The organism is Sphingobium sp. B1D7B, from assembly GCF_025961965.1.
Classification (GTDB): Bacteria; Pseudomonadota; Alphaproteobacteria; order Sphingomonadales; family Sphingomonadaceae; genus Sphingobium.
The window spans coordinates 3,143,131-3,256,240 of sequence record NZ_JAOQOR010000001.1 but is presented as its reverse complement, the minus strand read 5'-3'; the positions used below and the strand labels follow the sequence as shown (position 1 = coordinate 3,256,240).

106 protein-coding genes and 3 tRNA genes (2 of these 109 running past the window's edge) are annotated in these 113,110 nt (G+C 64.4%); 43 read left to right on the top strand and 66 right to left on the bottom strand.

The genetic code is table 11. The features are described 5' to 3' along the window. From M2336_RS15270 to M2336_RS15260, 3 genes are all read right to left on the bottom strand, one after another. A protein-coding gene (locus M2336_RS15270; protein ID WP_264573142.1) for a glutathione S-transferase family protein crosses the window boundary here: on the bottom strand, window positions 1-306 show its 5' portion. The gene continues 288 nt to the left of window position 1, outside the view; the window shows 306 of its 594 coding nt (coding positions 1-306); the start codon lies at window positions 304-306; its stop codon lies off the left edge, out of view. 259 nt (window positions 307-565) lie between these two features. Then, a complete protein-coding gene (locus M2336_RS15265; protein WP_264573141.1) occupies window positions 566-2,746 on the bottom strand; it encodes a 3-hydroxyacyl-CoA dehydrogenase NAD-binding domain-containing protein in 2,181 nt (726 codons plus the stop codon). 178 nt (window positions 2,747-2,924) lie between these two features. Continuing rightward, on the bottom strand, window positions 2,925-4,133 hold the full coding sequence (locus M2336_RS15260) for an acetyl-CoA C-acetyltransferase (RefSeq protein WP_264573140.1): 1,209 nt from the start codon (window positions 4,131-4,133) through the stop codon (window positions 2,925-2,927). A 359-nt stretch (window positions 4,134-4,492) separates the two neighbouring features. Between M2336_RS15260 and folE the strand changes: the two genes are divergently transcribed. Next, window positions 4,493-5,098 (top strand): GTP cyclohydrolase I FolE, encoded by a 606-nt coding sequence (gene folE, locus M2336_RS15255; RefSeq protein WP_264573139.1) that lies wholly within the window; start codon window positions 4,493-4,495, stop codon window positions 5,096-5,098. After that, window positions 5,095-5,865: an SDR family oxidoreductase gene (locus M2336_RS15250; protein WP_264573138.1), complete on the top strand. Its 771-nt coding sequence runs from the start codon at window positions 5,095-5,097 to the stop codon at window positions 5,863-5,865. Before folE ends, M2336_RS15250 begins: the two co-directional genes overlap by 4 nt. Window positions 5,866-5,970: 105 nt before the next feature. On the opposite strand, the gene rplI is transcribed toward M2336_RS15250, so the two are convergent. From rplI to M2336_RS15230, 4 genes are all read right to left on the bottom strand, one after another. Then, entirely contained in the window at window positions 5,971-6,579 is a 609-nt protein-coding gene (gene rplI / locus M2336_RS15245) for a 50S ribosomal protein L9 (protein WP_181560057.1), read from the bottom strand. A 13-nt stretch (window positions 6,580-6,592) separates the two neighbouring features. Continuing rightward, a complete protein-coding gene (gene rpsR, locus M2336_RS15240) occupies window positions 6,593-6,817 on the bottom strand; it encodes a 30S ribosomal protein S18 (protein ID WP_181560056.1) in 225 nt (74 codons plus the stop codon). 13 nt (window positions 6,818-6,830) lie between these two features. Continuing rightward, entirely contained in the window at window positions 6,831-7,259 is a 429-nt protein-coding gene (rpsF, locus tag M2336_RS15235) for a 30S ribosomal protein S6 (RefSeq protein ID WP_181560055.1), read from the bottom strand. Window positions 7,260-7,442: 183 nt separating this feature from the next. After that, complete coding sequence (locus M2336_RS15230) at window positions 7,443-8,717, bottom strand: chloride channel protein (RefSeq protein ID WP_181560054.1); 1,275 nt, start codon at window positions 8,715-8,717, stop codon at window positions 7,443-7,445. Window positions 8,718-8,867: 150 nt separating this feature from the next. On the opposite strand from M2336_RS15230, the gene fabD reads away from it, so the two are divergent. Together fabD and fabG are read left to right on the top strand one after the other, a co-directional pair. Further along, entirely contained in the window at window positions 8,868-9,803 is a 936-nt protein-coding gene (gene fabD / locus M2336_RS15225; protein ID WP_264573137.1) for an ACP S-malonyltransferase, read from the top strand. 20 nt (window positions 9,804-9,823) lie between these two features. Next, window positions 9,824-10,564: a 3-oxoacyl-[acyl-carrier-protein] reductase gene (gene fabG / locus M2336_RS15220; protein ID WP_264575515.1), complete on the top strand. Its 741-nt coding sequence runs from the start codon at window positions 9,824-9,826 to the stop codon at window positions 10,562-10,564. Window positions 10,565-10,886: 322 nt separating this feature from the next. Here fabG and M2336_RS15215 read toward each other — a convergent pair. Next, window positions 10,887-10,962 (bottom strand) — tRNA-Lys (locus M2336_RS15215). Between the two features lie 74 nt (window positions 10,963-11,036). Continuing rightward, the gene (gene folK, locus M2336_RS15210) at window positions 11,037-11,576 is read right to left on the bottom strand and encodes a 2-amino-4-hydroxy-6-hydroxymethyldihydropteridine diphosphokinase (RefSeq protein ID WP_264573135.1); all 540 of its coding nucleotides are present in this window, start codon (window positions 11,574-11,576) and stop codon (window positions 11,037-11,039) included. A 23-nt stretch (window positions 11,577-11,599) separates the two neighbouring features. Between folK and M2336_RS15205 the strand changes: the two genes are divergently transcribed. Continuing rightward, window positions 11,600-12,271 (top strand): uracil-DNA glycosylase, encoded by a 672-nt coding sequence (locus tag M2336_RS15205; RefSeq protein ID WP_264573134.1) that lies wholly within the window; start codon window positions 11,600-11,602, stop codon window positions 12,269-12,271. Window positions 12,272-12,520: 249 nt separating this feature from the next. Here M2336_RS15205 and M2336_RS15200 read toward each other — a convergent pair whose 3' ends face one another. The 3 genes from M2336_RS15200 to M2336_RS15190 are packed head-to-tail and all read right to left on the bottom strand — an operon-like array spanning window position 12,521 to window position 14,709. After that, window positions 12,521-12,811 (bottom strand): putative quinol monooxygenase, encoded by a 291-nt coding sequence (locus M2336_RS15200; protein WP_264573133.1) that lies wholly within the window; start codon window positions 12,809-12,811, stop codon window positions 12,521-12,523. 24 nt (window positions 12,812-12,835) lie between these two features. Then, window positions 12,836-13,702 carry an N-carbamoylputrescine amidase gene (gene aguB, locus M2336_RS15195; RefSeq protein WP_264573132.1) on the bottom strand — a complete coding sequence of 289 codons (867 nt, stop codon included), beginning with the start codon at window positions 13,700-13,702 and terminating at the stop codon, window positions 12,836-12,838. A 23-nt stretch (window positions 13,703-13,725) separates the two neighbouring features. Then, complete coding sequence (locus tag M2336_RS15190; protein WP_264593173.1) at window positions 13,726-14,709, bottom strand: agmatine deiminase family protein; 984 nt, start codon at window positions 14,707-14,709, stop codon at window positions 13,726-13,728. Window positions 14,710-15,178: 469 nt separating this feature from the next. Here M2336_RS15190 and M2336_RS15185 point away from each other — a divergent pair, with 469 nt between their 5' ends. Further along, window positions 15,179-16,405 carry a glycosyltransferase family 4 protein gene (locus tag M2336_RS15185; RefSeq protein WP_264573130.1) on the top strand — a complete coding sequence of 409 codons (1,227 nt, stop codon included), beginning with the start codon at window positions 15,179-15,181 and terminating at the stop codon, window positions 16,403-16,405. Here the strand turns inward: M2336_RS15185 and M2336_RS15180 are convergent. The 13 genes from M2336_RS15180 to rpiB form a co-directional block, all read right to left on the bottom strand. Further along, a complete protein-coding gene (locus M2336_RS15180; RefSeq protein ID WP_264573129.1) occupies window positions 16,396-17,646 on the bottom strand; it encodes a capsule biosynthesis protein in 1,251 nt (416 codons plus the stop codon). The two genes, M2336_RS15185 and M2336_RS15180, sit on opposite strands and share 10 nt — an antisense overlap. Beyond that, window positions 17,643-19,166 carry a hypothetical protein gene (locus M2336_RS15175; protein WP_264573128.1) on the bottom strand — a complete coding sequence of 508 codons (1,524 nt, stop codon included), beginning with the start codon at window positions 19,164-19,166 and terminating at the stop codon, window positions 17,643-17,645. The genes M2336_RS15180 and M2336_RS15175 overlap by 4 nt, the downstream gene beginning before the upstream one ends. Beyond that, a complete protein-coding gene (locus M2336_RS15170) occupies window positions 19,163-20,053 on the bottom strand; it encodes an alpha/beta hydrolase (RefSeq protein ID WP_264573127.1) in 891 nt (296 codons plus the stop codon). Before M2336_RS15170 ends, M2336_RS15175 begins: the two co-directional genes overlap by 4 nt. Before the next feature lie 9 nt (window positions 20,054-20,062). Beyond that, window positions 20,063-20,887: a 3-deoxy-manno-octulosonate cytidylyltransferase gene (locus tag M2336_RS15165; protein WP_264573126.1), complete on the bottom strand. Its 825-nt coding sequence runs from the start codon at window positions 20,885-20,887 to the stop codon at window positions 20,063-20,065. 102 nt (window positions 20,888-20,989) lie between these two features. After that, window positions 20,990-21,982, bottom strand: coding sequence for a KpsF/GutQ family sugar-phosphate isomerase (locus M2336_RS15160; protein WP_264573125.1), 993 nt, complete (start codon window positions 21,980-21,982; stop codon window positions 20,990-20,992). A gap of 162 nt (window positions 21,983-22,144) precedes the next feature. Continuing rightward, window positions 22,145-23,878: a M28 family metallopeptidase gene (locus M2336_RS15155; RefSeq protein ID WP_264593172.1), complete on the bottom strand. Its 1,734-nt coding sequence runs from the start codon at window positions 23,876-23,878 to the stop codon at window positions 22,145-22,147. A 143-nt stretch (window positions 23,879-24,021) separates the two neighbouring features. Further along, window positions 24,022-24,636 (bottom strand): 30S ribosomal protein S4, encoded by a 615-nt coding sequence (rpsD, locus tag M2336_RS15150; RefSeq protein ID WP_181560017.1) that lies wholly within the window; start codon window positions 24,634-24,636, stop codon window positions 24,022-24,024. A gap of 164 nt (window positions 24,637-24,800) precedes the next feature. Beyond that, window positions 24,801-25,979, bottom strand: a complete 1,179-nt coding sequence (locus M2336_RS15145) for an acyltransferase family protein (protein WP_264573123.1) — start codon at window positions 25,977-25,979, stop codon at window positions 24,801-24,803. A gap of 151 nt (window positions 25,980-26,130) precedes the next feature. Further along, window positions 26,131-27,282 carry a TrmJ/YjtD family RNA methyltransferase gene (locus M2336_RS15140; protein ID WP_264573122.1) on the bottom strand — a complete coding sequence of 384 codons (1,152 nt, stop codon included), beginning with the start codon at window positions 27,280-27,282 and terminating at the stop codon, window positions 26,131-26,133. Window positions 27,283-27,359: 77 nt separating this feature from the next. Further along, window positions 27,360-27,821 (bottom strand): transcriptional regulator NrdR, encoded by a 462-nt coding sequence (nrdR, locus tag M2336_RS15135; RefSeq protein ID WP_181560014.1) that lies wholly within the window; start codon window positions 27,819-27,821, stop codon window positions 27,360-27,362. Beyond that, window positions 27,822-28,028 carry a hypothetical protein gene (locus M2336_RS15130; RefSeq protein ID WP_264570690.1) on the bottom strand — a complete coding sequence of 69 codons (207 nt, stop codon included), beginning with the start codon at window positions 28,026-28,028 and terminating at the stop codon, window positions 27,822-27,824. 16 nt (window positions 28,029-28,044) lie between these two features. Then, entirely contained in the window at window positions 28,045-29,364 is a 1,320-nt protein-coding gene (gene glyA / locus M2336_RS15125) for a serine hydroxymethyltransferase (protein WP_264570689.1), read from the bottom strand. A 63-nt stretch (window positions 29,365-29,427) separates the two neighbouring features. Continuing rightward, on the bottom strand, window positions 29,428-29,880 hold the full coding sequence (rpiB, locus tag M2336_RS15120) for a ribose 5-phosphate isomerase B (RefSeq protein WP_264573121.1): 453 nt from the start codon (window positions 29,878-29,880) through the stop codon (window positions 29,428-29,430). Between the two features lie 124 nt (window positions 29,881-30,004). On the opposite strand from rpiB, the gene M2336_RS15115 reads away from it, so the two are divergent. After that, complete coding sequence (locus M2336_RS15115; RefSeq protein ID WP_264573120.1) at window positions 30,005-30,208, top strand: hypothetical protein; 204 nt, start codon at window positions 30,005-30,007, stop codon at window positions 30,206-30,208. Window positions 30,209-30,253: 45 nt separating this feature from the next. On the opposite strand, the gene M2336_RS15110 is transcribed toward M2336_RS15115, so the two are convergent. Together M2336_RS15110 and M2336_RS15105 are read right to left on the bottom strand one after the other, a co-directional pair. Continuing rightward, window positions 30,254-30,940, bottom strand: coding sequence for a phytanoyl-CoA dioxygenase family protein (locus M2336_RS15110; RefSeq protein ID WP_264573119.1), 687 nt, complete (start codon window positions 30,938-30,940; stop codon window positions 30,254-30,256). Window positions 30,941-31,035: 95 nt separating this feature from the next. Next, window positions 31,036-31,599, bottom strand: a complete 564-nt coding sequence (locus M2336_RS15105; protein WP_181560009.1) for a helix-turn-helix domain-containing protein — start codon at window positions 31,597-31,599, stop codon at window positions 31,036-31,038. Between the two features lie 97 nt (window positions 31,600-31,696). Here M2336_RS15105 and M2336_RS15100 point away from each other — a divergent pair, with 97 nt between their 5' ends. The 4 genes from M2336_RS15100 (at window position 31,697) to purQ (ending at window position 34,210) form a co-directional block, all read left to right on the top strand. After that, on the top strand, window positions 31,697-32,167 hold the full coding sequence (locus M2336_RS15100; protein WP_264573118.1) for a DUF6456 domain-containing protein: 471 nt from the start codon (window positions 31,697-31,699) through the stop codon (window positions 32,165-32,167). A gap of 284 nt (window positions 32,168-32,451) precedes the next feature. Further along, a complete protein-coding gene (locus M2336_RS15095; protein WP_264573117.1) occupies window positions 32,452-33,225 on the top strand; it encodes a nucleotidyltransferase domain-containing protein in 774 nt (257 codons plus the stop codon). A 51-nt stretch (window positions 33,226-33,276) separates the two neighbouring features. Next, complete coding sequence (gene purS / locus M2336_RS15090; protein WP_264570683.1) at window positions 33,277-33,510, top strand: phosphoribosylformylglycinamidine synthase subunit PurS; 234 nt, start codon at window positions 33,277-33,279, stop codon at window positions 33,508-33,510. Window positions 33,511-33,535: 25 nt separating this feature from the next. Beyond that, window positions 33,536-34,210: a phosphoribosylformylglycinamidine synthase subunit PurQ gene (gene purQ, locus M2336_RS15085; RefSeq protein WP_264573116.1), complete on the top strand. Its 675-nt coding sequence runs from the start codon at window positions 33,536-33,538 to the stop codon at window positions 34,208-34,210. A gap of 187 nt (window positions 34,211-34,397) precedes the next feature. Here the strand turns inward: purQ and M2336_RS15080 are convergent, their stop codons facing one another. Beyond that, on the bottom strand, window positions 34,398-37,205 hold the full coding sequence (locus M2336_RS15080) for a DUF3857 domain-containing protein (RefSeq protein WP_264593171.1): 2,808 nt from the start codon (window positions 37,203-37,205) through the stop codon (window positions 34,398-34,400). A 425-nt stretch (window positions 37,206-37,630) separates the two neighbouring features. Between M2336_RS15080 and M2336_RS15075 the strand changes: the two genes are divergently transcribed. The 3 genes from M2336_RS15075 (at window position 37,631) to M2336_RS15065 (ending at window position 41,702) form a co-directional block, all read left to right on the top strand. After that, a complete protein-coding gene (locus M2336_RS15075; protein WP_264573114.1) occupies window positions 37,631-38,581 on the top strand; it encodes a mechanosensitive ion channel family protein in 951 nt (316 codons plus the stop codon). Window positions 38,582-38,615: 34 nt separating this feature from the next. Then, window positions 38,616-38,915, top strand: a complete 300-nt coding sequence (locus M2336_RS15070) for a hypothetical protein (protein WP_264573113.1) — start codon at window positions 38,616-38,618, stop codon at window positions 38,913-38,915. Window positions 38,916-39,287: 372 nt separating this feature from the next. Continuing rightward, window positions 39,288-41,702, top strand: coding sequence for a TonB-dependent receptor (locus M2336_RS15065; RefSeq protein WP_264573112.1), 2,415 nt, complete (start codon window positions 39,288-39,290; stop codon window positions 41,700-41,702). Window positions 41,703-41,831: 129 nt separating this feature from the next. Here the strand turns inward: M2336_RS15065 and M2336_RS15060 are convergent, their stop codons facing one another. Then, the gene (locus tag M2336_RS15060; RefSeq protein ID WP_264573111.1) at window positions 41,832-42,842 is read right to left on the bottom strand and encodes an isopenicillin N synthase family dioxygenase; all 1,011 of its coding nucleotides are present in this window, start codon (window positions 42,840-42,842) and stop codon (window positions 41,832-41,834) included. 140 nt (window positions 42,843-42,982) lie between these two features. Continuing rightward, window positions 42,983-43,792, bottom strand: a complete 810-nt coding sequence (pcaD, locus tag M2336_RS15055; RefSeq protein ID WP_264573110.1) for a 3-oxoadipate enol-lactonase — start codon at window positions 43,790-43,792, stop codon at window positions 42,983-42,985. 147 nt (window positions 43,793-43,939) lie between these two features. Between pcaD and M2336_RS15050 the strand changes: the two genes are divergently transcribed. Further along, window positions 43,940-44,839: an isopenicillin N synthase family dioxygenase gene (locus M2336_RS15050; protein ID WP_264573109.1), complete on the top strand. Its 900-nt coding sequence runs from the start codon at window positions 43,940-43,942 to the stop codon at window positions 44,837-44,839. A 131-nt stretch (window positions 44,840-44,970) separates the two neighbouring features. Here the strand turns inward: M2336_RS15050 and M2336_RS15045 are convergent. After that, window positions 44,971-45,047 (bottom strand) — tRNA-Pro (locus tag M2336_RS15045). A 303-nt stretch (window positions 45,048-45,350) separates the two neighbouring features. Here M2336_RS15045 and yajC point away from each other — a divergent pair. The 5 genes from yajC to M2336_RS15020 all read left to right on the top strand — a co-directional run bounded on the left by yajC (window position 45,351) and on the right by M2336_RS15020 (window position 49,386). Continuing rightward, window positions 45,351-45,683 (top strand): preprotein translocase subunit YajC, encoded by a 333-nt coding sequence (gene yajC / locus M2336_RS15040; protein ID WP_181559997.1) that lies wholly within the window; start codon window positions 45,351-45,353, stop codon window positions 45,681-45,683. A gap of 6 nt (window positions 45,684-45,689) precedes the next feature. Continuing rightward, window positions 45,690-47,288, top strand: a complete 1,599-nt coding sequence (gene secD / locus M2336_RS15035; protein WP_264573108.1) for a protein translocase subunit SecD — start codon at window positions 45,690-45,692, stop codon at window positions 47,286-47,288. Between the two features lie 12 nt (window positions 47,289-47,300). Beyond that, entirely contained in the window at window positions 47,301-48,275 is a 975-nt protein-coding gene (secF, locus tag M2336_RS15030) for a protein translocase subunit SecF (RefSeq protein ID WP_264573107.1), read from the top strand. 34 nt (window positions 48,276-48,309) lie between these two features. Beyond that, the gene (locus M2336_RS15025) at window positions 48,310-48,690 is read left to right on the top strand and encodes an Mth938-like domain-containing protein (RefSeq protein ID WP_264573106.1); all 381 of its coding nucleotides are present in this window, start codon (window positions 48,310-48,312) and stop codon (window positions 48,688-48,690) included. Window positions 48,691-48,858: 168 nt separating this feature from the next. Beyond that, on the top strand, window positions 48,859-49,386 hold the full coding sequence (locus M2336_RS15020; RefSeq protein WP_264573105.1) for a hypothetical protein: 528 nt from the start codon (window positions 48,859-48,861) through the stop codon (window positions 49,384-49,386). A gap of 45 nt (window positions 49,387-49,431) precedes the next feature. Here the strand turns inward: M2336_RS15020 and M2336_RS15015 are convergent, their stop codons facing one another. The 13 genes from M2336_RS15015 to M2336_RS14955 all read right to left on the bottom strand — a co-directional run bounded on the left by M2336_RS15015 (window position 49,432) and on the right by M2336_RS14955 (window position 61,952). Then, on the bottom strand, window positions 49,432-50,367 hold the full coding sequence (locus M2336_RS15015; protein ID WP_264573104.1) for a hemolysin family protein: 936 nt from the start codon (window positions 50,365-50,367) through the stop codon (window positions 49,432-49,434). 8 nt (window positions 50,368-50,375) lie between these two features. Then, window positions 50,376-50,918, bottom strand: coding sequence for an rRNA maturation RNase YbeY (ybeY, locus tag M2336_RS15010; protein ID WP_264573103.1), 543 nt, complete (start codon window positions 50,916-50,918; stop codon window positions 50,376-50,378). Continuing rightward, complete coding sequence (locus M2336_RS15005; RefSeq protein WP_181559990.1) at window positions 50,911-51,906, bottom strand: PhoH family protein; 996 nt, start codon at window positions 51,904-51,906, stop codon at window positions 50,911-50,913. Before M2336_RS15005 ends, ybeY begins: the two co-directional genes overlap by 8 nt. Window positions 51,907-52,227: 321 nt before the next feature. Beyond that, window positions 52,228-52,623, bottom strand: coding sequence for a nuclear transport factor 2 family protein (locus tag M2336_RS15000; RefSeq protein WP_264573102.1), 396 nt, complete (start codon window positions 52,621-52,623; stop codon window positions 52,228-52,230). A 99-nt stretch (window positions 52,624-52,722) separates the two neighbouring features. Next, a complete protein-coding gene (locus tag M2336_RS14995) occupies window positions 52,723-53,757 on the bottom strand; it encodes a rod shape-determining protein (RefSeq protein ID WP_181559988.1) in 1,035 nt (344 codons plus the stop codon). Between the two features lie 114 nt (window positions 53,758-53,871). After that, window positions 53,872-55,221, bottom strand: a complete 1,350-nt coding sequence (gene miaB, locus M2336_RS14990; RefSeq protein WP_264574892.1) for a tRNA (N6-isopentenyl adenosine(37)-C2)-methylthiotransferase MiaB — start codon at window positions 55,219-55,221, stop codon at window positions 53,872-53,874. Window positions 55,222-55,271: 50 nt separating this feature from the next. Continuing rightward, window positions 55,272-55,997, bottom strand: coding sequence for a lysophospholipid acyltransferase family protein (locus M2336_RS14985; protein ID WP_264573101.1), 726 nt, complete (start codon window positions 55,995-55,997; stop codon window positions 55,272-55,274). Beyond that, entirely contained in the window at window positions 55,998-56,429 is a 432-nt protein-coding gene (locus tag M2336_RS14980) for a Fur family transcriptional regulator (RefSeq protein ID WP_181559986.1), read from the bottom strand. Window positions 56,430-56,564: 135 nt separating this feature from the next. Next, complete coding sequence (locus M2336_RS14975) at window positions 56,565-56,984, bottom strand: MucR family transcriptional regulator (protein ID WP_264570670.1); 420 nt, start codon at window positions 56,982-56,984, stop codon at window positions 56,565-56,567. Between the two features lie 109 nt (window positions 56,985-57,093). Beyond that, on the bottom strand, window positions 57,094-57,588 hold the full coding sequence (locus M2336_RS14970) for a GNAT family N-acetyltransferase (protein WP_264573100.1): 495 nt from the start codon (window positions 57,586-57,588) through the stop codon (window positions 57,094-57,096). After that, entirely contained in the window at window positions 57,588-58,250 is a 663-nt protein-coding gene (tsaB, locus tag M2336_RS14965) for a tRNA (adenosine(37)-N6)-threonylcarbamoyltransferase complex dimerization subunit type 1 TsaB (RefSeq protein ID WP_264593170.1), read from the bottom strand. The genes M2336_RS14970 and tsaB overlap by 1 nt, the downstream gene beginning before the upstream one ends. A gap of 49 nt (window positions 58,251-58,299) precedes the next feature. Continuing rightward, window positions 58,300-58,887 (bottom strand): NifU family protein, encoded by a 588-nt coding sequence (locus M2336_RS14960; RefSeq protein WP_181559983.1) that lies wholly within the window; start codon window positions 58,885-58,887, stop codon window positions 58,300-58,302. 110 nt (window positions 58,888-58,997) lie between these two features. Then, window positions 58,998-61,952 (bottom strand): M16 family metallopeptidase, encoded by a 2,955-nt coding sequence (locus M2336_RS14955; RefSeq protein WP_264573097.1) that lies wholly within the window; start codon window positions 61,950-61,952, stop codon window positions 58,998-59,000. A gap of 290 nt (window positions 61,953-62,242) precedes the next feature. On the opposite strand from M2336_RS14955, the gene M2336_RS14950 reads away from it, so the two are divergent. Continuing rightward, the gene (locus tag M2336_RS14950) at window positions 62,243-63,358 is read left to right on the top strand and encodes an NADH:flavin oxidoreductase (protein ID WP_264573096.1); all 1,116 of its coding nucleotides are present in this window, start codon (window positions 62,243-62,245) and stop codon (window positions 63,356-63,358) included. A 72-nt stretch (window positions 63,359-63,430) separates the two neighbouring features. Here the strand turns inward: M2336_RS14950 and M2336_RS14945 are convergent. Further along, window positions 63,431-63,507: transfer RNA gene (locus tag M2336_RS14945), tRNA-Met, on the bottom strand. A 141-nt stretch (window positions 63,508-63,648) separates the two neighbouring features. Between M2336_RS14945 and M2336_RS14940 the strand changes: the two genes are divergently transcribed. Continuing rightward, window positions 63,649-64,881 carry an NAD(P)/FAD-dependent oxidoreductase gene (locus M2336_RS14940; RefSeq protein ID WP_181559980.1) on the top strand — a complete coding sequence of 411 codons (1,233 nt, stop codon included), beginning with the start codon at window positions 63,649-63,651 and terminating at the stop codon, window positions 64,879-64,881. Here M2336_RS14940 and M2336_RS14935 read toward each other — a convergent pair. Beyond that, window positions 64,878-65,390 carry a MarR family winged helix-turn-helix transcriptional regulator gene (locus M2336_RS14935; protein ID WP_264573095.1) on the bottom strand — a complete coding sequence of 171 codons (513 nt, stop codon included), beginning with the start codon at window positions 65,388-65,390 and terminating at the stop codon, window positions 64,878-64,880. The two genes, M2336_RS14940 and M2336_RS14935, sit on opposite strands and share 4 nt — an antisense overlap. Before the next feature lie 206 nt (window positions 65,391-65,596). Between M2336_RS14935 and M2336_RS14930 the strand changes: the two genes are divergently transcribed. Then, entirely contained in the window at window positions 65,597-67,978 is a 2,382-nt protein-coding gene (locus M2336_RS14930; protein ID WP_264573094.1) for a TonB-dependent receptor, read from the top strand. Between the two features lie 82 nt (window positions 67,979-68,060). Here M2336_RS14930 and M2336_RS14925 read toward each other — a convergent pair whose 3' ends face one another. Further along, the gene (locus M2336_RS14925) at window positions 68,061-68,588 is read right to left on the bottom strand and encodes a 2'-5' RNA ligase family protein (protein ID WP_264573093.1); all 528 of its coding nucleotides are present in this window, start codon (window positions 68,586-68,588) and stop codon (window positions 68,061-68,063) included. A gap of 86 nt (window positions 68,589-68,674) precedes the next feature. On the opposite strand from M2336_RS14925, the gene M2336_RS14920 reads away from it, so the two are divergent. Further along, window positions 68,675-69,079 carry a sugar transporter gene (locus tag M2336_RS14920; protein WP_264573092.1) on the top strand — a complete coding sequence of 135 codons (405 nt, stop codon included), beginning with the start codon at window positions 68,675-68,677 and terminating at the stop codon, window positions 69,077-69,079. A gap of 7 nt (window positions 69,080-69,086) precedes the next feature. On the opposite strand, the gene mltG is transcribed toward M2336_RS14920, so the two are convergent. The 3 genes from mltG to M2336_RS14905 all read right to left on the bottom strand — a co-directional run bounded on the left by mltG (window position 69,087) and on the right by M2336_RS14905 (window position 71,730). Continuing rightward, window positions 69,087-70,058, bottom strand: a complete 972-nt coding sequence (mltG, locus tag M2336_RS14915; RefSeq protein ID WP_264573091.1) for an endolytic transglycosylase MltG — start codon at window positions 70,056-70,058, stop codon at window positions 69,087-69,089. Between the two features lie 8 nt (window positions 70,059-70,066). Further along, on the bottom strand, window positions 70,067-71,326 hold the full coding sequence (fabF, locus tag M2336_RS14910; protein ID WP_264573090.1) for a beta-ketoacyl-ACP synthase II: 1,260 nt from the start codon (window positions 71,324-71,326) through the stop codon (window positions 70,067-70,069). Between the two features lie 170 nt (window positions 71,327-71,496). Continuing rightward, the gene (locus tag M2336_RS14905) at window positions 71,497-71,730 is read right to left on the bottom strand and encodes an acyl carrier protein (RefSeq protein WP_181559973.1); all 234 of its coding nucleotides are present in this window, start codon (window positions 71,728-71,730) and stop codon (window positions 71,497-71,499) included. 249 nt (window positions 71,731-71,979) lie between these two features. On the opposite strand from M2336_RS14905, the gene gor reads away from it, so the two are divergent. After that, entirely contained in the window at window positions 71,980-73,323 is a 1,344-nt protein-coding gene (gor, locus tag M2336_RS14900) for a glutathione-disulfide reductase (RefSeq protein ID WP_264573089.1), read from the top strand. Window positions 73,324-73,344: 21 nt separating this feature from the next. On the opposite strand, the gene M2336_RS14895 is transcribed toward gor, so the two are convergent. Beyond that, window positions 73,345-74,736: a helix-turn-helix domain-containing protein gene (locus M2336_RS14895; protein ID WP_264593169.1), complete on the bottom strand. Its 1,392-nt coding sequence runs from the start codon at window positions 74,734-74,736 to the stop codon at window positions 73,345-73,347. Window positions 74,737-75,044: 308 nt separating this feature from the next. On the opposite strand from M2336_RS14895, the gene M2336_RS14890 reads away from it, so the two are divergent. Further along, the gene (locus M2336_RS14890) at window positions 75,045-75,818 is read left to right on the top strand and encodes an enoyl-CoA hydratase-related protein (RefSeq protein ID WP_264573087.1); all 774 of its coding nucleotides are present in this window, start codon (window positions 75,045-75,047) and stop codon (window positions 75,816-75,818) included. Between the two features lie 237 nt (window positions 75,819-76,055). Then, complete coding sequence (locus M2336_RS14885; RefSeq protein ID WP_264593168.1) at window positions 76,056-78,488, top strand: putative bifunctional diguanylate cyclase/phosphodiesterase; 2,433 nt, start codon at window positions 76,056-76,058, stop codon at window positions 78,486-78,488. Here the strand turns inward: M2336_RS14885 and M2336_RS14880 are convergent. Genes M2336_RS14880 through M2336_RS14870 form a run of 3 tightly spaced genes read right to left on the bottom strand, consistent with a single transcriptional unit; the run spans window position 78,461 to window position 84,096 of the window. After that, a complete protein-coding gene (locus tag M2336_RS14880) occupies window positions 78,461-79,888 on the bottom strand; it encodes an efflux transporter outer membrane subunit (RefSeq protein ID WP_264573086.1) in 1,428 nt (475 codons plus the stop codon). The genes M2336_RS14885 and M2336_RS14880 overlap by 28 nt on opposite strands. A 1-nt stretch (window position 79,889) precedes the next feature. Further along, complete coding sequence (locus M2336_RS14875; protein WP_264573085.1) at window positions 79,890-83,039, bottom strand: efflux RND transporter permease subunit; 3,150 nt, start codon at window positions 83,037-83,039, stop codon at window positions 79,890-79,892. A 16-nt stretch (window positions 83,040-83,055) separates the two neighbouring features. After that, entirely contained in the window at window positions 83,056-84,096 is a 1,041-nt protein-coding gene (locus M2336_RS14870) for an efflux RND transporter periplasmic adaptor subunit (RefSeq protein WP_264573084.1), read from the bottom strand. 271 nt (window positions 84,097-84,367) lie between these two features. Between M2336_RS14870 and M2336_RS14865 the strand changes: the two genes are divergently transcribed. Beyond that, on the top strand, window positions 84,368-85,069 hold the full coding sequence (locus tag M2336_RS14865) for a response regulator transcription factor (RefSeq protein WP_181559966.1): 702 nt from the start codon (window positions 84,368-84,370) through the stop codon (window positions 85,067-85,069). Continuing rightward, a complete protein-coding gene (locus M2336_RS14860) occupies window positions 85,066-86,172 on the top strand; it encodes an ATP-binding protein (protein ID WP_264573083.1) in 1,107 nt (368 codons plus the stop codon). Before M2336_RS14865 ends, M2336_RS14860 begins: the two co-directional genes overlap by 4 nt. A gap of 9 nt (window positions 86,173-86,181) precedes the next feature. Here M2336_RS14860 and ybaK read toward each other — a convergent pair whose 3' ends face one another. Then, window positions 86,182-86,655, bottom strand: coding sequence for a Cys-tRNA(Pro) deacylase (gene ybaK / locus M2336_RS14855; RefSeq protein ID WP_264573082.1), 474 nt, complete (start codon window positions 86,653-86,655; stop codon window positions 86,182-86,184). A 180-nt stretch (window positions 86,656-86,835) separates the two neighbouring features. On the opposite strand from ybaK, the gene M2336_RS14850 reads away from it, so the two are divergent. Next, a complete protein-coding gene (locus M2336_RS14850; RefSeq protein ID WP_264573081.1) occupies window positions 86,836-88,176 on the top strand; it encodes an HD-GYP domain-containing protein in 1,341 nt (446 codons plus the stop codon). Window positions 88,177-88,194: 18 nt separating this feature from the next. On the opposite strand, the gene M2336_RS14845 is transcribed toward M2336_RS14850, so the two are convergent. Beyond that, on the bottom strand, window positions 88,195-89,112 hold the full coding sequence (locus M2336_RS14845; protein ID WP_264573080.1) for a ketopantoate reductase family protein: 918 nt from the start codon (window positions 89,110-89,112) through the stop codon (window positions 88,195-88,197). Between the two features lie 161 nt (window positions 89,113-89,273). Here M2336_RS14845 and M2336_RS14840 point away from each other — a divergent pair, with 161 nt between their 5' ends. Continuing rightward, a complete protein-coding gene (locus M2336_RS14840) occupies window positions 89,274-90,158 on the top strand; it encodes an SDR family oxidoreductase (protein ID WP_264573079.1) in 885 nt (294 codons plus the stop codon). A gap of 19 nt (window positions 90,159-90,177) precedes the next feature. On the opposite strand, the gene M2336_RS14835 is transcribed toward M2336_RS14840, so the two are convergent. Next, window positions 90,178-90,603: an SRPBCC family protein gene (locus M2336_RS14835; RefSeq protein WP_264573078.1), complete on the bottom strand. Its 426-nt coding sequence runs from the start codon at window positions 90,601-90,603 to the stop codon at window positions 90,178-90,180. A gap of 209 nt (window positions 90,604-90,812) precedes the next feature. Between M2336_RS14835 and M2336_RS14830 the strand changes: the two genes are divergently transcribed. After that, window positions 90,813-92,285 (top strand): aldehyde dehydrogenase, encoded by a 1,473-nt coding sequence (locus M2336_RS14830; protein WP_264573077.1) that lies wholly within the window; start codon window positions 90,813-90,815, stop codon window positions 92,283-92,285. Between the two features lie 159 nt (window positions 92,286-92,444). Here M2336_RS14830 and M2336_RS14825 read toward each other — a convergent pair whose 3' ends face one another. After that, entirely contained in the window at window positions 92,445-92,984 is a 540-nt protein-coding gene (locus tag M2336_RS14825; RefSeq protein WP_264573076.1) for a PEPxxWA-CTERM sorting domain-containing protein, read from the bottom strand. A gap of 97 nt (window positions 92,985-93,081) precedes the next feature. Next, complete coding sequence (locus M2336_RS14820; RefSeq protein WP_264593167.1) at window positions 93,082-95,112, bottom strand: S9 family peptidase; 2,031 nt, start codon at window positions 95,110-95,112, stop codon at window positions 93,082-93,084. A 248-nt stretch (window positions 95,113-95,360) separates the two neighbouring features. Between M2336_RS14820 and M2336_RS14815 the strand changes: the two genes are divergently transcribed. Then, window positions 95,361-96,353, top strand: a complete 993-nt coding sequence (locus M2336_RS14815) for a bile acid:sodium symporter family protein (protein ID WP_264593166.1) — start codon at window positions 95,361-95,363, stop codon at window positions 96,351-96,353. A 4-nt stretch (window positions 96,354-96,357) separates the two neighbouring features. Here M2336_RS14815 and M2336_RS14810 read toward each other — a convergent pair whose 3' ends face one another. After that, window positions 96,358-97,326 carry a helix-turn-helix domain-containing protein gene (locus tag M2336_RS14810; protein WP_181559957.1) on the bottom strand — a complete coding sequence of 323 codons (969 nt, stop codon included), beginning with the start codon at window positions 97,324-97,326 and terminating at the stop codon, window positions 96,358-96,360. Window positions 97,327-97,448: 122 nt separating this feature from the next. Here M2336_RS14810 and M2336_RS14805 point away from each other — a divergent pair, with 122 nt between their 5' ends. Continuing rightward, complete coding sequence (locus M2336_RS14805) at window positions 97,449-99,476, top strand: TonB-dependent receptor (RefSeq protein WP_413716183.1); 2,028 nt, start codon at window positions 97,449-97,451, stop codon at window positions 99,474-99,476. Between the two features lie 92 nt (window positions 99,477-99,568). Beyond that, on the top strand, window positions 99,569-100,096 hold the full coding sequence (locus tag M2336_RS14800; protein ID WP_264573074.1) for a cytochrome b: 528 nt from the start codon (window positions 99,569-99,571) through the stop codon (window positions 100,094-100,096). A gap of 90 nt (window positions 100,097-100,186) precedes the next feature. On the opposite strand, the gene leuA is transcribed toward M2336_RS14800, so the two are convergent. After that, a complete protein-coding gene (gene leuA, locus M2336_RS14795; protein WP_264573073.1) occupies window positions 100,187-101,881 on the bottom strand; it encodes a 2-isopropylmalate synthase in 1,695 nt (564 codons plus the stop codon). 406 nt (window positions 101,882-102,287) lie between these two features. Here leuA and M2336_RS14790 point away from each other — a divergent pair, with 406 nt between their 5' ends. From M2336_RS14790 to trxB, 6 genes are all read left to right on the top strand, one after another. After that, window positions 102,288-103,694, top strand: coding sequence for a circularly permuted type 2 ATP-grasp protein (locus tag M2336_RS14790; protein ID WP_181559954.1), 1,407 nt, complete (start codon window positions 102,288-102,290; stop codon window positions 103,692-103,694). A gap of 61 nt (window positions 103,695-103,755) precedes the next feature. Further along, entirely contained in the window at window positions 103,756-104,688 is a 933-nt protein-coding gene (locus M2336_RS14785; RefSeq protein ID WP_181559953.1) for an alpha-E domain-containing protein, read from the top strand. 18 nt (window positions 104,689-104,706) lie between these two features. Next, on the top strand, window positions 104,707-105,546 hold the full coding sequence (locus tag M2336_RS14780; RefSeq protein ID WP_264573072.1) for a transglutaminase family protein: 840 nt from the start codon (window positions 104,707-104,709) through the stop codon (window positions 105,544-105,546). Between the two features lie 43 nt (window positions 105,547-105,589). Then, the gene (locus tag M2336_RS14775; protein WP_181559951.1) at window positions 105,590-106,336 is read left to right on the top strand and encodes a peptidase; all 747 of its coding nucleotides are present in this window, start codon (window positions 105,590-105,592) and stop codon (window positions 106,334-106,336) included. A 126-nt stretch (window positions 106,337-106,462) separates the two neighbouring features. Continuing rightward, a complete protein-coding gene (locus tag M2336_RS14770; RefSeq protein ID WP_264573070.1) occupies window positions 106,463-106,594 on the top strand; it encodes a hypothetical protein in 132 nt (43 codons plus the stop codon). Beyond that, on the top strand, window positions 106,591-107,562 hold the full coding sequence (gene trxB, locus M2336_RS14765) for a thioredoxin-disulfide reductase (RefSeq protein WP_181559950.1): 972 nt from the start codon (window positions 106,591-106,593) through the stop codon (window positions 107,560-107,562). Before M2336_RS14770 ends, trxB begins: the two co-directional genes overlap by 4 nt. A 111-nt stretch (window positions 107,563-107,673) precedes the next feature. Here the strand turns inward: trxB and M2336_RS14760 are convergent, their stop codons facing one another. Both M2336_RS14760 and M2336_RS14755 read right to left on the bottom strand, forming a co-directional pair. Next, window positions 107,674-107,970, bottom strand: coding sequence for a hypothetical protein (locus M2336_RS14760; RefSeq protein ID WP_264570643.1), 297 nt, complete (start codon window positions 107,968-107,970; stop codon window positions 107,674-107,676). Window positions 107,971-108,153: 183 nt separating this feature from the next. Further along, window positions 108,154-108,459, bottom strand: coding sequence for a phosphopantetheine-binding protein (locus M2336_RS14755; RefSeq protein ID WP_264572267.1), 306 nt, complete (start codon window positions 108,457-108,459; stop codon window positions 108,154-108,156). A 143-nt stretch (window positions 108,460-108,602) separates the two neighbouring features. Here M2336_RS14755 and M2336_RS14750 point away from each other — a divergent pair, with 143 nt between their 5' ends. Beyond that, entirely contained in the window at window positions 108,603-110,147 is a 1,545-nt protein-coding gene (locus M2336_RS14750; protein ID WP_264573069.1) for an acyl-CoA ligase (AMP-forming), exosortase A system-associated, read from the top strand. Continuing rightward, window positions 110,144-111,397 carry a pyridoxal-dependent decarboxylase, exosortase A system-associated gene (locus tag M2336_RS14745; RefSeq protein WP_264573068.1) on the top strand — a complete coding sequence of 418 codons (1,254 nt, stop codon included), beginning with the start codon at window positions 110,144-110,146 and terminating at the stop codon, window positions 111,395-111,397. The genes M2336_RS14750 and M2336_RS14745 overlap by 4 nt, the downstream gene beginning before the upstream one ends. A 6-nt stretch (window positions 111,398-111,403) precedes the next feature. Here the strand turns inward: M2336_RS14745 and M2336_RS14740 are convergent, their stop codons facing one another. The 3 genes from M2336_RS14740 to fmt all read right to left on the bottom strand — a co-directional run. After that, entirely contained in the window at window positions 111,404-111,859 is a 456-nt protein-coding gene (locus M2336_RS14740; RefSeq protein WP_264573067.1) for a hemerythrin domain-containing protein, read from the bottom strand. A 79-nt stretch (window positions 111,860-111,938) separates the two neighbouring features. Then, the gene (gene truA / locus M2336_RS14735; RefSeq protein ID WP_264573066.1) at window positions 111,939-112,688 is read right to left on the bottom strand and encodes a tRNA pseudouridine(38-40) synthase TruA; all 750 of its coding nucleotides are present in this window, start codon (window positions 112,686-112,688) and stop codon (window positions 111,939-111,941) included. After that, window positions 112,685-113,110, bottom strand: the 3' end of a protein-coding gene (fmt, locus tag M2336_RS14730) for a methionyl-tRNA formyltransferase (RefSeq protein WP_264574888.1). The gene runs 483 nt beyond the window's last position; only the last 426 of its 909 coding nucleotides appear in the window; its start codon lies off the right edge, out of view; it ends in the stop codon at window positions 112,685-112,687. Before fmt ends, truA begins: the two co-directional genes overlap by 4 nt.

Genomic DNA, 113,110 nt, shown 5'->3' with positions numbered 1-113,110 from the left:
CGTCGACGCGGCGAACGACATCCAGGAGAGAGCCTGCGCGGTGCCCATGGGATCATCCGGCAGCAGCGCGGCCTCGGGAAAACGCCGCGCGAGATAGAAGAGGATGGCCGCCACTTCGGTCAACGTGCCCTCCTCGGTCACCAAGGTCGGCACCTTGCCCTCGGGGTTGATCGCGAGATAGGCCGGCTCAGCCTGTTCGCGCTTGGCGAAGGAGAGCGAACGTAGCTCGAACGGCGCCCCGATGTGCACGAGGGCGATGTGCGGGGCCATCGAGCTGGCGCCGGGGGCGATGTAGAGCGTGAGCATGGGTTGTCCTCCCTGATGCCGGCAAAGGCTGTGACAAGCTTAATCCTTCTCCCCTTGGGGGAGAAGGATACGAAGCCTTGCCGCTATGAGCGGCTAGGCGCAGTTGGATGAGGGTTGGCGGATCTATGGTCCGCGCGATCCCGTGGATCGCATACCCCTCTCCCAGCTTCGGCTAGGCAGCACGCTGCCAAGCCTTCGCATCCCTCTCCCTCAAGGGGAGAGGGTACAGGGCGATCCGGCTGCTCGGCCGATTATCCTCTCAGGCGGCCTTCACCTGCGCGCCGTCATAATAGCCGTGGCCGCTCGCTGCCATCTCCCGCAACTGCTCAGGCGGCGCGAAGCGTTCGCCATACGCGGCTGTCAGCCGATCCAGCACCTCGACCACCTTCGCAGGGCCGATCGTGTCGATCGCGCTGAACGGGCCGCCCGTATAGGGCGCGAAGCCCCAGCCAAAGATTGCGCCGATATCGCCATCTTGCGGCGTCACCAGCACGCCCTCGGCGAAGCAGCGGGCGCATTCGACCAATTGGCGGTAGAGCAGCCGCTCTCGCACCTCGGCCGGCGTCGGCTGGTTGAGAGCGCGGGGGAACTCCGCCGCAAGGCCGGGCCAGAGCGCCTTTTTCCCGCCGTCCGCCGGATAATCATAATAGCCCTTGCCGTTCTTGCGGCCGAGGCGGCCGATCTCGACCATATGCGCGACGACATCATCGGCCTTCGCGGGCAGATAGGCATCGCCCAGCGCGGCCTTCGCGGCGAGCGTCACCTTATGGGCCAGCTCAATGGAGACCTCATCCGAGACGGCGAGCGGGCCGACCGGCATGCCCAGCTGGCGGCCGACATTCTCGATCAGCGCGGGGTTGATGCCCTCTGCCAGCATCTGCGCGCCTTCCTGCACATAAGTGCCGAAGCAGCGCGAGGTGTAGAAACCGCGCGAGTCATTGACGACGATGGGCGTCTTGCGGATCTGCGCGACGAAATCGAGCGCCTTGGCAACGGCGGCATCGCCGGTCTGTTTGCCGAGGATGATCTCGACCAGCGGCATCTTTTCCACCGGCGAGAAGAAATGCACGCCAATGAAATTTTCCGGCTTCGACCAGGCCTTGGCGAGGCCCGAGATCGGCAGGGTGGAGGTGTTGGAGCCGAAGATCACGTCCGGCCCCAGCACGGATTCGACCCGCTGGGTGATCTCCGCCTTGATCGCAGGGTCTTCGAACACGGCCTCGATCACGAAATCGCAGCCCTGCAGCGCGTCCACGCTGTCCGCCGGCATGATGCGGGCGAGGGCTTGTTCCATCTTATCCGGCGTCATGCCCCGGCCGATGCGCTTTTGCATCTGCGCCTGCGCATGGGCCTTGCCCTTGTCCGCCGAGGCCAGATCGCGGTCGAGCAGCACCACGTCGATACCGGCCTGCGCCGCGACATTGGCGATGCCCGCGCCCATCATCCCGGCGCCAAGCACGGCCAGCTTTCTCGTCGGGGCCTTCTCGATGCCGGCGGGACGCCGCGCGCCGCGTTCGGCGGCCTGCTTGGAGACGAACAGCGTGCGGACCATGTTGCCCGCCTGCGGATCGGCCACCACCTTGGCGAAATATTTGCTCTCGACGCGGATCGCCCGATCCATGGGCAACTGGATGCCTTCATAGACCGCGCCGAGCAGGGCGTGCGGCGCATGGATGTTCCGCTGGGTCTGCTTGGTGGTCATCACCGTCGCGGCCATCATCGTCTGGATGAAGCCGGGGTTGAACTGGCCCGATCCGCCAGGGACCTTGAAGCCCTTGATGTCCCATGGCTGGGTGTGGGCATCGGGATTGGCCTTCACCCAGGCCTTGGCGACATCGACAGTCTGGCCCGGGTCGGCCAGTTCATCGACGACCTTCATCGCCGCCGCCTCGGCCGGGCGCCAGCTCTTGCCTTGCAGCATGTACATGAGCGCGCCCTGGATGCCGATCAGGCGGGGCAGGCGCTGTGAGCCGCCACCGCCGGGGAACAGGCCGACGAGGATTTCCGGAAGGCCGATCTGCACCTTGGGATTGTTGCTGAGCACGCGGTGATGGCAGGCGAGAGCGAGCTCCAGACCACCGCCCATGGCCGTGCCTTCGATGGCAACCGCGACCGGCTTTCCGCAGGTCTCAACTTTGCGCAGCAAGTCATTGAGGGTGAAGACATTGTCGAACAGGGCGGCCATGTCGACATCGCCGGTTGTCGCCTCGCGCAGCATGGCCGAGAGATATTTGAGGTCCATGCCCGCCATGAAGCCACTGTCCTTGCCGGAGCAGATGACGGCGCCCTTGATCGCCTCCTCGCTGCCGATCCGTGCGATGGCGGCGGCGAAGTCGGTCAGGAAGTCGGGCGTGATGACATTCATCGACTGCCCCGGCACGTCGATGGTGAGAAGGGCGATGCCGTCGCCGTCGATCTCGGTCGTGATGGTCGTAGCCATATGTGCCTCCTGACTCGTTCGTCTTCACTTTCCGTTCGCCCTGAGTAGGGGCTGAGCCTGTCGAAGACCCGTATCGAAGGGTCACTGAGCAGGCTGGGCGCTTCGATACGCTCCTTCGACAAGCTCAGGAGCTACTCAGCACGAACGGTGTTGAACTGCTGCCTTCAATTTGCGGGCCTCAAACCCGCTCGATAATGATGCCCGTGCCCATTCCCGCGCCGACGCACAGATTGACCAGCGCCGTGCCCTTGCCGGAGCGTTCCAGCTCATCGAGCGCAGTGCCCAGCACCATCGCCCCGGTCGCGCCGAGCGGATGGCCCATGGCGATGGCGCCGCCGTTCACGTTGATCTGGCTGTGATCGAGCCCCATCGCCTGCATGTAGCGCAGCAGGACGCTGGCGAAGGCTTCGTTCAGCTCCCAAAGGTCGATATCGCCGACCGACATTCCAGACTTTTTCAGGAGCTTGTCGGCAATGTTTTCCGGGCCCGTGAGCATGATCATCGGCTCGGAGCCGACCGAAGCCATGGCCTTCATCCGGGCGCGCGGCTTGAGCCCATATTTCTCGCCCATGGCCTTGCTGCCGACCAGCACGGCCGCAGCGCCATCGACAATGCCGGAGCTGTTGCCGGCATGGTGGACATGGTTGACGCGTTCCAGCTCCGGGTAGCGGAGCAGGGCGATGGTGTCGAAGCCCGGCATCTCCTCGCCCATGGCCAGGAAGCTTGGCTTGAGGCTGGCAAGGCTTTGCATCGTCGTTTCCGGGCGCATATGCTCGTCATGGTCGAGCAGCACCTGACCGATCACGTCCTTGACCGGGATGATCGACTTGCCGAAGCGCTGGTCGTCCCAGGCGGCCTTGGCGCGCTTCTGGCTCTCGACCGCATAGGCATCCACATCATCGCGAGAGAAGCCGAACTTGGTCGCGATCACGTCCGCGCCAATGCCCTGCGGCGCAAAATAGCTGGCATAGGCCACATTGGGATCGGAAGCCCAGGCGCCACCGTCCGCGCCCATCGGCACGCGGCTCATGCTCTCCACGCCACCGCCAATGGCCAGCTCCGCCTCGCCACTGATCACCTTCGCGAGGGCCATGTTCACCGCTTCCAGGCCCGAGGCGCAGAAGCGATTGATCTGCACGCCCGGCACGGTCTCGGCATAGCCGGCCGTCAGCACCGCCATGCGGGCAATGTCCGTCCCTTGCTCGCCGACCGGGGCGACGCAGCCGAGGATCACGTCGTCCACGTCCGCCGTGTCGATGGCGTTGCGATCGCGCACCGCCTGGAGAACCTGCACTGCCAGCTGTACCGGCGTCACCTCATGGAGCGACCCGTCCGGCTTGCCGCGTCCTCGCGGTGTGCGCACGGCATCATAGATGAAGACTTCCATGGTCGCTCTCCTGTAGGTCTGGCGGGGCCTTTGGTGCGGCCAATATGGGCCATGCCATCGCCTTCGCGCAAGAGCTCGCTGCCGGCTTCGCCACTTGCGTGGTCCATGCAAGCCCAAGAAATCCGCCAATCCTCGGCCTTACCCTAACGTCAACGGAAGGTGCGCGGGCGGGGCATAATTTCCTTATCTTTGGCGCCACGGATAGCCTGGCATACCAAGTCCACGCTGCCCTTTTGGGCGCAAGCGGCCCGACTCGGGCGTCTGCGGTTGAATAGAAAGTTCCAACGGCCTATCTGCGCCGCATCAGCATATCGACATGCACACCCGCGTGTCCTCTTGTCCTTTTCCCGGGGGTAGGCATGGCCAGCCAGAACGAACACAGTCCCAAGCCGGCAAAGCCGGACGTTCCCAAGGATGTCGAGGAGGCGATCCGCACCCTCATCCGTTGGGCCGGCGACGATCCAGAGCGGGAAGGCCTCATTGAAACGCCCAAGCGCGTGGCGCGCGCCTGGCGGGAATATTGCGAGGGCTATGCCGAAGACCCGGCCTATCACCTCTCGCGCATCTTCCACGAGGTTGGCGGCTATGACGAGATCGTGCTGCTCACCGACATCCCGTTCCAGTCTCATTGCGAGCATCACATGGCGCCGATCGTCGGCAAGGCGCACATCGCCTATCTGCCGCAGGATTATGTCGTCGGCATCTCCAAGCTCGCTCGCGTGCTGGAGGCGTTCGCCCGCCGCCTGCAGGTGCAGGAGCGGCTGACAGCGCAGGTCGCCGACTGCATCTGGGAGAATCTCAAGCCGCTCGGCGTGGCCGTGGTGATCGAGGCAACCCATGGCTGCATGACCGGGCGGGGCGTCCGCACCCATGGCACGATCATGCGCACCAGCCGGATGATGGGCGTGTTCAAGCGCGACGAAAAAAGCCGAGAGGAAGTGCTGCGCCTCATGGGCGTAAAATGACGGCGCAGGCCCCGCTCGCGCTCGTCACCGGGGGGCACCGCCGCCTCGGCGCGCGCATCGCCATGCATCTGGCGCGCGCCGGCTATGCGCTGGCGATCCACGGCCGGCATGATGCGGAGCCGCATCGCTTCCTGTCCGAATGCCTCGCCGAAACAGGCGTGCGCTGGCATGGCTTCGTCGCGGATTTCCTGACGCCGGGTGCCGCCGAGGGGCTGATGCCGGCGGTGATCGATCATTTCGGCCGTGCACCGGATCTGCTGGTGAACAGCGCCTCGCTGTTCGGCGAGAGCGAGCTGGCCAATGTCAGCGCCGGCCAGCTGGCCGACTATCATCAGGTCAATACGGTTGCGCCGGTGTTGCTGACCCAGGCCTTTGCCGCGGCGGCCCGGCCCGACGGTGCTGGCGCCTCGATCGTCAATATTCTCGACCAGCGCCTGGCCCAGCCGCATGGCGACCAGCTTGCCTATACGCTGGGCAAGGCGGGGCTGGAGGCTTTCACGCGGATCGCCGCGCGCACGCTGGCGCCTGCTATTCGGGTCAACGCCGTCTCGCCGGGGCTGACCCTCGCGACCTATGATTATACGCCCGAGCAACTGGAGCGGCTCGCCAGCCACGCGCCGCTCGGCGTGTTGCCGACGCCGGAGGCGGTGGGCGAGGCGGTGCTGTATCTGGCGCGGGCGGAGTCGGTGACCGGCCAGACAATCATCGTCGATGGCGGTGCCCATATGCGCAGTTACGCGCGCGATTTTCTTCATCTGGAGACCTGAACCGCCCGGCAGCGCCCGGTGACGGGCGATCCGATCTCCCACAAAGCAAAACCCCGCCGGACGATCTGTCCGGCGGGGTTTCTAAAGCTTGCGGAGGGAAGGGGCTCAGGCCTCTTCCGTATCCTCGTTGGCAGCCGGCTCGGCAGCCTCGGTCGCGATTTCGCCCGGCTCGGCATTGGGATCGTAATCCTCAGTGAAGCCGGCTTCGTCCTTCTCGAACATGGAGGCCATGACGTCCACGCCGTCCTTCTGCAGGTCGGCTTCCTCAGGCGAACGTGCGACGTTGGCCTGAACGGTGACGGAGACTTCCGGGTGCAGAGAGACGCGCACGTCGAACAGGCCGAGCGTCTTGATCGGGCGTTCCAGCACGACCATCGACTTGCTCACATTGGTGTGGCCGGCTTCGTGGAGTGCTTCCACGATGTCACGAACCGAGACCGATCCGTAGAGCTGGCCGCTGTTCGACGACTGACGGATCAGGACGACCTGAACGCCATCGACCTTCTCGGCCGCCTTGGCAGCGTCGTCACGACGGGCTGCGTTGTCGGCCTCGATCTTGGCGCGGTTGGCCTCGAACACCTTCTTGTTGGCGTTGTTGGAGCGAAGCGCCTTCTTGTTGGGCAGCAGATAGTTGCGCGCATAGCCGTCCTTGACGGTTACGACGTCGCCGATTGCACCCAGCTTCTCGATACGCTCGAGCAGAATGATTTCCATGGGTCCGCCCTCCTTACTTCACGATGTAGGGCAGCAGGCCCAGATGGCGGGCGCGCTTGATTGCCTGGGAAAGCTCGCGCTGCTTCTTGGCCGAGACGGCCGTGATGCGCGAGGGAACGATCTTGCCGCGCTCAGAGACGAAGCCCTGCAGCAGGCGCACATCTTTGTAATCGATGCGCGGTGCGTCCTTAGCGGAGAACGGGCAAGTCTTGCGACGGCGGAAAAATGGGCGTGCCATGTGTCAGGTCTCCTTATTCGCCGTCCGAGGCTTCTTCGCGGTCCCGGCGGGGCGCGCGATCGCCGCGATCCGGGCGGTCACCACGGTCGCCGCGCTCACCACGACGCTCGCGGTCACGCTCGTTCTTGCGCATCATCACCGAAGGGCCACCCTCCAGCTCTTCAACGCGGACGGTCATGAAGCGGATCACGTCTTCGTTGATCTGCGTCTGACGCTCCAGCTCGGCGACGACGCCAGCCGGCGCGTCGATGTTGAGCATCACGTAGTGAGCCTTGCGGTTCTTGGCGATCTTGTAGGCGAGGTTGCGGAGACCCCAGCTTTCCACCTTCGTCACCTTGCCTTCATTGGCCTCGATGATCTTGGTGGCATTTTCCGCGAGCGCATCGACCTGGGCCTGTGCCAGATCCTGACGCGCAAGGAAGACATGCTCATAATAGGGCATGGTTCATGCGTCCTGTCTTTTGGCCGATTGCTGACATACGCCCCATGCGCATGCCCCTCCGGCTGTCGTCTCAAACAAAGCTTCGCGGCGGGCGCAGCGAGAGCCTGCCCGGCGAAGGGGCGGCCTATGGCTGAAAAGTGCCCGCAAGGCAAGTGCGCAATGCCCGCTCTCGCCGATAAGCGATCAGGGCCGGAACTGGCGGGCCAGCGCGTGATAGAGCTTGGGCTTGCAGATCTGCCCGCTGACCCAGTTGGCGAAGATCGCCGTAGCGAACAGCGGCAGGATCATGGTGCGGTCTGCGGTCATTTCCATCATGATGATGGCGGCGGTGAGCGGCGCCCGCACCACACCCGCGAAATAGCCGATCATGCCGAGCAGCACGATGGCGCCGTGCGGCTGGTCCGGCATCAGCAGCCCCAGCAGCTGGCCAAGGCCGGCGCCGACGGAGAGCGATGGCGCGAAGATGCCGCCGGGGGCTCCGCTCAGCGCCGTAGCCAGCGTGGCGACGAGCTTGGCGGGGCCGAAGCTCCAGGAAACCTCTTCACCGGCGAGCAACGCACGCGTCGTCTCATAGCCGGTGCCCCAGCTGATTCCGGCGGTGAGAATGCCCGTGATGGCGACGACGAGGCCGCAGATGCCCGCGACGAGCAGCGGCTTGGCCCGCATCGCCCGGGTGAGCGGGCTGCGGGACCAGGCAAGAGCGATCAGCGCGCGGGAGAACAGGCCGCCCGCCACGCCGCCGACCAGCCCGGCGACCGGCGTGAGCAGCAGCATCGACGAGATCGGCATCGATTGATGCATGGCGCCAAAGTAGATGTAATCGCCCGAGAGCCACAGGCTCGTGATGCCCGCCATCATCACGGCGGCCATCACCACGATCGCAATCTTTTGCTCGAAGGCAGCGGCCAGTTCCTCGATGGCGAAGGCGACCCCGGCGAGCGGGGTATTGAACGCAGCGGCAACGCCTGCCGCACCGCCGGCAATGATAATCCCGGCCGAAACCGGCACGCGCAGCCAGCGCTGCACCGCGGCCATGATGGCAGCGCTGATCTGAACGGTCGGCCCTTCGCGACCGACAGAACCACCCGCAAGCAGCATCCCCAGCGTGCCGAATAGCTTGAACAGCGCGGTCCGCAGCGAGAGAAGACGGCGGGATTGCGGGTGATCCGGCATACGCGCCGCCGCCATGGTCTGCGGAATGCCCGATCCGCGCGCCTCCGGGCACCAATGCCGCGTGACATAGGTCACCGCGACGAACAGGCCGGGCGTGATGACCAGCGGCGCATAAGGAAAGGCATCGGCCACGCCGGTAAACACGCCTTGCGCGGCCTCGCCCAGCTTGGCGAACAGCACCGCGACCAGGCTGAGCAGCAAGGCGCCGCCGATCGCGCCGATGCGGCCCCGCATCACGCGGGCATCCACGCGGCTGATCGCGTTGGAGAACCGTGGCTTTAACATCCTGGCTTCCACTATGCCCCATGAGCAGGGCGCACAATGGCCAATGTCCATCCTGGCGCGCCGTCGTGCCGGTCAAGCCAACAGGACTTGCCCGGGGCGCCCCCCCGGACTAGGGCGCAGGCCTTCACAGACCAAGCAGGGATCAGGGCCGTGCGTGCATTCATCTTTCCGGGGCAGGGCAGTCAGGCCGTGGGCATGGGGTCGGCGCTGGCCGCAGCATCGCCCGTGGCGCGCGAGATTTTCCAGGAAGTCGACGAGGCGCTGGGCCAGCATCTCTTCCGCATCATGACCGAAGGGCCGGAAGCGGACCTGACCCTGACCGAAAATGCCCAGCCGGCGATCATGGCCAACGCGCTCGCCACTTTGCGCGTGCTCGAGAAGGAAGGCGGCGTGGTGCTGCGCGACAAGGCGGATGCGCTGGCCGGCCACAGCCTCGGCGAATATAGCGCCCTTTGCGCGGCCGGTGCCTTCGATCTCGCGACCACCGCCCGTCTGCTCAAGACGCGCGGTCGGGCGATGCAGGCCGCCGTGCCGGTAGGCGAGGGTGCCATGGCCGCGCTGCTCGGCGCCGACATCGAGAAGGCCGAGGCGCTCGCGGCTGCTGCGGCCGAGGGCGAAGTCTGCGCCGTCGCCAACGACAATGATCCGAGCCAGGTCGTCATTTCCGGCCATGTCGGCGCCATCGAGCGCGCGATCGGGCTGGTGAAGAATCATGGCATCAAGCGTGGCGTGCTGCTGCCGGTCTCCGCGCCCTTCCACTGCCCGCTGATGCAGCCCGCTGCCGATGCGATGGCGGCTGCCCTGGCGGACACGCAGTCGCCCGGCGCCTTCATTCCCGTCTATGCCAATGTCACGGCCGCGCCGGTGAGCGATGCTGCGACCATCCGTGACCTGCTGGTACAGCAGGTGACCGGCCGGGTGCGCTGGCGCGAAAGCATCGCGGCGATGTGGGAGGCCGGCATTACCGATTTCGTCGAGCTGGGCGGCAAGGTGCTCGGCCCGATGGTCAAGCGCATCGCGCCGGATGCGACCGTGACCAGCGTCATCTCGATGGACGACATCGAGGCGCTGCTCGGCCGCGTGTGAGAGACAGGAGGGACTGCATCATGTTCGATCTCAATGGAATGACCGCGCTGGTCACTGGCGCGAGCGGTGGCATCGGCTCTGCCGTGGCCCGGGCCCTGGCCGCGCAGGGCGCGCGACTGGCGCTCTCCGGCAGCAATGTCGCCAAGCTGGAGGCCTTTGCCGCCGAGCTGGGCGGCGATCACGTCTGCGTGCCGTGCGATCTGAGCGATGCGGCATCGGTGGACGCGCTGGTGCCCGCCGCGATCGAGGCGCTGGGCGGCAAGCTGGATATCCTCATCAACAATGCCGGCGTCACGCGCGACAACCTCATCCTGCGCATGAAGGACGAGGAGTGGGAGACTGTCCAGAAGATCAATCTGGAGGCAGCGTTCCGCCTGATCCGCGCGGCGGCCAAGCCGATGATGAAGGCACGTACGGGGCGGATCATCTCGATCACTAGCGTCGTCGGCGTGACCGGTAATCCGGGCCAGGCCAACTACGCCGCGTCCAAGGCTGGCCTGATCGGCATGAGCAAGAGCCTGGCGCAGGAACTGGCCAGCCGCGGCATCACCGTGAACTGCGTCGCGCCCGGCTTCATCCGCTCGGCCATGACCGACGCGCTCAACGACGCCCAGAAGGACGCCATCCTCTCGCGCATTCCAGCCGGTGCGCTCGGCACCGGAGAGGATATTGGCGCGGCGGTGGTCTATCTCGCCAGCCGCGAGGCGGGCTATGTCACCGGTCAGACCTTGCACGTGAATGGCGGCATGGCGATGATCTGAGCTTTGGCCGGTCTCTGGCGAGGTCGGCTGATCCCGGGCTCATCATCACGGCAGAGCGAGATTTTTTATCGGCAGGCGGAACCCGATGCCGCGCCGATCATTCCCTCACTGACTGGCTCCCGCCGGTCAGCGGACCCCCTTAACGGCGGCCTTTCAGAGGCCGCCGTTTTTTTGTGGCGAGGGTTGGTGGGGCTGGTTGTGTGAGTGCTCTCCGTTGGCGCTGACGCGCTGTTCAGTTCTGAACCCACGAACCGTGGTGGCGGATCTCGCAAGGGGATCGCCCAAGCCTAGGGTTATGACAAAACGGAATACCGGTAGAAAATGGTGAGCCCTGCTGGGTTCGAACCAGCGACCTACTGATTAAAAGTCAGTTGCTCTACCGACTGAGCTAAGGGCCCCCAAGCGGGTGTCGCGATCCCCTAAAGGTGCGGGCTCTGGCGGTCAACCGGCTTGGCGGCTTTTACAGCCGCGATCATCTGGCTGGCTTGGGCTTGCGCAGGCGGGAGGCCAGATGGCGGATGGTGAGGCCGGACACAGGATCTTGTGCATCCGGAGCGATCGCGCGCAGCGGATCGAGCACGAAGGCACGGTCTGCGATGGCCGGATGCGGTACGGTCAGACGTTTGCTGCGCACGGCGCCGCCAGACCAGAGCAGCAGGTCGAGGTCCAGCGTGCGCGCGCCCCAGCGGCGGTAGCGGCGGCGATGGAAGGTGCGCTCGATGGCCTGAAGCTGGTCGAGCATCGCCAGCGGTGGCAGCGTCGTGCTCACAATGGCTGCCGCATTGGCATAAGTGCGCGCGGACGGGCCCAGGGGGCGCGAGTCGATGATGGGGGAGGCTCGAACAAGGCTGAGGGGCGCGAGGTCGAGGGCATCAAAGGCGGCGCGCACGATGTCGCGCGGGCGCATCCCCGCCATCGGGCGATTGGCGCCGATGCCGACAGCGTAGATCTGCTCGCCGGTTTCCGGCGACCGATGGTCGTGCGCCAGAGGGTGGATGCTTGCCTTGTTCATCCGCCAGGGCCTATCCGCAGGGCATGTCCATGACCAGACCTGTTATAAGCCCCGTGCCCGGCGCCGAACCGGCGCGCGATTGTGCCTTGTGTCCGCGTCTGGTCGCCTTTCGGCAAGCCTGTCGCATCGAGCATCCGGACTGGTGGAACAGTCCAATCCCCGCCTTTGGCGATCCGGATGCGCGCATTGTTCTGGTGGGTCTGGCGCCCGGCAAACATGGCTCCAACCGCACGGGGAGGCCGTTCACCGGCGATTATGCGGGCGACCTCCTGTTCGCCACGCTGGACAAATTCGGCCTTTCGCGTGGCACATATGAGGCGCGCGTGGATGATGGCCTTGAGTTGGTGGATTGCGCGATCCTCGCGAGCGTGAAATGCCTGCCGCCACAGAACAAGCCGACCCCCGAGGAAATCCGCACGTGCCGTCCGTTTCTGGATGCGGAGGTCGCGTTGCTGCCCAAGGCGCGCATCTTCATCGCGCTCGGGCAGACCGCGCATCAATCCGCGGTGAAAGTGCTGGGTGGACGGCTGCCCAAGGCCCGCTTCGCGCATCTCGCCGAGCACCGGATGCCCGATGGGCGCATGTTGATCGATAGCTACCACTGCTCGCGCTACAATACGAACACGGGACGGCTGACAGCGGGGATGTTCGAGGCGGTGTTCGAGCGGGCGTTGGCGTTGCGGGATGGCCTTTAGGCAACGCGATGGCGGCACGTTTATCTCTTATCTCTCTCCCATTGCGTTGGTTGGATGAACGCTGGGGGGGGGGACCGTGTGCGCGGCCGGCCTTTCGCAACGTCGCGGCCGTTGTGTAGTGATCGCGCGCAAGCAAAGCCGATTGCCTGCAGCAGACCTTACTGACCGGCCTTATCTCGCCAAGCTGAAGGCCCGACTCAAGAGGCTGGTGAACGCGGGGACTGAAAGCGACCGCCGCGCTCGCCGGGCTTATCGCAGCAGATAATCGTAATAAGCGCCATCCGGCGGTCCACCGGCGGCGGCCTGCACGCCATCCAGGGCGCCTTCCGGTAGCGAGGCGAGCGACTTGGCATGATGCTCTTCGCTGGCCCATTTCTCGATGAAGATGAAGCGGTGCTCGTTGCCCAGGTCCCGCATCAGCTCGACGCCTTCACAGCCATCGGCAGCCTTCACCGTGCCTGAGAGGGCAATGAGGGCCGCTTCCATCTCGGCGCTTTTGCCGTCTGCGGCGGGAATGATGTAGAGGCGAGCCACGGTCATACACATCTCCTTATGCAGCGATGGTTACACATCCTGCGCCAGCCGTCCATAAAGCTCGGGCCTGCGATCGCGAAAAAAGCCCATGCCGGCGCGGTGCTTGCGGGCCCGGTCCAGATCGAGCGTGGCGATGAGCGCGCCGGTCTGCCAGTCTTCCGCCTCGGCCACCAGATCGCCCCATTCGTCCGCGATGAAGCTGTGGCCGTAGAAGCTTTGTTCGCCGGTGGCGCCGGCGATCTGCTCGCTGCCGATGCGATTGGCCGCGATGACCGGCATGCAGTTGGAGACGGCATGGCCCTGCATCGCCCGCCGCCACATGCGGCTTGTATTCAGATCGCCATCATAAGGCTCCGAGCCGATCGCCGTGGGGTAGAGCAGGAGTTCAGCGCCCATCAGCGCCATGGCGCGGGCTGTTTCCGGATACCATTGGTCCCAGCAGATGCCGACGCCGATCGTGCCATATTTCGTCTCCCACACCTTGAAGCCGGTGTTGCCGGGACGGAAATAATATTTCTCCTCATAGCCCGGCCCGTCCGGGATATGGCTCTTGCGGTAGACGCCCATGATCTCGCCCTGATCGTCGATCATGGCGAGGCTGTTATAATGATGGTGTCCATCCCGCTCGAAGAAGCTGGTGGGGATATAGACGCCCTGCGCCCTGGCCAGCTTCTGCATCGCTAGCACGGCAGGATGCTCAGTGAGCGGGCGGGCGCGGGCAAACAAAGCCTCATCCTCGACCGTGCAGAAATACAGGCCCTCGAACAGTTCGGGCGGCAGGATGATCTTGGCGCCACGCGCCGCGGCCTTGGCGACATGCTCCTCCACCAGCGCGATATTGGCGGCCTCATCGTCCGAAAAGGCGAGCTGAAGCGCGGCGACGGTGAGATGAGACATGATAGATCCTGCGGCGAAGGGGGTCAGACGGCGGCCGGCAGATGCATGCTCATGCAATGGAAACTGCCGCCGCCGCGCAATATGGCATCGGACGGAAGGCCGACAATAGCCCGGCCCGGAAAGAATGGGGCGAGCACATCCAGCGCGGCCTGATCATTGGGTGCGCCATATTGCGGTACGATGACGGCGCCATTGGTGATGCAGAAGTTCATGTAGCTCGCTGGCACGATGTGCCCGTCAATCTCGTATCGGCCGACCGACGGGATCGTAGCGACCTCCAGCCCATAGGCGCGGGCGCGCGCTGTGGCATCGGCATAGATGGCGGTGTTGGGGTCATCCTCGGTGCTGGCCTGCGGCACGGCAAGAATGCCGGGCGCCACGAAGCGGGCGAGATTGTCGACATGCCCATCGGTGTGATCGTTCAGCAAGCCATCACCCAGCCAGAGCATGGACGACAGGCCAAGGGTGCCGGAGAGGATCGTCTCGATCTGCTTGCGATCCAGCGTGGGATTGCGATTGGGGTTGAGCAGACATTGCTCGGTCGTCACGAAAAGCCCGGTGCCATCCGTATCGAGCGCGCCGCCTTCCAGGATGATGGGAACGTGGCGGCAGGGCAGGCCGGTTGTGGCGGCAAGCCGCGCGCCGATGTCCTCATCGCCCGGCATCTGGAACTTCCCGCCCCAGCCGTTGAAATCGAAATCGACGAGGGCGCGCGAGCCATCGGCGCCGAGGATGCCGAGAGGGCCGGTGTCGCGCAGCCAGATGTCGCCGAAGGGTTCGTGGCGGACCTCTACGGCGGGGGGGGGCAGGGTGCGGGCGTAGAGGGCATCTGGCTCGGTGCGAGCGAGAAGTATGACGCGCTGGCCTTGGCTGGAGACCGCATTTGCAAATGCCGCTGCCTGGAACTGGGCATCCGAACGCGCTGAGGGCCATTCCGACGGGTCGCCGGGACAGCCAATCCAAAGCAGTTCCTGAGGGCCCCACTCTGCCGGTAGGATGTAAGACATTCGGCGTTCTCTCTCGTTTCGCGAGCGTCTTGGCCGACATAGCTTGCAATGACAAGGTGCGCTTCGTCGCGGTCGGTGCTTGTTTTTTTCGGAGGGGGCTGCGCCTATGATGTGTCGAGTCTGTGCTTTTTCGCCGGGCTGACGTGGTGCAAACTGATGGGTCTGGCGGAAGGCAATCCAGCAATAACCGAATAGCAATGCTTTCGACGGTCATTCTCTTTAGGAACATCGGAGGTGTCAGGCGGTCGCGCGGCGTTGCCGAACTCTGCTGCACCAGCACACGAAGAGGGTGTCCCGCAGGGTTTCCCGTCAAAGTGGAACTCAGTTTCTGTTCAAATTGGTTGCGCTCGACAATGGCATCACAAGCGATAATGGACTAACGGCGATTGGGTCGCCCCCAACCTTCTTTATTTGAAAGATGCAGGGAAAATAAATAGACGATAATCCTAATAAATTATCGTGAAATATAGTGGCGTTGAATATTTATATTAATTCTATGAAGTTAAAATCTATGCTTATAGATGTATCTCGTTTGATTTGGCGCATGAAAAGAGGTTTGTTGCCGACAGGTATTGATCGAACATGTCTTGCGTATATTTCTCATTATCGCGGTCGCGCCCATGCAGTCATTCAGTTCGGGAAGGTGACAGCGGTTTATCCCCTTGAATGTTCCCGAGAATTGTTCGAGGTCTTACTTTCATCCCATAAAGGTGGTGGTGGCCACCGATTGCCCTCCCTCGTTTGGCGGGGCGTGCGGGAGCTTTTGAGAGGTCGGGTGGGGCGGCGTGACCTCACGGGAGCCATTTATCTGAATGTCGGTCACACGGGCCTCGATAAGGTGAGCCATGAGGCTTGGGTTCAGAAATCGGGCGTGAGACCAATCTATTTTGTGCATGATCTCATTCCGATAACTCACCCCGAATATTGTCGTCCGAGAGAATTAGAGAAGCATCGTCACCGCATCACTGCGTTATTGCGCAATGGAACGGGCATCATCGGAAACAGCCGCGATACGCTTGATGAGTTGAAAATTTTTGCCAGTTACCAAGGATCGTTGGAAATGCCGCCGACGCTTCTGGCACCTTTAGGAGCGGATTTCTCTGATAGACAGCAAGCCCCGAGACCCGATACGACTTTGCCGGTGCGGCCCTATTTTGTTATGCTCGGCACGATTGAAGGACGGAAGAATCACCTCTTTATTCTTACGATCTGGGCAGAGATGGCTCGGCGTTTGGGGGCAGCGTGCCCGCAACTCGTTATCATTGGCCAGCGCGGCTGGGAAAGTGAGCAGGCGGTCGATATGTTGGAGCGCAGCGCGGCGCTGCGTGGGCATGTTATCGAGCTGTCACGCTGTGACGATGCGGAGCTCCAAGCCTATATGTGCGGGGCGCGAGCGCTGCTCTTTCCATCTTTCGTCGAAGGATATGGTCTTCCGCTCGTGGAAGCGCTGGCCAGCGGGACGCCGGTCATAGCCAGCAATCTTGGGGTCTTTCGTGAGCTTGCGGGCGACATTCCTGATTACCTCAGTCCAATCGATGGTCTGGGCTGGTCTCAGTTGATTGAAGATTTTGCGCAGCCCGACAGCATTCGACGTGCAGAACAGCTAAAGCGTCTTGCTGGATGGCAGCCGCCAACTTGGGCGGATCATTTTGCCAAGCTCGATCCCTGGTTGGAGGAGTTAGCTGCTCAGCCGTAAGTGGCAACGCTCGCAAGCTGCCACTGGCCGGTTCGACTGCTAACCAGCCGCTCTACGGAAGACTCCACCAATATACTCGTCGCCGTCTCGCTCGCCAGCCCGCCATAGACAAGGCAGCGATCGTGCAACACGCGTCGGAACGACTCGTAGACATTCGGATCAGGCGCTTGCGGCCGCATCCAGAAGTCGTCGAGCCGACCCTGGTGGGTGATTTGCGGTATGTTGTAGATCGCCTTGCCCAGCGCCATGGTGGGGACGCCAGCGGCGAGGGCCAGCGTGGCTGAGGTGCTGTTGATCGTCACCATGCCCAGGGTATCCGCAGTCAGTTCCTCAAGGACGCCCCCAGCAATGTGCAAAATGCGATCTTCGATGCCGGCCTTGCGGGCCTGGCTCATGATATGACTGCGCCAGCTCATGAAGCTGCAATCGAGCGGATGCTCCTTGATGAGCAGGCGGACATGCTTGGGCGCGCGGCGAGCGAAGCTGTAAAGCACGTAATCCAGCGCTTCCTTCATGTCCGCGAACGGCGAATGCTCGCGAATTTGGAAGTCGGTGGAGAGTTGCAACGGGAAGAGGAAATAGGGCGCCTCAGGCAGACGCGCGAGGGTCTCCTCGGCGCGGCGAGCATCTGCCTTTTCCCGCGCGAATTTATAGAGCCAGCCAAAGCCCTCCATCATCAGGGACCCGGTCCGGTGCGACTGGTAGAAAGGATAGAGCGGCCGCCCGAACCAGGTGCGTGAGTAATAGCGCCAGGCATCGCGCGCGCGGCGGTTGAAGCTGGCGGTGATGACCGGGCGCTGCGGCAATGGGGGCAGGCTGCGCGCCGCTTGCAGATACCATTCCGGGTCTCGCGGTAGCGAGCTGTTGCCGTTCACTCCGCTCGGCTCCAGGGTCAGCCAGTCCGGACGAATGTAACCTTCTTCAAAGACATGCACGTCGATCTTGCGAAGCTGTGCCATGCGATGGGCCGCCATGTGCAGAGGGCGGCAATCGCCGAACAGAATGATGTCGGTGATGGCATTGTCGCTCAGGAAGCGATCAATGAACAAGGTCCACCGCTTGCGGCTTCCGCGATAATTGGTGGCCTCGCCGGGCCAATCGGCGAGATCGCCGCCATTCAGATTGATGCGGAAAATACCGCATTCGAGAGTGCGAAGTCGTTCGGCCAATTGCCAGAAGAAGGGCCCCGGCGGCCCCTGCAGGAACAGGAAGTTCCGATGCGCTATGGGCTGGAATTTCATCTGTTTCCCAACATGTGCGCGATGGCCCGTCTAGCCAAACCAACCAACTTTCTGAGCGGGACTAGCGCAACATTTTGACGCTGAACACCAGAAATGAGACGCATGACAAGTATTTCTGCCGTGCATGGCAAATTGGTTACGGGGTCCAGATAGCGCGGATATTGAATAAGCACATAGGCTGTTAACGCATCTAGCGTTAAGGCCTTGTTTCGACGCGGCAGGGATGGGCCGAGATCATTGGTGAGCCCCCAGCCTGCAAAGAAGGGCATGCCGTGCGTCGTCACCGGTGTCCCGTGCAACAGCGCTTCGAACCCGGCGAGAGAAGTGATGACATGCACCTCGTCCGCCATGGCGATCAACGCGCTGATCGGACTGTTGGGGTTGATTTCGTTCGCCAGATCCAACGCGATATTCGTCGGAATGGCGCCGCGCCGATGGCCCGCTTCAACATCGGGATGCGGTCGATAGACGATCCACGCATCCGGTACGCCTGCGCGGACCCGGCGGAGCAGTTCAAGGTTGGACTGGACCGCCCCGCCGCCGAACTGGACGGACCGGTCATCCTCGACCTGACCGACCACGAGGAGATGACGCTTCTGCCCGCCCCGGCGGGGCAGAGTGGCTGCGCGGCCGATGCCATATTTGCTGACGCCCTCGCGCACCAACCATTCGCGCAGACGGCGCGCGCGGGCAAGCATGTCGGGGGAGGGTGTGCCTTGCGCCAGCATCTCCTCCAGCCGGTTTGGACGGGTGGGGTCGTAGTGGACGCCCAGATCATCGACGATGATGGAAAGCGGCGGGACGCAGTCCGCGCCGAGTCCGGCCGAGCGGATGAAGCCATCCTCCACTTCCATGACTGGCCAGGGACCCGCCTCGATCTCCGCCAGCAGGGCAGGGGGAATGCGCGCCTTCCACACGGCAATGGCATCGCTGGGCGTGAGATCGCCCAGGGCGGCGGGATTGGAAGGACGGAACGGGACGGCGCCGCCGGCCCAGAGCAAGGGGTCCACCGTATCCCGCTTCCAGTGCGCGAAGCCGAATGCGGCGGCGATCGGGCGGTTGGCGTCGATCAAGCGCCGCCAGCTCGCCAGCGTTTCGATCAAATCGAGTGCGCTGGTTGGCTGGCCGGTGAACGGGTCTGTGTAGGCGACGTTCTGCACCAGATGCCGCCCGACCAAAGCGGCGATGATGGCCTCAGTCTCGGGGGCGCCGGGCGCGCGGTCGGACAGCGCAGCGAATGCGCCTTCACCGTTAAGGCAAACGCGCTTGCCTGCGATAGCGCTGAGCAGCATCAGCGGATCGTCGGCGGACCCTGTCACGCTTTCTTGTGCGATTGTCCAAGGATCGTCCGGCGCCCAGAACGGACCACCGACGCGATATTGTCGCAGGGCCGCGAGGATTTGCTCCGCGGTTGCCGAGCGGACATGGCTCTCGCCCCCCGCAGCGCTGAGGACGACCGGATAGGGTTTGCCGCCGGGAAAAGGAGGAACAGCGAGGATCGTCTGTGCGGCGAGCGTCATGGGCGATGCACTTTCTCCAGCCAGCCCGTCGGCGGCTTGGGCACGGCGGCGTGGGGATCGGCACGCATCGCTTCGATTACGCGGTTCAGCCAGGGCGACAGGAGGGCCATGTCGGGATTATGACGGGAGGCCACCCCTGTGACCAGACTGGAGGGGCCGGAATAAGCCGCAAACAGCGTATCGGCGCTGGTCTTCGGAACGAGGCGGTCGAGATCGCCTTGGACGAACAGGACCGGGACCTCGATCGCCTTCAATGCCTCCCGATTGTCCCATCGATCCGGAATGAAGGCACGGCTGATCTTTGGCGCGGCGGCGGCAATGCGAACGAAAACGCTCATCGCGATCACGCCAGCGATATCCGGTTCTCTCGCTGCGGCATGAAGCGCCACGGAAGAGCCCAGCGAATGGCCGATCAACCAAATACGCGCTCCGGGCCCGGCCAAGTCTCTCGCTTTTGCGATGAACGCGCTCGCATCGATCAGCAGGCCGTCCTCACTCGGTCGACCCGGATTGGTTCCAAAGCCGCGGTAAGACGCAGCCAGAACCGCATTGCCTGCCCCGGCCAGATGCTGGGCAGCATTCGCATTCATTTCGGCATTCCAGTTGCGGCCGTGGAACATGACGAAGATGTCGGGGTCGCCCGGCGTCCCCGGCCAGTAATAGCCGGTGAGTGCGAGATGATCCGTCGTGGTGACGCTGATGGTCCGGGGTGGCGCGCCGTCCCATTGGGTCACGCCGGCTTTGTTATGGGGAGAATAGAGGACGTCACGTGATAGAGACGCACAGCCCGGCGTCATCCCCAGCAACGCCAACAGCACCATGGTCTGCCGTGCGTGCCGGCCCATGCTATGGTACGGCTTGCCCGGACGATCCTGTGTCTCGCGCACGATCCTCACCTAGGGCAAGGCGCGCGCGCTGAGAATCCCTTCGACCAGCGGAACGTCGCTGGGGTTGTTCACCTCTACGATGGGATAGCCTTGTTCCTCAAGCGTGACGACCGAGACCGGTATGCCCGCGACGAGGAAGCGCAACTGTTCGAGGCCCTCGACTGCCTCCAGCATCGTCGGCCCCAGCGCGACATAGCGCTCCAGCGCGGCGCGGCGATAGGCGTAGAGGCCAAGATGGAGCAGGACGGGCATGTCTTCGTCCGGCATGCGGCCGTCCGGCAGATAGGGGAGGATGCGCTTGGAAAAGTACAGCGCTTCGGAACGGTCGTTGACCACGACGGTGGTGCCGCCGACCCGGCCTTGCGCGGCATCCTCGGCAAGGTGGCGATAGGTTTCGGCTGAGCAACGCACCGCGACGGTCGCGACCTGCGCCTCCGAATTGGCGTTCATATGGTCGATCAGGGCAGTGACGAAAGCCGGCGGGGTGAGCAGCGCATCGCCCTGGAAGTTGACGAGGAGTTGCGCATTGGGCAGCGCGTCGAGGCAGGCCGCCACCCGCTCGGTGCCATTGCCGCAGCTTTCCGGCGTCATCAGCCACTGGCCGCCAAAGCCATCGACTTCGTCGGTGATCCGCCTGTCGTCCGTCGCGACGACGACAGCTGCGTCTCGCGAGACGGCAAGCGCGCCGTCATGGCTCCACCCGATGAGCGTCTTCGTGATGCCATCAGGGCCCATGATGGGCGCCAGCGGTTTGCCGGGATAACGGCTGGATCCATAGCGTGTCGGGATAATGATGACGGTCCCGGCGTCAGCCAGGGCAGGGCGCTCACTCATGCGGCTCCCCGTCGTCTAATCTCGGGCCGAATGCAAGCCGGGTTCCATCAGCCTCGCGGTCAATCTGGGCGTGACGTTGACCGGCGATCATGGCGCACCCGCTCAGGGCGCGAGATCGTGAATATGCGCGATGCCCACGGGCTTTGCGCGGTCATCCTGCGCCGTGACGAACAGCACCGTGATCTTGGCATCGTTCATGAGGGTGAGAACTTCTTCCACCAGCGTGCCCACGGGCACAGTGATGGGGGCGCTGGTCATGATATCGGCCGCACGGGCGGTAAGCACATGGTCGAAGGCGCGGCGCAAATCGCCATCGGTAATGATGCCGACCAACGAGCCATCATCGGACACGACGCCCGCCACGCCCTTGCCGCCGCTTGTCATCTCGAAAACCACGTCGCGCATCGGCGCGTCCCAGCGGACCAGGGGAAGCGGGTCGTTGACGTTAATCACTTCTTCGATCGGCGCGAGGCGCGAGCCGATGTCTCCGCCGGGATGCCATTGGGCAATATCGGTGCGCGTGAGGCCGCGACGTTCCATGGCAGCCATGGCCAGCGCGTCGCCAAGCGCCAACATCATCGTGGTGGAGGTCGTCGGCGCAATCCGCACGGGACAGGCCTCTGGTGCGTCGGGCAGTTGCAGGACGATATCGGCTGCGACGCCCAGCGGCGAATGACGCCGCGAGACAATACCGATCACCTGTACGCCCCGCCGCCCGGCATAAGTGAGCAGCGGGCGCAATTCCGGCGAAAAGCCGCTGTTGGAGAGAATGATCAGCACATCGCCCTGACTCAGCATCCCCAGGTCGCCATGGGCTGCTTCCCCGGCGTGAAGAAAGAAGGAGGATGTACCGGTCGCAGCAAAGGTTGCTGCAATCTTGCGGGCAATATGCCCGGACTTACCGACGCCTGCGACGACGACACGGCCGGGCGTATTCAGGATGACGTTGACGGCATCCGAAAAAGACTGATCGAGCGACGCAGCCAAGGCTGCGAGACCAGCGGCCTCTTGCGTGATAACGGACAGGCCCGCCTCGAGCGTTCTTTCATGGTCTACCCGGGAAGGGTGAAAGGAACGCGGGTTAACAGTAGCCATGTCGACGGAATTTCCCTGATTTGCGCCTTGGGCTAGCTTTGGCTGCGCTTTCGCGCAACTCATTTTTGCACCGCAACAACTCATCGCTTGCTCAGAACAACTGGCCTTAACAAATCGATGATTTAAAGTTTTAACACCAAGGCTCTTAATAACCTGTTCCGTCTACTTTGGCGCATTCGCACCGTTTCGACTCTGGTCGCGAATCGTCCGGAATTCTGCGGTTGAGAACCAGTTGGGCCACACGTCGCTCTGCGCCAGTTCGCGGCCGATGCGATAATGAAGCTGGAGATCGCTTGCCGCGCCGGCCCAATTCCAGCGGGGATCATATTCGTCCTGCGGCTTGTGATAGCGGTGGACCGTGTAATCTTCGGCCGCGGCCTGGCCGGCCGTCACGCCGCCATCCACCAGGTCCTCGCCGCTCTCGGCATACAGCATGGGCACGCCCTGCTTTGCGAAGCTGAAATGGTCCGAGCGGTAGAAGCTGCCTTTTTCCGGCGCCGGCTCGGGCTTGATGACGCGGCCGGCATCCTTGACGGCGCGTTCGAGGAACAGCTCCAGCTGGGATTTGCCGCCGCCGATGACCACCACATCGCGGGTCGGCCCCGCCATGTTCAGCGCATCCATGTTGATGCCACCTACCGTCCGCGCGAGCGGGAAGACGGGGTTCTCGGCATAATAAGCCGAGCCGAGCAGGCCGGCTTCCTCCGCCGTCACGGCGAGAAAGACCAGCGTGCGCGCAGTTGGTCCGGCGTCACGGTGAGCCTTGGCCAGCGCAATCAGCGCGGCCGTGCCCGTCGCGTTATCGACCGCGCCATTGCAGATGTCGTCGCCATCGATCGGTTCGCACCGGCCCAGATGATCCCAGTGCGCGGTGTAGAGCACATAATCGTCAGGCCGGCTGGTGCCGGGGAGGATGCCGATCACGTTGCGCGAGCGTTGGCGGCGGACCGTGTTGTTGATGGTGATGCTGGCCTTGAGGTCACCCAGGGGCACCGCCCGGAAGCCCGAGCGCTTGGCCGCCGCGCTGAGCGCGACGAAATCCTTGCCGGCCGCAGCGAAGACGCGTTTGGCAGCATCGAGCGTCAACCAGCCGGCCGCGGCCGACTGATCCATATGATCGCCCGGCACATCGATGTTGAGCTGCGGCCCGGTCCAGGAGGAGACGACCACGTCCCATGGATAAGCGGCCGGGAATGTCTCGTGAACGATCAGCGCGGCAGCGGCGCCTTGCCGCGCGGCTTCCTCATATTTGTAGGTCCAGCGGCCATAATAGGTCATGGCGCGACCCTCGAAGGGACCGTCGAGACCTTCCATCTCGTAATCGGGATCGTTGACGAGGATGACCACCGTCTTGCCGCGCACATCAACGCCGGCATAATCGTTCCAGCCCCGTTCGGGCGCGTTGATGCCGTAGCCGACGAACACCATGTCGCTGGCCGCGACCGTGCTCGTCGGCACCACCCGATAGGTGCCCGCGACCATATCCGTTTTGTAGGCGAGGTTGATGGCGGTTTTTGCCCCGGCGATCCGCAAGGTCATGTCCGGCGAGGGTGTCAGTTCGACCAGCGGCACGTCCTGTGTCCAGCTTCCCTTGTTGCCCGGTTTCAGGCCAGCCTTGCGCATCTGGGCGATGAGATAGGAGACGGTCTCTTCCTCGCCGACAGTCCCGGGCGCGCGCCCTTCGAAAGCGTCCGAGGACAGGGTGCGCGTGACGCTTTTGAGCAGGTTGATGTCGATCAGGCGGCCGGGTTGCGGAGCCGGAAGGATGAAGTCGGATGTCGGCGTCTGGGCGATCGGCGCGGGCGCTGTCGTCGCACTGCTCTGCACAACGTCTCGGGAATGACATCCTGCCAAGGCAATGAGCGGTAAGGCGAACAGGGCAAGAACGGGGCGCATGACAGAGCTTTCAAATTGTTAGCCCTCCTCATGGCATCGCCTCCGGGTGCGTTCAAGCGGCAGGGCGCCGGTTCAGAATAATGAAAAAAGGCGGCCCGTTGCCGGACCGCCTTTTTTTGAAATCTGCCTGAGAGGCCGATCGATCAGCGCGAGTAGAACTCGACGACCAGGTTCGGCTCCATCTTCACCGGATAGGGCACCTCGTCCAGCGTGGGGACGCGGGTATAGGTGATCTTGGTGGCGCCATCGGGGGCGAGATAGTCGGGGATGTCGCGCTCGGGCAGGCTCTGCGCCTCGAGAACGAGCGCCATTTCCTGCGCCTTCTTGCCGAGCGTGATCTCGTCGCCCGGCTTCACCAGACGCGAGGCGATGTTGCACTTCACGCCGTTCACATAGATGTGGCCGTGCGAGACGATCTGGCGAGCCGAGAAGATCGTCGGCGCAAACTTGGCGCGGTAGACAACCGCGTCCAGACGACGCTCGAGCAGACCGATGAGGTTCTGGCTGGTGTCGCCCTTCATGCGGCTGGCTTCGATGTAGCTCTTCTTGAACTGCTTCTCTGTCACGTCGCCATAATAGCCCTTGAGCTTCTGCTTGGCGCGCAGCTGGATGCCGTAGTCGGACATCTTGCCCTTGCGGCGCTGGCCGTGCTGACCGGGGCCATATTCACGCTTGTTGACCGGGCTCTTGGGGCGACCCCAGATGTTCTCGCCCATGCGACGGTCGAGCTTGTACTTGGCGCTTGTGCGCTTCGTCATGATGACTTTCCTTCAATTGCGAACAACGTCTGCCGCGCCCTGAAAGGGTTTGGCGTCGATCCCGGTCTTTCGCCTGACACTCATTTTCAGAGGCAGGGCCGCCGCTGCACCGGGGTGCGGGGCCGATTGCGAAGGCGCGCCTATGGCGGGCGAGGGGCGGAAAGTCAAGGTGCCGTCGCGGTGGCGGTCTTTCGCGCGGGGGCTGTGGACAGGCGCGGAAGCTCCGGCCCCACGCCGTCATACAGCAGGCGTAGGGTAGGAGAGGCCTGGACGATGCGCCAGCAGCCCCAACTGAGTGCCATGGTGAGCGCGGTGATCACGCCCGCCTTCACCACCACCGGCATCGGGATGTGCTGGCCGAGGACGACGAGACCGGCCGTGATCGGCAGATGGACGAGATAAATCACGAAGGCCCCGCTTACCAGCGCCTGCACCGCCGGGCTTGGCCTGTCCGCAAGCCGCTTGGTGGCGGCAATGAGGGCTTGCGTAATGGTGATCGCCGCAATGGTGCCGATGAACCGCTCGGTCATTGGATGCACGTCTCGCCCGATCTGGAGGTAGAGCAGGGTGGCGGCGAGGGCGGTGAGCGCAAGCAACGCGGAAGGCTTGTGCAGCGCTGCCCGGAACTCGGGGGCGCGGCAGACCAGCCAGCCGAGCGCGAACCACGGCGCGAACTGGATCAACTGGTCGATCCGCAGGATTTGCTGGGGCAGGTTGGTGGCAAAACCCCAGGCATAGAAGAGCTCGATCGCGTAAGCCTGCCAGGCGCCGATCACGACGCCGAGGCCGATCACGACCGCTGCCATATGCCGGCCCAGCCAGTCATCGATACGCGCGGGAAGCACAGCCTGCCCCGCGCGCGGTGCGAGATGGCAGAGCAGGGCGGCCGCACCGCAAAGATAAAGCAGCACGATGATGAACCACAAATGCCGTACCCAATATCCGCCGGATTGCAGGCTGTTCTTCTCCAGCGAGCCCAAGGCGCCCCAGAGGCTGAAATTGGAGAGTTCGCAGAACAGGTTAAGCAGCGGATTGAGGGTGAGCAGCGCCGCGATGAAGGGCAGGCCGAGGCGGATCAGGCGGTTCTTCATCCACGCACCGGGCGCGCGGCGCATCAGCAGCAGCGCGGCGAAATAACCAGCGATCACGAAGAAGGCGGGCATTCTGAACAGGTGGATGATGCCGGCGATCCATGTGAAGATGAGATCACCTTCGCCCGCATTGACGATCCACACGTCATTGGCGCGGTAGGCCATGGCGACATGATAGGGAATGCCGAGCAGCATGAGCAGGGCGCGCATGGCGTCCCAATGATGTTCACGACCCGAAACGTCTGTTCTCATTCTTCTTCCTGACGCGCACCAGCCTTGAACAAGAAAGCGCTCGGGCACCAGAGCGGTGGCACGGCTGGCCGCGATGGCAGGGAGGTTCGTCGGTTTTGACCCGCAAGATGGCGGCAATGGGCCTGTCGCGCGGTGTCAGCGTCGCTGATTGTCAGCGCGGGCGCGGATTGGCGAGCGCGGAAAGAACGCCGCGCAGCGTCCGCACCTCCAGGCTGTTCCAGCCGGGCTTGGTGAGCACGCCGCGCAGGGTGCGCCGTGTCGCCGGGGCGCGATCTGGCGGGTAGAAATAGCCGGCTTGCTCCAGCATGCCATCGAGCTGGGCGATCATGCCCTCCAGCTCTTCCTGCGGGGCGGGGGGCAGCAGGTCGGTGTGGGTGGGCTGGCTGAGCGCCGCCTGCTTGGACCACTCATAAGCGCACAGGATGACGGCCTGCGCGAGGTTGAGCGAGCCGAACTCCGGGTTGATCGGCACCGTGAGGATAGCCCGGGCAAGCGCCACATCGTCGGTTTCCAGCCCGGAACGCTCCGGGCCGAAGACGATGGCACTGCGCCCTTGCGCAAGGTGGATATCCCGCGCGGCTTCTTCCGGCGTCACGACAGGCTTGGTCACGCCGCGCTTGCGCACGGTGGTGGCATAGACATGCGGACAGTCCGCCACGGCATCGGCCAGCGTCTCGAACACCCGCGCGTTGGCCAGAACCTCGTCCGCGCCCGCGGCTGCGGGGCCTGCCGCCGGATTGGGCCAACCATCGCGCGGCGTGACCAGCCGCATCTCGGTCAGCCCGAAATTGAGCATCGCCCGCGCCGCCTTGCCGATGTTCTCACCGAGTTGAGGGCGGACGAGGACGATGACGGGGCGTGGAGTGTCATGCCCTTGCACTTGCTCACTTTCCTCCGTTCGCCCTGAGCGAAGTCGAAGGGCCGAACTGAGCGCAGGCGAGGCAGTAGCGCTGACGGAAGGAAATGCGGCTGTTTCTTCCCCGTTCGTCCTGAGTTGCTGCTGAGCCTGTCGAAGCGGCGTATCGAAGGACTTGCGCGCCGCTTCCTTGAGGGCCGCAAAATCTCCCGCGATCAGCGCTTCCTTCTTCTTGCGTGACCAGCCCTTGATCTGTTGCTCCGCACTCAATGCTTCCTCGCGCGTTCCGAACGATTCCGACCACGAAAGAGCGACTGGCAAGCGCGTTGCTGTGTAGCCGGGAATTGATCCAGACTCATGTTGGGCAATGCGCAGGTCCAGATTGTCCGTATGCCCGGCATAATAGCTGCCATCGGCGCACTTCAGCAGATAGGTGTAGAAGCTCATGGCAAGGCCCTTCGATACGCCACTTCGACAGGCTCAGTGACTACTCAGGGCGAACGGGGTGAGGGCGACGTGGTGCCTCACTCCCGGCCGACCTCACGGATCGACCCTGCAAAGGACTCAAAATCCTTCGCCTCGGTAAAATCGCGATAGACGCTGGCGAAGCGGATATACGCGACGCTGTCCAGGCCCTTGAGGCCTTCCATCGCCAGTTCGCCGATGCGGGCGGCCGGGACTTCCGTCTCGCCGCTGGTTTCGAGCTGGCGCTGGATGCCGGAGACCAGCCGCTCGATGCGCACCGTGTCGATCGCCCGCTTGCGGCAGGCGATTTCGATGGAGCGCGCGAGCTTGTCCCGGTCGAAGGGCTCGCTGGTGCCGTTCGATTTCGCGACGGCGATGTCGCGTAGCTGGATGCGCTCGAACGTGGTGAAGCGCGCGCCGCAGCCTTCGCACTGGCGGCGGCGGCGGATCGCGGCGCCGTCCTCGGTGGGGCGGCTGTCCTTCACCTGGCTGTCTTCATGGGCGCAATAAGGACAGCGCATTTAGCGGCGAATCCTCTGCCAGAAGGCGATACCGGCGCCGGCCACAAGGCCGAGCGGCAGCGAGACCACCGGCAGGACCAGCCCGGCCACCGCGCCAATCGCGGCACCTGTCAGCACTGGCTTGGTGGAGGGATGGGCAAGCCCCTGCTTGGCCATGCCGGTGGCTTCCGCCTTGGCGCGCTGGGCGAGATCGTCGGGCTTGCTCATCGGTCGCTGTCCTTGCTCAGTAGATCGGGAAGGCGGCGGTGAGGGCCTTCACCTTCTCACGCACATGCGCCTCGATCTGGCCGTCGCCTTCATCGCCATTGCGACGCAGGCCCTCGACGACTTCGGCGATCCAGCCGCCGATCTGGCGGAACTCGGCCTCGCGGAACCCGCGCGTCGTGCCCGCCGGCGTGCCGAGGCGCAGGCCGGAGGTGACGAACGGGCTCGCCGTGTCGAACGGCACGCTGTTCTTGTTGCAGGTGATGTAGGCGCGATCCAGCGCCTTCTCGGCCGCCTTGCCAGTCGTGTTGCGCGAGCGCAGGTCGATCAGCATCAGGTGATTATCTGTGCCGCCCGATACCACCGCCACGCCAGCGTCGGCGAGACTGGCCGCCAGTGCCTTGGCATTGGCGACGATCTGGTGGGCATAAGCCTTGAACTCGGGCTGCAGCGCCTCGGCAAAGGCGACGGCCTTGGCGGCGATGACATGCACCAGCGGGCCACCCTGCAGACCGGGGAAGACCGCCGAGTTGAACTTCTTGGCCAGCGCCTCGTCATTGGTGAGGATGATGCCTGAGCGGGGGCCACGCAGCGACTTGTGCGTGGTCGTTGTCACGACATGGGCGTGCGGGAAGGGCGAGGGATGCGCGCCACCCGCGACGAGGCCGGAGAAGTGCGACATGTCGACCAACAGATAGGCGCCCACTTCATCGGCAATAGCGCGGAAAGCCGCGAAGTCCCACACGCGCGGATAGGCCGTGGCGCCCGCGATGATCAGCTTGGGCTTGTGCTCGCGGGCCTTGGCGATCACCTCGTCCATATCGAGCAGCTGGTCTTCCTTGCGCACGCCGTAGGACACGCAGTTGAACCACTTGCCGGACATGTTGACCGGCGACCCATGGGTAAGGTGGCCACCCGCGGACAGATCGAGGCCCATGAAGGTGTCGCCCGGCTGCAGCAGCGCCAGGAACACTGCCTGGTTCATCTGGCTGCCGCTATTGGGCTGCACGTTGGCGAAGTCGCACCCGAAGAGCTTCTTGGCGCGCTCGATGGCGAGGTTCTCCACCACGTCGGCCCACTCGCAGCCACCATAATAGCGCTTGCCGGGATAGCCCTCGGCATATTTGTTGGTGAACACGCTGCCGGTCGCTTCCAGCACCGCCTTGCTGACGATGTTCTCGGAGGCGATCAGCTCGATCTTGTCCTGCTGGCGCTTGAGCTCGCCCTGAATGGCGGCGAACACCTCCGGATCGGCGTCCGCAAGGCCGGTCGAGAAAAAGCCCTGAGCGCGGATGGCGGGCTGGTTGTCGAGATCGGCAGCGGCTGGCGAGGCAGTCATGAGCGGATGTTCCTTGTTATCAGACGTCTGTGTTCAATTATGTTCAACGGATAGGGCGCGGCATCACGCCGTCGTGGCGAGCGCCGGCGGATTGCCGAGCTTATCGACGCGACGGGCGTGGCGATCGCCGCCGAATTCGGTGGTGAGGAAAGCGGTGAGGCAGGCCTTGGCCATTTCCGGGCCGATCAGGCGGGCGCCCATCGCGATCACGTTCGCATCATTATGCTCGCGCGAGAGCTGGGCGGAGAGCGGCTCGCTCACCAGCGCGCAGCGGCAGGCCGGATCGCGATTGACTGCAATGGAAATGCCGATGCCCGATCCGCACAGCGCCACGCCGCGCTCTGCGCGACCGGTCGCGATCTCTGCGGCCAGCTTGTAGCCATAATCGGGATAGTCGACGCTCTCGCCCGCGGCGGGGCCAAGATCGTTCACATCATGACCCTGCTCGCGCAACCAATCGGCCAGCGCGGCCTTGAGGTCGGTTGCGGCATGGTCGGAAGCGATGGCGATACGCATGGCAGAAGGTCCCCGGCCAAACTCTGAATCTGAACGAGTCGGCTTCGCGCCGCTATCTAGTATCCACGGGCCCAGAATGCCACCGTGGATTGCGTGGCCGCGCGGCTGGCGCTATCGGGCGGCCATGAGCGGGACCATTCTCTCCATCCTCATGCTCGCCGGCATCGCGCTGGGCGTGGGCGGCATCTACATGATCGGCTGGCGGCACGATGCCAAGCGCGGCTGGCTGATGATCGTCGCGGCGATGGTCATGTTCATGAATGTGACGATCTGGACGATCCCGGTGGCGGAGCCGGGTGCGGCGGGCCTGGCGAACGCCGCTGAGTAAGCGCTGCCTGAAGTCCAAAGCTGACTGGTTGCAGGTCGGCCGGCATTATATGCCTAGCCATTCCAGTCCGCCTTTGAGTTCGTCTGCCGAGTAATCGATCTGTAACACGCGCCGATGTCCCGCGGACTTTTTGGCGGCGGAAGCATGTAGAATGGGCGTGGCGTAAGCCCAGACATCGCCAGCTTGAGCTAGGCAGGCCCGCACCCCACATTTCTGAACGACGTTATCATACTGGGTTATGGGAAGCCGGCCGGCGCGATGTGAGCCTGGCGCAACCAGAAGTGGCGCATTGTCTTCTGGAACATCATCGATGTGGCAGCGTAGGGTCAGCATCCGCTCAAGCAGGGCGAAGGGCGGCTCAACATGTTGCATCCCGCTTTTCGTGCTCCAAGGGCCATAGCCTTCGACCTCCAATCGGCGTTGCACGCATATTGTCCGATCTTGATGCCACGCGAGCGACCAATTCGTCTCGTTGGTTTTGTCGAACAGGATCGCTCGAACCGGTTGGCAGCGCTCTCCGAGAACCGAAGCGGCCAAAGATCCTATTGGTCCTGTGGATGCCAAAAGAGGCCGGAGGCCCGCTACGTTACGAAGACGCAAGCCGGCTTGCCCTCCGGGAAGCGTGCTCAATATTTCGCAAATTTCTCCAAGGCAATTTGAAGCGGCGCCATGAAAATGCTCGGCACCGTCTCTTGCGAGTGTGAGGGAAAAGGGCTCCGCAGGTTGCGTCATAAGTTCAGATCATCGCTAAAGCATCAGGCAGCCGAGGCAGATGCGGCATCAACTTTAGTCCCAGACGAGCGCATTATCGGGTGCCGCGATTAGGATCACAAATCCCGGATCAGCCGCACCGGCAGGCCGATCCAGGCAGGGTCGTTCACCACTTGCTGACGCATGCCGATGCCGAGTGGGAGGAGGTGGAGCATGGCGCCGTCGCGGCCGATGAGGCGGCCGAAGAGGAAGCGGCCGGCGGGGCGGGGCACCAGCACGTCGCGGTTGAGCGCGTCGGCAAACCGCTCCGGCGGCAGGGGTTCGCACCACAATTCGTCTCCGGCGCGGTAATCGCCAAGCGCGGCGGTCATACGGATGCCGAGCGCGCCCTTGGGCACAGCGGGCGGCACCAGCGTGAGCGGGCGGCTGGGCGCGCCGGCGCCATCCGGGCCGACCAGCGCGGCGACGGGCACTTTCTCGCTGGCGGGCAGATCGACGAGGTCGCTGGCCTGCACGTCCAACGCGGCGGCGATACGGTTGAGCCATTTCACCGATACGGTTCGCGTGCCTGTTTCGAGGCGACCGATGGTCTGGGCCGTGGTCGGCGGCTCGCAGCGGGCCGCCACTCCCTCCAGCGTGAGGCCCCGCGCCTTGCGGACTTCCCTGATCCTCGTAATCATCGGCTCACCTGACTTACTAACCTTAACGGTTCGCTATGTCCTACATTTGTCGCCACATGGCAATGGTTTTTGCGACTCGAAACGGGAGACGCAGGGCATGACCGAACGGCGCGGTAAGACAGTGGAACGAGTGATCGAAGGGCCCGATGGGCGGCGCGAGCGCGTGATGGTCAACATGGCAGAATCGCCGACGAGTTGGCTCCATGCCCGTGGGATGCTGAGCCAGCGCCAGTTCGATGCCGCCGAGGCGCTGCGCCGCGATTGGGAGCAGGCCGGCATGGGCGCGCGCGTAACGATGAACTGGGATCTGGCGGCCGTACCGGTTCGCGCCGGGCGAGGCGGGGCGCCGGGCCAAGCGCCGACGCTCGCAAGAATGAGCGCGCGCGACCGGCTGAATGGCGCGCTGGCTGCGGCCGGCCCCGGTCTGGTGGATATCCTGTGGCGGGTCGTATGCGCGTGCGAAAGCCTCGTCGCGGCCGAACGCGCGCTCGGCTGGCCGGCGCGGGCCGGCAAGCTGGTGCTGGGCTTCGCGCTGGATCGGGTAGGGGATTTTTACCGGATTCGATAAGCCAGCCGCCGCTTCACGATTTTGGTATAGCGGCCCTTCCTCGTCATTCCCGCGAACGCGGGAATCCAGCTTCGACGTCGCCTTAACGCGCTGGCACTGACCTGGATTCCCGCGTTCGCGGGAATGACGGAGGGAGGGAGAAGGGCGCGTTCCTTCGGTGAAGGTGCCCACCTTGTCCGCGCCTGGGCTTCCGATCCGCCCCAACCCGCCACCACCTCAAACCCGGTCCGCTCTGGCTCAGGCGCATTTTCTTCCGCGCGCGGGGCTGATAAGGCGCCGCCATCATGATCACCGATCCCGCGCGCGCGCTGGCCATTGCCAAGTCCATTTTCCTCGAACGCTTTCCCGGAGCCGATTACGCCTTTGTGGCCGGTTCCATCATGCGCGGTGAAGGGCGCGCCTGGTCGGATATCGATCTGGTGGTGGTCTATCGCGCGCTGCCCCTGGCGCACCGGGAATCGGAGACGGTCGACGGCGTGCCGGTCGAAATGTTCGTGCACGATCCTTCCACGCTCGCTTGGTTCATGGAGCAGGATATTGCCAAGGGGCGCCCCTCCTTGCTCTCTATGGTGGCCGAGGGCGAAGTGATCGGGCGGCGGATCGCGCTCGGCAAGGTTCTGCAGGCGAAGGTCGCGGCGCGGCTTGCGGCGGGGCCAAGGCCGCTGGGTGCCGAAGCGCTCGAAGACCTCCGCTACCAGATCACCGACGCGCTGGACGATCTGCGCGGCGAGCGCAGCCGCGCCGAGATGCTCGCCATCGGTGCGCGACTCCACCCGCTGCTGGCGGAACTGAGCCTGCGCACCCGCGACTGCTGGAATGGCGCCGGCAAATGGCTGCCCCGCCAGCTGGAGGCTGCGCAACCCGGCCTCTCAAGCCGCTACGAGACCGCCTTTGCCGACCTGTTCGGCGCCGGGCGAACTGACACCGTGCTGCAACTGGGCGAAGCAGAACTGGCGCGCGTCGGTGGGCGCTGCTTCGACGGGTTTCGGCGCGACGCGCTGGCTGCACAACGCATCGACGCGCGCTCACCCCTTGCGGCGACGAAAGACCAGGTCTAGGGCCGGCGCATCCGATCACCTCCACCGATCAACATGACAAGGACAGTCCCGATGAAAGCCCGCGTGTTTGTCACCTTGAAATCCGGCGTGCTCGATCCGCAGGGCAAGGCGATCCAGCACGCGCTGGAAGGGCTGGGCTTTGGCGGCGTGAATGACGTCCGCGCCGGCAAGCTCATCGAGCTCGATCTGGCCGACGGCACCAGCGAAGACGAGATCGACGCCATGTGCCGCAAGTTGCTCGCCAATACGGTGATCGAGAATTACCGCATCGAGGCGATCGGCTGAGCCGGCGACAGGAAGGACGTTTCCGATGAAAAGCGCTGTCATCGTCTTCCCGGGCTCCAATTGCGACCGCGATCTGGCCGTGGCCTTCGAGGCCGTGAGCGGCGCCAAGCCCGAGATGGTCTGGCATCGCGAGACGGAATTGCCGGAGGGTCTGGACCTCATCGGCGTGCCCGGCGGCTTTTCCTATGGCGACTATCTGCGCTCCGGCGCCATGGCGGCGCGCTCGCCGATCATGCAGGCCGTTGCCCAGGCGGCATCGCGCGGCACCTATGTGCTCGGCATCTGCAACGGTTTTCAGGTGCTGACCGAAGCGGGGCTGCTGCCGGGCGCGCTGATGCGCAATGCCGGTATTCACTTCGTTTGTCGCAGCGTGGCGCTGACCGTGGAGAACAGCCAAAGCGCCTTCACCAGCGGCTATGAGGCCGGCGAGACGATCAACATCCCCGTCGCGCATCATGACGGCAATTATTTTGCCGATGCGCAGACGCTGGATCGGCTGGAAGGCGAGGGCCGCGTTGCGTTCCGCTATGCCGAGGCCGTCAATGGATCGGCGCGGAACATCGCGGGGATCCTCAATGAGGGCGGCAATGTGCTCGGCATGATGCCGCACCCCGAACGCGCGATCGAGAAGACCCATGGCAGCACCGATGGGCGCCGGATGTTCGAGGGACTGACAGAGGGCCTGCTCGCACGCGCCTGAGGGTTTGCGGGCGCCAGTTGGAACGACGGGCGGACTTACCTCCCTTCCTCGTCACCTTGGACTTGATCCGGGGTCCAGCTTTCTTGGGATGCCTGAACCTTCGGCCGCATTGAAGCAGCGGGACCCCGGATCAAGTCCGGGGTGACGAAGGTGGGATAGGCTGGTGCTCGATGCTCGCCGGTCTGCCTTACGGGGCAATGCCGAAGCGCGCATAGTCCGCGTCGATCCGGGGCTTGATGCGGCGGGCGATGGCGAGATCGGCCTGGCCCTCCGCGCCGCGGTCCAAGCGGGCGAGGACGACGCCGCGCATGAAGCGGCTTTCCGCGAGATTGGGGACGGCATTCAGCACGGCATTGAGATCGCGGAGCGCATCCTCATAGCGGCCGAGGCGATAGGAGACGACCGCACGGCTATCCAAAATGCCATAGGGACTGTTGCTCAACTCCAGTGCCGATGTGCAATCCTTCGCGGCTGTTTCGATCTCGACCTGCCGCGTCCCCTTGATCCAGCAGCGCATGTTGAGCAGCGATGGCGTGCCCGGCCGGTCTTCCAGCAGCGTGTCGACAAGCGCAAGCGCCGTGGCCGGGTCGCCATAAGTGCCGATGATGTCGGCCTTGCCCTCCTGGAACGTTCGGCGGGATTCGCCGCCCAGCGCAATGCGTTGATCCAGCAGGGCAACCGCGCTATCCAGATCGCCGCTTTCAGCGCGCAGGTTGGCGACCCTGAACACCGCGCCCACGGACGCGGGGTCGAGTGCGCGGCCGGCTTCGGCATCGGCCAGCGCTGCCTTGAGGTCGCCCATTTCCTTGTGGATCTGGCTGCGCATCAGATAGAGGTCGATGTCCGGCTCGATCGTGATGGCCTTGCCGAGATCGGCCAGGGCGCCCTTGCGATCGTTGATGGCGCGGAGGAAGGTCGCCCGATCGCGATAGGGCGCGGCCTTGTCGGCATTGGCGGCGATGGCCTTGGCGTAAACGGCTTGGGCAGCGGCGATCTGCGTCGCGCCGGCGGGGTCCTTGCCGGTGATGTCCCACGAGCGCAGGGCATTGGCCGGGGCGATCAGGCGCGGCGCTTGCGATTGCGCGGTGGCAAGACGGTCCTTCTCGGCGCCGATCTCGCTGGCCGGGATCTCGATGCCGGTGGAATCGACAACTTCATCGATGGTGAGCACGCCCTTCTCAAGGCTGAGCGCGCGGTTGAAATCATAGCCGGCGATGCGCGCTGCGAGCGCAGGCTCGCCCTCAACGCGGAAGCCCGCGCCCTGCTGGGGCAGGCGGATGGTCGTGCGAACATGGCGGCCCTCGGGCGCCGGCGTCGCGACCGGGATGGCGGACCAGGCCGCACGTGCGCGATCCGGCGCGAAGCTGATCGACGAGATGCTCTTGTCGACCGCGCGGCGCATGGTCTTGTCCGTCCACGTCCACTCCGAATCGGTGACGCCGCGCGCCTTAATCGTCACGATCCCGGCCTGATCGTCTCCGGTGAGGCTGATGTCCGCAAACTGGGATTCGCCGACCACGCTGGAGAGGAACTCGCCAAGCACCTCCTGCTGCTTCTCGCTGTCCAGCTGCGTGCGCACGACGTTGAGCTGCATGGCGGCGAGGCCGCGCAACACCAGCGAGAGATCGAACACGCTCGGCAGATCGATGCTGGCGGTCTCATCCATGCTCATCGTCAGGTCGAACGCGGGGCGGCCGGCATTGCGCGGCTCGATCAGCAGGAGATCGGCGCCTTCCGGGCGCAGCGGCAGCACATAGCGGAAGGGTGGCGTGTCGTGGATATCCTCGATCCGCGAGCCAATGCCCGTGCCATCCAGCCACAGGGATTCGCCATCGATCTGCGCGCGCACGAGAATGTGGTTGAAGGCAGCCGGGCTGGCGAGGCGATTTACGACGGCGTCGCCGAGCTGGGCATGGGCGAGCACGGGCTCTGCCGTAATGCCCATTTCGCGCAGCATCGCGAGGAGCATCAGTGTCTTGGCCTTGCAGTCGCCATAGCGTAGCGCCCAGCTCTGTTCCGGCGTTTGCGGGACATAATTGCCGCCATCCATGGAGACCGCCAGATAGCGGATCTGGTCCTGAACGAGCCGCAGGGCGCGCTGGGCGCGGCCGAGCGGCGTACGCTCGGCAGCCATGATCGCCTGGACCTCCTGCAGCAGGGCGCTGCCGGGCTTGAGCAGGCCCTGCGTCGCGAACAGCGGGGACATCGTCCTGGAGACGTCGGCCCAATCCTTGAACGTGGAGACCTCGAGCAGTGGCAGCGGCTGGAAACGGATGGGCGCATCGGAGGGAATCTCCGTCTGGCGCGGGCCGGGCAGGGCGAAGCTCAGCTCGGTGAAGCGCGCCCCGCGCACCGGCTTGGCCTCGATGCCGGTAATGCCGACCTTCCATTTGACCGGGCTGTCATTGTCCCACAGCGTGCGCAGGCGACCCTGACCGAGCGTGACCGGCGCAGTGATCAACGGCGTCAGCGCCTGGACATGGCCGGCCAGCGCGGCGTCCTTGCCGGTGGTGGAGGCGCGCAGGCGCAGGATGTCGCCCACGCGCAGGCCTTCGACGGCCATGGTCGCGGTCAGGAGCCCGGTGAGTTCGCGCCGCTCCAGCGCCTGCTCGCGCCGGATGACTGTGAAGGTGCGGCCACCGGCCAGCAGATCGATGCTCTGACCATCGCGCACGATGGCCAGCTCGTGGATGATGAGATCGCCCTTGTCCGGCAGCCAGGGCAGGGTGAGGTTGGCGAGCTGGTTGAGCTGTTCGGCCGAGGTGATGCGCTGCGCGGTGTCCGAGTAGGTCCACAGGCTGCCGTCTGCGATGCGCTGCTGGCGGTCGAAGATGAGGATGGCGGGGCCGCTCGCGGCAAGCGCGGACGGCGCGGGAAGCTGTGCGGCGATGACCCAGTCCGGTGAGGGCTGATATAACGGCGTCTCTCCCGCGCGCGCCACCGCAGAGAGGGCGAGGCCACAGAGCAGGGCTGAAGCAAAAATACGCCGTTTCAATCGTCTCTCCTCATCGCGCAGGCCATGAGGCGTTAGCTGATCGCGACGAATGGCTCAATCGACCCTATCGATGCTGCGCATTATTCTTCGGGCTGGCTCGGCGATCCTTCCCGCTGGAGGCGGCGGGCAGTGCGCTCATGCAATATAGCGGCCTCGCGCAGGCGGCGGGCGACATCTGCATCGCCACAGTTGTCGGCCTTCAAGCGCGCCACCCGGGCGAGTTGCTGATAGTAAATGGCATCACGCCGGGTTTCCATGTCCTGCGGAATAGCACGACATGGCCCCGCGCGAAGCCGTTTTGCGACAGCTTGTCTTGCAACGGGACAGGTGAGGCACTTGAGGAGGCCCGGAACTTTTCGACCAAGCCACCGATTTGACATCCCGTTAGCCGGCCCTCACGGTGCGGTCACTCCACAGGAGGCCATGTGGCTTTGAACGGCGCCGATGCATTGCTGACCCAACCCATCGCCTATATCGGGGCGTCCGGGCTCACCATCGGCGCGATCATCTCGGCCATCGTTGTCTTCTCGACGGCGCTGCTGGCAGTGTGGCTACTCAAGAAGTTCGTGCGCCGCGCACAGCAGACCATGGGGGAGGAGCGCTCCCACGCCATTCATATCGGCGGGCAGATTGCGCGCTATGTCATCGTGGCATTCGGGCTTGCAGCGGCGGTGTCGGCGCTGGGAGTCGATCTGTCCGCGCTCTCCCTGTTCGCTGGTGCGCTGGGTGTCGGCATCGGCTTGGGGCTGCGCGATATCGTGCGCAACTTCGTGGGCGGGCTGGTGCTGCTGTTCGACCGGAGCATCGAAGTCGGCGATTTCGTTGAACTGGAAGACGGCACCATGGGCGAGGTACGCTCCATTGGCCCGCGCGCGACGGCGGTGCTGACCAATGACGATGTCGACATGCTCGTGCCCAATGCCAATCTCATCGACGGCAAGGTGACCAACTGGACGCGCAACCGCATGACCCGCCGCGTCCACATTCCGTTCCGCACGGCTCTTAATGCCGACAAGGAGAAGGTACGCGACGCCGTGATCGAGGCGGCCAAGGCCGTGCCGCTGACCTTGCCGGATGCCGGGCGCAAGCGCACGCAGGTCTGGCTGGTCGGCTATGGCGAGAACGCGCTCAAGTTCGAGCTGGTCGTCTGGCCCACCCTGTCCGCCGTCAAACGACCGGGGCGCACGCTGGCGACCTATTGCTGGGCGATCGACGATGCCCTGCGCCAGAATGCCATCGAAATCCCGCTGCCGCAGCAGGAAATCCGGGTGCGCGGCCTGTTCGGCCAGGAGGGCGAGGCTGGACTGGACGCCTTGCGGCCGGGGCAGGTCGCGGCAACCGATGGGGCAGGGGCGCGTTCTTCCTCCGAAGGCTGAGGGCTTGGTCCCCGGCATTATAGGAGGCCTATCCATGACGCAGAGTCAGAAAACCCCGCCGCTGGACTTCAACGATCCCGACAAGGACAATGCCGAGCAGGATGAGAGCGGCACGCAGGCGCAGGATGTCGCCGCCGATGCGCAGGCCAATCCCTATCGCGGCGATTCCGAAACCGAGCATGGCGGCAAGCCGAATCCCGCTCAGGTGATGCCCATCGATGCGCCGGACCTGGTGGACACGATGAACCAGATGGATCGCAGCGGCCTCATCGACATGGGCGCCTATGAAGGCGAGGAGAATATGGACGACGAGGACGGCTCCATCCCCGAATAGCACCGACACCGTTTCCCTCTCTTTAGGATCGTCCCGGATGATCCGCCCGATCATCGAGCGCCCGAGCCGGCCACCGCCGGCTCGGGCGCTTCCCGTTTCCGTAGCGTCCGGACTGCGCATCGCTGCTCTTCATGCCAGCATGGCGCCCCTCCTTCGCGCAGCACAGATACGCATTTGCAACGGGTGTCGACAAGGCGCGGGGCGGTTTGACGTGGGTCAAAGCGAGCCGTGGCGCAAAGGCTACACCTGTGTCTCGAATGAACGATATGACTGCCCTTTGGGGCAGTCGGGTCTTGCATTCAGTGAGTGCGGGCGCATTGAACATGCATGCCCATCCCGCAGGGCCAGCATAACAGAAACGGAAGAGAGAGAATGAAACGGATTTCCCTGTCCATCCAAGCGTCCATCCCCGCGCTGCTCCTCGCCTCGACGAGCGCCCTCGCCCAAACCCCGCAGGCCGCCCAGACAGCGACCGCCGCCGATGACGGCATGGAGATCATCGTCACGGCCCAGAAGCGCGAGCAATCGCTGCAGGATGTCGGTGCGGCCGTCAGCGCGCTTGGCGCAGAGCGGATCGCCAGCGCTGGCGTCAACAGCATCTCTGACCTGCAGACGATCGTGCCGTCGGTGAATTTCGGCAGCGACTTCAACCAGGCGAAGATCTTCATTCGTGGCGTGGGTGCCAACACCTCGACCACGGGCAGCTCGACCGGCGTGGCCTTCCACGTCGACGGTGCTTACGTGGCCCGCGCCGAGGCCCAGCTCACCTCGCTCTTCGATCTGGAGCGCATCGAGGTGCTGCGCGGCCCGCAAGGCACGCTCTATGGCCGCAACGCGGTGGGTGGTTCGATCAACGTCATCACCGCCCGCCCGACGGACGTCTTCTCCGGCTATGGCCGCATCGGCTATGGCAGCTACAATGCGTTGACGACCGAAGCCGCGATCAGCGGCCCGATCACCGAGGGCATTCGCGCCCGTCTGGCGATCAAGACCGAGAACCGCGACGGCTATGGCGTCAACCCGGTCTCCGGCAAGGATGTCGACGACCTCAACCGCCGCATGGGCCGCGCCTCGCTCGAGTTCGACCTTGGCCGTGAGGCGACGCTGCTGGTCTCCGGCGAATATTTCCGCCAGAGCGACGCCTCCGGCGCGATCCATTATCTGCGCGCATCCTTCCCCGGCGTGGCGCGTCTGGCCCCGCTCGGCGTGGGTGGCTATGCGACCAACCCGCGTGATCTCGCGACGGAATCCAGCCCGGGCACCGAGACCGAGACCTATGCCTTCACCGGCACGCTCAATGTGCCACTCAACGATGCGCTGACGGTCACCAACATCGCCAACTATCGCTCCTTCAAGAGCTCGCTGTTCCAGGACCTCGACCTTTCGGCCGTGATCGACAGCCTGCCGACCAACGGTCAGGCGACCACGGTGCAGGAGCGCCGGATCGACAGCAAGCAGTGGAGCAACGAGCTGCGGCTTGGCCTGCAGTCCGAATGGGTGAACGGCACCATCGGCGTGTTCTTCTTCCATGAGCGCCAGCGGCCGATCGACAATGTCGGTCTCGCCAACCGGACCGGCATGGCGCAGAATATCGGCGTGCTGCAGGCTGCGGGCATTGATCTGAACGAGGCCTATGGCCTGTGCGGATACTCGCCCAACGGCGTGACCGGCGGCAGCAACATCATCGCGCCCAAGCGCGTCTGCACGCGCTCGAACCTGCTGACCGAGGCTTTCTCGATCTTCGGCCAGTATGAGATCGGGCTTGGCATGTTCAGCGAGGCGCTCTCGGGCCTCAGCGTGAAGCTCGGCGGCCGCTGGAGCAGTGAGCATGTGGAGTCGGAGAACCCCTCCATCATCATCACCCGCAACGGGGTGGGGCCGGTGCTGCGCTACACCGCCGCGGGCACGCATGTGGAGAAGACCTTCCGCGACTTCACGCCGGAAGCCGGGCTGGTCTGGAAGGCCAATCAGGACATCCTGCTCTATTACACCTATTCGGAAGGCTTCAAGGCCGGCTCGGGTGAGAATGCCGCAGGCAGCACCACGATCGTGAACCCCGAGAAGATGTTCAACCATGAGGCCGGCATCAAGGCGAGCTTCGGTCGCATGCTGACCGTGAACCTCGCGGGCTATGCCTATACGCTGAACGGCCTGCAGCTGAACAAGACGATCGCGGGCGGCCCGACCGGCTACACCACGATCTTCCAGAACGCGGCCAAGACACGCGCAAAGGGCATCGAGCTCGACGCGATGCTGCGCCCGATGCCCGGCCTGCGCCTGAGCGGTGCGCTCTCCTACACGGATGCGCATTTCGTCGATTATCTGACGCTGGATCCGCTGAACCCGGCCAACATCGCTGGTGGCACGCCGTATAACGCCGTGACCAACCCCGATCCGACGGCCTTCGGTGCGCCGAGCGGTGGCAACATCCAGCTTGCCGGCAACGACACGCGCAACAGCCCGCGCTGGTCGTGGAACCTGCACGGCGAATATGATGTGATTGCGCCCATCGGCACCTTCACGCCGAGCGTGGACGTCTCCTATAAGAGCCGCACCTACTTCAGCGAGTATATGCGCGAGATCGAGAGCAGCGCGGCCTACACCATGGTCGATGCCTCGCTGGCCTATGAGACCAACGACGGCCGCATCCGCGCGCAGCTTTGGGCCAAGAACCTGTTCGACGTATTCCGCCCGAGCAGCACCTTCGCTCTGGCGACAGGCCGCCTGCTCGGCGTGACCTGGCTCCCGCCGCGCACTTACGGCCTGACGGTCGGCTACAAGTTCTGAGGATTCACGCGGCGGCTGAGGTCGCCGCGTGACTGCCCGAACGCACCAACATCGCGCCCGGCAGGCTCAGGCTTGCTGGGCGTAATTGCGTTCTGGCATCAGCCACACCGCGACCGTCCGTGCGTCGCCCTATTTCTTGTCATCGAACGGTATGTAGACCGAGGATTTGTAGAACCGCCCAAGCAAGGCGCCGACATGCACCGGCGCAAACTTCGCTTCGCCGTCACGCTCCACCAATTCCTCCAGCGGTTCGACGACCACGTCGTGATCTGCATTCCAGAAGAAGGGGATTGAAAAGCGTTCGACATGGGAGGTGTTGCGCACGCGGTGGAGCGTCGAGCGATAGCGCCCGTTCGACCACCACATCATCATGTTGCCGATATTGACCGTAAAGGCTCCGGGGACCGGCGGGGCGGAAATCCAGCGCCCGTCCAGCGTCTTGAGTTCAAGCCCGCCAATCTCACCCTGGGCGAGGATCACGAGCGGACCTTCGTCGACGTGGGCGCTCAAATTCTTTATTTCGTTGCCGGCCCCTTCGGGAAGGGAAGGGTAGTACATCAAGCTGATTTGCGAAGTGGACTTCTGGAAGTAGCGGTTGAAGCGGTCTTCCGGCAGATCCAGCCCTAAGGCGAAGGCACGGACCAATTCCTCTGCGAGATGCGACATCGTATCGTAATAGGTCATGCAATCCTTGTCGAAGTTGTCGACCTTGGATGACCATCGGTTCGGTTGGTAAAAGGGATTGCCGGTTTTAAGCAGCGGGTCATCAGGGGCGAAATCCCGCTGAATGCGATACTGCTCGAAGACACGGCTGTTCGCGTTCAGATTCTCTTTATCGCCTGAATAAATCCACCCACGATTGAGTTGGTCGTTGACGCGGACTTCCTCCTTGTCTTCCATCGGTAAGTGGAAGAAATCGGCGGCCCTGTCGAAAACGGCCTGACGCGTCTCGGTCGGCACGCCGTGTCCGGTGAGATAGAAGAAGCCTATGGTGGCGCAGGCTTCGGCGATCCGTCGAGAGACTTCGCGCCGCGCCTCGGCATCCCCGAAGAGGAAGGGGGCAAAGTCGATCAGTGGAATTTCGGAAAGCTCGACAGCCTGCGCTATCAGGCGGTCTTCATCCTGAATCATATCGTCCATGCTCTGCTCACTCATCGTTGCAACTTGGCTGACCGATGCTCAAGGTGGCAGCTCGCCCGGCGAACCGGTAATGCTATTCTCGTCCGGTTTTCTTGCGCGAATTGCAACGCCTTGCCGGGCGTAGGCGATGGGCCGGCGCGTTATCGCTGAGCCGGATCGCGCGGCTCATTGCGCTGGATGTGGGTGAGAAGGGCTCTGGTGAAGGACTGCGGATCCTCCCGTGCAGAGATATGGCCTGCATCGAGCAATATGAGTTCCGCGCCGGGAATGCGGGATGCCAGCAACTCGCTGTCGGCGGGTGGCGTGGGCACATCGTTGCGACCCGTCATGACCAGGGTCGGTACCGTTATGGCGGAAAGATGGTCCGTGAAATCGCAGTCGCGCAAAACCGCGCAGCAGCCCGCGAAGCCCTGCGCTGGCGTGGCAAGGAATATCTCGCGGAACTGGGCGATTGTTGCCGGGTCTTGATCGCGAAACGCATCCGAGAAAAAGCGCAGGAGTGACATATCCACCAAGGCTGCCATGCCGCGCGAGAGAGCGGTCTCGATCCTTTGTTGCCAGCCTTCAATGGTGCCCAGTCGGGCCGCTGTGTCGCACAGGGTCAGGCTGGCAAGCCTGTCCGGCCTGTTGAGTGCCAGCCACTGCCCCATCGTACCGCCGAGTGACAGTCCACAAAGGTGCGCGCGCTCGACCTCGAGGGCATCGAGGATCGCAAGCGCGTCCCCCGCAAGTTGCTCGACGGTGTAAGGCCCTTCGGGAGCATCGCTGGCACCATGGCCGCGAACGTCATAGCGAATGATGCGGTATCGGTCGTTGAGGGCCGCTGCTTGCCGGTCCCAGAGGGTCAGGTCGCAGCCAATGGAATGCGCGAAGAGTATAGCCGGGGCATCGCGCGGACCCTCCACCCGGACGTTGAGCCGGGTGTGATCGAAGGAAGGGATGAGTGGCATCGAGAACTCCTTCTCTTCCGCATGGCACATCGCGGCGTGACTGGGTGTTTCGAAGGACGTTCGGCGAGCATGCTCAATTGGCACAACCGGGCCTTAAAACAGGCCTTAAGTTCGCTGTCTTTGAAATCCGTCCGACGGAGTTCCCGAATGAGTGGCTTTGCGCTTCCGGTGATCGATCTTTCTGCAATGGAGAGCGATCACCCTGACACGAGGCAGGAGACTGTTCTCGGGTTGAAGGCCGCAAGTGTGCGGCATGGGTTCTTCTATCTTGTCGGCCACGGCCTTAGCAGCGAGCGGCTTGCGCTGGTGTTGAACTATGCAAAGGCCCTGTTCGCCCTGGATGAGGCCGAAAAACGCGCCATCACAAATGGATCTGCCCGTGGAGGACGCGGCTATGCGCGCATGGGCGGACGTACCAGTGAAGGTTTACCGCAGGATGCCCTGAAGGAAGAATATTATCTCGGGAGCGAGGGCGTGGACGAAGAGGCCAATCTCTGGCCGGACGGGGTGCCTGGCTTTAAGGCATTCATGCTCGATTACGTGGCTGACATGCATGATATATCGCGGCGGCTGATGGCCGGTTTCGCTCTTTCGCTCGATTTGCCGGAAGACTATTTTTCCGCCTTCTGCACCGATCCAATCGCCGCGCTGCGGCTGGTCCATTATTCCGCTGGCGCCAAGGGGGCCGGAGCGCATTGCGACTTTGGGAGTTTGACCCTGCTTTTGCAGGATGAGGTGGGCGGCCTGCAGGTGCTCGATCAGGATGACGGCAGCTGGATCGAAGCGCCCCCGATGCCCGGAAGCCTGGTGGTCAATGTGGGTGATTTGTTCCAGCGCTGGACCAATGGTCGGTACAAATCGTCGGTTCACAGGGTCGTGAACATCACCGGTGTGGACCGTTATTCCGCGCCATTCTTCCTGACAGGCGCGCCACAGCAGGAAATCGCCTGTTTGCCTTCCTGCTTAGCTGAAGGGGAGGTGCCGCATCATCCTGCCACCACGGTGGCCGAACATATTCGGCGCAGCTTCGACGCGCAGGGCTTCTGACCCGTACTAGCTTGATGTGGCAATTCTGGATGTGTTGCGCTGAAGGGGCGCTGCGCACCAGCGCTGGCCGCCCACCTTCAACGGCGCAACGGGCCGAGCGATGCAGGGCTCTGAGCAATTTCTTGATTATTTGGTCGGGACGAGAGGATTCGAACCTCCGACCCCCACACCCCCAGTGTGATGCGCTACCAGGCTGCGCTACGTCCCGACCGGAGGTGCGCTCCTAGGCGTATCGCGCGGAAGTTGCAAGGTCCGTTGGCGCCTCCCTGCGCATGATTTTTCATTTTGCTGGTGGCCGGCAGGCGGGGCGGGGTGACTGGGCGATTGTTCGGCGCGCTTTGCTCGGCCGGCGCGCGGCGCAGCGGCGGCGCGGGGGAAGGGCGCCCGGCGATCTCGGTTGCCTGCACCGGGGCGATATGCTAGCCGCGCGGCCTTGAAACAGTGTGCGTGAGGCCGCATCTGCGGGGCGCGCTGTTCATCCATCTGCTGATTGCCCTGCTCAAGGATCGCAATGTTCACAACTTTTGCACTCGCCGCCGCTGCACCGGGCTCTTCCGGAATGGCCAGCTTCATGAGCTTCGTTCCGCTGATCCTGATCTTTGCGGTGTTCTACTTCCTGCTCATTCGTCCGCAGCAGCAGCAGATGAAGAAGCATCGCGCCAAGATCGGCGCGGTCAAGAAAGGCGATCAGGTCGTCACCGGCGGCGGCCTCGTCGGCAAGGTGACCCGGGTGGACGACACCTATGTGGATGTCGAACTCGGCCAGGGCATCAAGGTGAAGGCGGTCAAGGCGACCCTGAGCGATGTCGTCGATCCGATGACCGCCAAGCCCGCGAACGACTGACGGGCCATGCTCGACTTTCCCCGCTGGAAGATCTGGCTCGTCCTTGTGGCGCTGGTCGTCGGCAGTCTCTATGCCGTGCCGAGCTTCCTGCCCGACCAGACCTATTCGCAATTGCCGCGCTTCATGCAGGCGCGCGTCAATCTGGGCCTCGACCTCTCCGGCGGCAGCCACATTCTGCTCGAGGCGGACACAAAGGACGTGGCGCGCCAGCGCATCCAGAATATCGAGGAAGCGATCCGCGTCGATCTGCGGCGGGCTGATAGCCGCATCGCCATTGGCGAGATGTCGACGCAGGGCAATGCGCTGCGCTTCATGGTGCGCGATGCCACGCAGGTGGATGCCGCCGTCGAGCGCATCCGTCCGCTAACGCGCGGCGCCGGCCTCACGGGCCAGCGCGACTTCGATGTGCAGGTACGCGATGGCAGCACCATCGTCGTGACGCCGACCGAAGCCGGCATCAACGCCGCCGTCGAGAGCGCCATGGAAGTGGCGACGGAAGTCATCCGCAAGCGCATCGACGAGATGGGCACGCGTGAGCCGACCATCATCCGCCAGGGCAGCAATCGCATCGTCGTGCAGGTGCCGGGCCTTCAGGACCCCGCTCAGCTCAAGGATCTGCTCGGCCAGACCGCGCAGCTTGAGTTCAAGCTGGTCGACACGACGGCCAATCCGGCCGACTTGGCGCGCGGCATCGCGCCGGTGGGCAGCGTGCTTGTGCCGTATCCAGACAATCCACTCGGCCAGCCGGTCATCGCGGTGAAGCGGCAGACCATGGTGGCGGGCGATGAGCTGATCGACGCCCAGCAATCCTATGATCCCAAGACCAATGCGCCGGTGGTGAGCATCCGCTTCAACAGCTCCGGCGCCAACAAGTTCGCGCGCACCACGCAGCAGAACGTGAACAAGCCCTTCGCGATGATCCTCGATGGCACGGTGCTCTCGGCGCCCAACATCAACGAGCCCATCCTCGGCGGATCGGCGCAGATCAGCGGCAACTTCACCGTGGAAAGCGCCAACCAGCTGGCGATCGCGCTGCGCTCCGGCCAACTGCCGGTGAAGCTGACGGTGGTGGAGGAACGCACGGTCGGGCCGGATCTTGGCGCTGATTCCATCCGCAAGGGCATTATCGCCGGCGGCGTGGCGACGGCTGCGGTGCTGCTGCTGATGGTGATGGCTTATGGCCGCTTCGGCATCTACGCGAACCTGGCGCTGATCTTCAACGTGCTGATGATCGTCGGCATCATGGCGCTGTTCAACGCGACGCTGACCCTGCCGGGCATTGCCGGCTTCGTCCTGACCATCGGTGCGGCGGTGGACGCCAACGTGCTGATCAACGAGCGCATCCGCGAGGAGCAGCGACGCGGCCGCAGCATCATGCAGACGGTCGAAACCGGCTATAAGGAAGCGCAGCGCGCGATCTTTGACGCCAATACGACGAACGTGATCGCCGCCGCTTTGATGTTCTACTTCGGCTCCGGGCCGATCAAGGGCTTTGCGGTGGTTCTCACCATCGGCATCTTCACCTCGGTCTTCACGGCCGTGACGGTGACGCGCCTGTTCGCTTCCTTCTGGCTGCGCAAGCGGCCGACGACACTGACGATCTGAGGCACAAGACCAATGCGCTTGCTCAAGCTTGTCCCGGACAACACCAACATCGGCTTCCTCAAGTGGCGCCACATCGCCATGGCGATCAGCATGATCTCGATCATCGCGTCGATTGCTCTGGTCGCCACGCGCGGCCTCAATCTGGGCGTCGATTTCGTCGGCGGCCAGATGATGCGGGTCACCTTCTCGCAGCCCGTCAACCTCGATGCCCTGCGCGGCACCGTGGATGCGGCGGTGAAGGGGGAGGCGAATATCCAGCAGTTCGGCTCGGCGAAGGACGTCTCGATCCGTACCTCCTTGCCCGAGGGTGGCGAGGATGCCGCGAACCAGGCTGCCGAGCGGCTCAAGGCGGCGATCCTCAAGGCCCATCCCGATGCGGTGTTCGGCAGTGTCGATACCGTGTCCGGCAAGGTCTCGGGCGAACTGTTCGAGACTGGCGCCTGGTCGATGTTCTTCGCGATGCTGGCGATCTCCATCTACATCTGGTTCCGCTTCGAGTGGCAGTTCGGTCTCGGCGCGCTGTTTGCGCTGTTCCATGACGTGGCGCTCACCTTCGGGCTGTTCGCGCTCACCCAGATGGAGTTCAACCTGAACATCGTCGCGGCCCTGCTGACGATCATCGGCTATTCGCTCAACGACACCATCGTCATCTATGACCGTATCCGCGAAAATCTGCGCAAATATCGCAAGATGGAGCTGGTTCCGCTGCTTGACCTCTCGATCAACGAGACGCTCGCACGCACGGTGATGACCTCGCTGACGATCATCATCACACTGGTGGTGCTGCTGCTCCTCGGGCCGGAAGTGATCTTCGGCTTCACCGCCGCCATGTTGTTCGGCATTTTCGTTGGCACCTATTCGTCGATGTACATGTCCGCGCCGCTGCTGGTGTGGACCAAGGTCGGCTCGGACAGCTTCGTTGCTAAGGCGGGCGGTCAGGTGGCCGGCGCCGAGCGGACCCTCAAGAACGAGACGATGCCGCGCTGATCTCGCGGCATCCGTCGGGCGGGGAGGAAAGAGCATGGAACTGCTCCGCGACGAGAAGCCCGCGGGCCCGGTCATCACCGGCTTTGCCGGGCGCGGCTTTCGCGTGCGCGATCATGTGTTCGACAGCGGCATCCTGATCGATCCGGCTGGCGTGGTCCCGTGGGACGCGCCCACGACGATCGACCAACTGACAATTGAGATGCTGCGCCCGATCCTGGATCTCGACCCGCCGGCGGAATTTCTCCTCCTCGGCACTGGACCCAGGCTGGTCAGGCCCTCGGCAGCGTTCGTCCGCGCCGTCGAAGCCATGGGGATCGGCGTGGAGGCCATGGATAGCCGTGCGGCGGCGCGCGCCTGGGGCGTACTGCGACAGGAAGACCGGCAGATCGTCGGAGCGCTGCTCCCGCATCGATGAGCAACTGACAGCCCGCGCCCGAAGCGCCGGGCATGACGCGAAATCTTAACCTCAGTCCGCTAGACCTGTTTCCAGGATCAGAAAAGGCAGGAACAAAATCCGGCAACGGGCGTCCTGTACGGGTGAGGATGGAGCGTGATGGGGCAGCTCCTTATGTGAGTATGTCGCATGGCCGTCATCGCCGTTGATTTTGAAGCGTCCTGCCTGCCGCAATATGGCCGGTCTTTCCCCATTGAAGTCGGCATTGCCAGCACCGAAGGCTGGAGCCGATTCTGGCTGATCCGTCCTCATGCGGACTGGGCCGACTGGCAGTGGAGCGAGGAAGCCGAGAGCCTGCACGGCATTTCGCGTGCGCAGCTGGAGCGCGATGGGCTAGATGCCCGCTGCGTCGCACGGCAATTGCGCGCGGCCGTGGCTGGGCATGAGGTGATTGCCGACAGCTATTTCGATGATGCGTGGTCGCGCACGCTCTTTGCTGCAGCGGGCGAACCCACACATCTGCCGATCCGCTGTCTCGCCGAGCTTCGCCTCTTTCACGATACGGACCGCACGGTCCTGACGCGGCTGCTCGATGCAGCCGATCGTCAGCGCGCGCGGCGCCACCGCGCCGAGGATGATGCGCGCTGGCTGGCCCAGCTCATGGCTGGTCTGATTGCCGAGAGCGAAATGGCTAGGCCAGCGGCGCGCGCCGCTTAAGATCGCGTAAGACCGGCCGCCGGTGAACCTCGCGGCGGCCTTGGCCTATTGCTCCAGATCGTCAGCCAGTGCCTCGGGCGGATGCAGGCGCACCCGCGCGACATGGCGCGGATTGGCCTCGACGATTTCGATGCGCCAACCACTCGGCTCATGCTCGATGATTTCGCCGGTCTCCGGCACGCGCCCCGCGATCACGAAGGCGAGGCCGCCAATGGTGTCGACGTCGGAATCGACCTCGGCAAGGCGCGGATCGATGGTTCGGGCGATATCTTCGAGCTCGGCGCGGGCGTCGGCATCCCACATGCCATCTTCCAGCGCCACCAGCAGTGCCTCCGGTTCCTCGTCATGCTCGTCCTCGATATCGCCGACGATTTCCTCGACGAGATCCTCGATGGTCAGCAGACCGTCCGTACCGGAATATTCATCGAGCACGATGGCGAGGTGCGTGCGCTTGGCGCGCATTTCGGCGAGCAGGTCCAGCACGCCCATGCTCTGCGGCACATAGAGCGGCTGACGGATCAGCGTCTCCAGCGACTCCGGGTGCGCTTCTCCGCGCGCCAGAATGGCAAAGGCATCGCGAATGTGGATCATGCCGGTGACATGATCGAGCGTGTCCTTGTAGACGGGGATGCGGCTGTGGCCGGCCTGAGCGAAAAGCGCCATCAGCTCCGTAAAGCTGGCATCCTGCGAAATGGCGATGATGTCCGCGCGCGGCACGGCGACGTCGTCTACAGTATGCTCGCTGAAATGGAGCATGTTGCGGAGCATCTGACGCTCGATCGGGGTGAGGTCGCCCTTGCGGGACGTCTCATCTTCCTGATCGTCATATTGCTCGATGACGCTCTCAAGCTCGTGCCTGAGGCTAGTCGATCCATTATCGCCGAAAAGCAGGGCTTTGAGGCCCTGCCATATTCGTCCGCCTTCGCTGCTACTACTACTGTCGCCCTCTTTGGAGGGGGACGGTGCGGATGTCTCCGACATCTTCTGGATCAATTCCCTGTTTCGTCAATCGGCCCGGTCATGCCGGGCCCGCGATCCCCATATGGATCATCAATGCCCAGCGTTTCAAGGGCTCGTATTTCGAGGCGCTCCATCGCCTCGGCCTCGGCGTCATTTTCATGATCATGGCCGAGCAGGTGGAGGGTGCCGTGAACGATGAGGTGCGTCGCGTGATTTTCGAGCGAAACCGCACGTTCCAGCGCCTCACGGGCGCAGGTCTGGTAGGCGAGGATGATGTCGCCGAGCAGCACCTCACCATCGTCGCTATTTTCGATGGACTCGATGAGATCGCTCTGGATCATCGGAAAGGAGAGGACGTTGGTCGGCTTGTCCTTTCCCCGGAAGGAGGCGTTGAGCTGCTGGACTTCGGCATCGTCTGCCAGCCGGATGGAGAGTTCGACGCAGGCATCGCTGTCGATGATCACCGATTGCGAAGTTTGCGCGAGCGCGGCGCGCACGGCTCGATCAGCGAGCGCGTTCCAGTCGGTCTTCTCGGCCCATTCGGGGCTGGCCTCGGTCAGCACTTCAAGCATTCGGGCCCTCATAAGCCGCGACGATCCGTCCGACGATGGGGTGGCGCACCACATCCGCCGTGGTGAAGCGGGTGACGGCGATGCCTTCAATGCCCTCCAGCCGCTCGACTGCATCAGCGAGGCCCGATGCGCCGGGCTGCGGCAGATCGACCTGCTTGGGGTCGCCGCAGATGACCATGCGACTACCTTCGCCAAAGCGGGTGAGGAACATCTTCATCTGCGCGATGGTGGTGTTCTGCGCTTCATCGAGGATGATGAAAGCATTGGCGAGCGTGCGGCCGCGCATGAAGGCGAGCGGCGCGACCTCGATCTCGCCCGAGGCGATGCGCCGCTCGACCTGCTCGGCGGGGAGCGTGTCGTAGAGGGCATCGTAAAGCGGGCGGAGATAGGGGTCGACCTTCTCCTTCATGTCGCCGGGCAGGAAACCCAGGCGCTCGCCGGCCTCGACGGCAGGGCGCGAGAGAATAAGGCGGTCCACAGAGCCGGTGATGAGCTGGCTCACCGCCTGCGCGACGGCAAGATAGGTCTTGCCGGTGCCGGCCGGCCCGAGGGCGAAGATCAGCTCGTGGCGGGCCAGCGCGTCCATATAGACGCCCTGATTGGCCGAACGCGGCACGATGGTCTTCTTGCGGGTGCGGATCATCACCTTGGGCGGCTCCGACACATCATGCCGGATGATGCCATCGAGCGTCGGCTCGGCGGACATGGCGATCACCGCCTCCACCGCGCCGCTGTCGACCGTCTGGCCGGCGGCGAGGCGATTATAGAGCCCCTGCAGGACATCGCGGGCGCGGGCGGCGCCTTCCGCATTCCCTTCGATCTGCAGCTTGTTCCCCCGTGCGGAGATGTACACGCCGAGGCGGTTCTCGATGGCCACGAGGTTCTGGTCATATTCCCCGAACAAGGCGCCGAGCAGAAACGGCTTGTCGAAGACCAGTTCGAGGCGGGCCCGTTCTCCGGCCTGGGCGGGCACGGGGCGCTTAGGCAAGCGGGCGACCAAGCGGTCGACTCAGGGCGCGGGGCGCGATGAGAGTGTCTGTCATTGCCAGGCTTCATGCCAGAAGGGCGGGGGGAGCGACAAGCGGGAAGTCTCGACCTTGAGGTGAAAAGAGGGGCTGCGGTTTGGGTGAGGGCGCGGGTGTGATCTTGCGGCGGGGTCGGTTTCCCTGGGAGGTGTGAGGGGGGACGAGTATTTCTCGTCATTCCCGCGCACGCGGGAATGACGATGGAAAAATCCAAAGTCGGCGCTATCGCCGTTTCGAAATTTTGATCTTGAATGGCCGGCACTCGCTTCTTTGCGGCACGCCCCTTAGCCGTGCGCCGAATCCCAATGCTCCACGATCAGGCCATCGCGAATGCGATAGGTGTCGTACCACCAGACCGGCGTGAGCCGCTTGGGGTCGGGCGGGTCCGGCAAATACCGCCGGAACATGAGCTGGACGAGGTCGCCCTCGGCGAGGACGAATTCGAACCGGGTCAGCGGATAGGTGCCCGGCTCCAGCGGTTGCATGTCTGGAAATTCGGTGCGCAGGAAGGCGATGAGCGCTGCCAGTCCCTGGCCGATGCCGGGCGAATGCTGGATGTAATCGGGCGCGATATATTTGCCCGCAGCCTCGATGTTGCGACCGTCGATGACGTCATGCCACATCGCCAGCACAAGTTGCTTGTTGGCCGCGAGCGCGACGGCCTCCGGCGATTGCGCCATATCCTCTCCCCAGCAGTGTCGCCCAGGACTAGCGGGTTCCACCGACACGTAAAATGGCGATTGGAAGGCGTGCCCGGCCACCTGCTCGGACGGAGAACCTCAGGCCGGGGCCAGCACGCCGTCGTAGATCGAATCTTCCAGCGCCCGGCCGGCGCCCATCGCCACGCACATCAGCGGGTTTTCGGCGATCTTCACGGGTAAGCCGGTCGCGACCGCAATGGCCTCGTCCATGCCCCGCAGCAGCGCGCCGCCGCCTGTGAGGGTGATGCCCTCGTCGATAATGTCGGCGGACAGCTCCGGCGGGGTCTCCTCCAGCGCGGTCATCACCGAGCCGACGATCTGGTTGATCGATTCGCGCAGGGCCTCGGCGATCTGGGCTTCGCTGATCTCGATTTCGACCGGGCGGCCATTGACCAGATCGCGTCCGCGCACGCCCAGGGTTATGCCGGCGCCGTCGGGCGTCATGGCATTACCGATCTGCTGCTTGACGCGCTCGGCCGTTATCTCGCCGATCATCAGATTATGATGGCGCCGGACGTAGGAGGAGATGGCTTCGTCCATCTTGTCGCCGCCGACACGCACCGAGCCGCTATAGGCGATGCCGCTCAGCGACAGCACGGCCACCTCGGTGGTGCCGCCGCCAATGTCGACGACCATGGCGCCAATCGGGTCTACCACCGGTAAGCCCGCGCCGATTGCGGCAGCCATTGGCTCCTCGATGAGCTGCACGTCGGCAGCGCCGGCGCGCGAGGTGGCGTCGCGGATCGCGCGGCGCTCAACCATCGTAGCGCCGGAGGGCACCGCGACGACGACGCGGTTGCGGCCCATGCGCGCGCTGCCCAGCGCCTTGTCGATGAAATGCTTAATCATCTGCTCGGCGATTTCGATGTCGGCGATCACGCCATCGCGCAGCGGACGCAGGGCGCGGACGCCTTCCGGCGTCTTGCCCAGCATCAGTTTCGCCTCATTGCCGACGGCCTTGATATGGCCGACGCCCGCGATCGTCTCGATCGCTATGACGGACGGCTCGTTCAGGACGACGCCCTTGCCGGCGACGTGAACCAACGTGTTGACGGTGCCCAGATCGATCGCGAGATCATGGCCGGAAAAGCTGAAAAAGCGGGAAAACTTCATACCCTCGAGATCGTCACTGAGTGAAGCCGTTCACATGCCGCGCGGGCACGGTGGCGTATTCTGCAAAGAGGTGAAGCGGTGTTTTCAGGGGACCGTTGCCCGCGCCTGCCCACCTCAGGCGGCAAGCGGACTGGCGAGCGCGCCGGCGAGGCTGTTGGGCCCGGCCGAGAGAATATCCACCGCGATCAGATCGCCGATGGCCGCGCTCGTGCCATCGATATGGACCGACTGGAGCCAGGGCGTCTTGCCGATGAGCTGGCCGGGGTGCCGCCCCTTGCGCTCCAGCAAAATGGTCGTGCGCTTGCCGACGAGGGCCTGGTTGAACGCCAGTTGATGAACGTTCAGCGCGGCCTGCAGGCGCTTGAGGCGCTCGTCCATCACCTCTGGCGCGATCTGGCCTTCCATATCGGCAGCGGGCGTGCCCGGGCGCGGACTGTATTTGAAGCTGAAGCATTGCGCATAGCGTGCCTCGTGCACGATGCTCAATGTCTCCTCGAACTCTGCATCGGTCTCCCCGGGAAAGCCGACGATGAAATCGCCGGACAGGGCGATGTCCGGCCTGGCGGCGCGGACGCGCTCGATGATGCGCAGATAGGAGTCGCGACTGTGGCTGCGGTTCATGGCCTTGAGGATGCGGTCCGAGCCGGCTTGCACCGGCAGGTGGAGGAACGGCATCAACGCCGGCACCTCGGCATGGGCATCGATCAGCGCCTGCGTCATGTCGTTGGGGTGGCTGGTGGTGTAGCGGATGCGCGCAAGGCCGGGCAGCCTGTCCAGCGCGCGGATGAGCCCGTCCAGCCCCTGCGGGCGACCGGCGTCGTCTTCGCCGGACCAGGCATTCACATTCTGGCCGAGCAGGCTGATCTCGCAGGCGCCAGCATCGACCAGCGCGCGCGCCTCATCTAGGATGGCGCTCCAGGGGCGGCTGACCTCCGCGCCGCGCGTATAGGGCACGACGCAATAGGTGCAGAACTTGTCGCACCCCTCTTGCACGGTGAGAAAGGCAGACGGCGCGGATCGGCGTGCCCGACCCGGCAGCACGTCGAATTTGGAATCGGCGGGCATGTCCGTATCGACGGCCTCGCGACCCGCCACCACATCGTCGATGAGGCCGGGCAGGCGGTGATAGGCCTGCGGGCCGACGACGATATCGACGGCCTTGGTGCGCCGGGTGATTTCCGACCCTTCCGCCTGCGCCACGCAGCCCGCGACGGCGATCATCGGGCGCGTGCCATCCTCCCGCCGCAGCCGACCAATGTCCGAATAGACCTTCTCGGCCGCTCGCTCGCGGATGTGGCAGGTGTTCAGCACCACCAGATCCGCCTCTGCACCGTCGCCCGCCGCCGTCATGCCGCGCGCCGCCAGCAACTCGCCCATGCGCTCGCCATCATAGACGTTCATCTGGCAGCCGAAGGATTTGACATGGTAGGTCTTGGGTGGGGTCTGGGTCATGCCCGCGCCTATACAGCCGTTAGGACGAGGGGGGAAGGGCAGGCCGCTGCGGGGCCTGCCGTTCAGCCGGGCAGGCCCATGGCCGCGGCAAGCCTCGCCCGCGCGCTGGCGGCGAGTGCCTTGCGATCGGGATGATCGCCGGGATCGAATGGATCGAGGAATCGCAGCGTCAGGGTGCGCCGGCCACGCGCGCCGAGGATGCGGAGCGCATTGGCGATGCCGCTCTCGCCCTCGTTCCAGGCGACGAGATCGGTTCCCGCGCCGTAATCGATGACGACCGGCTGGATGAGGATGGAGCGGGGCGGCGGGAGAAGAACCGAAAAGAGAGCCGGCTTGAACGGCAGCAGAGACTGGCCGTCCCCAGTCGTCCCTTCCGGGAACAGCGCGATGGGCTGATGCGCGGCCAGTGCGGTACGCACGGCATCGATCTGCCCGGAGACGGCTCCGCGCCGCTCGCGGGTGATGAACACGGTATTGTTTTGCGCCGCGAGCCAGCCGACGATGGGCGCACGCGCGACATCATCCTTGGAGATGAACGCGGTCCGCGTGGCGCCGCCCAGCGCCAATATGTCGATCCAGCTCACATGATTGGCGATGAAGAACACATCGTGCAGCAAGGGGGTGCCCTCGATGCGGACGTCAAAGCCCGTCGCGTGCGCGGCGCGCGCGAGGAAGCGCTGGGGCCAGGGCGAAACGCCGCGGTGCCGGGCGAGAAGATGCGGGATGACGCAGGCAATGACGACGCCGATCAGGCGCGCAAGCCTCGCGAGCGCGCGCAGGCGGCTCACTTAGTCCTTGCTGCGATCGCGATCGAGCGAGACGCCGTAGAGCTCCATGCGGTGATCCACGAGCCGATAGCCCAGCTTCTCGGCGATCTGGCGCTGGAGCTGCTCCAGCTCCGGGTCCACGAACTCCACGACCTTGCCGGATTCCACGTCGATCAGGTGATCGTGATGGGCTTCTGGCGCCGGCTCATAGCGCGCGCGGCCATCGCCGAAATCATGACGCTCCAATATGCCTGCCTCTTCGAACAGGCGCACAGTGCGATACACCGTGGCGATGGAGATGTTGCTGTCGATCGCGGAGGCGCGCTCGTGCAGCTTTTCCACATCGGGATGGTCTTCGCTTTCGGAAAGCACGCGGGCGATCACGCGCCGCTGCTCGGTGATGCGCAGGCCGCGCTCTGCGCACAGCGCTTCTATGTCAATCGTCCGGGACATGGAGACTGTGTAGCTGAATTTGCCCGTTCTGGAACCCGCAATTTCGGCTTTTTGACGATTGGCGGACAAGAAAAATGCCGCCCTTGTGCAAAGGCGGCATCGTTCGATTTTTGCGTTCGCGCGCGGGGCGCGGGATTATTTGCGGCCGCGCTTGCGCGTGGTGCCGAGACCGATCTTCTTGGCCAGCGTGCGGCGCTGCTCGGCATAGTTGGGCGCGACCATCGGATAGTCAGCGGGGAGTCCCCACTTCGCGCGATAGTCTTCCGGTGTCATCTGATAATGGGTCATGAGATGCCGCTTGAGCATCTTCAGCTTCTTCCCGTCTTCCAGGCACACGATGTAATCGGGCTTGATCGAAGAACGGACAGATACGGCCGGCTCCTGCTTGGGCTGCGGCGGCGCGACGTCCTGCTGAAGACCGGCCAGCGCACTGTAAACATTCTGGATGAGCGTCGGCACGTCCGACACAGCCACGCTGTTATTGGATACGTGGGCAGCCACGATATCCGAGGTGAGCGTGATCAGCACTTCGTCTTGAGCGTTAGTATCGGACATATGAAGTTCCCATTATCAACTTGCGACCCGTAGAATCACTATTCTTACTCTATATTCTACCGTTAAACATTATGGGGATTGAACGATGAGCGCAAGAGAAGTTTCGGACTCAGGACGCTCCCTGTCCCAAAACGAGTTTCAAACTCAAAGCATCAAAGCGGGAACCGTTCGATCCACAATAGTAGTTAAGTCGAACATTATACTGATGAAAGCCGGCTTTGATATAAAGATGAAGAGCTGGATTCCCTGATCGCACTTCCAGAAAAATTGTTTCTGCGCCGGTTCCCTCGGCCTCTGTCATGCAGCGATCAAGTAATCGGCGGCCATGTGTCCGCCCACGATGATCCGGATGGACGGCAAGCAAAAGAAGCTCCGCTTCGCCGGCAATACTGCGGATTAGGCCGAAGCCGACCGGTCCGGCATGGGTGTAGCCAGTCACCAGAATGGAGCCGGGCAACTGCATCATGCCCATCAATTGCGCAGAGGACCATGCTTCGCCAAATTCCGGTGGGAAGGCGGCCGACATCACCTGCATGGCGGCGCCGATCTCGTCCACACAAGGATCGAGACTGGCCACGATGCGGAGCGCCTCCTTGTCCTGCATCAGCGAACCGGCGCTGGTCTGGGCTTGCTTAAGGCAGCCATGGGCTTCGCGTCTGCCCCGCGCCCGTAATCGGGCACGGGCGGGCGGGTGCGCTGCGTGACGGGCAGGCGGACCACCGCGCGGGCATCGGGAAGCAGCGGAACGGCCTGACCCCGCGCGCCGGCATCGACCAGCGTCTGGGCACCCGAGCCGACGAGCAGGCCGACGTTGAGAGACGCCGCCAGTTCGTCGATTGGCGTGGATCGGACGGTGAGGGGCGGGCCGTCGGGCGTGACAGGCGATGCCGCATCCGCCCAGAAGATTTCGCCATGTCCACCGACCATCGTCACTGCGAACGGCTCTGTCGGTGCCAACTCGGTGCGCGCGATGGCGGCAACCAGATCGAGGCAGCCATAGCCGGAAATAGGCACCTGCCATGCGAAGCCCAGCGCGCGCGCGGCAGCCAGCCCCACGCGCACACCGGTGAAGCTGCCGGGGCCAATGTTCACGAGAATGGCGTCAGCGCGGCCGCCCTCGGGCAGCGCGGCGATAGCGGGCAGCAGCGCTTCGGCATGACCGCGCCCCAACTCGCGATGCGTTGCCTCAATCAACCGGTCGCCATCGAAAAGGGCGATGGAGAGCGCCGGCGTGGCGCAATCGATAATGAGCGTGCGCTGCGCCAAGGGCTGGCTCATCGTGCGCGTGGGGGAACGATCCGGCGCATCGATCGGCTCAGACGGCCCGGACTTCGGTCACTTCCGGCACATAATGCTTGAGCAGTTGCTCGATGCCGTTCTTGAGTGTCGCGGTTGAGGAGGGGCAGCCGGCGCAGGCGCCCTGCATCCGCAGGAAGACGGTGCCGCGCTCAAAGCCGCGATAGACGATATCGCCGCCATCATTGGCGACGGCGGGGCGCACGCGGGTGTCGATCAATTCGCGAATCTGCGCGACGATGTCGGCATCGGCCGGGTCGTCGCCGGGCATGGCGCCATCGTCCTCATTCTCCGCCGGAACGCGGATATCGTGCGCCGTGCCCGGCGCGAACAGCGGCATGTCCGCCGAGAAATGGTCGAGCAGGATCGCGATTACGTCTGTGCGCAGCGAACTCCACGCAACGCCCGGCGCTGCCGTGACCGAGATGAAATCCCGGCCGAAGAACACCCCGGTCACATCCCCGAGGTTGAACAGCGCTTCGGCGAGCGGCGAGGCCGTCGCCTCGTCTGCGCTTGCGAAATCGCGCGTGCCGGAGGTCATGACCGGGCGCCCCGGCAGAAACTTCAGGGTTGCGGGATTGGGGGTCTGCTCGGTTTCGATGAACATGCTGGCTCTCGCGCGAAGGACGGAGGCCGGCTTGAACGCGCGCCGGCCAAGGATGCGACTGCCTCCCATTTGGGCCGTCACCGGCGCTCGTGCAAGGGGCGAGTTGGCGCCTAGCGCGTCGGAGCGGATGCCGATCCGGCCGATGTGCCGAGCGCCGGGGCCGGCGCGCTCTCGGGCAGAACCACCGCGGACCAGCTTTTCTCCGGCACGAGATAGCGGGCAGCGAGCGCCTGCAGGTCGGCTGGCGTGATGCTGGTGAGATCACGCCCAAGCGCGCGCGCATAGCCAAGCTGGTTCTCGTCGCGGGAGAAGCCCTGCAGCTGGTCCATCCAGAAGGCATTGCTGTAGGCCGCGCGCGTCAGCAATTGACGCACCGGCGCGATCTGACGGTTGAGTTCATCCTCCGTCACCGGATTGGTGGTCAGATCGCGCACCAGTTCATCCACCAGCTGATAGAAATACGGGATGCGCTCGGGCTTGAGCTGGGTCTGCACGACCAGAAACCCGCCGCCGTTCATCCGTTCGGGCCAGTTGCTGGATGCGCTGGGCGTGTAGGCCGCACCGTCGATGGAGCGCAGCCGCTCGAACAGCCGGTCGGTGATGATGCGGGCCAGCATTTCAAGCTGGCGGCTCTCGCGAATGTCGGCGACGCCACTGCCGGTCGGCCAGGCGATGATCGCGGCGGCCTGTTCGTCCGGCCCGTCATGGACGATGCGAACCGGGGTCGCCACATGAGCGGGGAAATTGAGCGCGAGGTTGCGGGCCGGTGGCGGTGCGTCGGCGCGTTTGGGCAGAGCGCCGAAGCTGGCGGCCACGGCGGCAATCGCCTGCTCGACATCGAGATCGCCGAACACCTGGATTTCAATGGGGCCGTTGGCGAGGCGGGGTGCCCAGACCTTGCGGAAGGCATCCAGCGTCAACGCCGTGCGATCATCCGGCGAGGCCGGGCTGAAGCGGGCATCCTTGTCCCGCAGCATCCACTCGAGATCGCGGCCAATGGCTTCCGCAGCGGAGGCTGGCACCGGATCATAGCTGGCCTCAAGCATTGCCATGGAGCGGCGCAGCGGTGCCTCATCCCAGCGGGGGAAGGCCAGCTTGGAGGCGAACAGGCGCAGCTGATCGGGATAATCCTGCGGGCTGCTCGTGCCGCTGAGCGTGAACGCATCGTCATCGATGCCGAAGTTCAGCGACAGGCGGCGGCCGCTCATCAGATCGTTCAGCTCTCGCTGGCCGAGGTCGCCGATGCCACTGGCAGTCAGCGCATAGGGCACCGCCCACAAGGCGGCGCGCTCATCCGGCGCGAAGCTCTGGCGGCCATGGCCCCAGCGCACATTGATATGCACCTTGCCCGGTTCGGCTTGATTGCCGGCGACCAGCAAGCGAACACCATTCTCGAACGTGACGTTCTGGATGCCGAGCACACCGAGGTCCGTGCGCGAGGCAACCTTGCCCGGCGCGGGCAGCTTGGGCAGCGCGGCCATGGTCACCCGCGAATCGCTCAGGCGCGCGCGGGAATTGGGCTCGACCTGCGCGCTGAAGGCAGTCTGCAGGCGCTGTTCGGCATTGTCCTGCGGCGCGCGCAGGCTCAGCAAGGCGCGTTCCACCGTAGCGGAGAACAGCCGGTTGGTGGCCGCGAGCAGTTGCTCGGGCGTCATATATTTCTTGGAGGACTGGTAGATGGCGAGCTGGTCCTGCGGGGAGACGACCGTCTCGCGAATATCCACCGCCTGCACGATGCTCTCGACCTGCTGGGGACTACCCTCAATGGCTGCACTGGCTACCAGCGCAGCGAAGCCTGCTTCCATGCCCTGAAACTCGCGGTCGATATCGACCTGACTGGGGGCGACCCGGCGGGCATCCTCGATGATCGCGCGCACTTCCTGCAGCGCCTTCTCCCAATCACTCCCATTGGGCACGATGGTCACATAGGTCGCATTGGCCGAGCGCATGCTGTTATCCAGCGACACATTGGCCTGCACGAACGACGCACCGTCGCTGGCCACGGCTTCGAGGCGCCGATTGATCAGTTCCAGCGCGACCATGTCGGCCAGCCGCATCTGGTTGAAGACGATCGTATCTTCGTTGAACACCCATGGCCGCAGATAAGCGAGGCCGACGCTATAGGGCACGCTCGGCTCGACGATCACCTTGGTGGCCGGGGCGGAGGGATCGGGCTTGCCGAAGTCGGGCAGCGGCGTCGCGCGGCCCTTGGCCTTCCAGCCGGAGAAATGCGCGCGGACCATCGCTTCGAGCGCGGCCGGCTCCATGGACCCGGAAATGGCGATCACGGTGCGATCGGGGCGATACCAGCGGTCGTGGAAGGCGCGCAGGGCTTGCGGCGTCGCCTTGAGCAGCGTCTGCTCGGTGCCGATGGGGCTGTGGCTGGCGAGGCGCTGGCCGGCGAAATAGAAGGCGCGGATCTCGTCACCCAGCCGGGCGCCGGGGCCAAGGCTCTCGCGCCGCTCGGCGAGGATGACGGCGCGTTCGGCCTCCACGGGCACCTTGCTGATGTTGGGCTGCTGCATCATGCCGGCGAGAATGCGCAGGCTCTCGTCAATGCCTTCGTTCGTCGCGCGCGGCAGATCGAGCGCGTAGGTGGTGCCGGTTGGCGTGGTCTGCGCGTTGCTGTCGCTGCCGAACTCGGCGCCCAGCCGCTGCCAGATCCGCTTCGATTCGCCATCGGGCACATCGCGCGATCCGCGGAAGGAGAGATGCTCGATGAAGTGCGCAAAGCCGGCTTCGGCAGGCTCTTCCATCAGCGAGCCGACATCCACCCGCACGCGGATCGATACCTGTCCGGCCGGCACATCGTTGCGGCGGACCGCATAGCGCAGGCCGTTGTCCAGCACGCCGAACTGCCATGCCGGGTCGATGGGCACGTCGCTCTTCTCGTAGAGCCACGGGCGCTCGGCCGGAACGGTGGGCTTGAGCGTCGGCTCGCCCGCCTTGGATTGCGGCTGAAGAAGGCCGGGCACCTCGCCCTGTGCGGCCAGTGGCGCCGAAGCGATCAGGCCGAGGACAACGGTTGCGGAAACGATGGGCCGGAAGATATCGGAAACGGTCATGATGCCAGTCTATTGCCCATTGCGTGTGGGGTCACCCTGAAACTCAGGGCAATGATGGTCGGGCGGAATGCCGGCCTTGGCGGAAGATGAGCGCGCGGGTTGGTTGCGCGTACAGGCGGTCGGTCGGCACGCCGCAGGTATCGCATCCCAGCCTGAACGCCAGATGACCGCGCTTGCGGCGAACAGCTGGAAAGGTCGCTGCCCGCAAATCCTCCCAGGCATTTGGCATTTGGCGGCGCGCCCCTATCTACCAAGCCGACGACCCACTCTGAACCCTGGAGTTACCGGCTATGCCTGGCATTGGCGACGCACTTTTTCGGCCTTTTCAGTTCAAATCGCTTTCCCTCCCCAATCGCATCGTGATGGCGCCGATGACGCGGGCGAAGGCCCCCGGCGGCATCCCCGGCGAGCCCAATGCGGATTATTACCGGCGGCGGGCCGAGGGCGGGGCAGGGCTCATTCTCTCGGAAGGCACGGTGATCGACCGGCCAGCCTCGCGCAACGATCCGGGCATTCCCTTCTTCCATGGCGAGGCGGCGCTTGCCGGCTGGGCGGGAGTGATCGAGGCAGTCCATACCGCCGGCGGGCGGATGGGGCCGCAGCTCTGGCATACCGGCTCGACTCGCACCGGTAGCGGCTGGGAGCCGGACGCTCCGGTGGAAAGCCCCTCCGGTCTGCTCGCGCCCGGCGAACCGCGCGGCGTGGCGATGACCGAGGAGGATATCGCCGATACCGTGGCGGCCTTCGCCAAGGCAGCCGCCGACGCCAAGCGCCTCGGCTTCGATACCATCGAGATCCACGGCGCCCATGGCTATCTGATCGATCAGTTCTTCTGGTCTGGCACCAATGTTCGCGAGGATCGCTATGGTGGGTCTACCATCCGCGAGCGGGCGCGCTTCGCCGGTGAGGTTGTCGCCGCCATTCGCGCGGCCGTCGGGCCAGATTTCCCGGTGATCCTGCGCGTCAGCCAGTGGAAGCAGCAGGATTATTCCGCCCGGCTGGCCGCGACGCCTGCCGAGATGGAGGACTGGCTGCAGCCGCTGGTGGATGCCGGCGTCGATATCCTCCACTGCTCGCAGCGCCGCTTCTGGGAGCCTGAATTCCCGGAGATCGACGGCGAGGCCGGCCTCAATTTTGCCGGCTGGGCCAAGAAGTTGACCGGCGTGCCGACGATCAGCGTCGGGTCCGTGGGGCTCTCCGGCGAGTTTCTGGCGGCCTTCGGCGGCGAAAGCTCGACCAGCGTGGAGCTTAATCGCCTGATCGAGCGGATGGAGCGCGACGAATTCGACCTCATCGCCGTAGGCCGCGCGCTGATCAGCGATCCGCAATGGCCCCGCAAGGTGCAGCAGCAGGACTGGAACGACCTCAAGGGTTTCAGTCCGGCGGACCTGCAGGAACTCGTCTGAGCAGGGGAGGGCGCGCCACGTCTACGGCGCGCTCTTCCAGCCTCGGCTTTGCGATCTACGTTGCTGGAAGGATGGTAGCGGAGGAGGGACTCGAACCCCCGACACGCGGATTATGATTCCGCTGCTCTAACCGGCTGAGCTACTCCGCCCCAAGGGCTTGCTGCCGCCTTGCGGCGTCAGGCCGGCGCGCTATACGCAGGCGAAATCGGATGGTCAATGGTTGACCGTTCGATTGCGGCACCTTCGTTTCTCTGGCAAGGCCGCGGGGTAATTTGCATTGGGGAGATGACGTGCAGCATTTCGACTGCTTGATCGTGGGGGGAGGCCATGCCGGTGCACAGGCGGCGATCCTGCTTCGCCAGCTCAAATATGAGGGGTCCGTGGGCCTGATCGGCGATGAGCCGGAATTTCCTTATGAACGCCCGCCGCTGTCCAAGGACTATCTGGCCGGCGAAAAGACCTTCGAGCGTATCCTGCTGCGCCCGGCCAACTTCTGGACGGATCAGGCGATTTCGCTGTTCCTCGGGGAGCGGGTCAAGACGATCGATCCGGTCGCGCATCAGGTGGTCACGGCCAAGGGTACGGAATTTTCCTATGGCAAGCTGATCTGGGCGGGTGGTGGCTCGGCCCGGCGGCTGTCCTGTCCGGGCTCGACGGCGAGCGGCCTGTTCACCGTGCGGTCGCGCGCCGATGTCGATGGGTTGATGGCCATTCTGCCCACGGCGGAGCGGTTCGCCATCGTCGGCGGCGGCTATATCGGCCTTGAAGCGGCGGCAGTGCTTAGCAAGCTCGGCAAGCAGGTCACGCTTCTGGAGGCCCAGGAGCGGCTGCTGGCGCGCGTCGCCGGGCCGGAACTGTCCGACTTCTTCGCGCAGGAGCATCGCGCCCATGGCGTGGACGTGCGCCTCTCGGCCTCGGTGGATGCCATCGAGACCGGCGATCAGGGCCAGGCCACCGGCGTTCGGCTGGCCGATGGCGAGGTGATCCCGGCAGATGCGGTGATCGTCGGGATCGGCATCGTGCCGGAGACCGGGCCGCTGATTCTCGCGGGGGCGAGCGGCGGCAACGGCGTGGATGTCGATCAATATTGCGAGACCTCGCTGCCCGACGTCTACGCGATCGGCGATTGCGCCGCGCATGAGAACCGCTTTGCGGCGGGGCGCCGGATGCGGCTCGAATCGGTGCAGAACGCCAATGATCAGGCGCGCACGGCCGTGCAGCATATCATGGGCAACCCCGCTCCTTATGAGGCGGTGCCGTGGTTCTGGTCGAACCAATATGATCTGCGCTTGCAGACCATCGGTCTGTCGCTGGATTTCGACGAGTGCATCGTGCGCGGCGATCCGGCTTCGCGCAGCTTCTCGGTTGTCTATCTGCGGCAGGGGCATGTCATCGCGCTCGACTGCGTCAACCGCACCAAGGATTATGTCCAGGGCCGCGCCCATGTCGTCGCCGGGAGCCGCCTGGACCGGGCGCAACTGGCAGATGGCGAAATTCCGTTGAAAGAGGTCGGCGTCGCCTAGCGGCTGAGGTCGGGCGCGTCCGAGGGGGACAAGCCCACGGTGCCCACCGGCCTGATCTTGCGCAGCAGATCGATCAGCAGCTGTTGCTCCTGTGTATCGAGATGCGCCAGAAGCTGGGTTTCGTGGCGGTGGATGCGTGCGGCGGCCTCGGTGAAGGCGGCGCCGCCCTTGTCCGTCAGCGTGAGGGAAAACGCCCTGCGGTCCGAGGTCGAAGGCCGACGCGTCACGAAATCGAGCGCGACGAGCTGATTGACCAGCGTCACCATATTGGTGCGCTTGATGCCGAGCGCTGTGCCCACCCGGCCCTGGCTGATGCCGGGATTGGCGGAGACGACCGACAACACAGCAAAGAGCACTTGCCGCATGTCGCTATCGGCAAAGGTGCGGGAGAAGTCGGCAGACATTACCGCGAAGGCGCGGCGAAGATGATAGCCGGCCAGATCGCCCAGAAGACCGAGCGAGAGAGCATCGGATGGTTCGGCAGATTGGTCTATGGCTCCCCTCCTCATGCTTGCGGTCCCCTCATGGCTGAGGGTTACCGCCCGAAAATCATTTCCCAGCTAACGGTGTGTTGCGCGTAAATCACAGCCCCGCACTGATTGTTATGTCGCATTGCTAGTTGCGCATGGTGGGCTTATTTTTCCCGGCCAGGTCAATGCCCTGCGGGGCACGCGCGGCCTCGCTGCGCCGACCAAGAAACCACAGGGAGGATATCATGAAAGCCCCATTTCTCATTGGCGCAGCGCTCGGCGCGCTGATCTCCACGCCGCTCTTGGCGCAGGATACGGCCGCGACCCAGACGCCCCAGGCGATGGATACGGAATCGGAAGCCGGCACGATCATCGTGACCGCGCGTCGCCGGGCCGAATCCCTGCAGGATACGCCTGTCGCGATCTCCGCCTTCGATGCGCAGGTGCTCGAAGATCGCCAGATCAACCAGACGTCCGATCTCGAGACGATCACGCCCAACCTCCAGTTCAAGACGGCCGGCCAGCTCTCCGGCAACTCCGCCGCGACGGTGGTGTTCATCCGCGGCATCGGCCAGCTCGATCCCACGGCGGCGGTCGATCCGGGCGTGGGCATCTATCTGGATGAAGTCTATGTCGGCCGCGCTGTCGGTGGCGCCATCGACTTCGGCGATATCGCCGGCGTTGAAGTGCTGCGCGGCCCGCAGGGCACGCTCTTTGGTCGCAACACGATTGGCGGCGCCATTCTCGTGCGCACCAAGCAGCCGGAGCTGGGCCGGTTCGGCGCGGATGTGCGTCTGCGCCTTGGCTCGGACAGTCTGATGGAAGGCTTTGCCGCCCTCAACATTCCGCTGGGCGACACATTGGCGGCGCGCGTCTCGGGCGGTTTCCGCAAGCGCGATGGCTATGTGATCCGCGAATATGATGGCATCGATCTCGGCAATGACGATAGCGCGACGCTGAATGGCGCGCTCTATTGGGAAGCCAGCCCGGACATCAAGGTGAACATTCGCGGTGACTACACCAAGCGGGACGAGAACGGGGCGCCGTTCGTCTTCGCCGGCGTGAACCGGAACGCACCGGTCGCGGCGATCGCGAGCGTGGCTGCCGGCTGCCCCGGCGCCACCATTCCGTTCGCCCCGCTCACGCCGGGCGATCCGCGCTTCGGGGCGCCGAACGTGCCGCAGATCAACGATGCCCGCTGCGCCAACAATTTCCAGAACAAGGGCCCGTTCGTCAATGGCGGCACGGCACCGGTGCTGAGCACCTCGGAGGTCTGGGGCGTCTCGGGAACGGTCACCGCGAATGTGACCTCCAATGTCCTGCTCAAGTCGATCAGCGCCTATCGCTCCACCCAGTCGCGCGGCGTGCGCGATGCGGACAATACCCCGCTGCTGCTGATCACCACGGATGTGGGCTCGCAGTCCGACCAGTATAGCCAGGAACTCCAGCTGCAGTATGAATCGCCGGTGCTCAACGGCATCATCGGTGGCTATTACTTCAATGAGAAGACCAACGAGCGGGCGACCGTGCCGCTGGCCTTCCCGCCGTCGCCGCCGGTGATCGGGTCCCTGCTGGCAGGCGGCCCCGGCTCGCGCGACCTGCAGGTTTCTGATCTGGAAACGGATTCCATCGCGGTATTCGGCGAGCTTTCGGTCAAGCCGATCCAGAATCTCGAGATTTCTGGCGGTTTGCGCTACACGCGGGACAAGAAGAAATATCACGGCATCGTGTTCAACCTGTTCCCAGCCACGCTGCCGGACCCGGATCCGCTGCCGACGCTGGCGATCCCGCAGGGTGGCCCGCTGTTCATCTATCCGGGCCCCTATTCGCAGAGCTTCTCTGCGCTGACCGGCTCGGCGAGCGTGCGCTATTCGTGGACGCGCAATGTCAGCACCTACATTTCCTACTCGCGCAGCTTCAAGTCGGGCGGCTTCAACACGCGCTACAATGCGGCGCCTCCGGGCAATGTGCCGACGCCGTTCGACGAGGAGAAGGTGGATAGCTACGAGATTGGCGCCAAGTTCGATTTCGGCGATTTCCGCTTCAACGCGGCGGCTTTCCAGGCGGATTACAGCAATATCCAGCTGATCTTCCGTCAGGGTGTCGTGCCGCTGCTGTTCAACGGCGGCAAGGCGCGTATTCGCGGGCTTGAAGGCGAGCTGAGCTATCATCCGCGCGCTTACGGCCTGCGGATCGACATCGCGGCGAGCACGCTCAACGATGAGATCCTGAGCATCACGCCTGTTCCGGGCGCGACGGCGACGGTTCAGCCGGGCGATGACCTGCCGTTCACGCCCTCCTTCCAGGGCAATTTCGGCATCGGCTATGAGATCCCGCTCAACGACGACGTGACGCTGACGCCTCGCTTCGACGGCAATTACAGCGCCAGCCTCAAGTTCATCACCGGCAGCGTGCCGGAGATCGAGCAGGACGGCTATTTCGTCGGCAATGCCTCCGTCACGCTGGCTAACAAGGCGACCGGTTGGAAGCTGACCGGTGGCGTGCAGAACCTGTTCGACGAGCTGTATCTGGTGCAGGGCAATGCGTCGCTCGGCACGCTGGGTTATGCGGAGAAGATCTACGCTCGTCCGCGCAGCTGGTATGTGCAGGCGTCGATCTCGTTCTGATTGTGACGAAACGGCGGGCAAGGCCCGGCTGATGCAGCGGCCCGCTTCGTGATGAAGCGGGCCGTTTCGTTTGTGGTAACGATCAGCGACGAAAGCGGTGCTGGCTCAGGGCAGACCAGGGGCCGCCTTCATAAACCCATACCGCAAGGCCGGCGATGCCAAGAGGGGCAGGGCGGATCTGTGTCCGCAACAGCGCCAGCGTCTCCTTCGCGACAGAGGGAGCGACCTTGTTCTGGACCGTGATGTGAAGGCGCTTGAGCGCGCGGTCCTGCGGAATGAGGTGTCGCTCAAACCGCTCGGCGATCATGGCGCGTATGTCGAGAAGCTCGTCACTCTCCACCGCCAGCGCGACAAGACCGCCTGACCCGAACGGCGCGCCCAGACTGGCCGGGGGCGCGGGACGATCGACTAGGCCCTTCAGCATCGTCCGCAGTTCGGCATGCAGGGACGGCGGGAGATGGTGGAACAAGGTGATGTGCGCCGGCACCTGATTGCGGCCGGCTGGATAATGGGTCTGCCGCAGCCGGTCGGCCCAAGCTTGGTCCGCGCTCCTCAAATGGGCGGTGACGATGAGGGGGCCGCGCGGCAGTTCGAGGACAGTTTGCGTCATGTCAGAACCGGGCTAAAGTGGCTGTGCAACAAGCCATGGGGAGGTGGTGTGTGATGACGGGTGAGGGGGACCATCGCAGCCGGAGCATGTCGCAGATTCCGGCTATTCTGTTTCTGATATGGACCCTGATCGGAATCGCCGCCTTCATTGTCCAATCGACCGCCAATCTCGAAGAGCTGGCGATGGCCGATTCCTATCAGGCGGAAATCTGGGCCAACATGCCGCGCTGGGCCTGGCTGAGCTACGGCGTGGCCGTCGCCGCCGCGTTTGCCGGCGCCGTTGCCCTTTTGGCACGGCGCGCCGCCGCCGTCTGGTTCTCGCTCATCGCGCTGATCGCCATATTGGTCCAGTTCAGCTACTCCTTCCTCGGCACCGATCTGCTGGCAGTCAAGGGCGCGAGTGCGGCGCTGTTCCCGGCCTTCATCGTGCTGATTGCGATGCTGCAACTGGGCTATGCGCTGCGGTTGCGGAGCAGGGGTTTGCTCCGCTGAGCAAAGCTCACATTTCGCCGCGTTGACGGCGGATGTCATACCATTTGCGCACGTTCGCATTGTGCTCGGCCAGCGTCTCCGCGAAGATATGCCCGCCCTTGCCATCCGCGACGAAGTAGCGCGCTTTCGTTGCCGCCGGCCGCAGCACGGCCTCGATGGAACTGCGTCCCGGATTGGCGATCGGCCCCTTGGGCAAGCCGGTCATTGCATAGGTATTATAGTCGTTCACCGCGCGGATCTCCGACTGGAGGATGCGGCGGCCAAGCGGCTTGCCCTTGGTGATCGGGTAAATGATCGTGGGGTCGGCCTGCAGCATCATACCCTCGCGCAGGCGATTGGCGTAGACACCGGCCACCGTGGGCCGCTCGGCGGGGATGGAGGTTTCCTTCTCCACGATGCTGGCGAGGGTGACGGCCTGCGCAGGTGTCTTGACTGGCGTTGCAGCCGAGCGTTTGGGCCACTGCGCGGCAATGAAGCTCGTCATTGCGGCCTGCATCCGTCCAAGCACTGCCGCGCGGGTCTCGCCCTTCTGGTAGCCATAGCTGTCGGGCATCACCGAGCCCTCCTCGGGCACGGGAATGTCTCCGGTCAGCTCGTCATTGGCCATCAGCCGCTCATGCACGAGGATGGAGGGCATGCCCTCTGGGATGGTGACGAGGTGGACGAGGGTTTTGCCGCTCTGGAGAATGCCCAGAATGTCAGCGCTGCTCGCTCGTCGGGGGATGCGATATTCGCCCGCCTTGATCGACCCATCCGGCCCCAGCACCCGCGCGCGGGCAAGGAAGGCGGTGGCGGAGCCGATGGCGCCTTGCGCTTCCAGCTCGTCGGCCGCCTTGCGCAGCGTCGCGCCCTCGGGAACGATGATCGTCGCGTCGGCCCCAAGCGGGCCGGGCCTCGACCAGCCATGGACGAAGAGAAGCGCCGCAGCGGCCAGTCCGGCCAGCAGCAGAGCAGCGACCGTGAGGACGATGCGGCGCATTGCGGCCGTCAGAGAGCCTTGAGCACAAGGCTGGCGTTGGTGCCGCCAAAGCCGAAGCTGTTGTTGAGCACGGCCTTGACCTTCCGCTGCTTTGCCGTGTGCGGAACGAGGTCGACACCCTGGCAGCTGTCGCTGGGATCATCCAGGTTGAGCGTGGGCGGCACGATCTGGTCGCGCATCGCCAGGATGCAGAAGATCGTCTCGACCGCGCCGGCACCGCCGAGCAGATGGCCGATGGCCGACTTGGTGGACGACATCGACATGGTCTCCAGTGCGGGACCGAACAGCCGCCGCACTGCGCCAAGCTCCAGCTCGTCGCCGAGCGGGGTGGAGGTGCCATGGGCGTTCACATAATCGATGTCGGCGAGCGAAAGCCCGGACCGGCGCATGGCCATTTCCATCGCGCGATAGGCGCCAGAGCCTTCCGGATGGGGTGCCGTCACGTGATAGGCATCGCCCGAGAGGCCGTAGCCTAGGATTTCGGCATAGATCTTCGCGCCGCGCGCCTTGGCGTGCTCATATTCTTCGAGCACGACCACGCCGGCACCTTCGCCCATGACGAAGCCATCACGCGCTTGATCCCACGGGCGGCTGGCACGCCAGGGTTCGTCACGAAATTCGGTCGAAAGGGCACGCGCCTGACCGAAGCCGGCAATGCCGATCGGGCAGATGGCGCTTTCCGCGCCGCCGGCGAGCATCACATCGGCATCGTCGAGCGCGATCATCCGCGCCGCGTCGCCGATCGAGTGAACGCCCGTCGCGCAGGCCGTAACGACGGCGTGATTAGGGCCCATCAGGCCATATTTGATCGAGACCTGACCGGAGATCAGGTTGATCAGGCGACCGTGGACGAAGTGCGGGGAGACCCGCTTGGGGCCCTTATGCTCCAGCACCAGCGATTCGCTCTCGATGCCCGGCAGCCCGCCAATGCCCGAACCGATCGAACAGCCGGTGCGCAGACGCTCGGCTTCGCTCATCTCAGTCAGGCCGGCATCTTCTATGGCCTGGCCGGCCGCGTCGATGCCATAGACGATGAACGGATCGACCTGACGCTGGACCTTGTGATCCACGCGCTTGTTCGGGTCGAAGCCGAATTCATGATCCGGGGCCTTCACTTCGCAGGCGTAATTGGTGTGGAAATCGGTCGCGTCGAAACGGGTGATCGTTTCCGCGCCCGACCGGCCGGCGATGATGTTCTTCCAGCTTGTCTCCACGTCGCCGCCAAGGGGCGAAACCATGCCGAGACCTGTTACGACGACACGACGCATTTCACTCTCCTGATCCAGTCACCCGGCCAGTTGCCCGGAACGCCGGGCGCTGATCAAACACGAACGGCCCTCCCATGGCGAGTCAAACCCGCAACCGGAGAGCCGTATCCATGTGTATTCACTGGCCGGTGCATGTCCGCGACGAGGCCGCGAACCGGGCTCCCGCTATCTTACTGCTTGCCGTCGATGAAATCGATCGCGTCCTTGACGGTGGCGATCTTCTCGGCAGCATCGTCGGGGATTTCGACGCCGAACTCTTCCTCAAAAGCCATGACGAGCTCGACGATGTCGAGGCTGTCAGCGCCCAGATCGTCGATGAAGCTCGCGTCTTCGGTCACCTTGTCCGCCTCGACGCCGAGGTGCTCGACGACGATCTTCTTCACGCGATCCGCGGTCTCACTCATGAGAGGTCCTTTGCTTTACTTTGGTCTTCAATCTGGAGATGCCCTAGAGCCTAGGGCGGGGCGTGACAAGAGGCTAGCGATAGCGGGCGCAATTGCCCCGTGCGCGGCGCCTTTCCGTCCACTCGCAGCGTTGCGCGGCGTCGGAAGACGTAGCGAATCTGGTGGCGTCCCTCGCAAAATTGCTTTGCGCGCGATGCACTCACGCCCATATGCGCGGACACGATCAAGACAATCCGAGGATCTCTTCTGATGAGCGACTATGACTTCGACCTGTTCGTAATCGGTGCCGGATCGGGCGGCGTGCGGGCTTCGCGCATTGCAGCGGCGCATGGTGCCAAGGTCGCCGTGGCGGAGGAGCACAAGGTCGGGGGGACATGCGTGATCCGGGGCTGCGTGCCCAAGAAGCTGCTCGTCTATGGCGCGCATTTCGCCGAGGACATTAAGGATGCCCGCCGTTTCGGCTGGGATATTTCGGACTGCAGCTTCGACTGGCCCACCCTGCGCGACAATGTGATCGGGGAGGTCTCCCGGCTCGAAGGGCTCTATCAGCAGACGCTCGACAATAACAAAGTGACGACTTTCCACGAGCGCGCGACGGTGGAGGGGCCTCATGAGGTGCGGCTGGCCAGCGGCAAGCTGGTGACCGCCAAGGTCATCCTCATCGCGGTCGGCGCCTGGCCGAATGTGCCCGATGTGCCCGGTGCGGAGCTGGGGATCACCTCCAACGAGGTCTTCCATCTGGAAAAGATGCCCAAGCGCGTTGCGATCTTCGGCGGCGGTTATATCGCCAACGAGTTCGCCGGCATTTTTCACGAGTTCGCCTGTCAGGTGACGGTGGTGCTGCGTGGCGACCAGATCCTGCGCGGCTATGACGAGCAGATTCGCGACCGGCTGCTGCAGATCAGCATGGCCAAGGGCATCAACTTCCGCTTCAACGCGCCGCTCGAAAAGATCGAGAAGCAGGAGGATGGCTCCCTCAAGGTCTTTATCGATGGTGGCGATCCGATCGAGACCGATCTGGTGCTGTTCGCCACCGGCCGCAATCCCAAGATCGGCGGGCTGGGCCTGGACAAGGTTGGCGTGGAAACGGCGAAGGGCGCGATCAAGGTCGACGAATATAGCCGCACCAACGTCGAGAGCATCTACGCAGTCGGCGACGTGACCGACCGGGTGCAGCTCACCCCGGTGGCGATCCGTGAAGGCCATGCCTTCGCCGACACCGTGTTCGGCGGCAATCCGCGGACGGTGGATTATGGCTGCATTCCATCCGCCGTGTTCAGCCATCCGCCAATCGGCGCTGTCGGCATGACCGAGGGCGAGGCACGCAACACGCTGGGCGCGGTCAAGGTCTATACCTCCGACTTCCGGCCGATGAAGAACACGCTGGCCAATCGCAACGAGCGCAGTCTCTACAAGCTGATTTGCGAGGAAACGACCGGGCGGGTGGTCGGCATCCATATGATCGGCCCGGATGCCCCCGAGATCCTCCAGGCTGCGGCCATCGCGGTGAAGGCGGGCCTGACCAAGGACGATTTCGACGCCACCGTCGCGCTGCACCCCAGCATGGCGGAAGAGCTGGTGCTGATGCGCTGAAGGTTTAGGCCGGCACGCGGTTCAGCCGATGCTGTAGGGAATGACGTGCCGGCCATCCCTCTCGACATGGATCGGGCGGTCGATGGGCGGGAAGGCGCGCTGCGGGCAGCCCTCGCGCGGGCAAAGGCGACAGCCCGGCCCGATCGGGGTGACTGCGGTATCATCGGCGAGGTCCAGCCCGTCCGCCCAGGCGAGATGGGCGGCATAATCGCGTTCGCAGGCGAGCACGATGGCATGGCGACGGTCTGGCCGTGCGATGGCGCGGGCAAGCAGGATATAGTGCACGCCATCGGGCATTTCCGCGCGCTCCGCACCGCTGTAATCAGCACGGGTCGGGGCCTCGTGCAACCTCAGGCGGGGGCAGAGCGGGCCATAGCTGCCAAAGTCCAGCCGCGTGGCGCTATGCCGCTTGGTGATGTTGCCGGCCGGATCAATGCGACAGAAGAAGAAGGGAATGCCGCGCTGTCCCGGTCGCTGTAGCGTGGCGAGCCGATGCGCGACCTGCTCGATGCTTACGCCAAACCGCGCCGCCAGCGCATCCACATCATGGCGGAGCGTCCGGGCCGTCTCGCGGAACAGGCCATAAGGCATGAGCAAGGCGGCAGCGCCATAATTGACGAGCGCGTGATGCAGCAGGGCATCGGCAGGCGCGCCGACCGGATGCTGGGCGATGACCCCGCGCATCGTGGAATCGGCCAGCCCGCGCAAATGCACGATATGGCTGGCGAGTTGGAAGGCGATGCTCGCGGCGGGCAGGCGGTCATTGACGTGCAAGGTCCGGCCATCGGGGGAGGGCGCGCGCAACAGCGTGGTCTTGAGTGGTTCGCGACTGACGGTGCAATCATGCTCGTCGCGCAGTGCCGCGCTGAGCGTCGCTAAGGTGCCTTCCGCATCGGAGCGCGCGCCGATGCTGAGCTGCGTGGCGAGATCCTCGGCGGCGGTGTCCAGATCATGGAAATAATTGTCGAACAGCCGCAGCCGATCGCTCACCTGATCGAAAGTCGCGCGTGCGCCCGGCAGCAGGCCGTTACCAAGCGCCTGTTCGGCCATGGCCAGCCGACCTTCGGTCTGTCGGAGCGCGTGATGCAACTCGACATAGCGCGCTGCAAATTCGGGGTATTGAACATGCAGCCGCTCGGTCCGCTCGGGATCGGGAGGCGGTGAGCGATGGCCGGGATTGGCGAGCGCCCAGTTGAAGGCGCCGAGCAACTGCTCCTCAGGCCGGGCATCGAAATCGGACCAGTCGAGCGGAAAGGCCGCCGCCAGCGCGGCCTTTACCCGTGCGGTCAGGGGACGGTCGTTATTCTCCAGTTGCGAGAGATAGGAGACGGAGATGCCCAGCAGCCGCGCCATGTCCGCCTGATCGAGCCGGCTCTGCAGACGCAGGTCGCGCACTTTCTGGCCAACGAACAATCTGTTTCCGCGTGGCAAGGACTGTCTCCGGGGTACGAGTCGGGGTGAGGGATCGCCGCACTGGCCGGGACAGTGGGCACGATCCGCAAATTTTTCATCCGCGGGTTAGCGCCTGTGCCGATAAACCAGGACGTCCTTCAAGACGCCCGCACCGTAGCGGAACCAGCTCATTTCGCAATTCCGCAAATTGCTGCTCGTGTTTGCCGATCCATACTCGCTCTGGCGCGACGCTTGCCGCGCGCGGGTACGATGCTAGCCTGCGCCCAGTCAGAACAGCGGTCGGCAACCGCGCCGCAAGGGAGGATCGATTGAGCGAGATCGTGCTGTCCACGCTGGACGATGGGGTGCTGACCCTTGCCCTTAACCGCCCCGAGCGGCTCAATGCCCTTTCCACCGGCCTGCTGGCAGACCTGACCCGCAAGCTCGATGAGGGCGTGCGTGCAGGTGCGCGGGCCGTGTTGATCACCGGGACGGGCAGGGCGTTCTGCTCCGGCGCGGATCTGGCCGATAGCGAAGGCATGGGCGCCGATCTCGGGGAGACCCTGGCGACCTATTATCATCCTCTGTTCCTGCGGTTGGCCGGCCTCGATATCCCGGTGGTGAGCGCGATCAACGGGCCGGCTGTCGGCGCTGGCGTTGCCTTGGCGCTAGCAGCGGACATCGTGGTGATGGCGCGCTCTGCCTATCTGCAGCTTGGCTTCGTCAATATCGGGCTCGTGCCCGATGCTGGCGCGACATGGCTGGTCGCGAAGAGCGCCGGGCGCGCCAAGGCGCTGGAATTGGCGCTTCTTGGTGAGCCGATGAGCGCTCGGGAGGCGCAGGACGCCGGACTGGTCGCCCGCGTGACCGACGACGAGAGGCTCGGCGAAACCGCACGCGGTCTTGGCCTCAAACTCGCGCAGGGGCCGACCCGCGCCATCGGCATGATCCGTAAGCAGGTCGCTGCCGCACTCAATCACAGCCTGTCGGAGACGATGGGCATCGAAGCCGCCAATCAGGCAGCGGCCGGCCACAGCGCGGATTTTCAGGAGGGCGTCGCGGCCTTTCTGGAGAAGCGGGTGCCGCGCTTTCAGGGGGATTGAGCGAGAAACGCTACGGAATTCGGCTCGTCGGTCGAGCCGAAAACTGCGATTTTTCTTTGCGTCATCTTTCCTGCTTTGTGAGCACCATTTGATCGATCTGACGATAGCCCGTTCGTTTCGTCCTATGGCAACGTTTTACTAACCTTTGAACGCTTAGCACTCTCCTAAACTCAGAGACGATTGGACGGCGTGGAGAGCTTTTACCATCTGGTCGTGGTTGATCAGCAGATTCGGGGCATGCTGATCATTGTGGCGATTTGCGGGTCTGGCATTTTAACGGCCACGGCCATTCTCGGTCATACGTTCAACATGAAATCGCAGAGCGTACGTCGGGCCTGGCTTGTGCTGGCGGGGTTGGTGACGGGCGTTTCGTTTTCAGCGATCCTGCTGACAGGGGTTGCGGCCTTGGGTGCGCGTGCCGGAACGACTACCGGGCCTGACATGGATCGTATCATCGTCGAAGGCGTGGCCAGTCTGCTCTTCATGACCGCCCTTGTTCTGGCCTGGCGTGGATTGATGGGTGGCAGTGCGGCATCGGCGGATGACGGCCAGCTTGCCGAGGCGCTCGATGAACTAGCCCATGTGCAAGCGCATCATCGCGCCTATGTCGAGCTCAATCCCCAGATCGCCTGGATGGCCGATGCGGAGGGACGCATCACCGAAATTGGCCCACTTTGGGCTGAACAGGTGGGCCTCGATCTAGAGGCCGGGCTAGGATATGGATGGACGCAGGCCGTTCATCCTGATGACCTTCCGACCGTTCAGGCCTTATGGGCGGACGTTGTCAAAAATCAGTCGGATGCCGCCGATGTCCGCTATCGCATCCGCATGGCGAACGGGATGTACCGCTGGTACCGGGCGCGCGCACGGCCTCACCGGGGTGAAGATGGCAAAGTCCTCGCCTGGTATGGCACGCTGGAAGACATTCACGACCATGTGATCGCCGAAACCGCGCTCAGGCAGAGCGAGGAGCGCTACCGCCTGGCGGCAGAAGCTGGGAACGACGTCATATGGGATTGCTCCTTGCCCACCGGCATTACGACCTGGAGCGGGGCGTACAAAAAAGTCCTGGGTTATCCAGAACTGGAGCAGGCCACGCATTTCGATTGGTGGATCGAGCGTATTCACCCCGATGACCGGGAGCGGGTCCTCGCCAACCAGAGGCGGGCGCTGGAGAGCGGCCAGAAGTTCTGGCTCGAGGAGTTTCGGTTTCGCACCGCTAAAGGGACGTTCATCGATACCAAGGCGCGAAGTGTCATCGTGCGCGGCGACAAGGGTGTACCCGTCCGGCTTGTCGGGTCGATACTGGATATCACGAAGCAGAAGCAGGCCCAGGCCGAGCTGAACTGGGCTGCGTATCACGACCACCTTACGAGGCTCCCGAACCGGGCGCTCTTCGGCGTTCGTATTCAGGCCGCGATCGACGCGGCATGTGATTCCGGTGATCCGGTGGCGCTCATGATCCTGGATCTCAATGGATTCAAGGAAATGAACGATTCGCTCGGCCATGCCGCAGGCGACCGGGTGTTGGTGGAGGTCGCTCGGCGCCTGTCCTCCTGTATCCCCGAAGGGGCGACAGCGGCTCGGCTGGGCGGCGATGAATTTGCGATCATCTTGCCTGGCCTGTCTGCGGCGGACGAATATCGCGCGGTAGCGGACGCCTTGAAGCGCTGCTTTGAAGTGCCGGTGCAGATCGAAGAACTGCGCATTCCAGTGAGCTTTTCCGTCGGTGTCGCTGTCTGGCCGCGCGATGGCTTTGAGCCCGGGGATTTGTTGATCGCGGCGGACCTCGCTCTCTATGCAGCCAAGGCCGACATGCCCGGCTCCGTCCGGGAGTTCTCCCCGTCACTCAAGGTGGCATCCGAGAGGCGAACCCGCATGCTGGTCATGGCGCGCGCAGGGTTGGACGAGGACCGCATCGTGCCGTTCTACCAACCCAAGGTGAACCTCCAGACCGGGCAGATCGACGGCTGGGAAGCGCTGTTGCGGGTGGCCGAGAACGGCCAGGTTCTGCCGCCTGCCGCCATCGAGGCGGCGTTCTCGGATGCCGAAATGTCGGTGCGGCTGACCGACCGGATGATCTGCGGCATCTTTGCGGACATCGCGCGCTGGCGGGCCGATGGGCTGGAGCCGGGGCGGATCGCGGTCAACGTGTCCGCGGGCGACTTTCGCGCGCCGAGTTTGCCGACACGTCTTGAGGATGCCGCCCGGACCCATCGGCAGGGTCTTGCCCAGATCGACATCGAAGTGACGGAGACTGTGCTTATCGGGCAATTGGGGCCAGAAGTCGCGCGGATGCTCGAGGAACTGCGCGGCCTAGGCGTGATGGTCGCGCTCGATGATTTCGGCACGGGCTATGCTTCGCTCAGCCATCTCCAGCAATTTCCCGTCGACGTGATCAAGATCGACAAGTCGTTCATCGACAGGATCGAGGACAGCACGCCGGGCGCGACGGCCGTCATCGACGCCGTGTTGCAGATGGCCCGGCGCCTGGGGATGCAGACGGTCGCGGAAGGCGTCGAAACCATCGCGCAGGCCCGCTATCTCCGCGCGCGGGGCTGCACGCTGGGGCAGGGCTTCTTGTTCAGTAAGCCGGTTCCGGCGTCACAGGTGCCCTCACTGCTGCGAGGGAAAGCCTATGGTCACTGGGAGTTCGGCGGCGTCGGCTGACCAGCAGTCGGCGCGGTCGGCTCATCGCCCCCGCCCAGGGCCCGGTAGAGCCCGGCGGCACTGGAGAGCTCCTGACGCCGCAACTCCAGCAGTGCGAGCCGCGCAGCATAATCGCTGCGCTGCGCATCGAGCAGTTCCAGCCGGGCATCGACCCCGGCCTGATAGCGCAGGCGGGAAAGCTCGGCGCGCCGCGCGGCCGACTGGGCCACGCCCCGCTGGGCTTCGATCTGGCGGGTATAGGTCTCCCGCCCGGCCAACCCGTCTGCGACCTCGCGGAACGCAGACTGAATGGCCTTTTCGTAGTTTGCGATGGCGATCGACTTGCGAACCTTCGCCAGATCGAGCTGGCCCTGCAAACTGCCGCCGTTGAAGATCGATTGGGTGATCTGCGGCGTGAACGACCAGTTGCGGTTTGCGCTATCGAACAGGCTGTCCAGCGCCATGCTGGTGAAGCCGAACAGACCTGTGAGCGAAATGCGCGGGAAGAAGGCGGCGCGGGCGGCGCCGACATCGGCATTGGAGGCGACCAGCTCATGCTCGGCCTGACGGATGTCCGGCCGGCTGGCGAGCAGGGCGGAGGGCAGGCCGACCGGCAGCTGGGTGCGGATCGGCTGGTCCATGAGCGCGATGGGGGCGGGCAGGTCGGCGGGCAGGGGCGCCCCGACCAGCAATTGCAGCGCGTTGCGCGCCTCGGCCAGCATCCGCGTGCGCATCGCCTGATCGGCCTGGGCCTGACTCACCTGTCCCTCTGCCTGCGCAACATCGAGCCCGCTGACCTGCCGCGCCTGCTGGAGACGGCGAGTGATCGCGAGCGAATCCTGCCAGTCGCCCAGCGTGCGGTCGGTGAGGGCAAGCTGCTCCTCGGCGAGCCGTTCGGCCAGATAGGCATCGACGATCGACCCGATCAGCGCGATGCGCGCGGCACGGCGGCCTTCGTCAGTGGCGAGATAGCGCTCGAAGGCGGCCTCGCTCTGCGAGCGGAGGCGACCGAACAGATCGATCTCAAAGCTGGTCAGCGCAGCATTGGCGGAGAACTGGCTGAACTCCGCGCCAGCGCCCGTTTGAGCCGTGGTCGCCGAAACACGTTGCCGGGAATAAGCCGCGTTGGCGTCCAGTGTGGGCAATTGCGCGCCCCTGGCGACGCGGAACTGGGCGCGGGCCGCCTCGACGTTGAGGGTGGCAACGCGCAGGTCGCGGTTATTCTCCAGCGCCAGCTCGATGAGCCGCTGCAAGCGCGGATCGCCAAACATCTCGCGCCAGCCCAGCGCGGCGGCACTGGCTGCCTCTTCGGGAGAGGCGAGCGGGTAGACCGGCGCAACCGGGGCAGGCGGTGTCTCCAGCCGGGGGTTCATCGAGCAGGCGCTGGTCAGCAGCAACGCCGCGAGGGCAAATTTACGCATCTCAATTCTCCGATGCGGGGTAGGCGGCAGGCGTCTGCAATGAACCATCGACATGCTTCTTGCGCTTTTGCCGCTCGACCAGCTTCATCACCACCACGAAGAAGACGGGGACGAAGAAGATCGCGAGAATGGTGGCACTGATCATGCCGCCGAAGACGCCCGTGCCGATGGCCCGCTGGGTCTCCTTGCTCGCACCGCCCGCCAGCATCAGCGGAACGACGCCGAGCGTGAAGGCGAAGCTGGTCATCAGGATCGGCCGCAAGCGCAGGCGCGCGGCGTGCAACGCGGCGTCGACCGCAGACATGCCGTTGTCATAAGCGTGCTTGGCAAATTCCACGATCAGGATTGCGTTCTTGGCGCTGAGGCCGATGATCGTGATCAGGCCCACGTTGAAGAACACGTCGTTGGGCATGCTGCGCAGCGTGACCGCCAGCACGGCGCCGAGCACGCCGAGTGGGACGACCAGCATCACCGCCGCCGGGATCGCCCAGCTTTCGTACAGCGCGGCCAGCACCAGGAAGACGACCAGCATGGAGAGGCCCAGCAGCAGGATCGCCTGATTGCCAGCGAGCACTTCCTGAAGCGACTGACCGGTCCATTCGATGGCGAAGCCGGGCGGCAGCTGGCTCGCAAGACGCTCCATCTCCGCCATGGCCTCGCCGCTGGAGTGGCCGGGCGCGGGCTGGCCGGCAATGCGCATGGCGGGATAGCCATTATAACGCACCAGCTGCAGCGGCATGGTCTCCCAGCGCGGCGTGACCAGCTCCGAGAGCGGGACCGTGTTTCCGGCCGCGTTGCGGACATACAGCTTGAGCACATCCTCAAGGTTCATGCGGAAGGGGGCATCCGCCTGCACGATGACCTGCTGCATCCGGCCATTATTGGGGAAGTCGTTGACATAGGCCGAGCCCATGGCCCCGCTCAGCGTGGAGGTGATGGACTCGAAGGGCACGCCCATGGCCTGCGCCTTCTGGCGGTCGATCACCATCTCGACGCTGGTGCCGGGCATCAAGCCTTCCGGATAGACGCCGGCAAGGGCCGGGTTTTTCGCGGCCATGCCGAGCAGTTGGAACTGCGCGGCCATCAGGGCATCGAACCCACGGCCCGAGCGGTCCTCAAGGCGCGCGGAGAAGCCGCCGGTGGTACCGAGGCCATCGATGGAGGGCGGGATGAGGCTCATCACGAGCCCTTCGCGCACGCCGGCACCGGTGGCCTGATTTGCCGCGCCGGCCTCGCCAAATGCGGTCGCGCCGTCACGCTCGCTCCAATCCTTGAGCATCGTGAAGCCAAGGCCGACATTGGCGCCCGCGCCGGAGAAGCCCCAGCCCAGCACAGAGATGGTATCGGCGATGCCGGCGCGCTGCGCGGTGTGCTTCTCGAAGACTTCCAGCGCTTCCAGCGTCCGGCCGGACGTCGCGTCCGAGGGAAGCTGGAAGACGGTCATGAAATAGCCCTGATCTTCATCGGGCAGGAACGATGACGGAAGGTTTGTATAGCCGACGATCATAAGCACCACGATGACCGCGAAGCTCGCCATCATCCGCGCGCTGCGCTTCAGGGCGCGCGTTACCCAGTTGTGATAGCCGTGCGTCATCGTGTCGAACTTGCGGTCGAACCAGCCGAAGAAGCCCTTCTTGGTTTCATGGCCCGTGACCGGCTTGAGCAATGTCGCACAGAGCGCCGGCGTCAGGCTCAGGGCAAGGAAGGCCGAGAACAGGATGGAGACCGCCATGGAGATGGTGAACTGCCGGTAGATCGCGCCGACCGAGCCGCTGTAGAATGCCATTGGCACGAACACGGCGGTGAGGACGAGGCTGATGCCGATGATGGCGCCCGTAATCTCGCCCATGGCCTTGCGTGTGGCTTCCTTGGGCGGCAGCCCTTCCTCGGCCATGATGCGCTCGACATTCTCGACCACCACGATGGCGTCGTCGACGATTATGCCGATGGCGAGGACCATGCCGAACATAGTCAGCACGTTTACGGAATAGCCGGCCAGCATCATGACGGCGCAGGTGCCGAGCAGGGCGATCGGTGCGACGACGGCGGGAATGATGGTGTAGCGGAATTTCTGGAGGAAGACGAACATCACCAGGAAGACGAGCACCATCGCCTCGACCAGCGTCTCGATGACCTTCTCGATCGAGATCTTCACATAAGGCGCGGTGTCGAACGGAATGCGGTATGACATGCCGCTGGGCATGGCCCGCGCCAACTCGACCATGCGCTCATGCACGCGGGCGGAGGTGGAGACCGCATTGGCGCCGGGCGCGAGCTGGACGGCCATCAACGCCACGGGCTTGCCGTTGAGGCGCGTCTGGAACCAGTAGGACGCGGAACCAAGATCGACCCGGGCGACATCGCCCAGCTTCAGGGCGGAGCCATCCGTTCCGGCGCGCAGCACGATTTCGCGGAACTGCTCGGGGGTTTTCAGCTGGCCCTCGACGGTGATCGGAACCTTGACGCGCTGGCCTTCGGCAATCGGCTCGCCGCCCAGCACGCCGGGCGAAACCGGTGTGTTCTGTGCAGCAATCGCGGTCGTGATATCGCTCATCGCAATGTCGTAGGAGGCCAGTTTCGCCGGATCGACCCAGATGCGCATCGCGCGCTCGGCGCCGAAGAGCTGGACACGGCCGACGCCGGGGAGACGCTTGAGCTCCTCGACAACATAGCGCGCCGCATAATCCGACAGTTCCTCGAGGTTCTGCTGGCCGTTGGACGATTCCAGGCTCACCAGATTGAGGAAGTTGCGATTGGCGGAATCGACCTGAATGCCGAGTTGGCGGACGATCTGCGGCAAGCGCGGCTCGGCGGCTTTGAGCCGGTTCTGCACGTCGACCTGCGCCAGCTCCGGGTTGGTCCCCGGCTGGAAGGTCGCGGTGATCGTCGCCTGACCGGACGTATCCGTCGAGCTCTCGAAGTACAGCAGGTTGCGCACGCTTGAGAGTTCGCGCTCGATCAGGCTGACGACGCTGTCATTCAGCGTCTGCGGTGTGGCACCGGGATAGGTCGCGGTGATCTCGACGCTTGGCGGGGCGATGCTCGGGTAGCGCTCCAGCGACAGGCGCGGGATGGCGATGACGCCCGCAAGGATGATCGCGATGGCGACCACCCAGGCGAAAACGGGCCGATCGATGAAGAAACGGGGCATGGGTTCGCTTTCGTCTTCAGCGCGCGGCCGCGGCGGGCTTGGCGGCGGCTGCAGGGCGCCATGGCTTGGCCGAAACGGTGGCGCCGGGCTGGACCCGATCCTGCCCTTCGACAATCACGGTTTCACCAGCCTTGATGCCTTGCGTAATCAGGACGTTTCCGTCGCGCACATCCCCGGTCTGCACCGGCCGCAGCTCGACCTTGCCGTCTTTCCCAACAATCCGGACGCTGGCCTGACCGGCGGGATCGCGCAGCACGGCTTGCTGCGGCAGAGTCAGCGCACTGGGCAGAACCATGCGGGGCAGGCGCGCACGCACGAACATGCCGGGCAGCAGCGCCCGCGTGGGATTGGGCACCTCGACCCGGGCGATCACCTCGCCCGTGCCTGGATCGACGCTGATGCCGGAGAAGAGCAGGCGCCCGGTCGCCGCATAGGGCTTGCCCTCGGATGAGAGGATCTCCACGGGCGCGCCCTGGGCGGAATTGCCGGCACGCGCCGCCTCGCGCAGCGTTTCGAGGCGGGCGGCCGGCTGACGCACGTCCACATAGACGCGGTCAATCTGTTGGACGGTGGCGAGCGGTTCTGCACCGCCGACGGCGGCAAGGGCGCCCTCGGTCACCATGGACTGGTCGATCCGGCCACTGATCGGCGAGCGGATCGTGGCGAAGCCGAGATCGACCTGCTGGCGCGCCAGCGTGGCGCGGCTCTGGGCGAGGTCGGCAGCGGCCTGATCGCGCGCGGCGACGGCATCATCATAGGCCTGTCCGCTGATCGCATCGACCTTCACCAGCGGCGCCAGGCGCTCGGCCTGGATGCGAGCGCGATTGAGGGCGGCCTGTGCGCGCTGCACGGCGGCTGCGGCGCTCTGTGTATCCGCGCGGAACGGCGTCGCGTCGATCTGGAACAGGGGCTGGCCGGCCCGCACTTCGGAGCCCTGCTCGAACAGCCGGCGCTGGATGACGCCATTCACCTGCGGGCGGATTTCCGCCACACGGAAGGCCATCACCCGGCCCGGCAGTTCGTCCGCCACGTCGACGCGCGAGGGGGAGACCTTCACGACCGATACCTCTGGCGGCGGCGGCGAGGATGGGGTCTCACCTCCTGAGCAGGCGGACAATACAAGCGCCATCGACGCGATAACGATATAGGCGCCGGAGCGCCTGGGGGGGCATTTTGTCATCATGTCCGACTCTTGATTTTTGCTTGTCCGCGCTGGCCCTTTGGGACTGGCTTGTCGAGGCAGTGTTGGTCAAGTGTGGAGAAATTGTGGAGGCAGGTGGCCCCCCGTTTGGAACTGCGGTAACGGCTTGCAGGCAGAAGGATATGCTATGGATGCCGAAAACGCGCTCGTGCTGGTCGCGGAAGACGAACCGGAAATCGCCGATGTCATCGCCGCCTATCTGGAGCGGGAAGGCTTCCGGACGGTCCGTGCCGCCGACGGGCGAACCGCGCTGGAGTTGCACCTTGCGCTCAAGCCGGACCTCGTGATGCTCGATGTGCAGATGCCGCGGCTCAACGGCTGGGACGTGCTGGCCGAGTTGCGGCGTCGCGGCTCGACCCCCGTGATCATGCTGACTGCGCTCGATCAGGATATCGACAAGCTGCAGGCGCTGCGCATCGGAGCGGACGATTATGTCGTCAAGCCGTTCAACGCGCTGGAGGTGGCCGCAAGGGCGCGCGCCGTGCTGCGCCGGTCCGGCGGCAGCCGGGGCTCCACCCTGCGAGTGGGGCCGATCGAAATCGATATGGACAGCCATCTGGCCAGCGTGATCGTCGGGGACGATCCGCAACGCGTGAGCCTGTCTCTCACCCTCACCGAGTTCCGCATTCTTGCGCACATGGCGCGCGCGCCCCGGCGGGCGTTCTCGCGTGGTGAACTGGTCGATGCCTGCCTGCCGGGCGGCGACGCGCTCGACCGGACGGTGGATACGCATTTGAGCAAGCTGCGGCGCAAGCTGGAGGATGCCGGTGCGCATGGCTTCATCAACAATGTGCGCGGCGTGGGCTTTCGTCTGGCAGATATTTCATGAAGAAGCCGGCAGGCGGTCTGGGGCGGCAGATCGTGTTGTCCACGGTGATCTCCACGGTCGCTTCCGTGCTGATCACGATCATCGGCCTCTATATCTTTTATGGCGTCATCATCCGGGTGGCGCCGCATATGCTGTTTCCGCTGACGGACGACTGGCGCCCGCACGGCATCGAATGGCTGCTCATCGGGCTGTTTTGCGTCGTCTCCACCGGCATTGCCGTGCTGGTGGCGACGCGGCTGGCCCGGCGGATCGTTCAGCCACTGGTTTCGGTTGCGCAGACCGCCCGGATCATTGCGGATGGCAATATCAAGGTCCGTGCGCGCAGCGATGATCGGGCGCCGACCGAGGCCACGATGCTGGTGGAGGATTTCAATCTGCTGGCCGACCGGCTGGAGCAGGCGGGCGAGGCCGTCCGCCGTTGGAACGCGACCATCGCGCATGAACTGCGCACCCCGGTGACGATCCTGTCCGGACGTCTCCAGGGCCTCGCCGACGGGGTGTTTGCGCCCGATCCGCCGCTGCTGCGCTCGCTCGTCACGCAAGTGAATGCCCTGACCCGCTTGATCGAGGATCTCCGCACGGTGAGCCTCATGGAAGGCGGCCGGCTGGACATGCGCTTCCAGCAGGTCGATCTCGCCGAAGAAATGGAGACGGTCGTCCGGCTGATGCAGCCCGAGCTGGAGACCGCGGGCTTCCGCATCGTCACCGCCTTCGATCGCGGCCTATGCTATGTCGATACCGCACGCATCCGGCAGGCCCTGATGGCGCTGCTCGAGAACGCTCATCGCCATGCCGACCCCGGTCAATTGGCCGTGACGCTGCGCATCTCCTCGTCCAGCGTGCTCCTGAGCGTGACCGATGAAGGGCCAGGGATGACGGAGGAGTTCGCCCGCCATGCCTTCGATCCGTTCCGTCGCTATATGGAGCAGGGCGGAGCGGCGAAAGGCAGCGGTCTTGGCCTCTCCGTGGTGCGCGGCATCGCCGAGGCGCATGGGGGCGCAGCGACCTACCGCACGGTCAATGGGGGCTCCTGCTTCACCCTCACCATGTCGCGATGGAAGCCGCGTGGCCCATCAGTGCCCACGCAAGGCGATCTCGCCTGATCCTGCGCGTTAGGCGGTGATGGCCGCAACCGTCGCGCCAAGTGCGGCGATCGCCTGATCTGGCGCCATGCACAGTTGCAGGCCGCGCTGGCCGCCATTCAGATAGATGTGCGGCTGGGCCAAAGCGCTCTCGTCGATCACCGCGCGGATCGGCTTCATCTGTCCAAAAGGGCTGATGCCGCCCACCTTGTAGCCGCTCAGGCGCTCGGCATCGGCCGGCTTCATCATGGCAGCGCTCTTGGCGGAGAGGGCGGCTGCAAACTTCTTCATCGCCACTTCGCTGCTCGCCGGAACGATGGCGCAGGCCGGCTTGCCATCCACCAGCGTCATGAGTGTCTTGAAGACGCGCTCGGGTGGCTGGCCCAACGCCTGGGCAGCCTGCAAGCCGATATGGGCGGCAGCCGGATCATAATCGTAGAGATGGATGGTGAAGGCGATGCCGGCCTTGCTCAGCGCCCGAGTGGCGCGGGTTTCCTTTGCCATGCGCGCTGCGTGCTGCGTACTGTTCACGATGTCAATGCAGCGCCGTTTCGTCCCTGGCCGCAAAATGGCGGACAATCATGGTGCACGGACAAGGCGAACCATTAAATAACCATGGCTCTTAGCCGTTCAGTATCGTGCGGGCGCCATCGTCGTCGCTCGTACCTGACCGGCGGAGTCCAGATGCTCAAGAGAATCGATGTTGCTGACGTGAAACTCGGCATGTTCATTCACAAACTTGAAGGGCCGTGGCTCAAGCATCCGTTCTGGCGGACGAAATTCCTGCTGACCGATCCCCAGATCCTCGCCGACCTGCGCGCCAGCGAGGTTGAGGGCGTGATGATCGACATCGACAAGGGCGATGATGTCGCGGGTGCGGGCGGTCCGCGTCCGCCGACGACGACGCTGCGCCGACCGCTCGTGGCGGCAGGCTCCTCCGCCCCCTCGGGCGGTGTCGGTCTTGCCGAGCGGGTGCGCATGGAGCGGCTGCGCAAGCTGGTGCCGGAGCGCGCGAGCGGATCGAACGTCGTTCCGTTCAATCCCCGCTCCACGACGGCCTTGAGCGTCGGCGCGGAGGTGGGCCATGCCAAGGCCGTGGTGGCGCGGTCCAATCGCGTGATGAGCGCCGTCTTCGAGCAGGCCCGGCTGGGCAAAGCCATCTCGCGCGGGCAGGTGGAGCCGGTGATCGAGGATCTCTTCGCCTCCGTGCAGCGCAATCCGCACGCCTTCAACGGCCTGATGCGCATCCGCCGCGAGAATAGTTCGCTTTATGCACACGGCCTGGCGGTGAGCGCGCTGATGATCGCGTTGGGCCGCCAGATGGGCCTCGATGATGCTCGGGTGAAGGAAGCCGGGCTGGCCGGGCTGCTGATGGACGTGGGCATGGGCCATCTGCCCATCGACGTGGCGACGATCAGCGACGATTTGAGCGAGGGCGAGCGCAAGATCGTCGAGACGCACACCACGCTTGGCTATGAGTTCCTCCAGATGGGCGGCGAAATCGCCGAGGATGTCGCACTGGTCTGCCTTGAGCATCACGAGCGCTGCGATGGCTCCGGTTATCCCAACCAACTGACTGGCGAGAATATCAGCCTGTTTGGCCGCATGGCGGCCGTATGCGACGTCTATGACTCAATGACGTCCGACCGGCCGCATCGGCCACGGATCGACCCCAATGCCGCGCTCGGCCTGATGCGGGGCATGGAAGGCGAGCTGGATGACGAGATTCTCGATCACTTTATCGAGAGCGTGGGCGTCTACCCCATCGGCTCGGTGGTGCGCCTGAGCAACGGGCGCCTGGCGCTGGTGGTGGAGCAGAATGTCGGCGAATATACCACGCCGCGCGTCTGGAGCTTCTACGACATCGCCGCGCGCCGGGTGATAAAGCCGGAGGATATTGACCTGCGGCTGTGGAAAGGCCGCGTCGAGATCGCCTGCAGCGATGACGCTGCCGACTACGGGATCGACGATTTTCCGGCACTGCGAGAGATGGTCTTCAATGCAGCCTGCAAGGCGCTGCAATAAATGATGTTTTAGCTCGGATTATCGCCGGGCCAGCTCCATCAACCGGACAAGATCGGCCATGGTCTGATTGCTGGGCGCGGGGACGCCGACCGCTTGGGCGCGGTCGCAGATGGCGCCGTTGATGAAGTCGATCTCGCTGGCACGGCCGGCAATCATGTCCTGCAGCATGGAAGCCTTGTGACCGCGATGTTCGGCCAGCGCATGGTTGATGCTGGCGGTGATGCGAGCATGGTCGACCGTCACCCCATGGGCCTTGGCCGTGGCCACCACCTCGTCGACGATCGCTGCGATGATGCGGCGGCCGGGGGCGTTGTCCACGCCGGCATTGGGCTGGCCGGTGACGGCGCCGAGCGGGTTGAGCGCAGCGTTGAAGGCGACCTTTTCCCAGATCGCGACATCAATGTCCGTGCTGTAGCGCGCGTCGAAACCGGCGCGGGCGAGCAGGGCGGTCGCGGCCTGCGCCGCTTGCGCGCCGGCCGGCGTCATCGCGCCCAACTCGACATGGCCGGTGCCGTGGGATTCCACACCATTGAGGCCATGGAGGTCGGCCGGAAGCGCGGCAATCCCCTTGAGGATCTGGTCCTGAGGAAAACTTTCCGCCACAATCTCCGGATTGCCGAGGCCATTCTGGAGCGTGAGCACATAGGTGCCGCTGGCCGCGAGATGCGCGATCGACTGGATCGCCGAGCGGCTGTGCATCCCCTTGGTAAAGAGCAGAGCGAGATCGATGGGCGGCTGGGCATCGGCCGCAAGTCCGGCCCGCAGCGAGATGGTGCGCGTGCCATTGTCGTCGGTGAGGTGGATGCCGTCCCGGTCGATCGCTTCGATGCGGGTCTTGTCGACATCGATGAGCAGCACGTCCGCGCCGCTCTCGGCAATGCGTGCCGCGAACAGGCAGCCCATCGAGCCCGCGCCGATCATCAAAATGGACTGCACCTGCGTCTCCTTATTCCATGGCTGCCCGGCAGCACTCACGCGCGGCCCTGATGGCGTCCGGTCCGGCATGGGTCAAGCCGCTTGGCGCCGATCCTCCGGCGGGTTACCCTGTTTGCAATGCGTAACGCTCAAAGGCGCACGGACCATGAGGAGAGGCGGGCATGAAAAATTTTGCGGGCAAGGTGGCCGTCGTGACGGGCGGGGCGAGTGGCATTGGCCTCGGCATGGCGCGCACGTTCCTCGCCGAAGGCATGAAGCTCGTTATCGCCGATTACAATCAGGACCATCTCGATGCCGCCCGCGAGCTGATGACGGGCAACAATGCCACGCACTTCATCAAGGTGGACGTGACCGACCGGGCCGCCCTGCGCGCAGCGGCGCAGGAGGCGCTGGATATGTTCGGCAGGATCCACCTGCTGGCCAATAATGCGGGCGTCGGTGGCGGCGGTGCGGCGGATGATCCAGACTTTGAGGATTGGGACCGGACCATCGGCATAAACCTTGGCGGGGTGGTGAACGGCTGCAAGATCATCGTGCCGATCATCAAGGCGCAGGGTGAGGGCGGCCATGTCATCAACACAGCCTCCATGGCCGGCATGGTCCCGCTGCCCGGCGCCGGCGCCTATGCTGCGAGCAAATATGCCGTGCGCGGCTATACCCAGACGCTCCGGCTCGATCTCGCGCCGCATGGCATCGGCGTGTCCTGCCTCTATCCGGGCGCGGTGGAGAGCGCACTGATGCCGGTGCCGGAGGATGACAGCAGCGCGCCGCCGGGCGAGGAGGGTGTGTTCGTCAAGCGCTTCTGGGCCGCGATGCGCGCCGCCATGGATCCTCTGGAAATGGGCCGACTGGTGGTCGAGGCGATCCGCGAAAACCGCCCGCACATCCTCACGCACAGCGAATTCCTGCCGGAAATGCGCGCGATGCATCAGGATCTGGAAACCGCCTTCGTGACCGGTCTGCCGGTGCCCGAGGCACGGAGCAGTTTCGAGCGCTTCAGGCACGAGACGGTCGCGCGGCTCATGGCGATGGACGTGATCGACTGACCACCACCCATTGGGCGGGTCAGCCTGCCTGATGCGCCTGTTTGGCGTGGCGGGCGAAATTGTCGAGGATCGCTTGCCAGCCGTCCCGCTGCAAATCGCGGCTATGTTCGTCCTCCGGCTCGAACTGCACCTGAACATGGGTGCCATTCGCTGCAGACGCGAACGTCACGCGGGCGGTGCGGTCTCCGAACGCATATTCAATCAGGCGCTCCGGCTCGATGCGGGTGTAGGTGCCCGCGAAATCGAAGCCCACGCTGCCATCCTTGGCTTCCATGCGTGAGGAGAATGCGCCGCCTTCGCGAAGGTCGACGCTTGCTGCCGTCGTATGCCAGTCGTCGGATGCCGCATTCCACTGCATGATGTCTTCAGGCGTCGTGTAGCACCGCCAGACATGATCGATGGGCGCCTCCACAAGCGCTTCGACGGTGATCATTTCGCTGGTCATGATGGCTGATCTCTCCTTGCCGGCAGGCGTTCGCCTTCTCATCCGTTTGCGATGCCTCTCGGTCCATCCTCCTGCATGTCGGAGCGCCCTGTCAATGCAGCATGAGGCAGGGATCGATCCGGAAAGTGGCCATCGCATGCTTGCGCCTTCGCGTACCAATCGCCAATTAAGGCGCCACGAAGAGGACGTTCGATCTTAGGAGATTCGGCATGGAAAATTTCAACAAGACGATCAAAGGCATAAAGGATCGCGGCGCGGCGCAGTTGTTCATCGATGGCGAGTGGCGCAAGAGCAGCGGCACCAACGAGTTGTCGGTGGTGACCCCGCATGACGAGGAAACCGTCCTCACCTATTTCGAGCCGACCACGGCGGACGTGGACGTCGCAGTCGCCGCCGCACGCAAGGCTTTCGACACCGGCCCGTGGCCACGCATGGCGCCCGCCGAGCGCGGCGTGTACCTCAAGAAGGTCTCCGACATTCTGATGGCGCGCATGCCCGAGCTGGCCGAGGCCTGGACGGGCCAGGTCGGCGCCGTGATCGGCTTCTCCAGCAAGGCCAGCTATCAGGTGCCCGGCCTGTTCAAATTCTATGGCGAGCTGTGCGACAGCTACAAGTTCGTCGATGAGCGCATCGGCTCGATGGGCGGCAACAAGGTGCGCGTCGTGAAGGAGCCGGTCGGCGTCGTCGCGGCGGTCACGCCGTGGAACGCCCCGCTGGTGCTGCTGGTCTACAAGGTCGCAGCCGCGCTGGCCGCAGGCTGCACCATGGTCTGCAAGCCTTCGCCGGAAACGCCCATCGACGCGCACATCCTTGCTGAAGCGATCAAGGAAGCGGGCATCCCCGCCGGCGTGTTCAACATGCTGCCGGCCGGGCGCGAGGTGGGCGACCACCTCATCCGTCATCCGGGCATCGACAAGATCAGCTTCACCGGCTCGACCGCAGCGGGCAAGCACATTGCCGGCGTCGCGTCTGAGCGTCTCGCCCGCGTCAGCCTGGAGCTGGGCGGCAAGTCGGCGGCGATGATCCTCGACGATGCCGATATGGACCATGTGCTCAAGAGCCTCGTGCCCTATTCCATGCCGATCACCGGGCAGGTCTGCTTCTCGCTGACCCGCGTACTGGTGCCCAAGAGCCGCAAGAGCGAGATCATCGACGCCTATACGAGCGCCGTCTCCAAGGTGAAGGTCGGCGATCCGTTCGAGGCCGATACCGGCATGGGCCCGCTCACCATGCAGCGCCAGCTTGAGCGCGTGCAGGGCTATATCGCCAAGGGCAAGGCCGAGGGGGCCAAGCTTGCGCTCGGCGGCGGCCGCCCGGCCGACCTCAACCGTGGCTTCTTCATCGAGCCGACCGTGTTCACCGACGTCGACCCGAGCATGACGATCTTCCAGGAGGAGATTTTCGGCCCGGTCGTCTCGTTCGTCGATTATGACAATGAGGCGGACATGATCGCCAAGGCCAATGACACCGTCTACGGTCTGCACGGCGCAATCTACACGCAGGATGCCGAGCGCGGCTTCGCCGTCTCGCGCGAATATCGCGCCGGGTCGGTGACGATCAACGGCATGATGGTGGACATTCACATGCCCTTCGGCGGCTTCAAGCAGTCCGGCCTCGGTCGCGATGGCGGCATCGAAGGTCTCGAAAACTACACGGAGACGAAGGCGGTTTACTTCGCCTGATCTGGTCGGACGCCCGCCCGCGATTGTTGCGGGCGGGCGCTGGCATCAGGGACTTACAAGCAAGAAAAGCGCGTGCTCCTGCGAAGGCAGGAGCCCAGGGCGATAGCGCGTTGCGGTTGGGCCCTGGGCTCCTGCCTTCGCAGGAGCACAAGTTGTGCATCAGGCCCGCGCCAAGCTCAACGACATCTCCCGCCGCCTAATCATCGCACCCACCAGCGCCAGGCCTCCCATCATCATGGCCCAGCTTGCGGGTTCGGGGACGAAGGAGCCGAAGCGGATATAGGGGAAGGGTTCGGCCGGCCAGCTCTCATCCTGCCACATGCGCGCGCTGGTGATCGTCAGGTCGGCGCGATCAAACACCTCGTAGCCGGACATGAAGACGCCGCCGCCCTGCGTGGCGTGAAACAGCCCATCGAAGGGATCAACCGTCTCCGGCCCGAACGAAAAGCCGATGTCCCAGCGCGTCACATGGCCGAACAGGGCGGAATAGGTGAAATCGCCGGGCATGGTGCCACCGCCATTGCCGCCCACCGCGAGATCGCCGCTCGCGAAAAACGTCGTCTTGCCCAGATAGGTCGTGGTCTGCGCGACCTGATCGATCCGGTACACATCGGCAGTGCCGCTGATCTCGAATGGGGTGATGGCATGAGCGGGGAGAGACAGGGTGGCCAGAGCGGCCGCGAGCACAGGCTTCAACATGGAACGCCTCCCTAAAGGATGCGCCAGACTGTCTCATTTTCGAAGATGCGCCTAGAGCGCGGCAGGCCGGGCGGCACCGGCCTGCCTTTGTTTCGAGTTACTTCAGCGCATCGCTCAGGCCCGGCAGCATCTCCGCGCCGGCCAGCACCTTGGCGCTCGACTCCTTGACCGTGGCGCCGATTGGCTCTGCCCGCCCGCCGAGGCAGGCCGAGAGGAAGCTCTCGGTGATCGCATTGAAGGCGATATTATTCTGCGGCTTGGCGAAGCCATGGCCTTCGTCCGGGTAGAGCACGTAAGTCACCGGAATGGCGTTGGCCTTCATCGCCTCCACGATCTGGTCGCTCTCCGCCTGCTTCACGCGCGGATCATTGGCACCCTGACCGATGAGCAGCGGCTTGCTGATCTGGCCCGCCTTGTGCAGCGGCGAGGCTGCCTTGAGCAGCGCCAAACCCTCGGGCGTGTTGGGATTGCCCATGCGCTGGTGGAATTGCTCGATGCCGGCGGTCCAATAGGGCGGGATGGTGTTCAGCAGCGTCTCCAGATTGGAGGGGCCGACGATATCGACCCCGCACGCGAAGGCATCCGGCGTGAAGGCGAGACCGGCCAGCGTCGCATAGCCGCCATAGCTGCCGCCCATGATCGCGACCTTGTCCTTGGCCGTGATGCCCTTGCTGACCGCCCAATCGACCGCGTCGATCAGGTCGTCATGCATCTTGAGGCCCCATTGCAGGTTGCCGGCCGTGATGAAGCTTTTGCCAAAGCCGGTCGAGCCACGGAAGTTGACCGACAGCACGGCATAACCGCGATTGGCCAGCCACTGGTGATAGCTGTTATAACCAAAGCTGTCCCGCGCCCACGGGCCGCCATGGACGAGCAGGACCATCGGCGCCGGCTTGTCCGGCACGCCGTCGCCATTGGCATCGCTGCCGGGCGGCAGGGTGAGGTAGGAGACCAGCGCAAGGCCGTCGCGTGCGGGGATCTCCCGTGCATGCATGGGCACCAGCGGCGCGCCTTCCAGATCGGGGCGGCTAACATAGAGCTTGGTGAGCGCGCCTTTCTTGCGGTGGTACAGCCAGGCGGCGGCCGGCGCGGTGACCGGATCGTTGTAGATCGTCCAGACGGTATCGTCGCGCGTGCGGGAGGTGACCTGGAAATCGCCCTTCAGCCGCTTGCGCAGCCACGCCAGCGACTGGCCGACGTCGGGGTCGATCGCCGTCCATTCGGTGGTCAGATACTCGACCGAATATGCCTCGATCTCGCCGGTCACGGGATCGGCCATGGCGCCGCCCACATCGGCCTTGTCATTGGCGGCGAGCACCTGGCTCTTCCCCGTGGCGACGTCCTGCGCGATCAATGCTGCGGTGTCGCGGCCCCGGCTGTCCAGCCAGTAAAGCGTCTTGCCATCCGTGGTGAAGCCGGCGGGCTGGGTGGTCAGGGCATCTTCCAGCGTGGTGCGGGAGAGGGGCTTGTCTTCCACGACGTTGTTCGTGACCCGGAAGAAATCATAGCCACCCTCGGCATTGGGACGCAGCGCCATGCGCAGCACGAGATTATTGTCGGCGAGGAAGCCGGCATAGCCATCGCCCCGGATGACCTCGGTCAGCGCGCCGGTCTTCAGGTTGAGGCTATAGACATCGTGCCAGCGCTCGTCGCGGTTGTTGATGCCGACGAGAATGCGGTCGCTGATCGTGGTGGAGGTGCCGACGATCATCACGCGCGTCTTCTCGAAGGGCGTGAGCAGCTTCTCGGTGCCGGTGGCGACATCGACCCCGTAGAGCAGGTAATTCTCGTCCCCGCCCTTGTCCTGCACATAGAGCAGCATGGCGGAATCGGCCGTCCAGTAGTGCACGCCGATGGGCCGGTCCTTCTCTGCCGTCATCGGCTTGGCCTGATCGGGATGGTCGGCCGGGGCGACCCAGATGTTCATCACGCCATCGCGCGGCGCGAGCCAGGAAAGATATTTGCCATCCGGGCTCACCCGCAGCTGGGCGCGGTCCGGGTTGCCGAACAGGCGCTGCCGCTCGATGATCGGCGCATCCTGCGCGAAGCTCGCCGTCGCGGGCACGCCGCCGCCGGCAGCCAGTATGAAACCAAGGGCAAATGTCGTCACGCAGGTCGGCCTCTTCATAAAGCATGTCTCTCGATGGGCCGGTCATCCGCTGGGAAAGAGGGGAGCCGGCTGTTTCGGAATAGCGCGAGCATATCGAATGGTTCCGCGACGGGCTAGCCGGCCGAGGCTTTTGGATGGCGGGCTAAGGCGTGCGGCAGCCGTCAGGGGGTTTTGCCGACTAGAATTTGTGCGCCATGAGCCTATGGGCTTTGCCGGGATGGGCCTAAGGGTGCCTGCCAGACATTCATCCGATTGGGGGATAGCAATTGAAAAAGACCGGTCGCCTTGCCTGGCTGAAGGTCGACCGCTTCACGCTGATGCTGCTGGGCACGCTGTTGCTGGCGAGCTTTTTGCCCGCGCGCGGGAGTCTGGTTGCGGCGGTGGATCTGCTCGGCAAGGTGCTGGTGATTGCGCTGTTCTTCATCCACGGCGCGCGTCTGCCGCGCGAGGCGGTGGTCGGCGCCATCGGCCAATGGAAGCTGCAACTGCTCATCCTCGCGGCGACCTTCGCATTGTTTCCGCTGATCGGTATCGCCCTCAAGCCGCTCTCCGGGCCGGTTATCGAGCCGATGCTGTTCACCGGCATTCTCTTCCTGTGCTGCCTGCCCTCGACAGTGCAGTCGTCCATCGCGCTGACGTCGATTGCGCGGGGGAATGTGCCGGCAGCGGTATGCGCGGCGGCAGCTTCCAATCTGGCCGGCGTGGTCTTTACACCGCTGCTGACTGGCCTGCTGCTGGCGAGCAGCGCGGCGATCAACATGGATGCCGTCTGGGCGATCGTGGGTCTGATCTTGATCCCCTTCGCCATCGGTCAGGCGCTGCACGGCTGGATCGGCGCCTGGCTGCTGCGCCACAAGATGCTGACCTCCTTCGTGGACCGCGGCGCCATATTGGTGATGGTCTACGGGGCGTTCGGCAAGGCGGTGACCGGCGGCCTTTGGCAGGCGATCTCCGGCATCGACATCGCCATTCTGCTCGGCTTCTGCCTGCTCATCCTGGCCGTGGTCGTCATCGTGCTGCGGCTGGCGGCGCGGCTGACCGGCCTGGCGCGTCCTGACGAGGCTTCGCTTGTCTTCTGCGGCTCGGTCAAGTCGCTGGCGACGGGCGTGCCGATGGCGAATGTGCTTTTCCCCGCAGCCATGGCCGGCGCCGTCGTCCTGCCGGTAATGATGTTCCACATCGTCCAGCTCGTGACCGGCGCGTTTCTGGCGCGCGCCTATGAGCGCCGCGCGATTGCGGCGGCACCGGACGAATCCTGACTGGTCAGTGAGTCAAAGGCCGGGCGAGGGCGCGCCACTGCCCTGGCGTCGTCTCGAACCGGCGCTTGAAGGCGCGGGCGAAATGGGCCGGGTCTTCGAAGCCGTTGGCAAAAGCGATCTGCGAGATCGAGGCGCCCGCCCAGCGTGCGTCGCGCAGATCGTCAGCAGCGCGTTGCAGGCGGCGATTCCAGATTTGTCCGGTGATCGAGACGCCGAGCGCATCGCGCATCAGCTGATCGAGTCGGCGGCGGCTAATATGCTGCGCCTGCGCGATCTGTTCGGCGGTCAGGCCGGGGATGGAGAGATTGAGCTCGATATAGTCGAGCGCTTTCTGCACGCGCCAGTGGACATTCTCCAGCTCTACCGCGAGGCCGGAGGTGGCGCCAAGGAGCTGGATGACGGCATTCATCGCCGCGTGCTGCTGCGCCTCACGCAGGTCGCCCGCCACGCGCAGCAGGTGCAGCACGGTATGAGCGAGCAGGGAGGTGCCGGCATCACGTCCGGGAATGAGCGTCGCGACGAGATGCTCCATGTCCGGGAAACGGCTCATGACCAGCGCGCGCGGCATCCGCAGCAGCAACAGCTGGCTGTAATCCAGACCGCACAGGCGGAATGGGTAGCGCTCGTCGATAAAGCAGATGTCGCCCGGCGCCATTTCGCACTGGCGTTGCCGTTGGGTAGCAAGAGAGCTGCCTTCCGCCTGCAACATCATGGTAAGAAACTGGTGGGATTCCGGGCTGCCGGTGGGCGCGTATGTCACCTCGGCCGGGGCGGAGGACACGGCGAACAGCGCGCCCGGGCCAACACGGCGATGCAGGATCGCTCCGATTGTGGGATTGGCCTCGATCGCCTGTACGCACAGGCCGGGAAAAACATTCGGCGCCGCGCCAGCCCATATGTCCGCGCGCTTGGCCCGATCAAAGCCGCTCAGGTCGACAACCGAGGATAGACCCTCGAGATTGACTGCTTCCATCTCCTCAACTCCGATCCTGTATTGAGACAGGTGCCGAGCCTTGTCAAAGCAAATGGTCAGACATCCGCGCTTATTTATCGCGGCGTTGCCAAGGCCGGGCCGATCCGGCATGGCCCGGCCCCATGATGACCCACTATCGCTTTATCGTGCTGCTTAGTGGCACCAGTCTGCTGCTCTCCATGCCCCTTCACGCGCAGGAAACCGGCCCGGATGTGGTGGTGCTGGGGCAGGGGCTCGCGCTGCCGCCGGGCACGCCGGCTTATGGATCGGTGACGCTCGAGAAGACGCGGCTGGCGGAAGATGCATCCGGCACCATCGAACATGCATTGGGCGATGTCGCCGGCTTCCAGCAGTTCCGCCGGTCGGATAGCCGCTCGGCCAATCCTTCGGCGCAGGGCGTCACGCTGCGCGCGCTGGGCGGCAATGCGACCAGCCGGGCGGTCGTGCTCCTCGATGGGGTGCCGCTGGCCGATCCCTTCTTCGGTTCCATCCCGTTCAATGCTTTGCCGCTCGACGGTATTGGCGCGGCGCGGATCACACGGGGTGGCGGGGCGGGGAGTTTCGGGGCCGGCACGGTCGCCGGCAGCATCGAGCTGTTCAGCGCCGATCGCACGCAATTGCCGCGCTATAGCGCTCGCGCGCTCTATGGCTCGCGCAATGCGCAGCAGATCGAGGCGAGCCTTAGTCCCGATCTCGGCAATGGCTTCGTCTCCATCTCCGGTAGCTATGCCCGTGGCGATGGTTTCTGGACGACGCCTGCGGACCAGCGCGTCGCGGCCAGCGTGCCGGCGGGCTACGAGACATGGGCGGTGAGCGCGCGCGGTGTCGCCGCCGTGGGCGAGTCGAGCGAGATTCAGGCGCGCATCGGCCTGTTTCGCGATGACCGGACCTTGCGCTTCGCCGGGGCCGATAGCGCGCAGGAAGGGCAGGACGCCAGCCTCCGTTATGTCGGGCGCGGCGACTGGCAGGTCGAGGCGCTGGGCTATGTGCAGCTGCGCAACTTCAGCAATATCGTGGTCAGCGCGACGAGCTTTCGCCTGACGCTGAACCAGCGCAACACTCCGTCGACAGGGCTCGGCGGCAAGCTGGAGGTGCGCCCGCCGGTGGGTGAGGATCATCTGCTGCGGATCGGCGCCGATAGCCGGTTCGCGAGCGCAGACATGTTTGAGGAGGCGCTCAACGCCACGACCGGCGCCGCCACCGCGCGGCGTGAAGCCAGCGGCCGGCAGGTCACGAGCGGCATTTATGTGGAGGATGACTGGTCGCTCGGGCGCCTCATCCTGACCGGCGGCGCGCGCCTCGACTATTGGCGGATCAGCGGAGGGCGCTTCACCGAGCGAACGCCGGCCTCAGGGGTGGTCAGGACGGTGACCTATGCCGACCGCGAGGATTGGGAGGGCAGCTTCCGCGCTGGACTGATCTGGCAGGCAACGCCGGGAGTGGCTTTGCGTGCAGCGGGCTATACCAGCTTCCGCCTGCCGACGATCAACGAGCTGTATCGCGGCTTCACGGTGTTTCCGGTGACGACGCAGGCCAATGCCGATCTCGCCCCCGAGCGGCTGCGCGGTGTCGAGGCCGGGTTCGATCTGACCCCGGCGCCCGGCCTGACGCTCTCTGCCACCGCCTTCTACAATCATCTGGCCGATGCCGTCGCGAACGTGACGATCGGCACCAATCTGCGCCAGCGCCGCAATGTCGATGCGATTGTGGCGAAGGGCATCGAAGTGAGCGGGACGATGACGCTGGGGGACTTCGATCTCGCGGCATCCTATGCCTATAATGACAGCCGCGTGGAGGCGAGCGGCGCGGCGGCCCAGCTCGATGGCCTGCAACCAGCACAAAGCCCGCGCCACGGCGCCAGCGCCACGCTGGGCTGGCACGCTCCCGGCAACGCCCGCCTCGCGCTCACCGTGCGCCATGTCGGCCCGCAATATGAGGACGATCTGCAGGCCGACCGGATGCCCGCCGCAACCACGCTCGACGGCTATGCCCGCGTGCCACTGACCGGCCGGGTGGCGCTGGTCGGCCGGGTCGAGAACCTGTTCGACGAGCGCGTGGTCACCCGACAGGTCACCTCGACCAATGGCGCCGTGAGCACAGACCTCGGCACACCGCAGACCTTCTGGATCGGCATCCAGATCGCGGGATAGCGCCTCCGTCGCGCTCGCATATTTGAGCGGCCTCTTGCGCAGCGGGGCCCTTGTCCGCATTCTGCCCATTGTTGGGCATGTTGGAGGACGTGATGGGGACTTACGCGGGGGTGCGCTATTCCATGGTGGCGATCTGGCTGCACTGGATCATTGCGCTGCTGATTATCGCCAATATCGCGATCGGCCTCGGGCACGATCCGCTGGGCGCGGTGATCCCCGGCGTCATGAATATTCACAAATCCATCGGGCTGACCGTCCTCGTCCTGTCCGTACTGGCGCTGCTCTGGCGCCTGATGAACAGCCCGCCGCCGCTGCCGACGACCATATCCCGACGCACCAAGCGCGCGGCGGCGTTGATGCATCGTCTGCTCTATGCCCTGATGATCCTCATGCCGCTCACCGGCTGGATCATGTCCTCGGCAGGGCCGCGTCCGCTCAACTGGTTCAATGTCTTCGACGTGCCCAAATTCGCGGTGGCGCGAGGCGATGCCATCGTGAACGTGGCCGGTTCGCATGAGGTGCTTGGGCTCATCTTCGGGGCGCTGGTGATCGGCCATATCGGCGCGGCGCTGTGGCACCAGTTCATCCGCCGGGATGGGCTGATTATTAGGATGGTGTGACGCTGCGGGCGTAACCTGCGGGGGATATGAAAAACCCGGCCGGAGGGCTGCTTCGGCCGGGTTTATCGATGCTCTGAAGGATTGGGCGGGTCAGGCAGCCTTTGCTGCAGCATTCTGGCGGCGGTGATAGGCGTTCACGACCGACAGCACGGCCTTCACCGATGCCGTCGCCACGTCTTCATCCGTACCGACCCCGAAGAATGTGGTGCCATCATCGGTGCGGCATTCGACATAGGCCGCCGCGAGGACGTTGCCCCCGGTGCCGATGGCGTGCTCATTATAGTCGACCACGTCGAGCCCGATGCCGAGTTCATCGCGCAGGGCCGAGAGGACCGACGAAATCAGGCCGTTGCCCCGGCCCGATATGCTGCGCTCCGTGCCATCATGGACGATCTTGCCGGTGAACACGCGGTTCCCGGCGGGCCCGCTCTCGACATAATCGACCAGCGCATAGGGCTGCGCGCCGGTGAGGCAGTAATGCTGCTCGAACGCCTCCCAGATGTCGGCGGCATGCAGCTCACGGCTGGACTTGTCCGCCATGTCCTGCACCACCTTGGAAAAATCGCCCTGCATCCGCTTGGGCAGCTTGAGGCCCTTGTCCTGCTGCAACACCCAGGCGACGCCGCCCTTGCCGGACTGCGAGTTGACGCGGATCACGGCTTCATAGGAGCAGCCGATATCCGCCGGATCGATGGGCAGATAGGGCACGTCCCAGATCTCGTCATTGCGCTGTTCCTGCGCGGCGAAACCTTTCTTGATCGCGTCCTGATGGCTACCGGAGAAGGCGGTGAACACCAGATCGCCCGCATAAGGATGGCGCGGGTGGACGGGGAGCTGGTTGCAGTAGGTCACCGTCTGCACGACCTCTTCCATGTTGGAGAAGTCGAGGCCCGGCGAGACGCCCTGCGTGTAGAGATTGAGCGCCACGGTCACCAGATCGCAATTGCCGGTGCGCTCGCCGTTGCCGAACAGGCAGCCCTCGACGCGATCGGCGCCGGCCATCAGACCCAGCTCCGCCGCCGCCACGCCGGTGCCCCGGTCGTTATGCGGGTGCAGCGAGATGACCACGCTGTCGCGGTTCCGGATATGGCGGCAGAACCATTCGATCTGGTCGGCATAGATATTGGGCGTCGCGGCCTCGACCGTGGCGGGCAGGTTGAGGATCAGCGGCTTCTCTGGCGTCGGCTGGAGAATGTCCATCACTGCCTCGCAGCACTCCAGGCTGAAATCCAGTTCAGCGGTGGAAAAGGTCTCCGGGCTGTACTCGAACCGCCAATCGGTGTTCGGCTGCTTGGCGGCCTCGTCGCGAATGATCTTGGCGGCATCGACGGCGATCTGCTTAATCTGCGGCCGCTCCATGTTGAACACGATCCGCCGCCACGCCGGAGAGACGGCGTTGTAGACGTGGACGATAGCCTGGCGCGCGCCCTGCAGGCTCTCGAAGGTGCGCTCGATGAGGTCGCGGCGGGCCTGCGTGAGCACCTGGATGATGACATCGTCCGGGATGCGGCCCGATTTGACGAGGCCGGAGATGAAATCGAACTCGGTCGCGCCCGCCGAGGGGAAGCCGACCTCGATCTCCTTGAGGCCGACGCGGGTCAGCAGCTCGAAGAAGCGGGTCTTCTTCTCGGTATCCATCGGATCGATCAGCGCCTGATTGCCATCGCGCAGATCGGTCGAGAGCCAGCGGGGCGGCTGCGTGATCGTGCGCGAGGGCCACTGCCGGTCGGGCAGGTCCACTTGCGGGAAGGGACGATATTTCTGTGACGGGTCGCTCAGCATCATGGTTCGGACATTTCATTGTTCACAGCCAAATGCACGCAGGCGCTATCCATTTGCACTGATGAGGATCTGATTCTGTGGCTAAAAGGCCCTTAGGCGCAGCGGGCCGCCTGCGGCAACCGCTTGGGTATCGCGCCTAAGGGCGCGTAAGTCGCGTAAGGCGAAGGGCCAGCCAAAAGTCCATGCGCGCTCCCATGCACGGAAAATCACCATCCGTCCAGCATGAAGTAGGAAAACGGCGGTAATCGGCCATATTTTTCGCGGTGCGTCAATCCGCTGCAGCGCCTTGCCCAGATATTTTTAACCGCGCGGAACGCGATCGTCCCTCCCGCGATTTTTACTCTTGATTTTGAATTTCCCCGGCTCACTATGCTGCAATGCACAATAAGATAGAGAAACGCATACGCTGATGACATGTTCCGAGATGCTGGGTGAGGCTGGAGACGTTCGCGATTGTTACGCGGTGGTTCAGCAATGGGTGGATGAGACCGGCATCGAGGGGTTGCACCGACGATTGAGCGAGGCGGAAGCGATCTTCCGGCGCATCGGCATCACCTTTGCTGTGTACGGGGAGGGCGGCGACCCAGAGCGGCTTATTCCCTTCGATCTGCTGCCGCGCATCTTCACCGCTGCGGAATGGGCGCGCCTGGAAGCCGGCATTCGCCAGCGCGCGGCGGCGCTCAATGCCTTCCTGCTCGACGTCTATAATCGCGGCGAAATCATCCGGGCCGGGATCGTGCCGGGCGACATCGTCTATCAGAACAAGGCCTACAAGCCGGAGATGGCCGGCTTTACCCCGCCGGGCAGGGTCTACAGCCATATCGTCGGCATCGACATCGTTCGCACCGGTCTCGATGATTTCATGGTGCTGGAGGATAATTGTCGCACGCCCTCGGGCGTCTCCTACATGCTGGAAAATCGCGAGATTATGACGCGGATGTTCCCGGAGCTGTTTGCCCGGCAGCGGGTTGCGCCGGTGGACGATTATCCGAGCCAGCTTCTGCGCTCGCTGCAGGAGGTGGCGCCGCCCGCCTGCAAGGGCGTGCCGCAGGTCGTGGTGCTTACCCCCGGTTCGTTCAACAGCGCTTATTATGAGCACAGCTATCTGGCCGACCTGATGGGCGTCGAGTTGGTCGAGCCGGCCGATCTCTTCGTGGAAGACGGGCTGGTCTTCATGCAGACCACGCGCGGCCCCCGCCGGGTGGATGTGATCTACCGGCGCATCGACGATGATTTCATCGATCCACTCGCTTTCCGGCCCGATAGCCTGCTGGGCGTGCCGGGGCTGTTCAATGCCTATCGCGGGGGCGGCGTAACGCTCTGCTCCGCGCCCGGTGCGGGCATCGCGGACGACAAGGCGATCTACGTCTATGTGCCGGAGATGATCCGCTTCTATCTGGGCGAGACGGCGATCCTGCAGAATGTGCCGACTTGGCAATGTTCCAAGCCGGACGATTTCGCTTATGTGATGGACCATCTCCCCGAGTTGGTTGTGAAGGAAGTTCACGGCTCGGGCGGTTATGGGATGCTGATCGGCCCCAAGGCCAGCGCGAGCGAGATCGAGGCTTATGCTGGGCGCATCCGCGCCAATCCCTCCGAGTTCATTGCGCAGCCGACGCTCGACCTTTCGGCCGCGCCCACACTCGGGCCGGTCGGGCTGGTGCAGCGCCATGTCGATTTCCGGCCCTTCTGCCTTGTCGGCAAGGAGATCAGGCTGGTGCCGGGAGGCTTGACGCGGGTTGCGCTGGCGGAAGGATCGCTGGTGGTGAATTCAAGCCAGGGCGGCGGCGTCAAAGACACGTGGGTGCTGCGGTGAGGGGGGCTGCGATGAGAGAGGCCGTTTGCGGCATGCAGGCCCAACCAAAGGGAGGCCACCCATGCTGAGCCGGACCGCCGAAAATCTGTTTTGGATGGCCCGCTACATGGAGCGCGCCGAAGCCACTGCGCGATTGCTCACCATGGGGCAGCGGATGACCATCCTCCCCGGCGCGACGATGCGCGACGAGTGGCGCTCGGTCGTGCAGGTCACCGAGTGCGAGGATGTGTTCGGCAAGGATGCCATCATCCGCGAGAGCGACATCGTCGAACATCTCATCCTGAATGCCGATAACCCTGCTTCCATCCGCGCCTGCCTCGCGCGGGCACGGCAGAACGGCAAGTCGGTGCGTACCGCCCTCACGCAGGAGATGTGGGAAGCGCTCAACGAGGGCTGGCGCAAGCTCGAAACCTATGGGGTCAACGATGCGCGCCGCGAGTTCGCCGAGATCATCGACTGGGTGAAGACCCGCGCGATGATCTTCCGGGGCGCGACCGAGAGTGGCCAGTTGCGCAACGAGGGGCATGATTTTCTGCGCGTCGGTGGCGCGCTGGAGCGGGCGCAGATGACGTTGCGGTTGCTGGACGTCAAATATTACGTCCTGCTGCCGGAGACCGAAGTGGTCGGCGGCCACCGCGACCATTATCAATGGACTTCGGTGCTGCACGCTCTGTCGGGCAGCCGCGCCTATCACCATGTCTATGGCGGCTCCTACACGCCGGCGCAGATCACGGACTTCTTGATGCTGAACCGCCAGTTTCCGCGCAGCACGCTCTATTGCTTCGACCAGATCGCCTATCGGCTGCAGCGGCTGGCCAGCTGGCATGGCCAGCGCACGCCGGCCAATTTGCGCAGCGAGGAGATGGTGGAGACGCTCGCGCAGGCCAATAGCGGAGATATTTTCCGCCGGGGCTTGCACGAAACCGTCCAGAGCAAGATTGTCCAGTGCAACATGCTTGGGCACGAAATCGCACAAGCCTATCATTTCGGCTGAGCGGGAGGCGACCGGGCCATGCGGATCACGATCCGTCACGAGACTGTCTATCGGTATGAGGAGGAGGCTGGCGGCGTGGTCATGCGCCTGCGCCTGTTGCCCGCGACCAGCAACGCGCAAACCGTCGAGCAATGGACGGTGACAGCGAACGGCCAGCCCATCGAACGCTGGATCGTCAACGGTTATGGCGATGCGGAGGCCGTGTGGCGCGCGCCCGGACGGGTCGACAGCGTCACGATCCTGTCAGAAGGGACAGTGCGGACAGTCGATTGCGCCGGTGTGCTCAAGCCTGCCGATGGGGCAGTGCGGCCCCAGCTGTTCCTGCGCGCGACGCCGCTGACCGAGATCGACGCGGCGATTGCCGATCTGGCCCAGCGCGCGCGACGGGAGGAGGGCGTGCTCGCCAGCCTCCACGCCCTCTCCGATCTGGTGCACGAGGAGATCGAATATCGATCCGGCAGCACCAGCATGGAAACCACGGCCGCGCAGGCCTTTGCCCAGAAATCGGGGGTGTGCCAGGATCAGGCGCATGTCTTCATTGCAGCGGCGCGCAGCCTGTTGATCCCGGCCCGCTATGTGGTGGGCTATCTGCGGGACGACGAGCGGCCGGATAGCGACCATGAGCCCCATGCCTGGGCGGAAGCCTGGGTAGAGGGGCTGGGCTGGATCGGGTTCGATATTACGCTGGGCCTCTGCCCGGTAGAGGGGCATGTGCGCCTGTGCTGTGGCCTTGATGCCGCAGATGCCGCGCCGATTCGGGGCGTGATGATCGCAGGGGGCGAAACCGCATTGTCGCACGACGTGCAGATTGCCAGTCTGCCATCTGAGGATACCGCACAATCCCAGACGCAACAGTGAGTCGGGCGGGCGGCTCGGTGCGGGCATGAAAAAGGGGCATAAAATGACGTATTGCGTGGCATTGCGGGTCGAGGCCGGCCTGGTGATGCTCTCTGACACGCGGACCAATGCCGGGCTCGACAATATCGGCATGTTCCGCAAGACCTTCACTTATGAGCGCCCCGGCGAGCGGGCGATTGCGCTGCTGTGTTCCGGAAGCCTTTCGGTCACGCAGGAAGTGCGCACCAAGCTCTCCCGCGCCATGAAGGACGCGGTCGACAATCCCGAGGTCGAGACCCTGCTGAACTGCGCCACCATGCACCGCGCCGCGCATCTGGTCGGCGAGGCGATGAAAGCGGTTCAGAAGGAAATGCGAGAGGGGATGAGCGGCACCAGCCCCTCACTGAGTGCCAGCATCCTGCTGTGCGGGCAGCGCAAGGGCGGCAAGCCCCGCCTGTACCTGGTCTACTCGCAAGGCAATTTCATCGAAGCGACGGCGGACACGCCCTTCTTCCAGATCGGCGAGCACAAATATGGCAAGCCGATCCTCGACCGGATGATCAAGCCGACCACGTCGCTGTCGGATGCTGCCAAGGCGGTATGCGTCTCCATGGATTCGACGCTGCGCTCCAACCTGTCGGTCGGGATGCCGCTCGATCTGAGCATCATCCCACGCGATCAATATGAGTTCAGCGTCCGTCGCCGAATCGAAGCAGACGACCCGGAATTCTCGACCATTTCCCGGCAATGGGGAGAGGTGCTGAAGTCCGGCTTTGATTCGCTGCCCTCGATGATCGGCGCGGGATCCTGAAGACTTTAGCCCCTCCTCTTCAGAGGAGGGGTTGGGGTGGTGCAGCAACGCTTCTGTTATCCACCGCGGGTGTGATGCTGGCGCATCGCCACCACCCCCGGCCCCTCCTCTAAAGAGGAGGGGAGGTTGGAAAAGCCCAACCTCGTCGCCCAAGCATTGAGTTCCGCGTCGCACACCCTAAATGCGAATGACAATCGCCACCCCGTGCTGGCGCATAAACAACCCTATCTCTCCGCGAAGGAAGACATCGACCCATGACCGCCACGCACAGCTCGCGCATGATCATTCTCGGCTCCGGGCCGGCCGGTCTTTCGGCCGCCATCTACGCCGCGCGCGCCGGCATGGCGCCGATTGTCGTGCAGGGGATGCAGCCGGGCGGTCAGCTGACTATCACCACCGATGTCGAGAATTATCCCGGCTTCCGCGAGGTCATTCAGGGCCCGTGGCTGATGGAAGAGATGCAGGCGCAGGCCGAGCATGTCGGCACGCAGATGATGTACGACCAGATCGTCGACGTCGACCTCAGCAAGCGCCCGTTCAAGCTGACTGGCGACGGCGGCACCGAATATTATGGCGATACGCTGGTCATCGCGACCGGCGCGCAGGCCAAGTGGCTGGGGCTGGAGAGCGAGCATCTGCTGCAGGGCAAGGGCGTCTCGGCCTGCGCGACCTGCGATGGCTTTTTCTATCGCGGCAAGAAGGTGGTGGTGATCGGCGGCGGCAACACCGCAGTCGAAGAGGCACTGTACCTCACCAATCACAGCCATGATGTGACGCTGATCCACCGCCGCGACAGTCTGCGCGCGGAAAAAATCCTGCAGGATCGCCTGTTCGCCCATCCCAACATCAAGGTGGTGTGGAACAAGGCCGTCGAGCGGTTTGTCGGCGGTGGCGATCCGGAAGGTCTCGTCGGTGTCGATCTGATCGATACCGAGACGGGCGAGAAGAGCCATATCGAGACGGACGGCGCGTTCGTCGCCATCGGGCACAAGCCGGCAACCGAGCTGTTCGAGGGCAAGCTGCCGCTCGATGAAGGCTATCTGGTCGTCGAGAAAGGCACGAGCCGTACCAGCATTCCGGGCGTGTTCGCGGCCGGCGACGTGACGGACAAGATCTACCGTCAGGCGGTGACGGCGGCCGGCATGGGCTGCATGGCGGCGCTAGATGCCGAGCGGTTCCTCGCGGAAGCCGACTTTGAATCTCAGCGCGAGCATGTGCCGGCCTGATCGCGGCATCACGGTGAACTAGAATGTGAAAAGCCGGGCGACCGCGAAGGTCTGCCCGGCTTTCCTTTGTCTTGAGCCTGAGCGCGAGCCCAGACGGGTCACGCGGCGCGATTAGCGCGAGGCAACCTTGGTCAGCGGCGTCTCGTTCAGCAGGACCGCATCCTTCACGCGGAAGGATACCGGCATGCCGTTGGCGCTGCCGATCACGCGGCCCTTGGCGACGGTGAGACGGAAGGTCGAGCCGGGCGTTGCGCGGCCCTCGATCACCCGGCGGCTGTCGCCGAGTTCGGTGACGGTGTAGGTGTAGCTGACGCCTTCATGCGTGAAGGTCTTCTCAGCCTCTTTCGCGTGGCCGGGTGTGACGACGGCAAACGAAAGCAGTGCGGCGGCAAAAAAAGCATTTTTCACGAACAGTCTCCTTTGTCAGTTGCAAAAGAGCCTTGCTCGGCATCCCATGTTCTTCCGTGGTCATAGTGCTGCGCTGCACCATGGCTCACAAACGCAAAAAGCGGCGGAGCGATTGCATTTGATGCAAACCGATGACGCGGTGCAGCGCTACGTGCGAAAAGCGGATACGGAGGAGTACGCCTGTCAGGCGGCGCGGCTGTCCAGTTTGCGGCTCAGCATGGCGGCCAGACTGCCGAATGTCTCGAAGCTGTCCATATCCACATCATCATCATCGATGACGATATCGAGCCGATCCTCAAGATCGGTCAGCAAGGTGGCGACAGCCATGGAATCCAGTTCCGGCAGCGACCCGAACAGACCCGTGTCGGCGTCGAACAGATCGACACGCTGCGGGGAGAGCCCGAGCACATCCACGAGCGATGCGCGCAACGCATCGCTGGCCGCGCTGTTGGAGGCGCCATTGCCCTCTCGATCCTGGCTCGTCTGCATCATCGGGCCCCTAGCGGGTCGATATCATTTTGGAAAGCATGGCGATGCGGGGCCGGGCCGATCTTGCCCGACTGTTGCGGCCGATCCACGTTCGCAACGCGCGCGCCTATTCATGCCTTGAAAGAACATGATATGGGCGGAGGATGCTACCGCCCCTCGACCATCTGACACAGCAGGGCGATCCGACTGCCATTGCTCTGGCGGGCAAGCTCGGCGCGATCGATTATGCGACGATGGAGCAGATGGTGGGGCGGCTCGCGCACTGTCTCGCCGCGCGTATGGAGGGGGCAGGCGCGTCCGGCGGCAGTCGGGTGGCGGCGTGGCTGCCCAAGGGCCTTCTGGCGGCATTGCTGCCTCTGGCCGTGGTGCGGGCCGGGCATGTCTATGTGCCGATCAATCCGCTGCTCAAGCGGGCGCAGGTTGCCCATATCGTGCGGGATAGCGGCGCGGCGATGCTGATCTCACAGCCCGCGCGGCTGGGGACGCTGGAGCCAGGCGATCTGGCTGAGGCTGTGGCGCGCGTGGAAGAGGCCGCGCTGCTCGCTGCGATGGAGGATGCGGACGCCGCGACGTTGCCGCCCGGCACGGGGCGCCCCGACGATCTGGCCGAGATTCTCTACACATCGGGTTCGACCGGGCGACCCAAGGGCGTGATGCTCAGCCACGCCAATCTGATGATTGGCGCGCGGTCAGTGGCCGGCTACCTCGGTCTCGATGCGACGGACCGTACTCTCGCGCTCCTGCCGCTCAGCTTCGACTACGGGCAAAACCAGCTGCTCTCGACATGGTGGGCCGGCGGATGCGTGGTGCCGCTGGATTATCTGCTGCCGCGGGAGGTCGCGAAAGTCGCAGCCGGGCACGCGATCACGACGCTGGCCGGCGTCCCGCCGCTCTGGGTGCAGTTGACCGAGATCGACTGGCCACCAGAGGCGCGCGCTGCCTTGCGCCGCCTCACCAACAGCGGCGGGGCGCTCACGCGTCCGCTGATCGCACGCTTGCGCGAGACATTCCCCGGTGTGGACGTGTTCGCCATGTACGGGCTGACCGAGGCGTTTCGCTCCACCTATCTCCCTCCCGACCTGCTGGATCGCCACCCGGACAGTATCGGCCAGGCGATACCGGACGCGGAAGTGCTCGTCGTGCGGGCTGATGGCACTTTGACGGACGATGATGAGCCTGGCGAACTGGTTCATAGCGGCCCGCTGGTGGCGCAAGGCTATTGGCAGGATGCAGCACGGACGGCGGAGCGATTCAAGCCGGCGCCGGCAGCGTCTACCTATGGTGGCATGGCGGTGTGGTCCGGCGACACCGTGGTGCGCGATGGCGAGGGCTTGCTGCGCTTCGTCGGCCGGGACGACGCGATGATCAAGAGCGCCGGCAATCGCATCAGTCCCAGCGAGGTAGAGGAGGCGGCGGTGGCCGTCGCGGGCGTGGCCGAAGCCTGTGCGCTTGGTCGCGCGGATGAGCGCCTTGGCCAGGCCATCGTGCTGTTCGTGCGGGCGGAAGCGGCATTATGCGAGACCGATCGCGGCTCGCTCGGTGAGCGTCTGTCCGCGCAGTTGCGGCAGACGCTGCCCAATTTCATGCAACCGGCGGAGATCAGGATTTTGTCGCAGATGCCGCGTAACCCCAATGGCAAAATCGACCGCGTGGCGCTCGCCGCGCTGGCCGGGGAGGGCGGCGCATGACGCCGCTCAAGCCCAAGCCGATGGGGCCGATTCCGCCTGGCTATGAGAGCGAGGGGGGCATGCTGCTCGTCGGCCGACAGGGCGTGGCCGCGCTGATCGATCAGATCGGAGAGACGCCGGCCTTTCTCTATGACGCCGGCAAGCTCCGCCAGCGCGTGGCGGCTCTGCGGGCGGCCATGCCGGCCGGGGTCGACCTTCATTATGCGATGAAGGCCAATCCCTTCGCGCCGCTTCTCTCACTCATGGCGGGGCTGGTGGACGGGTTCGACATTGCCTCCGCCGGAGAACTGGAGATGGCGCGGGTAGCCGGGATGGCCGGCAGCCGGATCAGCTTCGCGGGGCCGGGCAAGACCGACCGGGAGCTGGGCGACGCCCTTGCGGCGGGCGTGACGATCAACCTGGAGTCGGAAGGCGAGGCCGAGCGCGCACTCACGCTGGCTGCACGCGCCAATATCCGGCCCCGGCTCGGGGTGCGCGTCAATCCTGATTTCGAGCTGAAGGGCTCGGGCATGCGGATGGGCGGTGGCGCGCGGCCCTTCGGCGTGGATGCCGATCGTGCGGCCGCACTGACCCGCCACCTGATCGCGGCAGGAGCGGAATGGCGCGGTTGGCATGTCTTTGCGGGGTCGCAATCGCTGGATGCGCACGCCATCGTTGCGGCCCAGTCGGCCACGATGGATCTGGTCGCGCGCTTGTCGGAGGAGGTGGGGCTAAGCCCGCCGCTGGTCAATCTCGGCGGTGGCTTCGGGGTGCCTTACTTCCCCGGTGATGCGCCGCTTAACCTCTCCATTATCGGCGACGGGCTGGGCGGTCTGCTGGCCGACCGTCCCGCGATCCTGCGCGAGAGCCGATTCGCGCTTGAACTGGGGCGCTTTCTGGTGGCGGAAGCCGGCATTTACCTCAGCCGCGTGATCGACGTGAAGCAAAGCCGCGGAGAGACTTTCGCCGTGGTGGATGGCGGCCTGCATCATCAGCTCGCGGCCAGCGGCAATTTCGGTACGGTGGTCCGCCGCAATTACCCGATTGCGCTGGCAAACCGCTTCGATGAGCCGCCGGCGAGCGAGCCGGTCCATGTGGTCGGGTGCCTCTGCACGCCGCTGGATCGGCTCGGCGATGCTGTGATGCTCCCGCCTGTCGCGGTCGGCGATCTCGTCGCGCTGTTCATGGCCGGCGCCTATGGCGCGAGCGCCAGCCCGGCGGCCTTTCTGGGCCATGCCCCGGCCGCCGAGTTGCTGGTCGAAGAGGATTGATGCGCGTCAGGCGGCTGATGCCTGATCGGGCGCAATCCCGATCCCACTCAGGCCCTGCGACTCCAGATAGGCCGGATAGAGCATCTGCTCTTCCCGCTGGATGCGGTCGACCAGAGCCTCCAGCGCGGGCCTGAGGGCGGCGCGAAAGGCCTCGGGCTCCTGGAAAATCCGACAGTCTGGCCAGGCCTTCATCAGATCGGCCCATAGATCGCCCAGATGCCCGGTCTCTGCATGATATTGCGAGGCGAGCGTGGCGATCCTGCCGTTGCCGCTGGCGCGCAGGGCCGGATAGACGTGCTTGTCCTCCTTGGCGAGATGGCGGATCAAGATGCGGTTCAACTTGCTGCGCAGCGCGATCAGTTCGCCCACCTCCGCGCCGGATCGCTGCGTCGCCGGGCTCGTGACTTGCTGGCACAGCTCGAGCAGCGCCATATGTTCAGCCTGAAGATACCCCAATTCCATGTCTTAGCCTGCCTCACGACACCGCTCGCATGTCCATCTGAGCATCCAATCTGCGCCCGGGAGCTTTAACAATGTGTTGTCAGGCGGTTAGGGGATAGTCCGCCGCAATGAAATAAAGGCCGTCCGGCGGGGCATTGTGCCCCAGCGCCGCGCGATTGCGCGCGTCCAGCGCCGCCTTGAGGTCATCGGGCGACCATGTGCCAGTGCCGACCAAGGCAAGGCAGCCCACCATCGAGCGGACCTGATGATGAAGGAAGCTGCGGGCCTTGGCGTGGACGGTGATGCGCTCGCCGACGCGCACGACATCAAGACGGGCGAGGGTGCGGTGGGGGCTGTCCGCCTGACATTGCGCGGAGCGGAAGGTGGTGAAATCATGTCGGCCGACCAGTGCCTGCGCGGCCTCGTGCATCCGCTCGGCATCCAGCACTTGTGGCACACGCCAGACAAGGCCGCTCTCGAATGTGAGCGGCGCGCGGCGGTTAAGGATGCGATACTCATAGGCGCGCGCGACGCAGGAGAAGCGGGCGTGCCAATCCTCCGGCACGATGTGGCAGGTCAGAATGGCGATCGGCTCGGGCCGCAGATGGGCATTGAGCGCTTCCATCAGCCGAAAAGGCGTGATCGCCTTGTCCAGATCGACATGCGCCCGCATGCCGAGGGCATGGACGCCGGCGTCAGTCCGCCCGGCGCAATGGACGATCGGCGCGCCGCCGGCGATGCGGCCCAGCGCTTCCTCGATACATTGCTGCACGCTCGGGCCATGGGCCTGGCGCTGCCAGCCCATATAGGGTCGCCCGTCATATTCGACCGTGAAAGCGAAGCGGGTCATTCCAAGAGGGTGCCGGCCGGAATGGCAGTGCCGCGCAGCAGATCGGCGGTTGCCATGGCGCCCTTGCCGGCGCGCTGGATGAGGGTGGGGCGCAGCGAGCCCTGCTCACCGCACCCGATCAGCAGACCCTCGTCAAGCACGGTTCCTGCGGGGCCGGGCTGAGAATCGACTGAGGCAGCCAGAACCTTGTAGCGCTCGCCCTTGTGCGCGAACCATGCGCCCGGGGCGGGGTTGAAGGCGCGAACCTGCCGTTCGGCCGCGACCGGCCCGGCGGTGAAATCGAGGTGGCTCTCCGCCTTGTCGATCTTGGCCGCATAGGTCACCCCATCCTCGGGTTGGACGATCGGCGGATAGGCTCCGATCTGATCGAGCACCTGGACCATCAACGCGGCCCCGACATGCGCCAGTTCATCGGTCAGCGC

Bases quoted from the DNA above. Each gene is read 5' to 3' on its own strand.
- M2336_RS15265 (WP_264573141.1), bottom strand. From the start codon at position 2,746: ATGGCTACGACCATCACGACCGAGATCGACGGCGACGGCATCGCCCTT.
- M2336_RS15260 (WP_264573140.1), bottom strand. From the start codon at position 4,133: ATGGAAGTCTTCATCTATGATGCCGTGCGCACACCGCGAGGACGCGGC.
- folE (WP_264573139.1), top strand. From the start codon at position 4,493: ATGGCCAGCCAGAACGAACACAGTCCCAAGCCGGCAAAGCCGGACGTT.
- M2336_RS15250 (WP_264573138.1), top strand. From the start codon at position 5,095: ATGACGGCGCAGGCCCCGCTCGCGCTCGTCACCGGGGGGCACCGCCGC.
- rplI (WP_181560057.1), bottom strand. From the start codon at position 6,579: ATGGAAATCATTCTGCTCGAGCGTATCGAGAAGCTGGGTGCAATCGGC.
- rpsR (WP_181560056.1), bottom strand. From the start codon at position 6,817: ATGGCACGCCCATTTTTCCGCCGTCGCAAGACTTGCCCGTTCTCCGCT.
- rpsF (WP_181560055.1), bottom strand. From the start codon at position 7,259: ATGCCCTATTATGAGCATGTCTTCCTTGCGCGTCAGGATCTGGCACAG.
- M2336_RS15230 (WP_181560054.1), bottom strand. From the start codon at position 8,717: ATGTTAAAGCCACGGTTCTCCAACGCGATCAGCCGCGTGGATGCCCGC.
- fabG (WP_264575515.1), top strand. From the start codon at position 9,824: ATGTTCGATCTCAATGGAATGACCGCGCTGGTCACTGGCGCGAGCGGT.
- folK (WP_264573135.1), bottom strand. From the start codon at position 11,576: ATGAACAAGGCAAGCATCCACCCTCTGGCGCACGACCATCGGTCGCCG.
- M2336_RS15205 (WP_264573134.1), top strand. From the start codon at position 11,600: ATGTCCATGACCAGACCTGTTATAAGCCCCGTGCCCGGCGCCGAACCG.
- M2336_RS15200 (WP_264573133.1), bottom strand. From the start codon at position 12,811: ATGACCGTGGCTCGCCTCTACATCATTCCCGCCGCAGACGGCAAAAGC.
- aguB (WP_264573132.1), bottom strand. From the start codon at position 13,702: ATGTCTCATCTCACCGTCGCCGCGCTTCAGCTCGCCTTTTCGGACGAT.
- M2336_RS15190 (WP_264593173.1), bottom strand. From the start codon at position 14,709: ATGTCTTACATCCTACCGGCAGAGTGGGGCCCTCAGGAACTGCTTTGG.
- M2336_RS15180 (WP_264573129.1), bottom strand. From the start codon at position 17,646: ATGAAATTCCAGCCCATAGCGCATCGGAACTTCCTGTTCCTGCAGGGG.
- M2336_RS15175 (WP_264573128.1), bottom strand. From the start codon at position 19,166: ATGACGCTCGCCGCACAGACGATCCTCGCTGTTCCTCCTTTTCCCGGC.
- M2336_RS15165 (WP_264573126.1), bottom strand. From the start codon at position 20,887: ATGAGTGAGCGCCCTGCCCTGGCTGACGCCGGGACCGTCATCATTATC.
- M2336_RS15160 (WP_264573125.1), bottom strand. From the start codon at position 21,982: ATGGCTACTGTTAACCCGCGTTCCTTTCACCCTTCCCGGGTAGACCAT.
- M2336_RS15155 (WP_264593172.1), bottom strand. From the start codon at position 23,878: ATGCGCCCCGTTCTTGCCCTGTTCGCCTTACCGCTCATTGCCTTGGCA.
- rpsD (WP_181560017.1), bottom strand. From the start codon at position 24,636: ATGACGAAGCGCACAAGCGCCAAGTACAAGCTCGACCGTCGCATGGGC.
- M2336_RS15145 (WP_264573123.1), bottom strand. From the start codon at position 25,979: ATGAGAACAGACGTTTCGGGTCGTGAACATCATTGGGACGCCATGCGC.
- M2336_RS15140 (WP_264573122.1), bottom strand. From the start codon at position 27,282: ATGAGCTTCTACACCTATCTGCTGAAGTGCGCCGATGGCAGCTATTAT.
- nrdR (WP_181560014.1), bottom strand. From the start codon at position 27,821: ATGCGCTGTCCTTATTGCGCCCATGAAGACAGCCAGGTGAAGGACAGC.
- M2336_RS15130 (WP_264570690.1), bottom strand. From the start codon at position 28,028: ATGAGCAAGCCCGACGATCTCGCCCAGCGCGCCAAGGCGGAAGCCACC.
- glyA (WP_264570689.1), bottom strand. From the start codon at position 29,364: ATGACTGCCTCGCCAGCCGCTGCCGATCTCGACAACCAGCCCGCCATC.
- rpiB (WP_264573121.1), bottom strand. From the start codon at position 29,880: ATGCGTATCGCCATCGCTTCCGACCATGCCGCAACCGACCTCAAGGCC.
- M2336_RS15115 (WP_264573120.1), top strand. From the start codon at position 30,005: ATGAGCGGGACCATTCTCTCCATCCTCATGCTCGCCGGCATCGCGCTG.
- M2336_RS15110 (WP_264573119.1), bottom strand. From the start codon at position 30,940: ATGACGCAACCTGCGGAGCCCTTTTCCCTCACACTCGCAAGAGACGGT.
- M2336_RS15105 (WP_181560009.1), bottom strand. From the start codon at position 31,599: ATGATTACGAGGATCAGGGAAGTCCGCAAGGCGCGGGGCCTCACGCTG.
- M2336_RS15100 (WP_264573118.1), top strand. From the start codon at position 31,697: ATGACCGAACGGCGCGGTAAGACAGTGGAACGAGTGATCGAAGGGCCC.
- M2336_RS15095 (WP_264573117.1), top strand. From the start codon at position 32,452: ATGATCACCGATCCCGCGCGCGCGCTGGCCATTGCCAAGTCCATTTTC.
- purS (WP_264570683.1), top strand. From the start codon at position 33,277: ATGAAAGCCCGCGTGTTTGTCACCTTGAAATCCGGCGTGCTCGATCCG.
- purQ (WP_264573116.1), top strand. From the start codon at position 33,536: ATGAAAAGCGCTGTCATCGTCTTCCCGGGCTCCAATTGCGACCGCGAT.
- M2336_RS15070 (WP_264573113.1), top strand. From the start codon at position 38,616: ATGACGCAGAGTCAGAAAACCCCGCCGCTGGACTTCAACGATCCCGAC.
- M2336_RS15065 (WP_264573112.1), top strand. From the start codon at position 39,288: ATGAAACGGATTTCCCTGTCCATCCAAGCGTCCATCCCCGCGCTGCTC.
- M2336_RS15060 (WP_264573111.1), bottom strand. From the start codon at position 42,842: ATGGACGATATGATTCAGGATGAAGACCGCCTGATAGCGCAGGCTGTC.
- pcaD (WP_264573110.1), bottom strand. From the start codon at position 43,792: ATGCCACTCATCCCTTCCTTCGATCACACCCGGCTCAACGTCCGGGTG.
- M2336_RS15050 (WP_264573109.1), top strand. From the start codon at position 43,940: ATGAGTGGCTTTGCGCTTCCGGTGATCGATCTTTCTGCAATGGAGAGC.
- yajC (WP_181559997.1), top strand. From the start codon at position 45,351: ATGTTCACAACTTTTGCACTCGCCGCCGCTGCACCGGGCTCTTCCGGA.
- secD (WP_264573108.1), top strand. From the start codon at position 45,690: ATGCTCGACTTTCCCCGCTGGAAGATCTGGCTCGTCCTTGTGGCGCTG.
- secF (WP_264573107.1), top strand. From the start codon at position 47,301: ATGCGCTTGCTCAAGCTTGTCCCGGACAACACCAACATCGGCTTCCTC.
- M2336_RS15025 (WP_264573106.1), top strand. From the start codon at position 48,310: ATGGAACTGCTCCGCGACGAGAAGCCCGCGGGCCCGGTCATCACCGGC.
- M2336_RS15020 (WP_264573105.1), top strand. From the start codon at position 48,859: ATGGCCGTCATCGCCGTTGATTTTGAAGCGTCCTGCCTGCCGCAATAT.
- M2336_RS15015 (WP_264573104.1), bottom strand. From the start codon at position 50,367: ATGTCGGAGACATCCGCACCGTCCCCCTCCAAAGAGGGCGACAGTAGT.
- ybeY (WP_264573103.1), bottom strand. From the start codon at position 50,918: ATGCTTGAAGTGCTGACCGAGGCCAGCCCCGAATGGGCCGAGAAGACC.
- M2336_RS15000 (WP_264573102.1), bottom strand. From the start codon at position 52,623: ATGGCGCAATCGCCGGAGGCCGTCGCGCTCGCGGCCAACAAGCAACTT.
- M2336_RS14995 (WP_181559988.1), bottom strand. From the start codon at position 53,757: ATGAAGTTTTCCCGCTTTTTCAGCTTTTCCGGCCATGATCTCGCGATC.
- M2336_RS14980 (WP_181559986.1), bottom strand. From the start codon at position 56,429: ATGTCCCGGACGATTGACATAGAAGCGCTGTGCGCAGAGCGCGGCCTG.
- M2336_RS14975 (WP_264570670.1), bottom strand. From the start codon at position 56,984: ATGTCCGATACTAACGCTCAAGACGAAGTGCTGATCACGCTCACCTCG.
- M2336_RS14970 (WP_264573100.1), bottom strand. From the start codon at position 57,588: ATGCAGGACAAGGAGGCGCTCCGCATCGTGGCCAGTCTCGATCCTTGT.
- M2336_RS14960 (WP_181559983.1), bottom strand. From the start codon at position 58,887: ATGTTCATCGAAACCGAGCAGACCCCCAATCCCGCAACCCTGAAGTTT.
- M2336_RS14955 (WP_264573097.1), bottom strand. From the start codon at position 61,952: ATGACCGTTTCCGATATCTTCCGGCCCATCGTTTCCGCAACCGTTGTC.
- M2336_RS14950 (WP_264573096.1), top strand. From the start codon at position 62,243: ATGCCTGGCATTGGCGACGCACTTTTTCGGCCTTTTCAGTTCAAATCG.
- M2336_RS14935 (WP_264573095.1), bottom strand. From the start codon at position 65,390: ATGAGGAGGGGAGCCATAGACCAATCTGCCGAACCATCCGATGCTCTC.
- M2336_RS14930 (WP_264573094.1), top strand. From the start codon at position 65,597: ATGAAAGCCCCATTTCTCATTGGCGCAGCGCTCGGCGCGCTGATCTCC.
- M2336_RS14925 (WP_264573093.1), bottom strand. From the start codon at position 68,588: ATGACGCAAACTGTCCTCGAACTGCCGCGCGGCCCCCTCATCGTCACC.
- M2336_RS14920 (WP_264573092.1), top strand. From the start codon at position 68,675: ATGTCGCAGATTCCGGCTATTCTGTTTCTGATATGGACCCTGATCGGA.
- mltG (WP_264573091.1), bottom strand. From the start codon at position 70,058: ATGCGCCGCATCGTCCTCACGGTCGCTGCTCTGCTGCTGGCCGGACTG.
- fabF (WP_264573090.1), bottom strand. From the start codon at position 71,326: ATGCGTCGTGTCGTCGTAACAGGTCTCGGCATGGTTTCGCCCCTTGGC.
- M2336_RS14905 (WP_181559973.1), bottom strand. From the start codon at position 71,730: ATGAGTGAGACCGCGGATCGCGTGAAGAAGATCGTCGTCGAGCACCTC.
- gor (WP_264573089.1), top strand. From the start codon at position 71,980: ATGAGCGACTATGACTTCGACCTGTTCGTAATCGGTGCCGGATCGGGC.
- M2336_RS14885 (WP_264593168.1), top strand. From the start codon at position 76,056: ATGCTGATCATTGTGGCGATTTGCGGGTCTGGCATTTTAACGGCCACG.
- M2336_RS14880 (WP_264573086.1), bottom strand. From the start codon at position 79,888: ATGCGTAAATTTGCCCTCGCGGCGTTGCTGCTGACCAGCGCCTGCTCG.
- M2336_RS14875 (WP_264573085.1), bottom strand. From the start codon at position 83,039: ATGCCCCGTTTCTTCATCGATCGGCCCGTTTTCGCCTGGGTGGTCGCC.
- M2336_RS14865 (WP_181559966.1), top strand. From the start codon at position 84,368: ATGGATGCCGAAAACGCGCTCGTGCTGGTCGCGGAAGACGAACCGGAA.
- M2336_RS14860 (WP_264573083.1), top strand. From the start codon at position 85,066: ATGAAGAAGCCGGCAGGCGGTCTGGGGCGGCAGATCGTGTTGTCCACG.
- ybaK (WP_264573082.1), bottom strand. From the start codon at position 86,655: ATGGCAAAGGAAACCCGCGCCACTCGGGCGCTGAGCAAGGCCGGCATC.
- M2336_RS14850 (WP_264573081.1), top strand. From the start codon at position 86,836: ATGCTCAAGAGAATCGATGTTGCTGACGTGAAACTCGGCATGTTCATT.
- M2336_RS14840 (WP_264573079.1), top strand. From the start codon at position 89,274: ATGAAAAATTTTGCGGGCAAGGTGGCCGTCGTGACGGGCGGGGCGAGT.
- M2336_RS14835 (WP_264573078.1), bottom strand. From the start codon at position 90,603: ATGACCAGCGAAATGATCACCGTCGAAGCGCTTGTGGAGGCGCCCATC.
- M2336_RS14830 (WP_264573077.1), top strand. From the start codon at position 90,813: ATGGAAAATTTCAACAAGACGATCAAAGGCATAAAGGATCGCGGCGCG.
- M2336_RS14825 (WP_264573076.1), bottom strand. From the start codon at position 92,984: ATGTTGAAGCCTGTGCTCGCGGCCGCTCTGGCCACCCTGTCTCTCCCC.
- M2336_RS14820 (WP_264593167.1), bottom strand. From the start codon at position 95,112: ATGAAGAGGCCGACCTGCGTGACGACATTTGCCCTTGGTTTCATACTG.
- M2336_RS14810 (WP_181559957.1), bottom strand. From the start codon at position 97,326: ATGGAAGCAGTCAATCTCGAGGGTCTATCCTCGGTTGTCGACCTGAGC.
- M2336_RS14805 (WP_413716183.1), top strand. From the start codon at position 97,449: ATGATGACCCACTATCGCTTTATCGTGCTGCTTAGTGGCACCAGTCTG.
- M2336_RS14800 (WP_264573074.1), top strand. From the start codon at position 99,569: ATGGGGACTTACGCGGGGGTGCGCTATTCCATGGTGGCGATCTGGCTG.
- leuA (WP_264573073.1), bottom strand. From the start codon at position 101,881: ATGATGCTGAGCGACCCGTCACAGAAATATCGTCCCTTCCCGCAAGTG.
- M2336_RS14790 (WP_181559954.1), top strand. From the start codon at position 102,288: ATGACATGTTCCGAGATGCTGGGTGAGGCTGGAGACGTTCGCGATTGT.
- M2336_RS14785 (WP_181559953.1), top strand. From the start codon at position 103,756: ATGCTGAGCCGGACCGCCGAAAATCTGTTTTGGATGGCCCGCTACATG.
- M2336_RS14780 (WP_264573072.1), top strand. From the start codon at position 104,707: ATGCGGATCACGATCCGTCACGAGACTGTCTATCGGTATGAGGAGGAG.
- M2336_RS14775 (WP_181559951.1), top strand. From the start codon at position 105,590: ATGACGTATTGCGTGGCATTGCGGGTCGAGGCCGGCCTGGTGATGCTC.
- trxB (WP_181559950.1), top strand. From the start codon at position 106,591: ATGACCGCCACGCACAGCTCGCGCATGATCATTCTCGGCTCCGGGCCG.
- M2336_RS14755 (WP_264572267.1), bottom strand. From the start codon at position 108,459: ATGCAGACGAGCCAGGATCGAGAGGGCAATGGCGCCTCCAACAGCGCG.
- M2336_RS14750 (WP_264573069.1), top strand. From the start codon at position 108,603: ATGCTACCGCCCCTCGACCATCTGACACAGCAGGGCGATCCGACTGCC.
- M2336_RS14745 (WP_264573068.1), top strand. From the start codon at position 110,144: ATGACGCCGCTCAAGCCCAAGCCGATGGGGCCGATTCCGCCTGGCTAT.
- M2336_RS14740 (WP_264573067.1), bottom strand. From the start codon at position 111,859: ATGGAATTGGGGTATCTTCAGGCTGAACATATGGCGCTGCTCGAGCTG.
- truA (WP_264573066.1), bottom strand. From the start codon at position 112,688: ATGACCCGCTTCGCTTTCACGGTCGAATATGACGGGCGACCCTATATG.